The sequence below is a fragment of the Gemmatimonadales bacterium genome, assembly GCA_036279355.1.
Taxonomy (GTDB): Bacteria; Gemmatimonadota; Gemmatimonadetes; order Gemmatimonadales; family GWC2-71-9; genus DASQPE01.
In genome coordinates this window covers 1-114,029 of sequence record DASUJH010000002.1, presented here as the reverse complement: position 1 = coordinate 114,029, position 114,029 = coordinate 1, and the positions used below count along the sequence as shown (strand labels likewise).

104 protein-coding genes and 7 tRNA genes (1 of these 111 running past the window's edge) are annotated in these 114,029 nt (G+C 69.8%); 48 read left to right on the top strand and 63 right to left on the bottom strand.

Annotated elements, in window-relative coordinates:
• From VFW66_00585 to VFW66_00570, 4 genes are all read left to right on the top strand, one after another.
• On the top strand, positions 1–633 hold the 3' portion of the coding sequence (locus tag VFW66_00585) for a HAMP domain-containing sensor histidine kinase (GenBank protein HEX5385173.1). The gene continues 477 nt to the left of window position 1, outside the view; 633 of the gene's 1,110 nt are visible here — the last part of the coding sequence; its start codon lies beyond the left edge, outside the window; the stop codon is at positions 631–633.
• Positions 634–649: 16 nt separating this feature from the next.
• Complete coding sequence (wecB, locus tag VFW66_00580) at positions 650–1,750, top strand: UDP-N-acetylglucosamine 2-epimerase (non-hydrolyzing) (protein ID HEX5385172.1); 1,101 nt, start codon at positions 650–652, stop codon at positions 1,748–1,750.
• Between the two features lie 307 nt (positions 1,751–2,057).
• Complete coding sequence (locus VFW66_00575) at positions 2,058–3,719, top strand: NYN domain-containing protein (protein ID HEX5385171.1); 1,662 nt, start codon at positions 2,058–2,060, stop codon at positions 3,717–3,719.
• Positions 3,716–4,339 carry a DNA-3-methyladenine glycosylase gene (locus tag VFW66_00570; GenBank protein ID HEX5385170.1) on the top strand — a complete coding sequence of 208 codons (624 nt, stop codon included), beginning with the start codon at positions 3,716–3,718 and terminating at the stop codon, positions 4,337–4,339. The genes VFW66_00575 and VFW66_00570 overlap by 4 nt, the downstream gene beginning before the upstream one ends.
• Here VFW66_00570 and VFW66_00565 read toward each other — a convergent pair.
• From VFW66_00565 to aroH, 8 genes are all read right to left on the bottom strand, one after another.
• Positions 4,333–5,019, bottom strand: a complete 687-nt coding sequence (locus tag VFW66_00565; protein ID HEX5385169.1) for a hypothetical protein — start codon at positions 5,017–5,019, stop codon at positions 4,333–4,335. The two genes, VFW66_00570 and VFW66_00565, sit on opposite strands and share 7 nt — an antisense overlap.
• Before the next feature lie 315 nt (positions 5,020–5,334).
• The gene (locus VFW66_00560; GenBank protein ID HEX5385168.1) at positions 5,335–6,564 is read right to left on the bottom strand and encodes a glycine C-acetyltransferase; all 1,230 of its coding nucleotides are present in this window, start codon (positions 6,562–6,564) and stop codon (positions 5,335–5,337) included.
• A complete protein-coding gene (gene tdh, locus VFW66_00555) occupies positions 6,561–7,601 on the bottom strand; it encodes an L-threonine 3-dehydrogenase (protein ID HEX5385167.1) in 1,041 nt (346 codons plus the stop codon). The genes VFW66_00560 and tdh overlap by 4 nt, the downstream gene beginning before the upstream one ends.
• 31 nt (positions 7,602–7,632) lie before the next feature.
• Positions 7,633–9,186: a glycosyltransferase family 39 protein gene (locus VFW66_00550; GenBank protein HEX5385166.1), complete on the bottom strand. Its 1,554-nt coding sequence runs from the start codon at positions 9,184–9,186 to the stop codon at positions 7,633–7,635.
• Between the two features lie 189 nt (positions 9,187–9,375).
• A complete protein-coding gene (gene fdhF, locus VFW66_00545) occupies positions 9,376–12,345 on the bottom strand; it encodes a formate dehydrogenase subunit alpha (protein HEX5385165.1) in 2,970 nt (989 codons plus the stop codon).
• A gap of 69 nt (positions 12,346–12,414) precedes the next feature.
• Positions 12,415–13,302 carry a hypothetical protein gene (locus VFW66_00540; GenBank protein HEX5385164.1) on the bottom strand — a complete coding sequence of 296 codons (888 nt, stop codon included), beginning with the start codon at positions 13,300–13,302 and terminating at the stop codon, positions 12,415–12,417.
• A 172-nt stretch (positions 13,303–13,474) separates the two neighbouring features.
• Positions 13,475–14,629 carry a class I SAM-dependent rRNA methyltransferase gene (locus VFW66_00535; GenBank protein ID HEX5385163.1) on the bottom strand — a complete coding sequence of 385 codons (1,155 nt, stop codon included), beginning with the start codon at positions 14,627–14,629 and terminating at the stop codon, positions 13,475–13,477.
• Positions 14,626–15,003 carry a chorismate mutase gene (gene aroH / locus VFW66_00530; protein ID HEX5385162.1) on the bottom strand — a complete coding sequence of 126 codons (378 nt, stop codon included), beginning with the start codon at positions 15,001–15,003 and terminating at the stop codon, positions 14,626–14,628. The genes VFW66_00535 and aroH overlap by 4 nt, the downstream gene beginning before the upstream one ends.
• Here aroH and thiE point away from each other — a divergent pair.
• Positions 15,002–15,640, top strand: a complete 639-nt coding sequence (gene thiE / locus VFW66_00525; GenBank protein ID HEX5385161.1) for a thiamine phosphate synthase — start codon at positions 15,002–15,004, stop codon at positions 15,638–15,640. The genes aroH and thiE overlap by 2 nt on opposite strands.
• 52 nt (positions 15,641–15,692) lie before the next feature.
• On the opposite strand, the gene mltG is transcribed toward thiE, so the two are convergent.
• From mltG to rho, 3 genes are read right to left on the bottom strand one after another with little or no spacing between them, the layout of a single operon-like run.
• Entirely contained in the window at positions 15,693–16,733 is a 1,041-nt protein-coding gene (mltG, locus tag VFW66_00520) for an endolytic transglycosylase MltG (protein HEX5385160.1), read from the bottom strand.
• Positions 16,723–17,178, bottom strand: coding sequence for a Holliday junction resolvase RuvX (ruvX, locus tag VFW66_00515; protein ID HEX5385159.1), 456 nt, complete (start codon positions 17,176–17,178; stop codon positions 16,723–16,725). Before ruvX ends, mltG begins: the two co-directional genes overlap by 11 nt.
• 48 nt (positions 17,179–17,226) lie before the next feature.
• The gene (rho, locus tag VFW66_00510) at positions 17,227–18,474 is read right to left on the bottom strand and encodes a transcription termination factor Rho (GenBank protein HEX5385158.1); all 1,248 of its coding nucleotides are present in this window, start codon (positions 18,472–18,474) and stop codon (positions 17,227–17,229) included.
• Positions 18,475–18,893: 419 nt separating this feature from the next.
• Between rho and VFW66_00505 the strand changes: the two genes are divergently transcribed.
• Entirely contained in the window at positions 18,894–19,175 is a 282-nt protein-coding gene (locus VFW66_00505) for a hypothetical protein (protein HEX5385157.1), read from the top strand.
• A 96-nt stretch (positions 19,176–19,271) separates the two neighbouring features.
• Here the strand turns inward: VFW66_00505 and VFW66_00500 are convergent, their stop codons facing one another.
• Complete coding sequence (locus VFW66_00500) at positions 19,272–21,104, bottom strand: stage II sporulation protein M (GenBank protein HEX5385156.1); 1,833 nt, start codon at positions 21,102–21,104, stop codon at positions 19,272–19,274.
• A 100-nt stretch (positions 21,105–21,204) separates the two neighbouring features.
• Between VFW66_00500 and VFW66_00495 the strand changes: the two genes are divergently transcribed.
• From VFW66_00495 to VFW66_00475, 5 genes are read left to right on the top strand one after another with little or no spacing between them, the layout of a single operon-like run.
• On the top strand, positions 21,205–21,981 hold the full coding sequence (locus VFW66_00495; GenBank protein ID HEX5385155.1) for a hypothetical protein: 777 nt from the start codon (positions 21,205–21,207) through the stop codon (positions 21,979–21,981).
• The gene (locus tag VFW66_00490) at positions 21,978–22,589 is read left to right on the top strand and encodes a DUF4129 domain-containing protein (GenBank protein HEX5385154.1); all 612 of its coding nucleotides are present in this window, start codon (positions 21,978–21,980) and stop codon (positions 22,587–22,589) included. The genes VFW66_00495 and VFW66_00490 overlap by 4 nt, the downstream gene beginning before the upstream one ends.
• Positions 22,573–23,811, top strand: coding sequence for a DUF4350 domain-containing protein (locus tag VFW66_00485; protein HEX5385153.1), 1,239 nt, complete (start codon positions 22,573–22,575; stop codon positions 23,809–23,811). The genes VFW66_00490 and VFW66_00485 overlap by 17 nt, the downstream gene beginning before the upstream one ends.
• The gene (locus tag VFW66_00480) at positions 23,787–24,755 is read left to right on the top strand and encodes a MoxR family ATPase (protein HEX5385152.1); all 969 of its coding nucleotides are present in this window, start codon (positions 23,787–23,789) and stop codon (positions 24,753–24,755) included. Before VFW66_00485 ends, VFW66_00480 begins: the two co-directional genes overlap by 25 nt.
• Positions 24,752–26,068 carry a DUF58 domain-containing protein gene (locus VFW66_00475; protein ID HEX5385151.1) on the top strand — a complete coding sequence of 439 codons (1,317 nt, stop codon included), beginning with the start codon at positions 24,752–24,754 and terminating at the stop codon, positions 26,066–26,068. The genes VFW66_00480 and VFW66_00475 overlap by 4 nt, the downstream gene beginning before the upstream one ends.
• A 57-nt stretch (positions 26,069–26,125) precedes the next feature.
• Here the strand turns inward: VFW66_00475 and VFW66_00470 are convergent, their stop codons facing one another.
• From VFW66_00470 to VFW66_00445, 6 genes are all read right to left on the bottom strand, one after another.
• Positions 26,126–27,211, bottom strand: coding sequence for an HD domain-containing phosphohydrolase (locus tag VFW66_00470; protein HEX5385150.1), 1,086 nt, complete (start codon positions 27,209–27,211; stop codon positions 26,126–26,128).
• A 61-nt stretch (positions 27,212–27,272) separates the two neighbouring features.
• Complete coding sequence (locus VFW66_00465; GenBank protein HEX5385149.1) at positions 27,273–30,179, bottom strand: PAS domain S-box protein; 2,907 nt, start codon at positions 30,177–30,179, stop codon at positions 27,273–27,275.
• A gap of 44 nt (positions 30,180–30,223) precedes the next feature.
• Positions 30,224–30,820 carry a hypothetical protein gene (locus tag VFW66_00460; GenBank protein HEX5385148.1) on the bottom strand — a complete coding sequence of 199 codons (597 nt, stop codon included), beginning with the start codon at positions 30,818–30,820 and terminating at the stop codon, positions 30,224–30,226.
• 39 nt (positions 30,821–30,859) lie between these two features.
• A complete protein-coding gene (msrB, locus tag VFW66_00455; GenBank protein ID HEX5385147.1) occupies positions 30,860–31,456 on the bottom strand; it encodes a peptide-methionine (R)-S-oxide reductase MsrB in 597 nt (198 codons plus the stop codon).
• Positions 31,453–32,097: a peptide-methionine (S)-S-oxide reductase MsrA gene (msrA, locus tag VFW66_00450; GenBank protein ID HEX5385146.1), complete on the bottom strand. Its 645-nt coding sequence runs from the start codon at positions 32,095–32,097 to the stop codon at positions 31,453–31,455. Before msrA ends, msrB begins: the two co-directional genes overlap by 4 nt.
• Before the next feature lie 129 nt (positions 32,098–32,226).
• Entirely contained in the window at positions 32,227–32,718 is a 492-nt protein-coding gene (locus tag VFW66_00445) for an acyl-CoA thioesterase (GenBank protein ID HEX5385145.1), read from the bottom strand.
• A 264-nt stretch (positions 32,719–32,982) separates the two neighbouring features.
• Between VFW66_00445 and VFW66_00440 the strand changes: the two genes are divergently transcribed.
• The 3 genes from VFW66_00440 to VFW66_00430 are packed head-to-tail and all read left to right on the top strand — an operon-like array spanning position 32,983 to position 36,328.
• Complete coding sequence (locus VFW66_00440) at positions 32,983–33,288, top strand: hypothetical protein (GenBank protein HEX5385144.1); 306 nt, start codon at positions 32,983–32,985, stop codon at positions 33,286–33,288.
• 4 nt (positions 33,289–33,292) lie between these two features.
• Entirely contained in the window at positions 33,293–34,444 is a 1,152-nt protein-coding gene (locus VFW66_00435; protein ID HEX5385143.1) for an AMP-binding protein, read from the top strand.
• 24 nt (positions 34,445–34,468) lie between these two features.
• Entirely contained in the window at positions 34,469–36,328 is a 1,860-nt protein-coding gene (locus VFW66_00430; GenBank protein ID HEX5385142.1) for a radical SAM protein, read from the top strand.
• Here VFW66_00430 and VFW66_00425 read toward each other — a convergent pair.
• Positions 36,322–37,842, bottom strand: a complete 1,521-nt coding sequence (locus VFW66_00425) for a radical SAM protein (protein HEX5385141.1) — start codon at positions 37,840–37,842, stop codon at positions 36,322–36,324. The two genes, VFW66_00430 and VFW66_00425, sit on opposite strands and share 7 nt — an antisense overlap.
• Positions 37,843–38,130: 288 nt before the next feature.
• On the opposite strand from VFW66_00425, the gene VFW66_00420 reads away from it, so the two are divergent.
• Complete coding sequence (locus tag VFW66_00420; protein HEX5385140.1) at positions 38,131–39,117, top strand: aldo/keto reductase; 987 nt, start codon at positions 38,131–38,133, stop codon at positions 39,115–39,117.
• A 73-nt stretch (positions 39,118–39,190) separates the two neighbouring features.
• Here VFW66_00420 and VFW66_00415 read toward each other — a convergent pair whose 3' ends face one another.
• Positions 39,191–39,715, bottom strand: coding sequence for a DinB family protein (locus VFW66_00415; GenBank protein ID HEX5385139.1), 525 nt, complete (start codon positions 39,713–39,715; stop codon positions 39,191–39,193).
• A gap of 315 nt (positions 39,716–40,030) precedes the next feature.
• On the opposite strand from VFW66_00415, the gene VFW66_00410 reads away from it, so the two are divergent.
• Positions 40,031–40,204, top strand: a complete 174-nt coding sequence (locus VFW66_00410) for a hypothetical protein (GenBank protein ID HEX5385138.1) — start codon at positions 40,031–40,033, stop codon at positions 40,202–40,204.
• Positions 40,205–40,407: 203 nt separating this feature from the next.
• On the opposite strand, the gene VFW66_00405 is transcribed toward VFW66_00410, so the two are convergent.
• From VFW66_00405 to VFW66_00385, 5 genes are all read right to left on the bottom strand, one after another.
• Positions 40,408–40,481 (bottom strand) — tRNA-Arg (locus tag VFW66_00405).
• Positions 40,482–40,543: 62 nt separating this feature from the next.
• On the bottom strand, positions 40,544–41,572 hold the full coding sequence (locus VFW66_00400; protein ID HEX5385137.1) for an NAD-dependent epimerase/dehydratase family protein: 1,029 nt from the start codon (positions 41,570–41,572) through the stop codon (positions 40,544–40,546).
• A gap of 35 nt (positions 41,573–41,607) precedes the next feature.
• Positions 41,608–42,588 (bottom strand): GNAT family N-acetyltransferase, encoded by a 981-nt coding sequence (locus tag VFW66_00395; protein HEX5385136.1) that lies wholly within the window; start codon positions 42,586–42,588, stop codon positions 41,608–41,610.
• Positions 42,589–42,662: 74 nt separating this feature from the next.
• Entirely contained in the window at positions 42,663–44,177 is a 1,515-nt protein-coding gene (locus tag VFW66_00390; GenBank protein ID HEX5385135.1) for an alkaline phosphatase family protein, read from the bottom strand.
• Positions 44,174–45,934, bottom strand: coding sequence for a dynamin family protein (locus VFW66_00385; GenBank protein HEX5385134.1), 1,761 nt, complete (start codon positions 45,932–45,934; stop codon positions 44,174–44,176). Before VFW66_00385 ends, VFW66_00390 begins: the two co-directional genes overlap by 4 nt.
• A gap of 178 nt (positions 45,935–46,112) precedes the next feature.
• On the opposite strand from VFW66_00385, the gene VFW66_00380 reads away from it, so the two are divergent.
• Positions 46,113–47,450 carry an APC family permease gene (locus tag VFW66_00380; protein HEX5385133.1) on the top strand — a complete coding sequence of 446 codons (1,338 nt, stop codon included), beginning with the start codon at positions 46,113–46,115 and terminating at the stop codon, positions 47,448–47,450.
• Here the strand turns inward: VFW66_00380 and VFW66_00375 are convergent.
• The gene (locus tag VFW66_00375) at positions 47,444–48,391 is read right to left on the bottom strand and encodes an MBL fold metallo-hydrolase (protein ID HEX5385132.1); all 948 of its coding nucleotides are present in this window, start codon (positions 48,389–48,391) and stop codon (positions 47,444–47,446) included. The genes VFW66_00380 and VFW66_00375 overlap by 7 nt on opposite strands.
• Positions 48,392–48,518: 127 nt before the next feature.
• Here VFW66_00375 and VFW66_00370 point away from each other — a divergent pair, with 127 nt between their 5' ends.
• From VFW66_00370 to VFW66_00360, 3 genes are all read left to right on the top strand, one after another.
• Positions 48,519–49,361 carry a hypothetical protein gene (locus VFW66_00370; GenBank protein ID HEX5385131.1) on the top strand — a complete coding sequence of 281 codons (843 nt, stop codon included), beginning with the start codon at positions 48,519–48,521 and terminating at the stop codon, positions 49,359–49,361.
• Positions 49,358–50,848 carry a M20/M25/M40 family metallo-hydrolase gene (locus tag VFW66_00365; GenBank protein ID HEX5385130.1) on the top strand — a complete coding sequence of 497 codons (1,491 nt, stop codon included), beginning with the start codon at positions 49,358–49,360 and terminating at the stop codon, positions 50,846–50,848. Before VFW66_00370 ends, VFW66_00365 begins: the two co-directional genes overlap by 4 nt.
• A 109-nt stretch (positions 50,849–50,957) precedes the next feature.
• Positions 50,958–53,648: a protein kinase gene (locus tag VFW66_00360; protein ID HEX5385129.1), complete on the top strand. Its 2,691-nt coding sequence runs from the start codon at positions 50,958–50,960 to the stop codon at positions 53,646–53,648.
• 15 nt (positions 53,649–53,663) lie between these two features.
• On the opposite strand, the gene VFW66_00355 is transcribed toward VFW66_00360, so the two are convergent.
• The 7 genes from VFW66_00355 to VFW66_00325 form a co-directional block, all read right to left on the bottom strand.
• A complete protein-coding gene (locus tag VFW66_00355) occupies positions 53,664–54,413 on the bottom strand; it encodes a hypothetical protein (GenBank protein ID HEX5385128.1) in 750 nt (249 codons plus the stop codon).
• A gap of 161 nt (positions 54,414–54,574) precedes the next feature.
• Positions 54,575–54,649 (bottom strand) — tRNA-Pro (locus tag VFW66_00350).
• Positions 54,650–54,734: 85 nt separating this feature from the next.
• Positions 54,735–54,808 (bottom strand) — tRNA-Arg (locus VFW66_00345).
• A gap of 44 nt (positions 54,809–54,852) precedes the next feature.
• Positions 54,853–54,926: transfer RNA gene (locus VFW66_00340), tRNA-Val, on the bottom strand.
• Between the two features lie 114 nt (positions 54,927–55,040).
• Positions 55,041–55,114 (bottom strand) — tRNA-Met (locus VFW66_00335).
• 67 nt (positions 55,115–55,181) lie between these two features.
• Positions 55,182–55,254: transfer RNA gene (locus tag VFW66_00330), tRNA-Gly, on the bottom strand.
• Positions 55,255–55,372: 118 nt separating this feature from the next.
• Positions 55,373–55,445: transfer RNA gene (locus VFW66_00325), tRNA-Ala, on the bottom strand.
• 187 nt (positions 55,446–55,632) lie between these two features.
• Here VFW66_00325 and VFW66_00320 point away from each other — a divergent pair.
• The 15 genes from VFW66_00320 (at position 55,633) to VFW66_00250 (ending at position 70,458) form a co-directional block, all read left to right on the top strand.
• Positions 55,633–56,640, top strand: a complete 1,008-nt coding sequence (locus VFW66_00320; GenBank protein HEX5385127.1) for an RNA polymerase sigma factor RpoD/SigA — start codon at positions 55,633–55,635, stop codon at positions 56,638–56,640.
• A 73-nt stretch (positions 56,641–56,713) separates the two neighbouring features.
• The gene (locus VFW66_00315) at positions 56,714–57,469 is read left to right on the top strand and encodes an ABC transporter permease (protein ID HEX5385126.1); all 756 of its coding nucleotides are present in this window, start codon (positions 56,714–56,716) and stop codon (positions 57,467–57,469) included.
• A gap of 22 nt (positions 57,470–57,491) precedes the next feature.
• Positions 57,492–58,229 (top strand): ATP-binding cassette domain-containing protein, encoded by a 738-nt coding sequence (locus tag VFW66_00310; protein HEX5385125.1) that lies wholly within the window; start codon positions 57,492–57,494, stop codon positions 58,227–58,229.
• Between the two features lie 13 nt (positions 58,230–58,242).
• Complete coding sequence (locus VFW66_00305) at positions 58,243–59,250, top strand: MlaD family protein (GenBank protein HEX5385124.1); 1,008 nt, start codon at positions 58,243–58,245, stop codon at positions 59,248–59,250.
• Positions 59,250–59,762: an NUDIX hydrolase gene (locus VFW66_00300; protein HEX5385123.1), complete on the top strand. Its 513-nt coding sequence runs from the start codon at positions 59,250–59,252 to the stop codon at positions 59,760–59,762. The genes VFW66_00305 and VFW66_00300 overlap by 1 nt, the downstream gene beginning before the upstream one ends.
• A 12-nt stretch (positions 59,763–59,774) precedes the next feature.
• Positions 59,775–60,554: an AraC family transcriptional regulator gene (locus tag VFW66_00295; protein ID HEX5385122.1), complete on the top strand. Its 780-nt coding sequence runs from the start codon at positions 59,775–59,777 to the stop codon at positions 60,552–60,554.
• 106 nt (positions 60,555–60,660) lie between these two features.
• The gene (gene atpA, locus VFW66_00290; GenBank protein HEX5385121.1) at positions 60,661–62,241 is read left to right on the top strand and encodes a F0F1 ATP synthase subunit alpha; all 1,581 of its coding nucleotides are present in this window, start codon (positions 60,661–60,663) and stop codon (positions 62,239–62,241) included.
• Positions 62,241–63,155, top strand: a complete 915-nt coding sequence (gene atpG / locus VFW66_00285) for an ATP synthase F1 subunit gamma (GenBank protein HEX5385120.1) — start codon at positions 62,241–62,243, stop codon at positions 63,153–63,155. The genes atpA and atpG overlap by 1 nt, the downstream gene beginning before the upstream one ends.
• Positions 63,156–63,192: 37 nt before the next feature.
• On the top strand, positions 63,193–64,650 hold the full coding sequence (atpD, locus tag VFW66_00280) for a F0F1 ATP synthase subunit beta (GenBank protein ID HEX5385119.1): 1,458 nt from the start codon (positions 63,193–63,195) through the stop codon (positions 64,648–64,650).
• Entirely contained in the window at positions 64,650–64,910 is a 261-nt protein-coding gene (atpC, locus tag VFW66_00275; protein HEX5385118.1) for an ATP synthase F1 subunit epsilon, read from the top strand. The genes atpD and atpC overlap by 1 nt, the downstream gene beginning before the upstream one ends.
• Entirely contained in the window at positions 64,900–65,526 is a 627-nt protein-coding gene (locus tag VFW66_00270; GenBank protein HEX5385117.1) for a hypothetical protein, read from the top strand. Before atpC ends, VFW66_00270 begins: the two co-directional genes overlap by 11 nt.
• Positions 65,527–65,683: 157 nt before the next feature.
• On the top strand, positions 65,684–66,379 hold the full coding sequence (locus tag VFW66_00265) for an outer membrane beta-barrel protein (protein ID HEX5385116.1): 696 nt from the start codon (positions 65,684–65,686) through the stop codon (positions 66,377–66,379).
• 23 nt (positions 66,380–66,402) lie between these two features.
• Positions 66,403–66,783, top strand: coding sequence for a hypothetical protein (locus VFW66_00260; GenBank protein ID HEX5385115.1), 381 nt, complete (start codon positions 66,403–66,405; stop codon positions 66,781–66,783).
• A gap of 115 nt (positions 66,784–66,898) precedes the next feature.
• Positions 66,899–69,457 (top strand): CHASE domain-containing protein, encoded by a 2,559-nt coding sequence (locus tag VFW66_00255; GenBank protein HEX5385114.1) that lies wholly within the window; start codon positions 66,899–66,901, stop codon positions 69,455–69,457.
• Positions 69,458–69,735: 278 nt separating this feature from the next.
• Positions 69,736–70,458, top strand: coding sequence for a CPBP family intramembrane glutamic endopeptidase (locus tag VFW66_00250; protein ID HEX5385113.1), 723 nt, complete (start codon positions 69,736–69,738; stop codon positions 70,456–70,458).
• Between the two features lie 15 nt (positions 70,459–70,473).
• Here the strand turns inward: VFW66_00250 and VFW66_00245 are convergent, their stop codons facing one another.
• On the bottom strand, positions 70,474–71,145 hold the full coding sequence (locus VFW66_00245) for a thioredoxin domain-containing protein (GenBank protein HEX5385112.1): 672 nt from the start codon (positions 71,143–71,145) through the stop codon (positions 70,474–70,476).
• 44 nt (positions 71,146–71,189) lie between these two features.
• Positions 71,190–71,939, bottom strand: coding sequence for a hypothetical protein (locus tag VFW66_00240; protein HEX5385111.1), 750 nt, complete (start codon positions 71,937–71,939; stop codon positions 71,190–71,192).
• On the opposite strand from VFW66_00240, the gene VFW66_00235 reads away from it, so the two are divergent.
• From VFW66_00235 to VFW66_00225, 3 genes are read left to right on the top strand one after another with little or no spacing between them, the layout of a single operon-like run.
• Positions 71,933–72,766, top strand: coding sequence for a TPM domain-containing protein (locus tag VFW66_00235; GenBank protein ID HEX5385110.1), 834 nt, complete (start codon positions 71,933–71,935; stop codon positions 72,764–72,766). The two genes, VFW66_00240 and VFW66_00235, sit on opposite strands and share 7 nt — an antisense overlap.
• Positions 72,766–73,488: a hypothetical protein gene (locus tag VFW66_00230; GenBank protein ID HEX5385109.1), complete on the top strand. Its 723-nt coding sequence runs from the start codon at positions 72,766–72,768 to the stop codon at positions 73,486–73,488. The genes VFW66_00235 and VFW66_00230 overlap by 1 nt, the downstream gene beginning before the upstream one ends.
• The gene (locus VFW66_00225; protein ID HEX5385108.1) at positions 73,485–74,060 is read left to right on the top strand and encodes a LemA family protein; all 576 of its coding nucleotides are present in this window, start codon (positions 73,485–73,487) and stop codon (positions 74,058–74,060) included. Before VFW66_00230 ends, VFW66_00225 begins: the two co-directional genes overlap by 4 nt.
• Before the next feature lie 107 nt (positions 74,061–74,167).
• On the opposite strand, the gene VFW66_00220 is transcribed toward VFW66_00225, so the two are convergent.
• From VFW66_00220 to hisIE, 6 genes are all read right to left on the bottom strand, one after another.
• On the bottom strand, positions 74,168–75,085 hold the full coding sequence (locus tag VFW66_00220; protein ID HEX5385107.1) for a M23 family metallopeptidase: 918 nt from the start codon (positions 75,083–75,085) through the stop codon (positions 74,168–74,170).
• A gap of 180 nt (positions 75,086–75,265) precedes the next feature.
• Entirely contained in the window at positions 75,266–76,777 is a 1,512-nt protein-coding gene (metG, locus tag VFW66_00215) for a methionine--tRNA ligase (protein HEX5385106.1), read from the bottom strand.
• The gene (gene ricT, locus VFW66_00210) at positions 76,774–77,826 is read right to left on the bottom strand and encodes a regulatory iron-sulfur-containing complex subunit RicT (GenBank protein HEX5385105.1); all 1,053 of its coding nucleotides are present in this window, start codon (positions 77,824–77,826) and stop codon (positions 76,774–76,776) included. The genes metG and ricT overlap by 4 nt, the downstream gene beginning before the upstream one ends.
• Positions 77,826–78,788, bottom strand: a complete 963-nt coding sequence (locus VFW66_00205; protein ID HEX5385104.1) for an acetyl-CoA carboxylase carboxyltransferase subunit alpha — start codon at positions 78,786–78,788, stop codon at positions 77,826–77,828. The genes ricT and VFW66_00205 overlap by 1 nt, the downstream gene beginning before the upstream one ends.
• A 3-nt stretch (positions 78,789–78,791) precedes the next feature.
• Positions 78,792–82,304, bottom strand: coding sequence for a DNA polymerase III subunit alpha (gene dnaE, locus VFW66_00200; GenBank protein HEX5385103.1), 3,513 nt, complete (start codon positions 82,302–82,304; stop codon positions 78,792–78,794).
• 17 nt (positions 82,305–82,321) lie between these two features.
• The gene (hisIE, locus tag VFW66_00195; protein ID HEX5385102.1) at positions 82,322–83,041 is read right to left on the bottom strand and encodes a bifunctional phosphoribosyl-AMP cyclohydrolase/phosphoribosyl-ATP diphosphatase HisIE; all 720 of its coding nucleotides are present in this window, start codon (positions 83,039–83,041) and stop codon (positions 82,322–82,324) included.
• 60 nt (positions 83,042–83,101) lie between these two features.
• Here hisIE and VFW66_00190 point away from each other — a divergent pair, with 60 nt between their 5' ends.
• Both VFW66_00190 and VFW66_00185 read left to right on the top strand, forming a co-directional pair.
• Complete coding sequence (locus tag VFW66_00190) at positions 83,102–84,841, top strand: hypothetical protein (GenBank protein HEX5385101.1); 1,740 nt, start codon at positions 83,102–83,104, stop codon at positions 84,839–84,841.
• A gap of 8 nt (positions 84,842–84,849) precedes the next feature.
• A complete protein-coding gene (locus tag VFW66_00185; protein ID HEX5385100.1) occupies positions 84,850–85,914 on the top strand; it encodes an aminopeptidase in 1,065 nt (354 codons plus the stop codon).
• Positions 85,915–86,004: 90 nt separating this feature from the next.
• Here the strand turns inward: VFW66_00185 and VFW66_00180 are convergent, their stop codons facing one another.
• On the bottom strand, positions 86,005–86,814 hold the full coding sequence (locus VFW66_00180; protein ID HEX5385099.1) for a hypothetical protein: 810 nt from the start codon (positions 86,812–86,814) through the stop codon (positions 86,005–86,007).
• 177 nt (positions 86,815–86,991) lie between these two features.
• Between VFW66_00180 and VFW66_00175 the strand changes: the two genes are divergently transcribed.
• Positions 86,992–88,377: a dipeptidase gene (locus tag VFW66_00175; GenBank protein ID HEX5385098.1), complete on the top strand. Its 1,386-nt coding sequence runs from the start codon at positions 86,992–86,994 to the stop codon at positions 88,375–88,377.
• Here the strand turns inward: VFW66_00175 and VFW66_00170 are convergent.
• The 12 genes from VFW66_00170 to VFW66_00115 form a co-directional block, all read right to left on the bottom strand.
• A complete protein-coding gene (locus VFW66_00170; protein HEX5385097.1) occupies positions 88,374–88,919 on the bottom strand; it encodes a hypothetical protein in 546 nt (181 codons plus the stop codon). The two genes, VFW66_00175 and VFW66_00170, sit on opposite strands and share 4 nt — an antisense overlap.
• Positions 88,912–89,628 carry a lipoyl(octanoyl) transferase LipB gene (gene lipB, locus VFW66_00165; protein ID HEX5385096.1) on the bottom strand — a complete coding sequence of 239 codons (717 nt, stop codon included), beginning with the start codon at positions 89,626–89,628 and terminating at the stop codon, positions 88,912–88,914. The genes VFW66_00170 and lipB overlap by 8 nt, the downstream gene beginning before the upstream one ends.
• Complete coding sequence (locus VFW66_00160) at positions 89,625–89,960, bottom strand: hypothetical protein (protein HEX5385095.1); 336 nt, start codon at positions 89,958–89,960, stop codon at positions 89,625–89,627. The genes lipB and VFW66_00160 overlap by 4 nt, the downstream gene beginning before the upstream one ends.
• Before the next feature lie 59 nt (positions 89,961–90,019).
• The gene (lpdA, locus tag VFW66_00155) at positions 90,020–91,420 is read right to left on the bottom strand and encodes a dihydrolipoyl dehydrogenase (GenBank protein ID HEX5385094.1); all 1,401 of its coding nucleotides are present in this window, start codon (positions 91,418–91,420) and stop codon (positions 90,020–90,022) included.
• A gap of 20 nt (positions 91,421–91,440) precedes the next feature.
• Positions 91,441–92,811 carry a dihydrolipoamide acetyltransferase family protein gene (locus tag VFW66_00150; protein ID HEX5385093.1) on the bottom strand — a complete coding sequence of 457 codons (1,371 nt, stop codon included), beginning with the start codon at positions 92,809–92,811 and terminating at the stop codon, positions 91,441–91,443.
• A 15-nt stretch (positions 92,812–92,826) separates the two neighbouring features.
• On the bottom strand, positions 92,827–93,807 hold the full coding sequence (locus VFW66_00145) for a pyruvate dehydrogenase complex E1 component subunit beta (GenBank protein ID HEX5385092.1): 981 nt from the start codon (positions 93,805–93,807) through the stop codon (positions 92,827–92,829).
• A complete protein-coding gene (gene pdhA / locus VFW66_00140; GenBank protein HEX5385091.1) occupies positions 93,804–94,928 on the bottom strand; it encodes a pyruvate dehydrogenase (acetyl-transferring) E1 component subunit alpha in 1,125 nt (374 codons plus the stop codon). Before pdhA ends, VFW66_00145 begins: the two co-directional genes overlap by 4 nt.
• Positions 94,928–95,797, bottom strand: a complete 870-nt coding sequence (gene lipA / locus VFW66_00135) for a lipoyl synthase (GenBank protein HEX5385090.1) — start codon at positions 95,795–95,797, stop codon at positions 94,928–94,930. Before lipA ends, pdhA begins: the two co-directional genes overlap by 1 nt.
• A 186-nt stretch (positions 95,798–95,983) precedes the next feature.
• Positions 95,984–96,409: a hypothetical protein gene (locus VFW66_00130; protein ID HEX5385089.1), complete on the bottom strand. Its 426-nt coding sequence runs from the start codon at positions 96,407–96,409 to the stop codon at positions 95,984–95,986.
• Between the two features lie 116 nt (positions 96,410–96,525).
• Positions 96,526–97,746 carry a hypothetical protein gene (locus VFW66_00125; protein ID HEX5385088.1) on the bottom strand — a complete coding sequence of 407 codons (1,221 nt, stop codon included), beginning with the start codon at positions 97,744–97,746 and terminating at the stop codon, positions 96,526–96,528.
• Positions 97,747–98,270: 524 nt separating this feature from the next.
• The gene (locus VFW66_00120; GenBank protein HEX5385087.1) at positions 98,271–98,411 is read right to left on the bottom strand and encodes a hypothetical protein; all 141 of its coding nucleotides are present in this window, start codon (positions 98,409–98,411) and stop codon (positions 98,271–98,273) included.
• A gap of 10 nt (positions 98,412–98,421) precedes the next feature.
• Complete coding sequence (locus VFW66_00115; GenBank protein ID HEX5385086.1) at positions 98,422–99,795, bottom strand: OFA family MFS transporter; 1,374 nt, start codon at positions 99,793–99,795, stop codon at positions 98,422–98,424.
• A 370-nt stretch (positions 99,796–100,165) separates the two neighbouring features.
• Here VFW66_00115 and VFW66_00110 point away from each other — a divergent pair, with 370 nt between their 5' ends.
• The 4 genes from VFW66_00110 to VFW66_00095 all read left to right on the top strand — a co-directional run bounded on the left by VFW66_00110 (position 100,166) and on the right by VFW66_00095 (position 103,352).
• Positions 100,166–100,837 carry a ferritin-like domain-containing protein gene (locus VFW66_00110; GenBank protein HEX5385085.1) on the top strand — a complete coding sequence of 224 codons (672 nt, stop codon included), beginning with the start codon at positions 100,166–100,168 and terminating at the stop codon, positions 100,835–100,837.
• A gap of 71 nt (positions 100,838–100,908) precedes the next feature.
• The gene (locus VFW66_00105; GenBank protein HEX5385084.1) at positions 100,909–101,712 is read left to right on the top strand and encodes a ferritin-like domain-containing protein; all 804 of its coding nucleotides are present in this window, start codon (positions 100,909–100,911) and stop codon (positions 101,710–101,712) included.
• 109 nt (positions 101,713–101,821) lie between these two features.
• On the top strand, positions 101,822–102,193 hold the full coding sequence (locus VFW66_00100) for a cupredoxin family copper-binding protein (GenBank protein HEX5385083.1): 372 nt from the start codon (positions 101,822–101,824) through the stop codon (positions 102,191–102,193).
• 40 nt (positions 102,194–102,233) lie between these two features.
• On the top strand, positions 102,234–103,352 hold the full coding sequence (locus tag VFW66_00095) for a cupredoxin family copper-binding protein (protein ID HEX5385082.1): 1,119 nt from the start codon (positions 102,234–102,236) through the stop codon (positions 103,350–103,352).
• A 6-nt stretch (positions 103,353–103,358) separates the two neighbouring features.
• Here the strand turns inward: VFW66_00095 and VFW66_00090 are convergent, their stop codons facing one another.
• From VFW66_00090 to thiO, 5 genes are all read right to left on the bottom strand, one after another.
• Entirely contained in the window at positions 103,359–104,543 is a 1,185-nt protein-coding gene (locus VFW66_00090) for a TlpA disulfide reductase family protein (protein HEX5385081.1), read from the bottom strand.
• Positions 104,540–105,382, bottom strand: a complete 843-nt coding sequence (locus VFW66_00085; GenBank protein HEX5385080.1) for a DUF1684 domain-containing protein — start codon at positions 105,380–105,382, stop codon at positions 104,540–104,542. The genes VFW66_00090 and VFW66_00085 overlap by 4 nt, the downstream gene beginning before the upstream one ends.
• Before the next feature lies 1 nt (position 105,383).
• A complete protein-coding gene (locus tag VFW66_00080; protein ID HEX5385079.1) occupies positions 105,384–106,190 on the bottom strand; it encodes an anti-sigma factor in 807 nt (268 codons plus the stop codon).
• A complete protein-coding gene (locus VFW66_00075) occupies positions 106,187–106,786 on the bottom strand; it encodes a sigma-70 family RNA polymerase sigma factor (GenBank protein HEX5385078.1) in 600 nt (199 codons plus the stop codon). The genes VFW66_00080 and VFW66_00075 overlap by 4 nt, the downstream gene beginning before the upstream one ends.
• Before the next feature lie 203 nt (positions 106,787–106,989).
• Positions 106,990–108,075: a glycine oxidase ThiO gene (thiO, locus tag VFW66_00070; GenBank protein HEX5385077.1), complete on the bottom strand. Its 1,086-nt coding sequence runs from the start codon at positions 108,073–108,075 to the stop codon at positions 106,990–106,992.
• A 94-nt stretch (positions 108,076–108,169) separates the two neighbouring features.
• Here thiO and VFW66_00065 point away from each other — a divergent pair, with 94 nt between their 5' ends.
• Positions 108,170–108,379: a hypothetical protein gene (locus VFW66_00065; protein ID HEX5385076.1), complete on the top strand. Its 210-nt coding sequence runs from the start codon at positions 108,170–108,172 to the stop codon at positions 108,377–108,379.
• 27 nt (positions 108,380–108,406) lie between these two features.
• On the opposite strand, the gene VFW66_00060 is transcribed toward VFW66_00065, so the two are convergent.
• Entirely contained in the window at positions 108,407–109,183 is a 777-nt protein-coding gene (locus tag VFW66_00060; protein HEX5385075.1) for a glycosyltransferase family 2 protein, read from the bottom strand.
• A gap of 60 nt (positions 109,184–109,243) precedes the next feature.
• Complete coding sequence (locus VFW66_00055; protein HEX5385074.1) at positions 109,244–111,220, bottom strand: ATP-binding protein; 1,977 nt, start codon at positions 111,218–111,220, stop codon at positions 109,244–109,246.
• Between VFW66_00055 and VFW66_00050 the strand changes: the two genes are divergently transcribed.
• The gene (locus VFW66_00050) at positions 111,219–111,929 is read left to right on the top strand and encodes a hypothetical protein (protein HEX5385073.1); all 711 of its coding nucleotides are present in this window, start codon (positions 111,219–111,221) and stop codon (positions 111,927–111,929) included. The two genes, VFW66_00055 and VFW66_00050, sit on opposite strands and share 2 nt — an antisense overlap.
• Here the strand turns inward: VFW66_00050 and VFW66_00045 are convergent.
• Together VFW66_00045 and VFW66_00040 are read right to left on the bottom strand one after the other, a co-directional pair.
• A complete protein-coding gene (locus VFW66_00045) occupies positions 111,904–112,713 on the bottom strand; it encodes a gamma-glutamyl-gamma-aminobutyrate hydrolase family protein (GenBank protein ID HEX5385072.1) in 810 nt (269 codons plus the stop codon). The two genes, VFW66_00050 and VFW66_00045, sit on opposite strands and share 26 nt — an antisense overlap.
• Entirely contained in the window at positions 112,710–113,180 is a 471-nt protein-coding gene (locus VFW66_00040) for a hypothetical protein (GenBank protein HEX5385071.1), read from the bottom strand. Before VFW66_00040 ends, VFW66_00045 begins: the two co-directional genes overlap by 4 nt.
• Positions 113,181–113,440: 260 nt before the next feature.
• Between VFW66_00040 and VFW66_00035 the strand changes: the two genes are divergently transcribed.
• On the top strand, positions 113,441–113,863 hold the full coding sequence (locus VFW66_00035) for a hypothetical protein (protein ID HEX5385070.1): 423 nt from the start codon (positions 113,441–113,443) through the stop codon (positions 113,861–113,863).
• Positions 113,864–114,029: the final 166 nt, after the last annotated feature.

Genomic DNA, 114,029 nt, shown 5'->3' with positions numbered 1-114,029 from the left:
GCCGAGACGCTGCAGCGCGGCCGCAGCGGGGCGGTGAACCCGGTGCAGGAGCGCCAGCTCGGTCTCATCTACAGTGCGGCGTTCGGCCTGAGCTCGGTCGCGAGCGACGTGATCGAGCTGGCCCGCGGCGGCGACCGGCTGGTGGATCTCGATCCGATCCCGTTCTCCATCACCGACATCCTCGAGTCGGTGCGCGACATCGTGCTGCCGATCGCCGAAGAAAAGTCATTGTCGGTGCGGCTGGCGCCGCCCGAAGCCGATTTCCGCATCGGCCACCCGGTGGCGCTGAGCCGCGTCCTGCTCAACCTCACCACCAACGCGCTCAAGTTCACGGCCGAGGGATTCGTCGAGGTGGCCGCGCGCCAGGTGTCGGACAGCGCGGTCGAGTTCTCGGTGCGCGATACCGGACGCGGCATTCCACCGCAATCCATGGCCACGCTCTTCGAGCCCTTCCGGCGCCGGCAGAAGCAGGGCGAATACGCGTTCTCGGGCTCGGGCCTCGGACTCTCCATCTGCCGCAAGCTGGTCGAGGCGATGGGCTCGACGCTCGACGTCGAGACGATGCCCGATTGGGGTACCCGCTTCTACTTCACCCTCGAACTGCCGCTCGCTGGAGATCACGGCGCCTCCTGAGCGCCTCGCCGTCTCCGTGCATCGTCTTCTCCACGTCGTCGGCGCGCGGCCCAATTTCATGAAGGCCGCGGCGGTGCTCCACGCCGGCCGCGGCCGGCCCCAGCTCGCGCAAGCTCTCGTCCACACCGGCCAGCATTACGATGACGCGATGAGCGCCCGGTTCTTCGCCGATCTCGCTCTGCCTGCGCCGGACGCCGCGCTCGAGGTGGGCTCAGGCACGCATGCCGAGCAGACCGCACGCGCACTCGTCGCGTTCGAGCCGGTACTCGATCGCGTGCAGCCCGACTGGGTGGTCGTCTACGGCGATGTGAACTCCACGCTTGCCTCCGCGCTCTGCGCGGCCAAGAAAGGAGTGCCGGTGGCGCATGTGGAGGCCGGCGTGCGGAGCGGCGATCGCGCGATGCCCGAAGAGCTGAACCGGGTGCTCACCGATCAACTCGCCACGCTCTGCCTCACGCCGAATCGCGAGGCCGATGCGATCCTTGCGCGCGAAGGCGTACCGCCGTCGCGGATCCGCTGCGTCGGCAACGTGATGATGGATACGCTCACCCGCCTTGGCGGCGCGGCCGCCGCGCTCGGCGTGCCGGAGCGGCTGGGGCTCGCCGAGCGCGGCTACGCGGTGGCGACGTTCCACCGGCCGGCGAATGTGGACGATCCCGAGGCGCTCGGCCAGCTGCTGGCGGGGCTTGGCGCCGTCGCCCGGGAGCTGCCGGTGGTGTTCCCGATGCATCCTCGCACGCGCGCTCGCGTCGAGGCGCTCGGACCGGTCTGCCCGACGCCGGGCGTGCGGGTGATGGAGCCACTGGGTTACCTGGAGATGATCGGACTGGTGCGCTCGGCCGCCGTTGTCCTCACCGATTCCGGCGGCTTGCAGGTCGAGGCAGCAAGCCTCGGTACGCCATGCGTCACCGTCCGGCCGACGACGGAGTGGACCGAAACGATTCGCCTCGGGCTCAACCGGCTGGCACGCCGGGATGGTATGGCGCAGGCGGTGCGGGCCGCGCTTGGGGCGAAACCGGCCAGGGGGGTGCGTGCCGAGGGCTGGGACGGGGCGGCGGGCGGCCGGGTTCTCGACGCCCTGCTCGCACCCCTACCAGCCGCGGCCCCACGCGCCTAGTTTCATTGGGCTATCCACTTTCCGAAATGCATGCCGGTGGAGAACGCACCGGGAGATCGGGGTGGATGCTCATCGCGCCAACCTTGGGCGCATCGCGCGCGCCGGCGACCCGGCCGGTTTGGCGCGCAATGCTCACGGTGCGAGCGCGCCGACGCCGCGACGGACAGCCGGAGTCCCGTCGCCCACAACTCGCCGACCATGCGGTTCCCGGTCCGGCGCGCCGCTTCGACGACTTCCCGCCGACCGGGTCCGGCTGGGTGAGCGCCGGAAGCGCCGCGCGAGGCGGGAACCCGAAACCGAGTGCTTCGTGACCCAACCGCTGATTCGCCCCGCCCGGCATCTGAGCCAGCCGACCGTCCACTCGCTGAACGCCGCCCTGCTGATCGACTTCGACAACGTTACGCTCGGCATCCGCTCCGACCTCGCGAAGGAGCTCCGCACGCTGCTCAACAGCGACATCATCAAGGGTAAGGTCGCGGTGCAGCGTGCCTACGCCGACTGGCGCCGCTACCCGCAGTACATCGTGCCGCTCTCCGAAGCGTCGGTGGACCTCATCTTCGCGCCCGCGTTCGGCACCACCAAGAAAAACGCGACCGACATCCGCCTCGCCATCGACGCCGTCGAGCTCATCTTCACCCGTCCCGAGATCGGTACGTTCATCCTGCTCTCGGGCGACAGCGACTTCTCGACGATGGTGATCAAGCTGAAGGAGTACGGCAAGTACGTCATCGGCGTCGGGATTCGCGAGTCGGCGAGCGATCTGCTGATCCAGAACTGCGACGAGTACTACTCGTACAGCGATCTCGCCGGCCTCACGAAAGAGACGGATACGCCGTCGATCCAGCGCGATCCGTGGGAGCTCGCGCGGGAGGCCGTCGCGCAGATGGCCCGACATGGCGACGTCATGCGCTCGGACCGGCTCAAGCAGGTCATGCAGCAGATCGATCCCAACTTCGACGAGAAGACCGCGGGATTCAGCCGCTTCAGCAAGTTCGTGGTCGAGGCGGGCCAGCGGGGCATCCTGCACGTGAGCAAGCTGGACAACGGCCAGTACGAGGTGGCGCCGACCGGCGCGCCGGCTGCGGCGGCGGCCGAGCCGAGCGAGCCGCGCGGAGCGCGCGAAGGCCGGGCCGCAAGAGACGGCCACGCGCGTGATGGGCGGGCGCCGCGGGAGGGCCGGGAGGCGCGCGAGGAGGGGCGGCGCGGTCGAGGCCGGGGCAGGGGTCGTGGGCGTGGGGAGCGGGAACGGCGCGACGAGGGGCGCGCCGCACCGGCGCGCTCGGTCGAGGTCCGGAGCGACGGAGCGCTCACGCTCGCGAGCGCATTTCGATTGCTGGGACAGGCGCTCACCGAGCTCAAGCCGCCGGTGCCGCATGAGGCGCTTCGGCTCCGCATGGTTGCATTGCACGGCCGCGACGATGCGCTGCTCGAGCCCACGCGTTTCGTGCAGTTGCTCCGGCAGGCGAACGACGCGGAAGTTGCCGACGTGAGAAAGCTGAGCGACACCGAGTTCGAAGTATCGCCGCATCCTTTCGACGAGCGGCGGGCGCTGACGCGGCCGGCCGATGCGCCGGCTGAAGAGCCCGCCGCGCCGGTCGACCACGAGCCGATTACGCTCGTAGCGGAACCCGTGGGGCCACCGGGCCCCCCCAATGGTCAGCGGCCCGCGCTCCGGTTCCGCCGTGGATCGCGCGGACCCTCGCGTCCCGGCGAGATCCCGCTGATCGGCGTGGTGCAGGTGGAGCGCGCGGAGTTCGCTCCGCAGCCCGAAGCGGAAGCCGAAGCATCACAGCCCGAGGCGCCCGCGCCGCCCGCCCGACCCAAGCGGCGCCCGCGGAAGCGGGCGGCCACGCCCAAAGCCGCGGCGGCAACGGCACCCGAGCCGAATGCCTCCAGCCCCGCCGGCGGCGAAACCGCGCCTCCTCCCAAGAAGCGGGCGCGGACGCGAGCCAGAAAGCCGGCACAGTGAACGCCACGCAACGGGCAGCCACGCTGCCCGTTCGCTTTTTCCGGCGGACGGCCGACGTGGTCGCGCGCGAGCTGCTGGGCGCAGTGATCGTGTCCACCGCCGGCGGGCTGCGGACTGCCGGGCGCATCGTCGAGACCGAGGCTTACCTGGGCTACGACGATCCCGCATCGCACGGCTATCGCGGGCGCCGCACTCGGCGCAACGCGGCGCTTTTCGGGCAGCCGGGCACGTGGTACGTGTATCTCTCGTACGGGATGCACTGGTGCGCCAATCTGGTGTGCGCGCGGCAGGAGAGCGGCAGTGCGGTGCTGCTGCGTGCGCTCGAGCCGCTGGAAGGACTCGACGTCATGCGCGCGCGCCGAAGCGGCGCCGCCGACCGCGCGCTGGCCGCCGGGCCGGGGCGCCTTTGTCAGGCGCTCGGCATCGACGTGGCCCTGGACGGGCAGCGGATGGAATCGTCGCCGGTGGTGGTACTGAAAACGGAGTCGCCGCCCCCGGCCGCGGTGGCGGCGACTCCTCGGATCGGCATCACAGTGGCGGCGGATTGGCCGCTCCGCTTTGTGATCGCCGGCTCGCCCTGGGTATCTCGGGGCCGCCGCGATGCACGTGTCGATCAGTAGCCGGTTCGCGGCGCCTCGCGCGCGCTCCCGAGGCTTACCCGGAGACCGCCGCTGAAGGTGTGCGTGGCGCCGGTGAAGAGCCGGCCAGACGCGCCGCTGTCGAGCGTCTTGCTGCTGGGCGATGACGTAAGCTGATACTGCCCGAACGCGACCATGCGGCCCACCTTGAATTGCAGGCCGCCGACCAGCGTGCCGAATCCGACGCTCCCGAGCTGGCTCGCGTCCTGTTCGGCCTGGGCGATGTCGGCGGTGGTTGCGAGGGTGCCGGCTGTGGGCGTCGGGTTCACGGCGTGCAGGATTCCGACGCCGACGCCGATGTACGGTTGCGCGGCCGAGCGGATAGGGAACGCCATCAGGACGGCCGAATATTTCCGGATGTCGTTGAACGTGACGGTCTGCGGCGTGCCGGTGTTGTCGGTGTAAGCACTCTGCTCGGAGGAGCCGATACCTTCCTCGATCGACAGCAGGAGACCGGTGCGCTTGGCGGTAATGAGTGTGTGGCCCCCGGCCGAGAACATGCCGCCGCGGGTCTGCGCGGGGGTTCGGAAAACCAGGACGCCCGCATTGGCGCCGATGTACCACTGGAAGTCGCCCTGCACCGGGGCCTGTGCCGCGAGCGTTCCGGCGCCAAGGCAAAGGATCAGCGCCGCGGCCGGGGTGGTGCGGAAGAGCTTGCTCATCAGACTCCCTCCGTGGGTGTGACGCCGGTGGTCCGGATCGGATCGGTCAAATTGCGCGACTTCTGCGTGGTGTGCGGCGGCCCGCTCGCTCGGCGGCGCGGTCGCGCGACCGCCGCCTCGCACGGGAGCCGCCCCAGGCGATTCCGTGCAACCTTCTATTCCGACAACAGTTAGGCAGCTGATACGAGGAGTCGGTCGCGGCGGCCGCCGGCGGGGGGCCGGCGCGCCGGGCCGGGACGCCGGCCGAGCGCGACCAAAGTTGCACCCCGGAAGTGCAAGGAGTGGGCCCTTTGCGCCGCGATTCGGCGCAATGGGTCAGATCAGCTTGAGGCGGCGGCCGACGGTGCGGAAGGCGTCGAGGGCCCGGTCGAGGTGCTCGCGGGTGTGCGCCGCGGATATCTGGCAGCGCACCCGGGCCTGGCCCTGCGGTACCACGGGAAAGCCGAAGCCGGTCACGAAGACGCCCTCGCGCAGCAACTCCTCGCTCAGCCGGATGGCGAACGCGGTCTCGCCCACGATCACGGGGATGATCGGCGTTTCGCCGGCGAGCGGCCGGAACCCGAGCGCGGCGAGCGCATCACGGAAGTAGCGCGCGTTCTCGCGCAACAGGGCCACTCGCGCGGGGTTGGCCTCGAGATACTCGATGCTGGCGAGCGCGCTCCCCGCCACGGTGGGTGGGAGCGCATTGGAGAAGAGCTGTGGCCGGGCGCGCTGGGTGAGGTAGTCGCAGACCGGGGCCGACGCGGCGACGAATCCGCCGGCGGCGCCCCCGAGTGCCTTGCCGAGCGTAGACGTGATGATGTCGACCTGGCCCACGACGCCGAAATGTTCCGCGGTACCGCGCCCATGCGTACCGAGGACGCCCGTCGCGTGCGAATCGTCCACGACGAGCACGGCGTCGCGCCGCCGGCAAAGCTCGAGCAGGTCGGGGAGCGGGGCGATCGCACCCTCCATCGAGAAGACGCCGTCGGTGATCACCATGCGGACGCGGCGGTCGCGGGCGGCGCGGAGCTTCTCCTCGAGGTCGCTCAGGTCGGCGTGGCGATATACGGCGGTCTGGCACTTCGCGATGGCCTTGGCGAGGCGCCCGGCGTCGATGATCGATGCGTGGTTCAGCTGGTCGCTCAGGACGATGTCGTCTTCGCCGAGCAGGGTGGCGGGCACGGCCTCGTTGGCGTTCCATGCGCTCACGAAGCTGAGCGACGCCTCGGTCCCGACGAGCCGAGCGCAGGCCGTCTCGAGCGCGCGATGCACCGTGAAGGTGCCGCAGATGAAGCGGACCGATGCGGTGCCCGCGCCAAACCGGTCGAGCGCAGCTTTGCCCCCAGCGACAACCTCGGGCTGATCGCAGAGACCCAGATAGTTGTTGGACGAGAGGATAAGCACGTCCCCGCGGCCTTCCATGCGCACGACCGGACCCTGCGGGCCGTCGAGGTAGTTGAGCCGCTTGTACACGCCGTCGCGGGCGAACTGCTCGAGCTCTGCCGCGATGCGGCGCTCGAACGCTCCCGGGCCGGTTGCCGCGCCGGCGGCCGGCCCCGTCATCGCGCCACCTCCAGGATCACCTTGCCCGCCTTGCCCTCGTCGATTACGCGGATTGCGTCGGCGATGCAGTCGAGCGGGAAGCGGTGCGTGATCACGGGACGCGGATCGAGCTGGCCGGCACCGAGGAACCGGCGCATCTGGTGCCAGGTCTGGTACATCTTGCGTCCGGTGACGCCGTAAAGGGTGAGACCGCGAAAGATCACGTCGCGCGCAAAGTCGACTTCGGTGGGCCGGCTCGGGGTCCCGAGAAGATTCACCCGGCCGCCCAGGCGCGCCGCCGCGAACGCCTGCGCGTGGCCCGAGGGGTGGCCGCTCATTTCGCAGACCAGGTCGACACCATTTCCGGCTGTCAGCTCGCGCACCCGTGCGACGACGTCGGTCTCTGCCGGGTTCAATGTCACGTGGGCGCCCATCTGGTGCGCGATCTCGAGCCGGCGCGGATTGAAGTCGCTCGCCACCACGAGCGAAGCGCCGGCGGCGCGCGCCACGCCGACGGCGAAGCAGCCGATCGGCCCGCAGCCGAGCACGAGCACGGTCGCCCCCGCCACGGCCGTCTCGAGCACCGTATGGAAGGCGTTGCCCAGCGGGTCCATGATCGCGCCGATCTCGGTGGGGATCCCGTCGAGCGGAATCACGTTCGAGGCGGGCATCGCGATGTATTCGGCGAACGCGCCGTCGCGATCGACGCCGATGATCTGGGTGCGTTGGCAGAGATGGGCGTGCCCCGTGCGGCATTGCAGGCAGTGCCCACAGACGATGTGGCCTTCGGCGGTGACGAGATCGCCGGTGGCGAGGAGGCCGGCGGCGCGCGCTTCGGCGCCCAGCTCCACCAGCTCACCGGCAAATTCGTGCCCGATGACGAGCGGCGGCCGGAGGCGTCCGCTCGCCCACGAGTCCCACTTCCAGATGTGCAGGTCCGTGCCGCAGACGCCGGCGTGCCGGACCCGGATGAGCACGTCGTTCGGCCCGCAGGCCGGGACCGCCACATCCCGGAGCACGAGCCCCGGGCCGGCTGATTCCTTGATGAGCGCGCGCATGACGACTGCCGAAGAAGGCAGCGGAATATAGCTACTCCCGCAGGCGGTACACCTCGTAGCGGCCGATCACGGTCTCGAGCCGGTAGCGCCCGTTCAGGAAGCCGCGGAACCGCGGCAGGCTGTCGACGTACTCGCTCGAGGTGGCGCCGACGAGACGGTTGGCATCGCCGCGGACGACGAGGATATACGTGGGTGGTGCGGCGGAGAGCTCGGCGAGAAACGTCGCGCGGTAGCGGCGCCTGAGCGGGGTGTCCGGCTCGGCGACGAGCGGGAGATTGTGCCCGAACCTGGTGGGGGCCGGCAACCCGGCGAGGAAGTTGAGGACGGGCTGCGTGCCCCAGACGAGAAGGGTTTCGCCGGGCCGCGTATGCGCCCGGAGATACCCCAGCATCCGCTCGGAAGCCGCCTCGAAGCCATGATCGTCGTATTGGGGGAATCGCGCCAGATACTCGGCGCGTGTCGTGCGCCCCATCGCCATGCGGCGCCACGCGAGCACGTCGTGGAGCACGGCATACGCCGGCAGCCAGAGGATGACGAGCCCGGTGGAGACCGCGAGAAGCATCCCGCGGGACGATGGGGCGCGAGCCACCTCCCAGAGATCGGCGATGCCGATACCCGCGAGCAACGCGAGCGGCGGATAGATCGGAATCCAGTGATAGTCGTAGTACTTGCCCTGCGAGATGACGACACCGAGCGCGGCGAGCAGCCAGGTGCCGAGCGCGAGCGCTGCGGGCGGACGGGCTCGACCGAGGTGCCAGAAGCCGAGAACGACCGCCGGCAGCAGGATGGCAATGGTGCCTTTGGAGAAGAAAGTGAGAATGTGCGCGAGGTGACCGAAGGGACCGTTCTGGTCGAGCGCCGTATAGGTCGAGAGGTTGAATGCGACGACGGCGTCGTACAGCTCGTCCAGCGCACCGGCGCCGGCAAAGGCCACGATCGTCGCGGCGACAATCGCCGCGGCGGCCGCGGCGCAGGCGATGGCGGCGCGGGTACGGTGGGATGCCGCGCGATCGGCCGCGACGTAGATGAGCGGCACGAGGAGCAGCAGCCCGTAGGTCGGCTTGTCGAGGATAGCGAGGCCGACGACAAGGCCCGCCAGCGCGGCCGCGAGCGCCAGCCGGCGCGAGCGGCGCTCGGCCACCACATCGATGTCTGCGACTGCCGGGCGGCCGAGCAGCGGCGCAAAACCGAGCACGAGGAGCAAACTGGTCCAGCCATCGGCCTGGGCGGTATGCCAGTAGCCGAGAGCGGCGTAACGCAGCGCGAGCGCCAGGGCGCCGTAGGCGCCCGCGATCCTGCCGGCAAGGCGGCTCCCGATGTGATAGAGGGCGACCGCGCCGGCGAGCGCGAACGCCAGATCGAAAACGCGCGGGCCCCAGGTGTTGGCGCCGAACAGCCGCACCACCGCGGCATAGGCGTAATAGACGAAGGGACCCTTGCTGTCCCACGCGTCGCGATAGGGAAGTCCGCCGCGGGCGATCACGCTGCCCACCCACGCGAATACCCCTTGGTCGCGTCCGAGCGGCCAGGTGAGGGATGCCGCCGCCCAGATCGCCAGGAGCGCCGCCGCGCCGCCCCAGATCACGACGTGCAGCCGATCGGTGCGGATGCGATCGCCCAGTAGTCCACCTCAACTCGACAGGATTGCCGCCCGGCGCCGGATCGCTTTCGCAGCCGGAAATGCGCCGGCCGGCCATCGCCCACTCGGGCAACGGCCGGCCGTCATCGTAGCCGGGAGGAATCGAGGGGCGCGGTGACGTACGCCCCGAGCGCGCTACACCGCGGCGGCCACCCGATCGGCGGCGGCCGAGCGCGTCGCCCGGGCCGGCTCGACCCGGACGGCGCTCACCTTGAAGGATGCAATGCGCGCGTACGGATCGAGCTGCGGGTTGGTCAACAGGTTGGCGGCGGCCTCGCGGAAGTGCATCGGAATGAAGATCTGGCCGGGCGCCTGGCGATCGGAGATGCGCACGCCGATGAGGATCGAGCCGCGGCGAGAGGTGACGCGCACCGTGTCGCCCTCCTCGAGCTTGAGCTCGTCCGCGTCGTGGGGACTGATCTCGACCACCGGCACCGGCTCGCGCGAATCGAGGCCGGTGGAGCGGCGGGTCATGGTACCGGTATGCCAGTGATACATCTGCCGCCCGGTGTTGAGCACGAACGGATACTCGTCATCCGGCAATTCGTCGGGCGGGAGGTATTCGACGGGGACGAAGATCGCGCGCCCATCGTCGGTGGGGAACCGGTCGGAGAAGAGAAAGGCAGTGCCGAGCGACTCCTCATCCGGCACCGGATACTGCAATGCGCCGTGCTTGTGGAGCTTGTCGTAGCTCACGCCGCGCCACGATGGCGTGACCGAGGCGATTTCTCGCATGACCTGCTCGGGGGTGTCGAACGCGGTCGCGAGGCCCAGCCGCCGGCTCAGATCGATCAGAATGTCAAGGTCGCAGCGCGCGTCGCCCGGCGGCGGGAGCGCGGGCTCGAGCAACTGGATATGCCGGTCGGTGTTGACCGTGGTGCCGGCTTTCTCGGCGAACGAGGAGCCGGGCAGGATTACGTCGGCCCAGCGGGCGGTCTCGGTGAGGAACAGGTCCTGCACCGCGAGGAACTCGAGCCGCCGCACCCATTCCTCGGCATGCGCGATGTTGGGATCGGAGATGACCGGGTTCTCGCCCATGATGTACATGCCGCGGATCGGGCTGTCATCCTGCACGATTTCGGTCACCATCATGCCGTTCTTGAGCGACAGCGACTCCTCGGGCACGCCCCACGCGCGGGCGTATTCGGCGCGCACCTTGGGGTCGGCGACGGGGCGGTAGTCGGTATAGGCGTACGGGATGGCGCCCACGTCGCTCGCGCCCTGCACGTTATTCTGTCCCCGGATCGGGATCATCGCCGCGCCCCACCGGCCGATCATGCCACAGGCGAGCATCAGGTTGAGCAGGCTGGCGACGATGTCGGTACCAGTATTGTGCTGGGTGAGCCCCATGGCCCAGAGGGTGGACGTGTTGGGCCCGCGGGCGTAGAGCTCGGCCGCGCGGCGGATGGTGTCTGCCGGAATGCCGGTAATCCTGGCGGCGAGCTCCGGCGGATAGGGCCGCACCTTTTCCTTCACCGCAGAGAACTCCCGGGTCCGCTCGGCGATGAACGACTCGTTGGCGAGTCCGCTCGCGATGATGTGATTCAGCATCGCGTTGAACAACACCACGTCGGTGCCGGGCAGCATCTGCAGATGCACGTCGGCCAGCTCGGCCAGCTCGGTGCGGCGGACGTCGGCCACGATGAGCCGTGCCCCCTTGGCAACCGCGCGCTTGATGAGGGCGCCGAAGACCGGGTGGGTCTCGGTGGTGTTGGCGCCGGCGATCAGGATGACGTCGCACGCCTCCTCGATCTCGCGCATCGAACCGGACGCGGCGCCGGTATTGAGCGCGCGCCCCATGGCGGCAACCGACGACGAATGGCAGAGGCGGGTGCAGTGGTCGACGTTGTTGCTGCCGAAACCGGCGCGCACCATCCGCATGAAGGTGTAGTTGTCCTCGTTGGTGCACTTGGCCGACGAGAGCGCGGCGAGCGCGCCGGGGCCGTGCTCCCGCCTGATCCGGAGAAGCTCTTGAGCCGTGAGGCTCATCGCCTCCTCCCAACTGGCTTCGCGGAAGGCGCTGTACCAGCCGGCCGGGGTCGCCACGCGGTCGCGGACGTCGTACTCGTTCATCACCGGGAGCCCGGTGAGCGGCGGCTTCCCGATGCTGCGGAGCGGCGGCCGGGGCTTGGGCCGCTCGCCCGCCTGCTCGACGGTGCTCCAGGGGCCCTCGCGGTAGCGCGGCAATTCCCCCTGCCAGACCCATGCGCCGTCCTGCTGCACCCATCCCTTCCGGATGAGGGGCACGGTGAGCCGATCGCGATGCTGGGGGAAGTCATAGCCGAAGCGGCCCTTGACGCAGGTCGAGCCCTGGTTGGGCGTGCGCTCCTCGATCCACGGCGAGGTGACTCGGACGATCTCGTCGTCCTTCACGTGCAGGTTGATCTGACAGCCGACGCCGCAGTATGGACAGACCGAGCGCGCGACCTTGTCCGGATGGCGCACCGTTTCGGAGCCGAAGCGCTGCTTGGGGATGAACTCGAAGATGGCGCCGGTGGGACAGACCCTCACGCACTCGCCGCACCAGGTGCAGCCGGCGTGGTCGGGATCGCCGTCGCCGCCGACGATGATCTGGGCGTGCTCGCCCCGCTGGCCTACGTCGAGCACGCCGACCTCCTGGATATCCTCGCAGGCCCGCACGCACCGGGTGCAGAGAATACAGAGGCTCATGTCGTGCTGAATCATCACGTCGCCCGGGCGCTCGTCGCCGGCGCGGAGCGGCAGGTCGTGGTGCGTACGCACGGGCACGTCGTAGCGGACCACGTACTCCTCGAACTCGTTCCGGGGGTCGGCCCGGCCGCCGTTGCTCAGGTGTTCACCCGGGTAGCGCTCGAGCAGCAGGCCCAGCACGCCCCGCCGGCTCTCGACAACCGCGGGTGACTCGGTTTCCACGACCATGCCGTCCGCGGCCGCCGTGTAGCAGGCCGGGGTCAGCTTGTTCTGCCCTTGGACCGCGACGAGGCAGATCCGGCAGTTGGCGACGGTGGGGAGCTTGGGGTACCAGCAAAGTGTCGGGATATCGATGCCGGCGCCGCGGGCGGCGTCGAGAATGGTGGCGCCGGGCTCGAAGGAAACCGGCGTGCCGTTAATGGTCAGAGTCGGCATGACAACCGTCGAGAAGTGAAAGAACCCACTTCCGAGTTTAGGCGGGGTTCAAAGGTGTCGCAAGGACGCTCAGCCGGTAGCGAGGCCCGACGCTGGGGCGCGGGAGCCGGCGGCGGGAGCGGCGGCCGATCCGGCAGGGATCGGCGGTGGGCCGAGCACCACGCCGCGGGAGCCGCCGCGGCGGCGGGGCCGGCCGGCGGTTTCGCGGCCCCAACCGTCATAGAGGGAGACAAGGGCTTCGGGTGCCAGACCGCGGGTGCCTGGAATCAGGACATGGACGCCCTTGGGTCCGGTGCGACTCTGCAGTTCCGCCACGAGCCCGGCACGGGTGACCGGGTCCAACGCGCCCAGCGGAGCTGCATCGAGCACGACGAGCGCGGCATCGTCGGGGAGCGGCGGGAGCCAGGTCCCGAAGTCCACCACGAATGCGTCGAACTCGGCGGCGAGCGCCTCCTGCTCGAAGCGCGACTCGATGCGCTCGACGCTCGCGATCTCGCCGGCCATGAAGGTGATCGCCATCTCGTGGGCGGCCAGGAGGCAGGCGGCGGCCTCGCCGCCGGGGCCCACGACGATGGCGTGGTCTTCCGGCTCCACGCGCCGGAGCAGTGCGACGATGGGCGAATCGGGCTCGAGACCCCAGTGGGTGGGCTCGCGCTGCGCGTCACGAAGGCTCCGGACGTGTTCCTTCCACCGCCGATAGGGCTTGAGCTTGAGCCGCCGCTTGATGACCGCGTCCACCGACTCGAGCAGGAGCACCTCGGTCAGCACGAACTGGCCCTCGGATCCGCTCTGCAGCTCGCCCGCCACTTCCTCGCCGAGGCGCAACAGCTCGTGACGGGGAATGGAATTCTTGTAGCTCTCGATCCGCTGGAGGATGTATTCGTCGTACTGCTGCCGGAGGGATGGGCGTGGGCGGCGGCGCCGCTCGACGTGCAACGCTTCGGCGGCAGTCAGCATAGGGCAGGGCCAATGCTGCGTTCAGCGGCAATAGCAAGGGCGCTCGCGCCTGACCACACCATCGGGGCGTCCTTCGAGCGGGTACTCGGGCAACAATGAGCGAGGGGTGCGACGGGTGATCCAAGCTCATCACGGCGCCCCGTGCTGTCAACGTGCCGGGACTTCTTCGCGGTCAGAGCGCGCGCAGCACCGCAGCCTTGAGGTAGCCGGTCTCGGGGATGGTCAGCACTTCGGGATGATCGGTGCCCGGCCCGAGCAACGCCTGCAGCACGATGCGGCGGCCGCTGTCGCCCGCCGCTTCGGCCAGCATGCCGAGGAATTGGGCGCGGTGCACGTGGAAGGAGCACGAGGCGGTGAGCAGTACGCCGCCCGGCGCCAGTATGCGCACCGCGCGAAGGTTGATTTGGCGATAGCCGCGGAGCGCCGCAGGCACGGTGGCGCGCGACTTGGCGAAGGCCGGCGGGTCGAGCACGATCGTATCGAATCGCTCGCGGGCGCGCTCGAAAGCGCGGAGGAGCTCGAACGCGTCTCCCTCGCGCCACTCGATGTTGTCGAAGCCGTTGAGCGCCGCGTTCCGCCGCCCGCGCTCGAGCGCCTCGGCGCTCGCGTCGAGCGCCAGCACGGACGCCGAGCGCCGGGCGAGGTGGAGGGCGAACGAGCCGTGGTAGGCAAAGCAGTCGAGCGCGCGCCCGCCGGCCACGGCGAGCCGGCCGGCTTCGAGCCGGCTCGGCCGCTGGTCGAGAAAGGCGCCGGTCTTCTGGCCGGACCATGGGGCGACAAGGTAGCGGATGTCGCCCTCGCGCACCTCGATCGAATCGGGCACGGTCCCGAAGGCGAGCGCGGTCTCAGCGGGCAGCCGTTCGCGGCGGCGGACGGCGGCGTCGTGGCGGAGCAGGATCCCCTCGGGCGCGAGCACCTCGCGAAGTGCGGCGAGCACGTCGTCCCGCATGGTCTCGAGTCCGGCGGAGAGGAATTGGGCGACGAGCCAGCGGTCGTAGCGATCCACCACGAGCGACGGCAGCCCGTCGCCCTCGCCGTGCACCACGCGGTACGCGGTCGCGTCGATGTCCCCGCGTCGCGCGAGGCACTCGGCGATGCGGGCGCGCCACCACGCGGCGTCGACGGGCTGGTCGCCCCGCTCGAGCAGGCGGAGCCGGATCTCCGACGCGGGCGAGTAGAGAGCTTGCCCGATGGAGCGCCCGCGAGGATCGAGGACGCGTACGAGGCCGGGCTCAGCGGGCCCGTCCTCCACTTCGCTTCGATAGATCCAGGGATGGCCTCGGACCCAGCGTTCCGCGCCCCGGCTCGTGACGCGGGCCGTCGTCACGCGCGGTCGGGTCTCAGCACCGTGGCCCCGCGGAGATAGCAATGCTTGATTTCGGCCCGCGTGCGCATCGTGTACGCGTGCACCAGGAGCCGGACGCAGCGGGGGAGAGAGCCGGGGACGGGGATCTCGGTCGAGTGCAGCAGCGCCACGATGTTCCACCCGAAATCCTCTGCGGCGCGCGCGGGAAAGGCGGCGTCGAGGTCGCGGGTGACGGTGAAGAACGCGCTCACGATATCGTCGGGCCGGAGATCGTTGGCCGCGATGACGGCGCGGAGCAGCTCGTCGGTGGCATCGAGAATTTCCGCGGCGTCGTTGCGTTCGACGGTCGTGGCGCCACGGATGCCGTGAATGCGGGGGAGGGGGATCTCGGGCATGCGGCATAATCTAGCGTCGCTCGTGCGGCTCATGGCCGTGACCGACGATGCGCTGGTGGCCGGGCGGGATCTGGTGGCGCTCGCGCGCGCGGCGGAGCTCGGCGGGGCCACGACGCTGCAACTCCGGCTCAAATCGGCGTCGCCACGCGCGCTGGCCGACGCGGCCCGGGCGCTGGTGGCCGCGGTGGCCGTGCCCGTACTGGTGAACGATCGGCCGGACGTGGCGCTTGCAGCGGGGGCGGCGGGCGTGCATCTCGGGCCCGACGATCTGCCGGTGCCGCTCGCACGAAAGATTGCGCCGGCGGGGTTCATCATCGGCGCATCGGTGGGGACCGAATCAGAGGCGGCCGGAGCGGCCGGGGCCGATTACTGGGGCGTGGGTCCCTGGCGCACCACGAGCACGAAGGCGGATGCCGGTGCGGCACTCGGGCCTGACGGATTTCGGCGGATCGTGGCGCTCGCGGGCGGGCGGCCGTGCATCGCGATCGGTGGGGTGCGGCCGGCCGACATGCCGGCAATCCTGGCGAGCGGTGCCGCGGGGATCGCGGCCGCATCGGGCATTTTCGGGGCGGAGGATGTCGAGCGCGCCGCGCGCGCGTACGCAGCCCACGGCCGGGGCACGCACGTCGCGCGCTGATGCACGAAGTCGCGAGCGCCCCGCCAGTGATGCGCCAGCTGACCGGCTACGATCAGCGCGCGGAATCGACGCGCGGCGCTGCGCGCGCGAGCCGGCGCATGCGCGTCACGTTGCGGAGATGCTCGTCGTAGGTGCGGCTGAAGAGGTGGTGTCCGTCCGGCGTGGCGACGAAGTACAGATAAGGCACGTCGGCGGGATAGAGCGCGGCCTCGATGCTCGCCCGGCCCGGCGAGTTGACGGGGCCGGGCGGCAGGCCGCGGTAGAGATAGGTGTTGTACGGCGATTTGATCTGGTAGTCCTTCTCGTACAGCCGCGGCTTCCGATGCCCGGTCTCGAGCAGGATCGCGTACTGCACCGTGGGATCGGCCTGGAGGCCCATCCCGATGCGGAGGCGGTTCCTGTAGACGCCCGCGATGGTGGCACGCTCTTCATCGACCCGCGCCTCGCCCTCGACAATCGATGCCAGCGTCACGGCCTCGAGCTCGGTCATGCCGATGGTGTCGAGCCGCGCGGTCCAGGCAGGCCCCCAGTGCCGCTTGAAGTTTTCGGCGAGCAGCCGCACGAGCTCGCGGGCCGTGGCGCCGACCGGGAGCGAGTAGGTGTCGGGGCTCAGGAACCCTTCGAGCGACGGACCCGGTAGCCCGAGTGCGCGCACCTCGGCCGTGTCACGGGCGGCGGCCACCACGGAATCGGCCGGCAGGCCGAGCCGTCCGGCCGCGAGCGCCGCGAGGTCGGCGATGGTGAACCCTTCAGGCATGGTGAGCCGGGTCGTCGCGGTCCTGCCGGCTGCGAGCGCCGCGAGCACATCGGTGGCGGGAGCGCCGGGCCGGAACTCGTACACGCCCGCCTGCACGCTCCGATCAACCCCTTCGATCCGCGCGACCAGCTTGAACCAGAGCCGGCTCCGCACGATTCCGTGCGCGTGAAGCGAGTCCGCGACGGCGGCAAAGGAGGCGTTGGGGGGGATGGTGATCAGTTGCGGAGAACCGGAGGGGTGGGTGGTGCAGGACGTCAGGACGGTGAGGGCCGCAAAGGAGGCGGTAAGGGCGGTAGAGGCGGTACGGACCCGGCCACCGCCTTTTTTACCGCCCACCAGTCACCCCGGCGCGTCGATAATCCAGATACCCCTGCAACAACACAGCGGCCGCCAGCGCGTCCACTTTTCCCCTCTGCCCCCTGGCCGAGCTTCCCTGCTCCTTCATCACCGACAGCACGCGGGCCGTCGTGTGCCGTTCATCCCAATACGCCACCGTCAGCGCCGCGCGCCGGCCGATCAGCTCGCCGAGCGCGCGGGCCTCGGCGGCGGCGGGGCCCTCGTCGCCTTCAGGCGTAAGGGGGAGGCCGACCACGACGCCTACCGGTTGGCCAGCGCCGATCAACTCGAGGAGACGCGGCATCGGCACGCGCCGTCCGGGGCGGCGCACCAGCGTCTCCAGCGGAGAGGCGAGGATCTGGGACTCGTCGCTCTGGGCGAGCCCGATCCGCACCTCGCCCCAGTCGACGCCGAGAATGCGTCCGGTCGAGGGGATTGCGGCCATGGATGAACAGTACACCGGCCCGGACCCGGTGCCGGGCTGGCGCGTTCGCTACTGCGCCATGGTCGCGAAGAACTCCTTGTTGTTCTTGGTGCGCTTCATCCGCTCGAGGAGGAATTCGAGCGCCTCGACGGGCGGCATGTCGGCGAGGAAGTTGCGCAGCAGGTACACCCGGTTGAGCTCGTCCTTGTCCATCAGCAGCTCTTCCTTGCGCGTGCTGGTGCGCTGGATATCGATGGCCGGGTAGATGCGGCGGTCGGCCAGACGGCGGTCGAGCACCAGCTCCGAGTTGCCGGTGCCCTTGAACTCCTCGAAAATGACCTCGTCCATGCGGCTGCCGGTGTCGATGAGGGCGGTTGCGATGATACTGAGGCTGCCGCCCTTGTCGATGTTGCGCGCCGCGCCGAAGAACCGTTTGGGCTTCTGCAGCGCGTTGGCGTCGACGCCGCCCGAGAGAATCTTGCCCGAATGCGGCACCACCACGTTGTGCGCCCGGGCCAGACGGGTGATGGAGTCGAGCAGGATGACGACGTCGCGCCCGTGCTCCACCAGGCGCTTGGCCTTTTCGATGACCATATCGGCCACCTGCACGTGCCGATCGGCCGGCTCGTCGAAGGTGGAGGAGATCACCTCCGCCTTGACGTTTTCCTCCATGTCGGTGACTTCCTCGGGGCGCTCGTCGATGAGCAGTACGATGAGGACGATCTCCGGATGGTTCTCGCTGATGGCGTTGGCGAGCTTCTGCATCAGGATCGTCTTACCCGCCTTGGGCGGCGCCACGATGAGCGCGCGCTGACCCATGCCGAGGGGCGAGAGGAGATCCACCACCCGCATGGAGAGGTCGCTCGTCTTGCGCTCCAGCCGGATGCGCCGATCGGGGTAGCGTGGCTTCAGGTTGTCGAACGCGATCCGGTGCTTGGTCTTTTCCGGCTCCTCGAAATTGACGCTCTCGACCTTGAGCAACGCGAGATAACGCTCGCCTTCCTTGGGCGGGCGCACCTGGCCCATCACCGTGTCGCCGGTGCGCAGATCGAAGCGCTTGATCTGGCTCGGGCTCACGTAGATGTCGTCGGGGCCGTAGAGATAGTTCCAGTCCTGGCTGCGGAGAAAGCCGTAGCCCTCGGGCAGGATCTCGAGCACCCCTTCGCCGCGAATGACGGTGTCCTGGTCGAGCAGCGACTGCTCGATCCGGAAGATGAGGTCCTGTTTGCGGAGCCCCGAATAGTTCGTGATGTTGAGTTGCTCAGCCAGCGTGTGCAGTTCCGCGACGGATTTCTGCTTCAGCTCAGCGATGTCCACGGACACAACTCCAGGCATGGATTCCCGAGCGGCAGGCCGTCGGGTTCGGGAGGGTGATGCGTTGCGGGACCGGGCGCGCGTGGGTGGCGTTGGTGGCGTACGTCTGTCGTGTGTCAGGGCTGTCGATCAGGACTGCCTATGGTGTGCCCGCGGCGGCCGGATGTGGGCGCCGGAGTGGCTCGGGGAGATGTCTGCAATCGAGGCGCGAAAGGCGCGAAGCGCAAGAAGAAGCGTACGAATGCGCGGCATCGACGCAGATCCAGCAGGGCATCAACTTAGGCGGGCCCGGGTATAGCGTCAAGGGGCGGCCCGGCCGGTGTTGCCCATCTCTCGTGTTCTCCTATATTTGCCGAAACCTCCACCAGTCCGGAAGGCCACGGCGCGCACGCGCGGCGTCCGGCTCCGGCAAGGACCTGCTGATGGCCATTCAGACGGTCCGACCGACGGTCCGGGACCCCCGGGAGCCGGTCGATCACGCGCTCGATCCCCTCCGTATCGCTGGCCAACTCGTCCACTTGTGTCTCACGATTCGCCGCGCCGACGATGGGGCCTGGCGGGGCCGGCTCCGCTTCATCGACGACTCGCGCATCGAGCGGGAGACGGCGGAGATCTTCTGTGCCGCCACGGAAGAGGATCTCTGGCGATCCGTCCGCGAGCTGCGCGAGCACCACGTCCGCGACCTCTACCGCTCCCTCGATTGACGGCTCCGCGGGACGAAGGCGATCGGCTCAAGCGCCTCCGGCACGACCTGTCGAACCCGCTGTCGGCGCTGCTGGCCGAAACCCAGCTCCTGCTGCTCAACGAGGCGCAGCTCGACCAGGAGACCCGGTCCAGCCTGCGGGAGATCGAGGCGCTGGCGATCCGAATGCGGACGATGCTGCGCGAGCTGTGAGCGCGCGGAGCCCGTTCGCCAGATACACGGCGAGCAGGAGCACGCTGGCCCCGCTCACCAGGGCGCGGGGAGCGAGACCCGCGCCGCTGACAGACAGAAAGCCCTCGATGGTTCCAGCCACCGCAAGCAGGACGGCCGACATCCCCACCATCCGGAGCGCGGTCCGCCCGCTCGTGACCAGCGCGTCGGCCCGGCTCAAGTCGCCCGGCGCCACGACGGCGTAGCCGAGCAGGAACCCGGCGGCTCCCGCAATCCAGATCGCCGACAGCTCCAGCACGCCGTGCCCCACCACGAACTCGAGCAGATAACCGAGCAGCCCCTGATTCGCGAAATGTCCGGCGAAGACCCCGAGCGCGAGCCCGTTGTACGCGAGGAGCACGAGCGACCCCACGCCCAGGAAGATGCCGCCGGCGAAGCAGATGAAGGCGATGCGCACGTTGTTGGTGATGATGAACGCCGCCTGCGCGGGCCGCGCGTCCCAGTCCACCTCGACGTACGTCTTGCCCTGGGCGGCGCGGGTCCGCCCCGCGGCGGCGCGCCGGAGCATCGTCTCGGGCACCAGCTCCTCGGCGAGCGCCGGCCGATCGCGGATGAGCCGGTACCCGGCGGCGGCGGGCGCGGCAAAGAGAAGGAAGGCGATGAGCACCGCGCGCCGCTCCGCCAGCACTGCCGCCGGAAACTCCCGCGTTACCAGCGTCCACGTGTCGCGCCACGTCTTCCGCTCATCGCGATAAAGAGCGTTGTGCCCGGCGGCGACGAGCCGCTCGAGCCGGGCGATCGTCGCGGCGTCGGCGTCGTAGGTGCGGGCGCGGGCAAGATCGGCCGCGATTTCACGGTAGCGCGCCGCGAAGTCGGGAAGCTCGTCGGGCCGGAAGCCGTCCAGCCCCTCGCGCGCGGCCCGCTCGGCCAGCGCGTGAAATTCACGCCAGCGCCCCGACTGTCGATCCGCCAACGAGCCCGCGGCGCCGCCCCGCGAGGCGAGCGGGCTGTGCCGCCGCTCGGCCTCCGCCGCGTGCAGCGCGATGAGGCGCTCGGCGAGCGATCCTCCGCGCTCGGGCAGCCGATCCGTGAGGCGGCCGGCGAGTCGCGCCGCGAGCCGCTCGCGCACCTCGGCGGCGAGCGTGCCGGCGCGCTCAGCGAACCCCGAAAGCAGCCGGAACTCGGCCTCGGTGAGCTGCGGGGCCGCGAGCCGATCGGGTGTTATCGATGCCCGGGTGACGCGCGGCGTGCCGGCCTCGAGCGGCCGGTCGCGAACCACGACGGTGCCCGCCACCAGATCACCGAGGCGCTTGGCGCGAGGGTGAAAGGCGGTGAGCAGCATGCCAATGAGATAGGGCGGGGGCAGAAAGTCGGCGGCGCGGAGCAGGTCGCGCACCGCGGCGTCGCCCAGTGTTACGGGGTGGCCGGTGTCGCGCACGACGCGGAGCCCCACCCAGCGCTTGCCCGGCGTCTGCCCGCCCCGGAGTCCCTCGAAGAGGATGAAGTACCCGTTCCAGACGGCGAAGACGATGAGCAGGGGGATCGCGGCAAACCAACCGCCGCGCGGCACGATGCCGGCCGCCGCGGCGAGGAGCGCGAGGCCAACGGCGGCCGCCGTGAGGCCCACGAGCAGCAGGCGGTCGAGCAGGGCCGCGAGCACGCGCGAGCCGAACCCCGCGATCTCCAGATCGAGCACGACGTGCTCGGGGGTCTCGACCTCGAGATGCTGCCGAAAGTCTGACGGCGGCGCGGCGGCCATGACGTGGGATGTTATCGCGGCCGGGCCTCCCGCGGCAGCCATTGACGCCGCATCTTTGACGCGACCGGCCCGCCAGTCATCCGTCATCCGGGAGCGCTTCATGCCGGCCATGGCCCTCCGTCCGCTGTCGCTCGGAGAGATCATCGACACGTCGTTCCAGGTGTACCGCCGGCACTTCGGCACGCTGGCCGTCGTCGTGCTCGTGTGCTACGGCATACCGACGCTGCTGCAAGTGTTCGTGAACACCTCGGGCGGGGCGCGTGAGCATCCGGTGCTCGAGCTGGGCTACCTCGTGCTGGTGACCATGCTCGGCGCGGTCGCCACCGGTGCGACCGTGTTCGTCGTGTCGGAGGCGTACCTGGGCCGTACGATCACGGCCCAGGAGGCGCTCGCACGGGCGGCGCCGTATCTCTGGCGGCTGGTCCTGTCTGCCATTCTGTTCGGGCTGCTGCTGATCATCGGTTTCATCTTCTTCATCGTGCCGAGCATCGTGTTCGCCTGCGGGTTTGCGCTCGTGTGGCCCGCGCTCGTGCTCGAGTCGCTGCCGAGCGCCACGGCGGGGCTGCGGCGGTCCTGGCAGCTCACCCGTGGGGCGAAGTGGAAGGTGCTCGGGCTCTGGGCCCTGCTTTTCCTGATTCTGCTCCTTCCGCTCCTGGCCGTGGGCATCGTGATCGGCGTTGCCGGGGCCATCTTTGCCGCGACCGGCGCGCAGCCCGCGGGCGCGGTCGTCGTGGCCAGCGTGGTCCTCACTTCGCTCGTGCAACTGGCGATCTACCCGCTCTATTACTGCGCGCTCACGATCATCTACTACGATCTCCGGGTGCGGCGGGAAGGGTTCGACCTCGAGCTGCTCGCTTCGACGCTGCAGGTCGCGTGACGCAGGGCGACTCGCTCCAGGCGGTGCTCGACTCGGTCTTTGCCGCACCCGAATATCAGTGGGTAGTGCGGTCCGACCCGTGGCGCTGGCTGCGCGAGGCGCGGGCGCGAGTATACGACTGGCTGCTCGCCCTGCGCGACGGGAATCCGCTCGCCTTCCGGCTGCTGGAACTCGCGCTCGGGCTGGTGTTCGCCGCAGTGCTCGTCTATGCCGGCTACGTGCTCTGGCTCACGCTCCGGCGCGGTGCCCGGGCCGCCGGCGCGGTGCACGCGGACGCGCCGCGCGAGCCGCGGGACGCGGAATGGCACCTGCGCCAGGCCGACGCTGCCGCGGCCGCGGGCCGCCACCGGGATGCGTTCCGGCTCGCGTTCGCCGCGCTTGCGCTCCGGCTCGACTCGCTCGGCCGCGTGCGGTGGGCCGCGAGCAAGACGCCGGCCGAATTTGCGCGCGAAGCGCGGCTCGCCCCGGACGAGCGCGCGCGGCTCCGCACGCTCGTTGCGACGCTCTACCGCGAGCTTTATGGCGGCGCGCCTGCGGGGGCCGACGACTACGCCCGCTGGCGGGCCGCCGCGCTCGGAATCTGGGAGGCCGATGCAATCGCGCCGTGAGGTGCTCGTGGCTGCCGGTGCGATGCTCCTGGCCGCGACGCTCGTCGCCGTGCTTGGCGTCCGATCGAATCGCCGGCCGAGCGATGACCCGCGCCGCTCGACCTATCTCTCGGGTCCGAACGGCGCGCGTGGAATGGCGCAGGCGCTCGGGCGTCTCGGTGTGCGCGTCGTGCAACTCAGGCAGAATCCCGCGTGGCACCTCCAGGAAGCAGCGGTCAGGCCGGGTGCTGTGCTCGCGGTGCTCGGGCCGCAGTACCCGCTCACGCCATCGGAGGGCATCGCGCTCGCGACTCTGCCCCACGGCGTCTCAGCGCCCGATCTGCTGCTCGCCGGAATCGAGACGAACGCCGCGATGCGGTGCTTCGGATGGCGCGCGGAGCGTCGGAGCAGTCGAGGCGCCGCCTGGGTGCAGGGGCAGACCAGGTCGCTCGACGTCGAGGCCGTGCTCATGCAGACGCGGCGCCGCGTGATCCGTGACTCTTCCGGCGCGGCGGACGGCGTCACGACGGAGTGCCGGGTCCCGGACGTATCGCGGGAGGAGATGCTGCTCGTGGCGGGCAACGGTACGGCGGCAGGGGCCGCCGCAGCGGTGCGCCTCACCGTCACGGGCGGCCGCACGATCACGCTCGTGGCCGATGACGAGCTGTTCAGCAATCGCGCGCTGCGCGACGACGGCACGGGCCCGTTCGTGCTGCGCCTCGTCGCCGGCCGCTATGACCGGATGCTGGTCGACGAGTACCACCAGGGATTCGGACCATCGGGCTCGCTCTGGCGGGCGGCGCTCGGATGGAGCAGCGAGTCGCCGTGGGGCTGGGCGCTCTGGCAGCTCGCCGCGGTCGGGCTCATCGCGCTGGCGGCGGCGAGCCGGCGGTTCGGTCCGGTGCGCGGAGGCATCGATCGGCGGCGCCGCTCGCCGCTGGAGCACGTGCGCGCGCTGGCTACGGCCCTCGCCGCGGCGCGCGGGCACGATCTCGCCGTACGGCTTCTGGTGCAGGGATTGAGGCGGCGCATCGCGGCCGGCGCGCCGCCCGGCGCGGCGCGGTCGCTCCGGGCCGATCCGCGCCCGTGGCTCAGCACCGCCGAGGCGCGCGCGCGCACCGCCCGCGGCCGGAGCGCAGCGCAGGAGCTCACCGCATTGCTCGATCACCCGCAGTCCGCCGCCGGCGTGCTGCGGGCCGCCGATCTCGCGGAGGACCTATGGACGGACCTGACGCCGAGGTAGTCGCGCAGGCGGCCGGCGCTCACGCGCTCGCCCAACAGCTCGGCGGCGTGGTGCTCGGCCAGGAGGCGGCGATCCGCGACGCGGTGGCCGCGCTCATCGCGCGCGGCCACGTGCTGCTCGAGGGCGTGCCCGGCACGGCAAAGACGCTCCTTGTGAGGAGCCTGAGCCTCGCCCTTGGCCTCGAGTTCCGCCGGATCCAGTTCACCCCCGATCTCATGCCGAGCGATATCACCGGCGTGAGCCTGCTGGCGGGGCCCGCGAGCTTCGCGTTCCGTCCGGGGCCGATTTTCGGCGATCTCGTGCTCGGCGACGAGATCAACCGCGCGCCGGCCAAGACCCAGGCTGCGCTGCTCGAGGCGATGCAGGAGCGGAGCGTCACGGTGGATGGAACTACGCATCCGCTCTCCAGCGCCTTCACGGTATTCGCGACGCAGAATCCGGTCGAGTTCGAGGGAACCTACCCGCTGCCCGAGGCCGAGCTCGATCGCTTCCTGGTGAAGGTGGTACTCGACTACCCCGCGGTGGAAACCGAGCAGGCGATCCTGGCACGGGTGCTCGACGGCTTCGAGGCGGACGACCCGGCGAGTTACGGCATCGGCGCCCCGCTCGAGCGAGGCACGCTCGACGCGTTGCGGCGCGCGGCCCGCGCGGTGCGAGCGGCGCCGCCGATCCTCGCCTACATCACCGCGATCGTGCGGGCCACGCGCGCGGCGCCGTCGCTCACGCTCGGCGCGTCGCCGCGGGGCGGCGTGGCGCTGCTCAAGGTGACGCAGGCGTCCGCGCTGCTCGAGGGGCGGGACTACGTGGTGCCCGACGACGTGAAGGCGATGGCGCTCGCGGCGCTCCGCCACCGGGTGAGCGTGGCGCCCGAGCTCGAGCTCGAGGGTGTCACGGCCGACAGCGCGCTCCGCGCCATTCTCGACCAGGTCGACGCGCCCGCATGAGGCCGCTTCCGTCCCGGCGGTGGTTTGCCGTAGCGGCGGCGCTCGCGGCGGTGGGCCTCGCGGGGTTCATCTGGCCGGCGGCGCTCGTCGCGATGGTACTGCTGGATGCCGCCTGGGTCGCGGCACTCCTGCTCGACGGCTGGTGGGCGTATCGGAGTCTCCCGCTCGAGGTGGAGCGCGAGCCGCCGGCCGCATTCGCGGTGGGCCGCAGCATGCCGGTGCGCTACCGCTGGCGCCATGGCGCGCAGCGCGCGCTCACCGTGCTCGTGCGCGAGACCCCGCCACCCCCGCTCGGCGCCGCGTGGCCCACTCGACGGCTGCACCTCGTGCCGGGCACGGTGACGCGCGAGGTGCTCGACGTCGTTCCCGCGCACCGTGGCCGCGGCACCGGCGGCGAGCTTGCGGTGCGCGTGCTCGGGCCGCTCGGGCTTGCGTGGTGGCAGACCTCGATCGTGCGCCCGTGGCGGGCGACGGTGTTTCCGAGTCTCGCCGCCGCGTCGACGCGCGCGCTCCCGCCCTCGGCGCGCCGGCGCCGCGAGGCCGGCCTCAGGAATCGGCGGCTGCCGGGCGAAGGACGTCTTTTCGAGGGGCTCCGCGATTGGGTGCCCGGCGATGACACCCGGCTCATCGATTGGAAGGCGACGGCGCGGCGCGGGAAGCCAATGGCGCGCCAATTCGAGGACGAGCGGCGCGAGCAGGTGCTCCTGGTGATCGACGCGGGGCGGCTGCTCACTGCGGAGGTCGACGGTGTGCCGCGGCTCGAGACGGTGGTGCAGGCCGCGCTTCGGCTGGCGCACGCGGCGGTCGAGCACGATGACAACATCGGGCTCATGGTGTTCGCCGACGCGGTCGAGCGCTTCGTGCCACCGGCGCGTGGGCGGCGGGCGTTGCGCGCGGTGGTCGAGGGGCTCGCCGCCGTGGAAGGGCGCCTCGTCGAGTCGGATTATCCAGGCGCGTTCCGCTTCCTAGCCGCGCACAACCGGCGGCGGGCACTCACCGTGCTCTTCACCGACGTGATCGATCGCTCGGCGAGTGCCGCGCTGGTGACGCAGGCGGCGACGCTCCGGCCGCGCCACGTGCCGGTGGCGGTGACGCTGCGCGACGCCGCGCTCGAGCGCACCGCGGCCGCGCGGCCCGCCGCGACGGCGGCCGCCTTCGAGCGGGCGGCCGCCGAAGAGCTGCTGCTGGCGCGCGAGGAGGCGCTGGCCGAGATGCGCGGGCGCGGATTGATCGTGCTCGATGTGCCGGCTGCCGGGGCGGCGGACGCCGTGGTGGAGCGTTATCACCAACTCAAGCGGCGGGCCGTGATCTGACCTGAGCGCGCCGGCGGGTCGGGCCAGGCGGCGGACCGGGCCAGGCGGCGGGGCGAGTTACGCGGAGAGCGGCAGTCCTGCGAGATCGGGAAACGCGGCGGCGAACGCCTCCACCGCGTCGGCATCGAGCTGCACGCCGGCCACTCGCCGAAGCTCGGCCAGCGCCTCGCCGGGCGAGCGCGACTCGCGATAGGGCCGGCGCGTCGTCATTGCGTCGAACGCATCGGCCACCGCGACGATGCGAGCCTCGATCGGGATGTGGGTGCCGATGAGCCCGTCGGGAAAGCCGCGGCCATCGATGCGCTCGTGGTGCGAGCGGACGATCCGGAGCACGGCGGGTGATTCGCGGGCGAGTGGCGACAGCATGCGCTCGCCCAGGACGGGGTGCTCGCTCATCTGGCGGAACTCATCGGCCGTGAGGGTGCCCGGCTTGTGCAGCACCGCTTCGCGGGTGCCGATCTTGCCGATGTCGTGCAGCTCGCCGCCCAGCCGGATGCATTCCAGTTCCGGGCCCTCGAATCCGAGCCCGCGCGCGGTACGGACCGCGTAGCGGCTCACCCGGATCGAGTGCCCGCTGGTGTACGCGTCCTTGGCTTCGAGCGCGCGAGCCAGCATCTGCACGCCCTCCAGAAACAACTCCTGGATCCGCTGGGCCTGGGCCTGCACCTGGTGCTCGAGGTGCGCCTGGTAGAACCGGTTCTGCATCACGAGCGTGCGCTTCTCGAGCGCGCGCGTCACCCGCGCCCGCATCTCGCCCACCGTGACCGGCTTGAGGAGAAAATCCGCGGCGCCGAGGTGGAGGCATTCGACCGCGACGCTGGTCTCCGCCATGCCGCTCAGCATGAGCACCGCGGTGTCCGGATGCTGGCGCCTGAGCTCCACCAGGAGGCCCATGCCGTCGAGCCCGGGCATGCGCAGGTCGGAGATCACGAGCGGCAACTCGCCGGTCTGGCTCAGGAGCTCGAGCGCATCAGTCCCCGAGGCCGCTTCGAGGCAGGTGAATCCCTGGCTTTCGAGGATGCGGATGATCGACCGCCGCACCACCGGCTCGTCATCGACAACGAGGCAGCGCGGGCCCTTCCCGCGGGCATCCGCGCCGGCGCCGTTCGCGTCAGGCCAATCGGGTTGGCTGGGTTCGATCATGTCGCCTTTCCGTTCCGCGTTGCATGGTAGACACGCTGTACCGCAATGTCCACCACCGCGCTCACGCGCTGGACTCGCGGTGGGCGGTGCGGTCGCCAGGCGCACGCCCCGGGGCCGATGCGCGGCGCGGCGCCCGGCGCGCGGTCGGCGCATCGAGCACTTCGCGAACGCGCCGGGCGAGAGTCTCCGGCGAGAACGGCTTCTGGAGGAACGGCGCGCCGGCCGCCAGCAGCCCGCGCCGTGCGATTTCGTCGTCGGTATATCCGGAGGTGAAGAGCACGGGAAGGCCGGGCTCGAGGATCGCAAGGCGTCCCGCGAGCTCCGGCCCTCCCATGCGCGGCATTACGACGTCGCAGAGGACCAGATCGATGGTGTCCGGCGCCGAGCCCACGAGCGCCAGCGCGGCAACGCCGTCGGCGGCCTCGCGCGTGGCGTAGCCCTGGCCCTGAAGAAAGCGGCAGGCGAAGTCGCGCACGACGTCCTCGTCCTCGACCACCAGCACGACCTCGCCCTGGCCGCGGGGCGGCGCGGGGGCGGCGACCCAGGTGACCGGCGCACCGCTCTCCGCCACCTGCGGCAGATACACCTTGAGCGTGGTGCCCTGCCCCGGTTCGCTGTAGAGCCAGATGTAGCCGCCGCTCTGCTTCACGATGCCGTACGCCGTCGAGAGACCGAGCCCGCTGCCCTGACCCACGGGCTTGGTGGTGAAGAACGGCTCGAACGCCTGCGCCTGAGTCGCGGCGTCCATACCGTGGCCGGTGTCGCTCATCGCGAGCCGCACGTAGGGACCGGGGCGGACTTCGGTGCCGGGGTGGCGGTGCGCGTAGTCTGCGCCGAGCACGACCGTGGACGTCTCGAGGGAGAAGCGGCCGCCGCGCGGCATCGCGTCGCGCGCATTGAGCGCCAGGTTGAGGAGCACCTGCTCGAGCTGCGCCCGGTCGGTCTGCACGAGGCCGATCTGCGGCGAGAGCTGGAAGAGGCACTGCCGGTCCTCGCCCATGAGGCGGCGGAGCACCGATTCCATGTCCAGCAGCACGGCGCTGAGATCGAGCACCTGCGGCTGGAGCAACTGGCGGCGGCTGTAGGCCAGGAGCGAACGGCTCACCTCCGCCGCGCGCTCGGCCGCGCGGGCGATCTGCGCCACGTCGTCCGCCCGCTGGTCCGGCGCTTCGAGCCCGTGCTCCAGGAAGGTGCAGAAGCCGAGGATCACCGTCATCATGTTGTTGACTTCGTGGGCGACACCGCCCGCCACCCGACCGATGGCCTCCATCCGCTGCGCCTGGCGCAGATGCTCGCCGATGCGGCGCTGCTCGGTGCGGTCCCGAACCACGAACGCGGCCGCGAGTACGCGGCCGGTCCGCGCGTCCCGAATGCCGAACGCACTGCAGTCCACCTCGCTCAACTCGCCGGACGCGGCGTGACGCAAGCGTCCCTCGAACTCGCGCCGTTCACCCGCCGCGACCGCCGGCAACACCTCGGTCTCGAGCGCGAGCCGCGTCGGCTCGTCCCACAGCTCGCCGAGGTGCGCGTCGCCGGCCGGCCGCTCGGCGCCGAGCCCGGCCAGCGCGCGGCCGGCGCGGTTCAGGTAGAAGAGGCGCCAGTCGAGCGTCGCCATCGCGATGCAGTCGCCGCTGCTCTCGACCAGCGACACGAACTTCTGTACGTCCTCCTCGGCGCGGACGCGGGCGGAGACGTCGGTGGCGAGCACGAGGCGGGAACGGCGGTCGCCGAAAATCAGCTCCTGCGAGGTGATGTCCACCTCGATCGGGGTGCCGTCCTTCTTCCAGTGGCGGAACCTGCCGCCGACGGTAATGCCGGGCCCGCGGCTTCGGAGCGCGTCGGTCAGGTAGGCGTGCTCATCGGGCGGGCGCACGTCGCGGATCGTCATCGCTAGAAATTCCGCGCGGCTCCAGCCGTAGTGCGCGACCGCCGCCGGGTTTACGTCGACGAACCGCAGCGTCTCGAAGTCGTAGACCCACATCGGGGTCGGATTGCGATCGAAGAGGCTGCGGTAGCGGCGCTCGCTCTCGCGCAGCTCCGCCTCGGTGCGCTTGCGCTCGCCGATGTCCATGACGAAGCAGGCCCACTCCAGCGGCTCGCGCTCGGTGACCGCGCCGCCGATCAGAATCGGCACGCGCACGCCGTCCTTGCGGATGTACTCCTTCTCGAACGGCCGGCAGACGCCGGTGGCGAGCAGCTCGCGGAGCGCTGCCTCGTCGCGCTCGGCGTACTCGGGCGCCAGAATGTCGGTCCAGCGGATGCGGCCGGTATGCATCTCGTCGCGGGTGTAGCCGATGAGCTGGAGGAAGGCGTCGTTCGCCTCGAGCACCCGCTCGGGGTTGGCCACGAGCACGCCGATCACGCCGGACTCCGCCAGCGCGCGGAAGCGGGCTTCGCTCTCCCGGAGCGCCGCCACCAGCCGGTCCCGCTCGGCCCGGCGCCGGCGCTCGGCGGTGACATCGCTGATGAGGGCGCCGACCCACTCCGGCCGGCCGCGCGGGCCCCGCACCGGGTAGACGTTGGCGAGATAGTGGCGACCGCCTTCCCGCTCGGTACTCTCACCCCGAAGCTCCACGCCGAGCACGGTCTCGCCGGTGGCGAGGACACGCCGGAGCGTGGGCTCGATCGCGGCGGCGATGCCGGGCGGCAGCAGCTCGCGCACCGGCCGGCCTATGTGCGCCTCGGGCGGGCGGCCGGTGAACTGGGCCAGCGCATCGTTCACCCGGACGAAGCGGAGATCGCGATCGGCGAACGCGATGCCGATGGGCGTCGCGGCGAGAGCGGATTCGAGCATGGTGGGGAGGGGGACCGCGGCGGGGTCGCCGGCGGTGCGATCGCCCGCGGCGGCACCGGCCGCGCGGCGAGTCAGGAAGCCGCGCAGCCACCAGGCGGCCGCTGCCGCGGCCACGGCCGCGAGAGCGACCGCAGCAACCCACTGCCAGGGCCACGCGGCAACCGGGTCGAGCATAGAAACCACGTCACCGGGAAGAGGCCGGCCCGAGATCGAGACGGTCAGCGGCTGGTTGCGCCGCGAACCTTGCCGCTCCGCACGTCCGCCAGCTCAGCCCGGCAGCGGGGTGCGTTGCGCGTATTCTCGCTCGGTGTCCAGTCGCCGCCGGCGACCCTTATGTAGGAGCAGAACTGCACCACCATGGGGCGGCCTTCGCGGTCGATGCACTCGGGCCATGGGGTGGCCGTCGCCGCATCTTTCCAGGGGCCGCGCGTCTTGAGCACCTGCTGGCAGCCCGGGGTCATCGCACCGACGGATACGTGAGCGGGTGTGGTGAGGAGCGTCACGTCGGGCCGCGCGCGACGCGCCTCCGCGGCGGGCGCCCGCTCAGCGCTGCGCCGCGCCCGGCTCGAATCGGCGGCGACCGCCGCGCTCGAATCCACCGTGCTCGTGTCCGTCGCGGCAGGAGCAGTGGGCTCAGGGGCCGCCGGCGGCGCCGTCTCGGGCACGCCGTACGGGTTACTGATCCACTCGACCGCCTGGTCTTCCGCCCGATGGCTCAACCAGAGCACCGCCACGATGGCGATGGCGCCCCCACCAGCAAGCACCCACCAGAGACGATCCCAGTGCTTCTTTCGCGGTGACCGCGGCGGCCGCATGCGAACATGATAGTCACGCGCCGCGGCCGCCGCCACGGCTTACTGCGTTCCCTTGCTCACCTCGGTCGCCTGGTGCTCGAAGAGCGGCAGGTACTCCCCGTAACCCTCTTCCTTGAGCTTCGATGCGGGGATGAAACGGAGCGCCGCGGAGTTCATGCAGTAGCGGAGTCCGGTGGGCTTGGGCCCATCGTCGAAGACGTGACCCAGGTGGGAATCGGCGTGGGCCGACCGGACCTCGGTGCGCACCGAGAAGAGATGGCGATCCTCGCGGGTCGCGATGTTCTTGGGCTCGAGCGGCCGGGTGAAGCTCGGCCAGCCGGTGCCCGACTCGAACTTGTCGAGCGAGCTGAAGAGCGGCTCGCCCGAGACCACGTCCACGTAGATGCCCGGCTCGTGGTTGTCCCAATACGCATTGTGGAAGGCCGGTTCGGTGCCTTCGCGCTGCGTCACCTTGTATTGCTCCGGCGTGAGCCGCTGTTTGAGCTCGGTGTCGGAGGGCTTGTGAAAGTTCATCGCATTCCATCCTTCGGCCACGGCGTGGCCGGTTGCCAGTGTCCGTGTCTCAGCCGGAGTTTGCGCGGCCGCGGTGGCGGTCAATCCCGCCAGCAGGCTCAACGCGAGCGCGACCCGCTTCATCGACTTGCCTCCATGCTGGGCGCGTCGTTGCCCCACAATTGCTTGAGGCGCTGGTCACGTCCGCAATTCCAGCGATAAAACTTATAGCGGACCGGATTCTTCCTGTAATAGTGCTGGTGATACTCCTCGGCCGGGTAGAAGGTCGAGGCGGGCACGACCTCGGTCACGATCGGCTTGTTGAACCGATGCGACTGGTCCAGCGCTTCCTTTGACGCCTCGGCGAGCCGGTGCTGCTCCTCACCGTGGTAGAAGATGGCAGAGCGATACTGGGTGCCGTGGTCGCAGAACTGCGCATTCGAGGTGAGCGGATCAATGTTGTGCCAGAACACGTTGAGCAGCGTCGAGTAGTTGATCTTGCTCGGGTCGTAAACCACCTGAACCGATTCGGCGTGCCCGGTCCCCCCGTCCGACACTTCCTCGTACGTCGGATCCTTCGTATGGCCTCCGGTGTAGCCCGAGGTGACCGAGATCACGCCTTCCAGTTGGTCGAACGGATGCTCCATGCACCAGAAGCAGCCTCCGGCGAAGGTGGCGGTCTCCAGGGTGTCGGGCAAACCCGAGGGTCGGGCGGACGCCGGTCCGCCCGCGGGGGGAGTTCGGGCGGATCCGAGGGCGGCGAGGGCGAGGACGGCGGTGATCATGGGCTTCATGGGCGCTCTGGCTGGAAGAGAAGTACATCCGACCCTCAGTAACGACACGCGCCTCAGTAACGACACGCGGCGGCGATCGGTTCCGTCGGGGCCGCCGGCCGCAGCATCCTCGGCCCAGGCTCAGATGGGCAGGTCTTGCAGGGCCAGGCTGCTCTCCATTTCGGCATCCATCAACTTGCGGAGCTCCATCAGCCGCAGCGCGTAGGCCGCGAGCGCCCGATCGACCTCGGTCTCAGGCTCCCAGCGGGGCACGGGTTTGGACTTGCCGTTCTCGTCGAGCGCCACGAACACGATCACGCAGTGGCCGGTCCGGTGCCGCGCGGTCGTCTTGGGGTCCCGGCTGTAGACGTCCACGGCGACATGTACGCTGGTCTTCCCGGTATAGATGACGAGCGCGCGCAGCTCGACCAGGTCGCCCACCTTGATGGGCCTGATGAAGTGGATTCCGCCGACATATACGGTAACGCAGTAGCCGCCGGTCCAGCTCGCCGCGCAGGTGTATCCGGCCTGGTCGATCCACTTCATCACGGCGCCGCCATGGACCTTCCCGCCGAAATTGACGTTGGTGGGGTCGGCCAGGAAGCGCAGGGTCACGTGGCGGGGTCGAGTCACGGGTGGCTCCGTTCCGGGAGGCGGTGGTCGAATGTCGTCGAAAGCTTGGGGACGCATCCGGTGGCGTCAATCCGGGTCTCCGGTCTTGACGGATGCCCCCTCGCCACATTATGTGGCCAAGGGCCCCTCGCGCGCTCCGCGAGCGGAAGCGCAGCGGGCCCGGGCGATCCGAACTCCCTCGGTCGTGCGGCGTGCAGCAATTTGGGACGGCAGGAGTTGGGCTGTGGCGGTGGATGTAGCGGTGCTACTGGTGAGGGACTGAAGATGCCTCGCCGGCCTCCAGCCATTCTGGACGTGATTCAGGCGGTCACCGATGTGGCGCCTTCCCACCCGGAGGTAGCTGTCTGGTGGTACGCGCGCGCCGCTAAGCCGGGCGCGCCCATTCAGCTAGCGCTCGAGCCCCGGCAGGACAGCCGGCCCGATACGGACGGCATCGGTGCCGCTCTTGCCACCCGGCTTGGGGGCACCGCTGTCGTACTCCGCCTGCTCCACGGCGGTTCCGGGTCGGAGGGGCTCTACCGCGTGCTCACCGCCCGCGACGGGCCCGCCGCCCCGGCGGGAGGGACGTGAGCCAGTGCACGTCCCGATCGAAGGCCTCGCCTTTCTGGCCTACCTCGATTCACTCTTCGTTGAAGGGAGCGCGCGCCAGGTTGCGCCGCTCCGCGAGCCACCGGACACGCTGAACCGGCTCCACGCCCAGGCGATGCGCGAGCATGCACGAGAGCGCGCGTTGCTCGCGTGGGCGGACGGCGCGTGGAGCGCCATGCCGGATTGGCGCCTCGACCGCCAGATCATTCGATTGGCCCTCTACCTCAGCGAACGCCTCGACGTCGAGGCCGGCCAACGCATCGCGATCGTGTCGGAGCTCCGGCCCGAGTGGCTGGTGGCCGACCTCGCCGCGCTCGGCCTGGGCGCGGTGTCGGTCGCGATCGACCCGCGGGCCGAAGCGGACGAGCTGGCGGCCGCGCTCTCCGACGCGGCACCGAGCGTGACGTTCATGTCGACGGCCGCGCGGGAACGGCTCGAGAGCCTCGACGGACGCGCGCCGGCCTACGGCCAACCAGTGGCGATCGATGCCGTGGCCGCGCGCGAGGGCACCGTCCCGCTCCAGGCGATGCTGGAGCTGGGCGGAACGCTCGACACTCCCGAGCGGGCGCAAGCCTACCGCGCCGCCGCCCGCGCTCTGCCCGCGGAGCGGCCCGCGATCCGGCACTACCGAAGGTCGCCGAAAGGTGGATGCGACCGGATCGATCTGACCCAAGGCCAGGTGATCGAGCGGATCACGGCGATCTGGCGCGCCGACCCGGCCCACCCCGGCGACGTCGCCTACGTGAGCGATCCGGCCGCCTCGCTCACCGCCCGACTCGCGCTCTACGCCTGCCTGGGCGACGGCTACACCACGACCGCACTCGGGCCCGCCGAGGGCGACGCGGGCCATCTGGCCGAGCTGCGTCCCGCCCGCGTCGTCGCGCCCGCTCGTTTGCTCGCGACCGCGGCGCGTGATGCCGGCCGGTCCGCCGATGTGGAGCGCGCTCACGCCGAGCGCAAGCCGAGGCGCGGCTGGCTCGGTCGCGCCGCACGGCGCGCTCCGCCGCTCGAGAGCGGCAGCGGGCTGCGTGAAACCCTGGGCAATCGGGTGCGGTGGATCGCGTCCACTGACCCGCTCGATACCGCGCTCGCCGCCCGGCTCGCCGCCGTCGCGGCATTGGCGCCGCAGTTGTCATGAACTTGGGAGGGGAGGAGGTGCAGTATGAATGAATTACTGGCCGGGGCCGTGAGGGAACTTGCGAACGCGGGCTGGGGGACGTTTCAGGCCGTCAACACCCGTATCCCTGAGCATGCGTCGATCCAGCCGGGCTGGGCGCCGGCACCGCTGCCCAAGACTCGGCAGCGCTCCAAGCCGCCGCTCGGGTGGCCGCGGCAGACCGATTCGCTCTGCCCGCGCTGCGTGGTGGAAACCCGGACCGCGATCCTCGCCGGCGAGCGCGACCTGTCCGAGCTGGTGCAGGGACATATGGGCGAGATCAAGGCCACGATTCTCGAGGAGAACGGCCGCATTCTCATGCGCAAGCGATGTCCGCTCCACGGGGAGTTCGAGGACACGCTCTCGATCGACCCCGACATGCAGCGGATCATCGAGGCTCGCTACTACGGCCGCGATTTCGCCACCGCGGGCGACGCGCTGATCCACCGCCACGGCAGCTCGACCATCCGCTACGGCCGCGGCGCGGTGCTCACGATCGACCTCACCAACCGCTGCAACATGATGTGCAACCCGTGCTTCATGGATGCGAACCAGGTGGGGTACGTGCACGAGCTCACGCTGGACGAAGTGAAGCAGATCCTCGACGACTCGATCTCCTTCAAGCCCCGCCGCCAGATGTCGGTGCAGTTCTCGGGCGGCGAGCCCACGATGTCACCGCATTTCCTCGAGGCCTGCCGCTACGCCAAGGAGCTGGGCTATTACGGGACGCAGGCCGCGTCCAACGGGATCCGGTTTGCGCTGGAGCCCGAGTTCGCGTTCCAGGCCAAGGAGGCGGGGCTCGACCTGGTGTACTTCCAGTTCGACGGCGTCACCAACGCGGCCAACAGCCACCGTCACATCAGCAACCTGTTCGACGCCAAGCTCATGGCGATCGAAAACCTGGCGGCGGCGGGCATCGACATCACGCCGGTCACCACCGTGGTGAACACGGTGAACGACACCCAGGTGGGCCCGATCCTCCAGTTCATGATCGACAACTGCGAGCGGATGAGCGCGGTGTCGTTCCAGCCGGTCTCGTTCACCGGTCGCGACGAGGGGATCAGCGACGAGGATCGCCGGCGGCAGCGCTACACGATCTCGCACCTGGCCCACGAGCTCAAGCGGCACTTCGACGGGCGCATCGATCCGTATCGCGACTGGTACCCGCTGGGCTCGCTCGGCGCCTTCACCTGGCTCGCGGACCATCTGCGCGGGCCCGAGGTCCAGTTCGGCGGGCTGTCCTGCTCCTGCCATCCGAACTGCGGCTCGAGCGTGTTCCTCATCGCCAACAAGCGGACCAAGGCGTGGGCGCCCGTCACCCAGTTCTTCGACGTGGATCGCTTCGTTCAGGACGTCGCCGTCATCTGCGACACCTCGCGCGGCCCCTCGGCCACGCTCACGCAGGTGGCGCTGGCACTGCTGCGCAACTTCGACCAGCGGAAGGCGCCCGCGGGGCTCTCGGTGATCGACCTGCTCAAGGTGTTCAACCGGAAGACCAACGGTGCGCTCATGGCGGGCAAGCGGCCGACCACCGACTGGAAGCTGCTCTGGGTGGGCGGCATGTGGTTCCAGGACCTCTGGACCTACGACTTCCGCCGCACCGAGATGTGCGTGATCCCCTACGCCACGCAGGAGGGCGAGATCTCCTTCTGCGCCTACAACACCGGGGTGGGCTGGCGGCAGATCGTGGAGAACATGCACATGGTGGCGAACACGAAGGATTGGTTCCACGAGCGCGGCCGGCACAAAATCTATGCGGGCAATCGGGCGATGGACCTTCCGTCGCGCGCGCTGCCGCTGCTCGACGCGCACGCGGCGCCCGGTGCGAGCGGAGAGGGATGCGGGTCAGGCTGCGGCTGTCACTGAGCCGCGGGTGAGGCGAGCCGCTCCGCGAGGAACGAGCGGGAGCGGTCCACCCAGGGCGCCTTGCCGAATCCCGACGGCACGAACCCGGGCCGGGCATGCGTCCCCGAGTACTTCAGGAACGACTTGGGGTCGCGCAGCTCGCGCGCGGCCTTGAGCACGCGCCGCACGGCAAAGCTCTTCCCCTCGAGCACGAGCTTCGTGAGGTTGCGCACGGCCGGCCAGGTGAGGCGTGCGTTGGCGTCCATGCGGCAGTAGAGTCCGGCAAACCGCTCGTAGAACCGGTCCGGAGAGAGCTTCGACGGGAGCACCAGGTGCATCACGTCGAAGAGGCTGTAGTCGTCGGTGATGAGCCGGTCCTTGTGGCTTTCCCAGAGCTCGGTGCCCGGGAGCGGTGTGAGGATGGTGAAGGTCGGGCAGGGGAGCTCGAGCAGGCTCAGGAACTCCTCCAGCCGGTCGAAGTCCTCCTCGCCCCAGGCGGGATCGGTGATGAGCGAGGTCATCGGGGTGATGCCGTGGCTCCGGAGGATCTCGATCGCCTCCAGGTTCGTCGCCGCGCCGCCTTTGGTCCGCTTCCGGATCGCATCGAGCCCGTTGTCGTCCACCTTTTCGATGCCGAGAAAGACCGTCTTGAGTCCGACCTCCTTCCAGAGGGCGAAGAGGTCGCGGTATCGCACGATGAGATCGGCGCGGGTCTCACACGAGTAGTGCTGCCGGAGGTGCGCGTCCCGGATCCGATGGCCCAGCTCCTCGTACGCGTCGTGCTGGAGAAAGGCGATGTCGTCGGTGAAGAAGATCCGGTCCTCACCGAGCGCGCGCACCTGCTCCAGGTCCTGGACGATGCGCTCGGGCGACCGGCGCCGCGCGCGCCGCTGGTAGAAGACCCAGATGCTGCAGAAGTTGCAGTCGAATGGGCACCCGCGCGACGTCTCGACGCAGGCCGACGGCGTGTCGAAGGCATGGTGATACCGGCGCCGGTAGCGGAGCGTGAGCCGGCGGTCGGGGAGGGGCAGATCGTCCAGGCTCGTCGCGTGGGTGCGCTGCTTATACCCGCTGGCGCGGTTGTCGAGCGTGAGCACGCCGGGAACGGTCGCGGGATCGTCGCCGCGCTCGAGCGCGTCGGCCAGCTCGAGGCCGGTCCACTCGCCCTCGCCGATCACGACCGCGTCCACTGGCGAGCCCGCGAAGAGGAAGTCGCCGGGAATCAGCGAGGCGTGGTGGCCGCCGACGAACACGGGGGTGCCGGGGATCGTGGCCTTGACCGTCCGCGCGGTCCAGAGCGTCGAGTACACGTCGGTGGTAAAGCCGCAACTGATGCCGACGGCATCGGGCCGCCGTCGGGTGAGGGCCGAGTGGAGTGCCGACGCGCGGTCGAGGCGGAGGTCGATGAGCTGCACCTCGTGATCATGGAGCTTGAGAGCGGCTCCCACGCACTCGAGCCCGAGGGGCTCGACCATGAGGATGCGGGTGAAGCCGAATCGGGTTCCCTGGGGTGGCTGTATGAGCAGCAAGCGCATGCGCTGAGTCCTCCGCGGCGATCCCGGCCGCGGTGAACGATGCGTCGTCAGCGCGCAGCGGGAGTAGGTCCCGCTGCATCTGTCATCCGAGGTTCTTCCGGCTGGCCGTCGCGCGGGCAATTCCAAAGTCCAACATGGGAAGAATGCCGGTTTCTGGCCAGTCCCCGGATTCCCAAGCTTCGGCGCAGGCTCGGCGATGGGCTGGCGCGCCATCCCCATGGGGCGCTACGATGGGCTGCACGCGCAGGTGCGGGCAGCAGTGTCACTGAGATAGGGAGGCAACAGCCGATGGAGCAGCGTAAGCTCGGGTCCCAGGGCCTTGGCGTTTCCGCCATGGGGCTTGGTTGCATGGGCATGTCCGATTTCTACGGCGTGCGTGATGACCGGGAGTCCATCGCCACGATCCACCGCGCCATCGAGCTTGGCATCGATTTTCTCGATACCGCAGACATTTACGGGCCCAACACCAACGAAGAGCTGGTGGGTCGGGCCATCCGAGACCGCCGCGACCGCGTGGTGCTCGCCACCAAGTTCGGCAACGTGCGCAAGCCCGACGGCACGTGGGCCGGTGTGAACGGCCGCCCCGAGTACGTGCGCCAGGCGTGCGATGCATCACTGAAAAGACTGGCCGTGGATCACATCGACCTCTACTATCAGCATCGGGTCGACCCTACGGTGCCGATCGAAGAGACGGTGGGCGCCATGGGGGAGTTGATCCGCGCCGGCAAGGTGCAGTATCTCGGACTCTCGGAGGCGGCGCCGGCCACCATCCGGCGCGCGCAGGCCGCCCACCCGATCAGCGCGTTGCAGACCGAGTATTCGCTCTGGAGCCGCGACCCGGAGGATGAGATCCTGCCCACCTGTCGCGAGCTCGGCATCGGCTTCGTCGCGTACAGTCCGCTCGGCCGTGGATTTCTCTCGGGGCAGATTCGCACGCCGGAGGACCTGGCCGAGGGCGACTGGCGCCGCAACCATCCGAGGTTTCAGGGCGAGAACTTCCAGAAGAATCTCGAGCTGGTGACGCGCATCGAGGAGATGGCGGGGAAGAAGCGCTGCACCCCGTCGCAACTGGCGCTCGCGTGGGTGATGGCGCAGGGCGAGGACATCGTGCCGATTCCGGGCACCAAGCGGGTGCGCTATCTGGAGGAAGACGCCGGGGCCGCGGAGGTGGAACTCACCGAGGCCGACCTGGACGCGCTCAATGAGGCGTTCCCCAAGGGGGTCACGGCGGGGGCGCGATATCCGGCGGGGGGAATGGCGGCGGTGAATCGGTAAGGCGCGGAACGCCGGCCGCGGCGGTGAGGCGGCCCATGCGGTTGAACGTCATGGGTGAGCGCCTGGGATCGCGTCACGAGATGTACCGCGCCCGCAAGGTCTCCACGTGGTGTCGCGTGTGGCCGGCGATGACATAGGCGAGGGCGCGGACGCTGATCGGCTGGTCGCTGGCGATTCCCCGCCGGCACCACGCGGCCGCCGACAGGTGGCGGAAGAGCGCCAGGGCCGCGCGCCTCACGTCGCTCCACTCCCCGATCATCTCGGACAGCATGCGGCCGGCCGCACCGAGCTCGGCCACATAGGCCTGGTCGTCGAAGCTGGCCAGCGGCGTGGCATCGCCGCGGGCGAAGCGGAGCGCGCGACAGGAAAGAATCCGCTCCGTGTCGGAGAGATGGCCCACGACCTCCTTCACGGTCCACTTGCCGGGCGTGTAGCGATAATCGCCCAGGCCCTCGCCCGAGCGGCCGAGCAAGGCGGGGAGCTCGTCGAGCTGGTCGGCGAGGACGGCCAGGACTTCTTCCTCCTCGCCGATCCTCCCGACGTAACCGGCGAGGGCGGCGGGGTACTCGTCAAGCGCGGGTCGGGATCTGGCGATCATGAGCTGATCCTCGTCTGGCCCATTCCGGACAAGCTAAGTCGCGCCTCTGCTCCCGCAATGCGACCGGGGCAATGGCGAACTAGCCTCCCACGCCGGCCCACACAGCTCCGATGCCGGCAGCGGCGGCGATGAGGAACGTCGCCCATCCGAGCAGGTTCGCAAGCCAGCCGTACAGACGACGAGCACGGCGTAGAACGCAGCGCCCAGATCCTCATCGGACTGACCCTGGCGCTGTACGCCAACTTCATCCCGAAGAGCCCGTCCGCTTCCCTGGGGCCCAACGGTGTGGCTGACTGGCCGAGATCGACGCTCCGAGTGGCAGGATGGGTATTCGCGATCGCCGGACTAGCCTACGCGGCGGTCTGGGCGGTGGCGCCGTCGGATGTCGCCTTCCCGCTGGCCATGAGCATCGTGGGCACCGCGATCGGTGTCACGCTGGTCTACTGCGTCCGGGCGTGTCGCCGGCGACCTTCGGCCTTCCCCACCTAGCGAGCGATTGGAGCCCTTGGCGATTGACCGAACGGGGGCCGGCGAGACCGCCCCGGCGAGGCAGCGCAGCCCTGGCTGGGGGCTCAGAGCAGGTTGCGGATCCGCTGCCCGGCCGCCGCGAAAATCGCATCGGGCAGGGCCTCCGTGAAAACGACCATCCCCGCCAGCGGCTAACCGTTAGCGGGGATGATGATTCCGATGCATGGGCCCGGCGCGATTCGAACGCGCGACCTCTTGCTCCGGAGGCAAGCGCTCTATCCAACTGAGCTACGGACCCGTAGGCACATGTGACCAGAGCCGGAATTCTAATGGCCCGGGCGCCCCACGGCACCCCTGCGGCTATAGCTGCTTCGTGGCGACGTAGTTCCGGTAGGTGCGGCCCAGCATCTCCGCGAGGTCCTGGTGCTGGGGACGGAAACCGAGCTCCGCGTCCGCCTTGCGGATCTCGATGTGGCGGTCCATCAGGAAGAGGTCCAGCCGCTCGCGGGTGAGCGGGAGCTGCCGTCCGAGTCGCCGCGAGAGCCAGGTGCCGGCCCGGGCGGCGGCATCGGCAGCGGGCATCGGAATCGAAAGGTACGGCCGCTGCCTCCCCACGAGCCTGCCGGCCTCGCGCAGGATGGCTCCGAGGGTGTGGCCTCCGCCCGAATGCACCAGATAGATCCCACCCGTCGGTGCACGTTCCGATGCGAGCAGCAACGCCTGAACCACATCGTCCACCGCGACGAGCGGCTTCTCGATCTCGAGTCGTCCGCCGATCACGGGGAACGTCCCGCGCCGGCACAATCGGAAGAGCTTCAGCAGCTCGCCGCCACGTTTGCCCTCGCCCGCGACAAGACAGGGCCGCACGATCGCCACGGCGAGGCCCCGCTCGCGCTGCATGTCGAGCAGCGCCTGCTCCGACTCGTACTTCGAGCGCTGGTAGGGAGATGTTGGCCGGCACGGCGTGGTCTCATTCACCGCCGGCTCGCGGGGTGTGCCCATCGCGGCGGTGCTGGAGACGTGCACGAACTTGCGAACGCGGGCACCGAGCGCGGCCCGGGCCAGATTCTCCGTGCCCTGCAGGTTGACCCGGGTGAACTCGCCCGGCGGCGCGCCGCGCGCGAACGCGTAGGGCACCGCGCTTCCGCTATGGATGACGAGGTCCACACTGTCGCAGACCCGATCGAGCGATGCCGGATCAGTGACGTCGCCGAGCCGCACGTCGATCGAACCGGCCGCGGAGCCGAACACCTCGTGCGCCTTGTCGGGGGATCGCGCCAGAATCCGGACCGTGATACCAGGCCCCGCACGCAGCGCGCGCGCGACGTGCTGGCCGACGAATCCGGTTGCCCCGGTGACGAGCACTCGCCTGCCGGCGAGGTGGTCCATGCAACCCGGAGGGATGCCGGGTGGAGACTGGTCTATCACGATCGGTGGCTCAGCCTTCGAGCCAGAGGCGCGCGCCAGCGGTCCCACAGTGCGTAACTCCGCCGGGCCGCGGGTTCGAGCAGGCTCCAGCTCCGCTGGATCATTGGCCGATAGGTGCGGACCATCACCACGTGCTGACTCATCTCGGGCCCGAACGACTGCTTGAATCGCACGAGTCCCGACCGCCCATGCGACTCCCCAAAGCTGAAACGCGGGATGCCTTCGGCGTGCGACCAGGCGATGGCCGCGTCCAGCATGGCGTTCATCGGCCGGGTGCGCGACGCGTCGGGCTCCATGGCCGAAATCCAGTAGATCGCGATTCCCGGTGTCGCGAGGAGAATGAGAAATCCGATCGCTCGGCCGCCGAGATGTGCCACAAAGGGTAGTCCGATCCGCTGCGTGACGACGCCCTCGATGAATCGCCAAGGCTTCACCGTCGCGCCGATCTGCTGCATGCGTGCGCGATAGAGCGGATAGAGTGACTCGAGCACATCGAGCGGCGCACCGACTTCGACCGTCACCCCTTGCCGCGCGCTCACTCTCAGCGCTCGGCGCAATTGGGCCGAGTAGCCCTGACGGATCTGCTCGAGCGGCCGGCCCAGGGTCAGCACGGGACAATCGGTCACCTTGCTCTCGACGTGGCCGAGCGACTTGAGACAGCGTTCGACGGCGGGGGGCGCCGACACCGGGATCGAGAAGCGGACCTCGAAGGCGCCGCGGCGACCCGCCAGCTCGTCGACGTCCCGCGCGATTGCCCGGTGGAGGTCGGCGTCATCGGTGTGATCCGGATGCAGCACTGGGCCGCCATAGATGTCGAAGGGAAGAGATTGCAGCGAGCGGCAGAGCCGGCCCACGGAGAATTGCATCAGCGGAATCGCGGCCATGATCGTCCCACGCGACTCGATCACGCGATAGTCCTGCCGCAGGTAGCCGAAGGAGGCGGCGAGCAGCCGGCCGTACCGGTAGGCGTGGTGCACGGTGGTCCAGCGGATGCCGCGGACGAATGCGTCCCACTCGGCCTCGTCCGCGCAGTCGCGAGCGAAAAGCTGGTTCAGCTCCAGGGTCCTGTCGGCTTGGATACGACCAAAGCGTCCGATCGCGCGGATTCCGTGGCGCGGTCGGCGTCGTCCGCAGCGCGCGGCGGATGCCAGCGTGCGTCGCCGTCGATGGCCGCCGCCATCGGCACGCCGAGCCACTCGAGCATCGCCGGAAAGAGATCGACCGTGCGGAACGGGCCGTCCGGCAGCGGCACGTTCGCCCAGAGCGGCGTCTGCATGTGATCTCGGGTGAGGCTGCCATGGCCGGCGCGGTGGGTCGGGATCTCCCAGCGATGGCGAAAGTCGTATCCCGGGCGCGCGGTCACCACGAGGTCGCCGGTGCGCGGGGAGCGGAATTGATCGACGAGTTGATAGGCGGCGTCGGGACGCGGTGAATCCCAGGTGGCGTCGAGCCATTCACGCGCGCTGGCCGTCCACGCGCCGCCGATCCCGAGCGGATCGCCGGTGAGCGGGCGATAGTCGATCTCCACGCCGCCGTCCGCCTCGCGCCGCCAAAGCTCCGCCTCGCCGCCCTGCGACGCCACCCGTACGGCACCGTTCTCCTCCTCCGCCGCGACGAGATCCACCGCGGGTTCGGCCAGGAGCGCGGCCACGAATGCCACGCTTCGCAGCGCGGCAAGAGGCCAGCGCCGCGCGCGCGGCACACCCGGCCGCGCGTACACCATCGCGGAGCCGTTGCCCGCCACCATCACCGCAACCTGCGGGTCGCGCACCCAGACCGTCGGGTGCGCGAGCGTGCGGACGCCGCGCGCACGGAACCAGTCGGCCAGATCCAGGTGGGTGCGCACCGGCGACGCGCCGTGATCGCTCACGAGCAGGATCAGGGTCCGCTCGAGCTCACCGCGCACGCGGAGCCGCTCGGTGAGCCGTCCCACCGTCGCATCCACCCGCCCCAAGGCGCGCCGCACCTCCGCCGAATCGTGTCCGCGCTGATGCGTGTAGCCGTCCACCGCGGGAAACTGGGCGAAGATGAATCGCGCGGGTCCGTCCGCCGCGACGAGCAGGTGGCGCGCCACCGCGTCGTCCCCCGGCTGGTGCCACTGCGCGTAGTGGGACACGGTGCCCCAGAACTTCCGCGCGACGCGCGTCGGGTCGCCCGCGGGCCCGAGGCCGCGCGCAACCGGCGTGAAGAGCCCGACGCTCCCCGGCACGAGCTCGAAGATGGTCGACACGTCCGGCGCGATGTCCCCATCGAGCATCGGCGCCTGGTAGCCGCAATAACTCCGGAGCGCCGCGCGGCCGCGCCACCACCGCCCGTCGTAGCGGGTGCGATCGAGCCAGCGGATCGAGGGCACGTCGCACCGGCCGGGGGTGCAGCCGGTGAGAAACGGGAGATACGCGACGCTCGTCGTGGAAGGAAACGCCGTGATGGCGCACGCTCGCCCGCCCTCGTTCACCATCCGAGCCAGGTGGGGCAGCGCGCCGGCGGCGAGCTCCGCCTCGGCGACGTCGCGCCGAAGGCCGTCGACCAGCAGCAGCATGCAGCGGGTGGACTGCGCGCGACTCATCGTTTCTCGATCGCCGCGCGCAGGCGCAGCAGCGCGTCCTCGGTCGCCACCAGCTCGGCACGCGCGTCATCGAGCTGCTGCTGCTGGGTCTGCACGAAACGCCGGTAGGGCGCGACCGCCTGGTTGATCCGATCGCTCGACTGCGCGATCTCGCCGTGCACCTGCCTGGTGAGCCCGTCGCGCAGCCGCTCGCGCAGGTGATCCACGCGCCGCTCGAAGTCGCGCTGCGCCTGGCGCCGGCGATGGGGGATGACCCAGAAGCCGGTGACCGCGAGCGCCGCGGCGAGCAGCAGCCCGGTGACGTCGGCGGCGGCGCCGGTGAGCACCGTGGCGACGAGCGCGCCGATGCCGAGGGCGCCGGCTTCCGCGAGCGCGGTAGTGGCGAAGGTGCCCTGGACGTCGTTCGCGATGACGCGCGCTTCGGACTCACGGTCGTAGCTTCCGACCACCTCGCGCGCCACCCGTCCCACCGAGGCGAGCAGCGCCTGCCGATTGTAGCCGAAGCTCGGTCCCACCTCCCCGATCATGCCCTCACGGTGGCGCGTGATGTCCCGCCGCTCGATGTACGCCGCCACGTCCTGCCACATCTTGAGATTGCGCTCCACGATCCAGTCGATGACCCGGCCCACTTCGTCTTCCACCTCGCGCGGCGTCTCGCCGATCACCTCGCGCTCGAAGGCGCGCTTCACCCGGTCGCTGTCCATGAGGCTTCGGATGCGGCCGATGCGGATGGTCTCGTCGAAGAAGAGCGTGCCGCGCCGCTCCATCTGGCTCAGGAGCTGGTCGAGGCGGGAAAGGCGGGGCTCGAAGTCGCGGATCATCTCGTCGTGGAAGGCGGCGAGCTGCTGGTCGATGTTCTGCAGCGTCTCCACGTCCTGCGCCAGCAGCTTGAGCCGGTCGAACGCCACGTCCTTGTACTTGGCCGCGAGGTGGAGGGCGACGTTGAGCGGGTTGAGCAGCTTGAGCCGGACGCGCTCCGTCTGGTCGAGCGTGTGGAGGAGGTAGTCGTCGACGGCGGCGAAGCCGCTCTGGGTGCGGCGCGCATCCACGTCCTGTGCGCCGTCGGCCAGCGCCTGGCGGGCGGACACCGCAAAGATCTCCGGCGTCTCGCCCAGAAGCGCCGCGGCGTTCTCCCGCACGTAGGCGATCACCTGCTCGCGATCGGCCGGCGAAGCGAGAATGTCGACCTTGTTCACCACGAATACGATCTTCTTGCCCCAGCGCCGGATCTGCTCCAGGAACGCGCGCTCGCTCTCGGTGAACGGGCGGTCGGCGGAAGTGACGAAGAGGACGAGATCGGAGCGGGGAATGAAATCGCGGGTCAGCTCCTCGTGGCGGCGGACGATGGCGTTGGTGCCCGGCGTGTCGACGATGTTGATCTCGCGCAGCACCTCGCCCGGGTAGGTGCGCTCGAGGAGGTAGGCTTCGCGCAGCACCTCGGTGGGCTCGGGGCCCCAGCGCACCACGTTGATGCGGTCGGTGGTGGGTGTGACGCCCTCCGGCAGCACCCGCTCGCCCAGGAGCGCGTTGATGAAGCTCGACTTGCCGGAGTTGAACTCACCCGCGATCACCAGAAGAAAGAAGCCGGCGAGCGCGTCGCGCGCCTCGCGGAAGCGCCGCAGATCGTCGCCCGTCACGTCCTGGCCGAAGCGCTCGAGCGCCGCGGCGAGCCGGTCGAGCAGCTCCTGCTCGCGCGCGCGGAACTCCTGCTCCTGCTCCGACAGGATGACGCGGCGGCCTCTGAGCCTGCCCAGCATGCGCGCTCCGGGTCGAGTGGCCGGCGGACTCGCTGACGCGAACCCCGGAACGTACGCAGCCGCGGGGGCTGGCGCCATGCGGGCGGGCCGGTCGATATTCGAGCGTCCCGACACGGACGATCCCGTCATTCAAGCTCCCTTGCGCGAGAGCGTCGCCTCGCCCCTGGCGACGCCGGCAGTGTCCGCCGCGCGCCCACGCGGCCTGCTCCGTGTCCTCGGCGCCGCGTTCGGCCTGGCAATGGTCGTCGGCGCCACGGTGGGCGGTGGCATTCTGCGCACGCCCGGCGAGATCGCGTCGGCCCTCCCCACGCCGGCGCTCTATCTCTCCGCCTGGGTGCTCGGCGCGGCCATTCCCCTGCTCGGCGCGAACATCTTCGCCGAGCTCGGCGCGATGACGCCGCGCTCGGGCGGCCTCTACGTCTTCGCGCGGCGCGCCTTCGGCGACGGCGTCGCGTTCTTCACCGGCTACGCGAGCTGGATCAACTGGTGCCTCGGCCCGGTGGCACTTACCATCGTGGTCGGGGAGTACGCGGGCGGCCTCATCCCGCCGCTCGCGGGGCATGAGATGGCGGTGGCCTTCGCCGTGCTCGGCATGCTCGTCGGATTGCAGTGGATCGGCGTGCGCGCGGGCGCGCGCGCGCAGGAGCTCATGACGGCGCTCAAGGCGATGGCGCTGCTGGCACTCGTCGTCGCCGCGTTCGTGGTGCCGCATTCGGCCGTCGCGGCGGCGCCCGTTGTCGTGCCGCACGGCACCGGCCTGCTGCTCGCATTCGGCGTGGCGACGCAAGGCGTGCTGTTCACGTACGACGGCTACTACGCCGTGGTGTTCTGCGGCGAGGAGATCCGCGACCCGGGGCGGGAAATCCCTCGCGCGATGTTCCGCGGCGTCTGGCTCATCATCGCGCTCTATCTGTTGATCAACTTCGCCTACCTCGCGGTGCTGCCGGTGAGCCGCATGGCGGGCGACCCGTTCGTCGGCGCCACGATGGCCCGTGCCCTCTTCGGCGCCCACGGCGATACGATCATTCGGTTGATCATGATCATCGCGATTCTCGGCACCGTGAACGCGGAGCTGATCGCGATTCCGCGCATCCTGCTCGCGATGAGCGAGGACGGCCTCTTTCCCCGGCAAGCCGCGCGAGTGAACGCCGGCGGTACGCCGAGCGTGGCACTGGGCTTGAGCCTGGCGGTGATCGTCGCGTTCATGCTCTCCGGCTCGTTCCGCGCGGTGTTGGCGGTCGATGCGAGCATCGTCGTCGTGCTGTATCTGGTGTCATTCGCGGCGTTTTTCGTGCTGCGCCGCCGGGAGTCCGATGCGCCGAGGCCCTTCCGGGCCTGGGGCTATCCGGTGGTGCCGGGCGTGGCGCTCGCGCTGATGGTCGGTCTCGGCGCGGTGTTCTCGGTGGCCGATCCGCGAAGCGCGCTGATTCTGCTTGCCGTCCTGCTCGCGAGCTGGCCGGTTTCGCGGCTGGTGCGGCGCGCGGTGCAGGCCGACGCGCGGGCGACGGCTCAGTGAGGGCGGCGCACCTCGACGCTGTCGCCCACGGCGATCGTCATCAGGTCCTCGCCCACTTCGAGCGGGCCCGCATAGGTCGTGCGCGTATGCGCGACGAGGTCGGCAACGGTCGGCGGTGCCACGCTCGAGTCGGGCGAGATCAATACGATGTGGGTATAGACCGCGAGCCGCGGCCGCACCTGCGCGAACACTTTGCCCGCTTCCTCGGGGCTCGTGTGGTGGCCGAGGATCGGCCGGGTCGTCGGCGAGGTGAGGAGCCCCGGCCCTCGGCCCATCGCCACCTCGTGGATCAGCACGTCGGTCCCTTTCGCGAAGTGGATCAGGTTCGTGTTGTACCGCGTGTCGCCCGAGATCACGACGGCATGCCCGCGATAGTCGACCCGGTACCCGAGCGCGTAGCGCACCGCCTTTCCGTGGTCCACGGTGAACGCCGTCACGGTTACGCCGCTGCGCCGGTACACGACGCCCTGGCCGATATCCCTCGCATCGATCGCCACACCCTCACGCGAGAGCTTCGCGTCCTCGGTGCGGATACGGACGTCTTCCTGGTACGCCTGCTCGAGCCCGGCCATCATCGCACGGGTGCCCGGAGGTCCCCACACCGCGAACGATCCGGCGCGATGGCCGAAGCCGCCGCGCAGCCAGCCGGTGAGCCAGAGGTCGGGGATGCCGACGACGTGATCGGAATGAAGATGCGTGAGGAAGAGTGCGGTCACCTCGCCGAGCGGCACGCCTGCCTGCCTGAGCCGCTGCGTGGCGCCCCGGCCGCAGTCGAACAGCAGATTCTGCCCACCCGCGCGGACCAGCGTGGCGGGGCCGAAGCGCTCGACGCTGGGGACCGGCGCGCCGGTGCCGAGGAGGGTGACGGTGAGCGCCTGCGCCGCGGCGCGCGCGGGCGCCAGGGAGAGGAGCAGGGCCACGGTGAGCGCGGAGCGTCGCATCAGGGCCTCGCCGGCGAGAGATCGGATTCGGGGCAGGGGTGCATCGGACGCGAAGAGTACGACCCGCGCGGGCGCCGCACCAGCGGGCGCGTACGCGGCATTCATCCTTCAGGCGGAGGATACGACTGTGCGAATCGTTGAGCTGCACTCAGCGCGCGGTGTGTGGATGGCGCTTACCGTGCTCGCTGTTCTCGGCGCCGCGCCCGCTCGAGCGCAGTCGCCGCCCGTCGTTACCGTCGTCGCCCGCGACTTCGTCTTCGAGCGGCCGGCGCCCGTCACGGTGCCCGCGGGCCCGATCACCGTCCGCATGATCAATGGCGGCAAGGATCTGCACATGATCGGCATCGTGTGGCTCGGCGAGCACAGCGTGGCGGAATTTCTCGCGGCGGTGCAGGGCGACAGCCTCTTCCCCGGCCCCTACGAGGTCGGCGGCCCAAACGCCGTGGTCCCCGGCGATACCGCCGTCGCAACCGTCGTGCTTCCACCGGGCCATGCGGTGCTCGCGTGCTGGGTGATGGACGAGGATGGGAAGATGCACGTGCAGAAGGGACTGTTCGCGCCGCTCGAGGTGGCGCCCGCGGGTCCACGCACCGCGACCGAGCCGCACGCCGATGCGCGCATCACCCTGCGCGACTATGCGATCGACATGGCGGGAGTGCCGGCGGCCGGCCGGCGCGTCTTCCGAGTCGAAAACCGGGGCCCTGCGACGCACGACGTGGAGGTGTTCCGCATGGCGCCGGGCGCCACTATGGCGGATGTGGACGCCTGGATGCACCACCCGATGGCGGGGAGCCGCCGTGCGCGCCCGCTCGGCGGGATGGTGGGCGTCGACCGCGGACATCACGCCTGGTTCACGGTTGATCTCACTGCGGGCGACTACGTGCTGGTCTGCTGGATGCCGGACGCGAAGGGTGTGCCGCATTATAGCGGGCACCGCATGCTGCGGCGGTTCCGCGTGGCTGCCGGATGAGGGCGGCGCGTTGGCTCCGCCGCACCGCGCTGGTGGCGGGCGCGCTCGCGCCGGCGCTCACGCCGGTCGCGGCCGGCGCGCAGACGGCCGCGAACGCCGGCACCGCGTACGGGCTGGTGGCGCCCGCACCGCCGGGCTTCGATCGCGCCGCGGCGCAACGGGGCACCGAGACGCTGCTCACCCACCTCATCGGCCTCGACACCCAGAATCCGCCCGGGCACGAGCTGCTGGTGGCGCGGTACCTCGACTCGCTGCTCGCGCCGTTGCCCGGCGTCGAGACCACGATCGTCGAGATCGGCGGCGGGCGCGCGCACTTCGTGGCGCGGCTGCGCGCGCCGCGCCCGTCCGCCAAGCCGGTGCTCATCATGGCGCATATGGACGTCGTCGGCGCCGACACGAGCAAGTGGAAGTCGCCGCCCTTCAAGGCCACGGTGCGGGGCGGCTATCTGTACGGCCGCGGCGCCATCGACGACAAGGGGATGCTCTCCGCCGCGGTGACGGCGTTCGAGATGCTCGCACGCCGGCGCGACCGGCTCGACCGCGACGTCATTCTGCTCGGCACCGCGTCGGAGGAGGGCGGCGACGTCGGCATCGCCTGGCTGCTCCAGCGTCGCGCCGATCTGGTGAACCAGGCGGAGTTCGCGCTCAACGAGGGCGGCCGGGTTCGCGTCGAGGGTGGGCGGGTGAGCACGGTCGACATTCAGACGACCGAAAAGGTTTACTACGCCGTGACCTGCACGGCCCACGGCCCGAGCGGACACGGCTCGGTGCCGCTGCCCGACAATGCGCTAGCGGCGCTCGCACGTGCGGTGGCGCGGATCCATGCCTGGCGCCCGCCGGTCCGACTCACCGAGACGACGCGGCTCTACTTCGGCCAACTGGCAACGATCGAACCGGACACCGCCGTCCGCGCGGCGATGCGCACGGTGGCCACCGCCAGCGATTCCGCCGCGATTGACCGCGCGGCGGGCGTGCTCTCGCAGAACCCGCTCTACAACGCCGTGCTGCGCACCGGCGCGGCACTCACGCTCATCCACGGCGGGATCCGGGAAAACGTGATCCCCTCCGAAGGCAAAGCGACGTTCAACGTGCGCATCATTCCGGGCGAGGACATCGTGGCGATCACGCGCGCGATCCAGCACGCCGCCTCCGAGCCCGAGGTCACCTGCGCACTCGACTACCCGCCGGCCAAGGCGCCGCCGCCCTCGCCCGTGGGCACCGCGCTCTACCGGGCCATGGAGCGGCAGGCAAAGGTGATGGCGCCGAATGCGCTGGTGATTCCGTTCCTCTCGACCGGCGCCACCGACGGCAAGGATCTGCGCGCGATCGGGATCCCCACCTACGGCATTCTGCCGATGCCGCTCCCGCTGGAGGATGAGCTCAGGATGCACGGCGACAACGAGCGGGTGCCGGTGCCGGCGCTCGGGTGGGGCACGGAGTATCTCTACCGCGTGTTGCGCGACGTGGCGGAACGCGGAGCCTCCTGAGCGACGCACATACTGCGTGACTTCCGGTGGCCGCGGATGCATATTCGCGCCAACCCGATTCCCATAGGCCGACTGCCGCATGGCGAACTCCGATCCCCCGGCCCCGGACTTGGCCGGCCCTGGCGGCGCGCTCGCCGCCCCGCTGACCGAGCGCTACCGCATCGAGCGCGAGCTCGGCGCGGGGGGGATGGCCACGGTCTATCTGGCCGAGGATCTCCGGCACCATCGTCGCGTGGCGATCAAGGTGTTGCACCCCGAGCTCTCGGCGGTGCTCGGGCCGGAGCGTTTCCTCAAGGAGATCGAGCTTACCGCCAACCTGCAGCATCCCCACATCCTGCCGCTCTTCGACTCGGGCTCGGCCGAGGGCCGGCTCTACTATGTCATGCCCTACGTCGAGGGTGAGACGCTGCGCGGCCGGCTCGCGCGGGAAAAGCAGCTTCCCATCCCCGATGCGCTGCGGATCGCCACCGAAATCGCCGACGCGCTCGAGTACGCCCACAAGCGCGGGGTAATCCACCGCGACATCAAGCCGGAAAACATTCTGCTGCACGACGGCCATTCACTCGTGGCCGATTTCGGAATTGCGCTCGCCGTGGAGCAGGCGGGCGGCAGCCGGATGACCCAGACGGGGCTCTCGCTCGGCACGCCCCACTACATGAGCCCCGAGCAGGCGATGGGCGAGCGCACGCTCGACGCGCGCACCGACGTGTATGCGCTCGGCGCCGTGACCTACGAGATGCTGGCCGGCGAGCCGCCGTTCACGGCGCCCACCGCCCAGGCCGTCCTCGCCAAGGTCGTCACCGAGGAACCGCCGCCCCTCTCGACTGCGCGGCGGAGCGTTCCCGAGCACGTGGAAGACGCGGTGTTGACGGCGCTCGAGAAGCTCACGGCCGACCGGTTCGCCAGCGCGGCCGAGTTCGCCGCGGCGCTCGACGAGCGGGCCGAGTACCGCCGGAGCGCAGGCCGCCGCGCGCGCTCGGGCCGAACGTCGGCACAGGCGGCGCGGCGGCCCGCGCGCCACCTCTCCCCGGCCGCGATCGCCGGCTGGGCCGTGGCGCTCATCGCGCTGCCGCTCGCCGCGTGGGGTTGGGCGCGCGGACGGTCCTCGCCCGCAACCAGCGCCTGGCAACTCGTCACGCTGAGCGGCCATCCGAATCTGGCCGCGGACGCGAACTCGGCGGCGCTCGCGCTCTCGCCCGACGGTTCCATGCTCGTGTTCAAGGCGGACGGGCAGAACGCGCGCCTCTTCGTCAAGAGCCGCAGCGCGCTCGACCCGGTGCCGATCCCGGGCACGGAGCGCGCGCACATGCCGGCGTTTTCACCTGACGGGCGGTGGATCGCCTTCGTGGCGGACGGACAGGTGAAAAAGGTGCGCGCCACGGGAGGTGCCGTGGTCAGCATCGCCGACAGCGCGTCCAGCGAGCCGGGCGGCGTTGCTTGGCTGGACGACGGCACGGTGATCTACGTGACGCGCACGCTCCAGGAGCTGCGGCGGGTCAGCGAAGACGGCGGCACCACGAGCGTCGTGCTGGCGAAGGCAGGCTACGGCGGTGGTGTCACGTCGCTGGCGGCGCTCCCCCAGGCGCGCGGCGTGCTGTTCCAGGTCTGCTCCCCCGGATGTGCCGCGACGGCCGTCTATGTGCTCGAGCTCAGCACCGGTCATGCAAAGCTGCTGCTCGAGGACGTGTTGCAGGCGTGGGATCTCCCAACCAGACAACTGCTCTATGTGCGAAGCGACGGCGTGGCCATGACCGCGCCGTTTGATCCGGCCCGTCTCGAAGTGACCGGCGCCGCCGTGCCGGTGCTGAACGGCGTGCGGGTCAGACACGGAATCATCCAACTCGCGTGGTCGCCCTCGGGTACGCTCGCGTACATCCGCGGTGGCGTCGCCAGTGCCGATGAGGCCGAGGCGGTACAGGTGGCGCGGGATGGAACGGTATCGCCGGTGGATTCGGGGTGGCACGGCGCAATCAATGACCTCGTGCCCTCTCCCGATGGGCGCCGGCTGGCGGTCTGGTGGGGCGCCGGCCGCACCGGGGTCGACATCTGGCTCAAGCAGCTGAACGGCGGACCGCTCACTCGATTCACGTTCGGTGGCACCGACAAGCGGCCCGTCTGGTCCGGCGACGGGCGCATGGTCGCCTGGATCCGCGATTCGGCCGGCAAGAGCCTCGTCATGGTGCGCCCGGCCGACGGGAGCGCCCCCGAGCGCGTGCTGGCCCGCCCGGGTCAGCTCATTCAGGAAATTGCGTGGTCGCGGGACGGAGCGTGGCTCGTGCTCCGTACCGATAATGGGTACGCCGGCGCCGGCGACATCCTCGCCATGCGGACCACCGGTGACACGGTGCCGGTCGTGGTCGCCGCCACACCGTATTCCGAGCTGCACCCGGCGCTCTCGCCCGACGGCCGATGGGTGGCGTATACCTCCGACGAGTCCGGCCGCAACGAGGTGTACGTGCGTCCCTTCCCGAACTCATCGGCCGGGCGATGGCAGGTGTCGAATGGCGGCGGGGCCGAGGCGCGCTGGTCGCCCGGCGGGCGCGAGCTGTTCTATCTGGACGGAGCTGCCCGGGTCATCGCCGCTGAGATCGCGACGGCGCCGACCTTCTCGGTCTCGTCGCTGCATCCGCTGTTCGACGCATCGGGCTTCCTGATCGACAACTTCCATCAATCCTTCGCCGTGACGCCGAGCGGCACGTTCCTCTTCCGCAAGGCGCGCCGCACGGCGGAGGAAGCGAACGACGGCATCGTGTGGGTCGACAACTGGTTCGATGATCTGCGCCGGAAGGAGGCGCGGTGACGCGAGGCCTGCGCGCTACGGGCCACCGACCCACCCGGGCTTGCGATAGACCTGTGTGTCGTAGAGATCGGCTTGCAGCGGCACGTCGGCGCGGATGCCGGTGTACTGCTCGCGCTGGATTTCCTTCCCGTTGAGTTTGATCACCACGCGAGGCGCCACCCAGCCGCGGTCGAGCCGCCGATAATTCTCGAAGGTGACGTCGAGCAGATTCGGCGGCGCGCCGGCCCGCTGCGGATTCGTGTGCGGCTGGATCAGGCGCACGAAGAGCAGGCGGTCCTGCTCGATCCAGAACTGGCCTGAGGTAGTATCCCCCCGCTCGGCACCCACGACCCAGACCTTTACGCCGCTCCAGCGGTCCTCGCGAATCTTGCCCAGGTCGATGCCCTCGGCGCGGAGCTGCGCGATGGTCGTCTCCGGCGCCTGCGCGTACACGTCGAAGCCCAGCGTCATGAGCAGGTTGCGGTCGCGCCGCGCGCCGGTGCGTGCACCGTGGCGGAACACGACGGCCGAGTCGCCCACGAACATGAACGCGGTCATGCTGTCGAGCGGCGCGACGTCGATGCGCAGCTTGCCCGGAATGGTGGCCGCCTCGTACCAGGTCTGGGCGGCGCGATCAGGGAAGCTCGTCGTCTGCGTAAAGGTGACGGTATGATACCAGCGGCCGGCGTACCGGGCGTGCATGCGCCGCACGAGATCTTCGCCGCTTTTCGGCGCTGTGTGCAGGGCCAGAAGGAGGAACGGGAGCACGGCGGCGAGTGCGCGCACGGAGCCTCCGGACAGATCGTCGATCGCCGATGCCTGGTGGCATCCGGCGATCCGTACGACGAGGCAGCAACCCAGGTTTCCCGTGCGCGCGAACCGGCAAGTTGGGCGCCCCACGCCCGAACGGCCGGCTTCCGTTGGAAGCCGGCCGTTCGGGCGTTCGATCGGGGCGCCCGGATTTGAACCGGGGACCTCCTGCTCCCGAAGCAGGCGCGCTAACCGGACTGCGCCACGCCCCGCACTCGCCGCATCGCTGCGCCTTGTCGCTCGAGTGCTATTGCCCTGCCGCTCTGCGGCACCGCGCCATGCACCGGGACCGCGACATGCGCCCTGAGGGATTCGAACCCCCAGCCTTCTGATCCGTAGTCAGATGCTCTATCCAGTTGAGCTAAGGGCGCAGAGCCGGTCGCCATGCGGAAAAGGGTGCCGGCACCGGCGTCGATGGGCGGTACAAGGCTCGAACTTGTGACCTCCACGATGTCAACGTGGCGCTCTAACCAACTGAGCTAACCGCCCGCGTAAGGCGGTCAGACGGACAGACGGACAGGCGGTCGGTGGCTCTTGGCGTCGGAGAGGCTCCCCTCGCCGGAACCACTGACCGTCTGTCCGCCTGTCCGCCTGTCCGCGCGATAGCGGGGGTGGGATTTGAACCCACGACCTCCGGGTTATGAGCCCGGCGAGCTACCAGACTGCTCCACCCCGCGACGTTGATCTGAGCCCTGCTGCCCATCACACTCAACAACCTTGCGGTGCATCCGACCGACCGTCGAGAGCGGGAAACGGGACTCGAACCCGCGACCCCAACCTTGGCAAGGTTGTGCTCTACCAACTGAGCTATTCCCGCGAATCGGACCGGATTGTAGCGTGCGGTGCGAGCCGGCGCAACCAGCGGCCGGGCCGCTCGGCGCGCTCGGAAACCGGCGCCGCGAGGCGGGGCTAAGAGCGGGCTCCCCGGCCTCTCATGGAGGCGAGGGGGATCGAACCCCTGACCTCGTGAATGCCATTCACGCGCTCTCCCAACTGAGCTACGCCCCCATTACATTGCCGCGCCATTCAGTGCACCTTCCGTGGGTTCTTCCGTCCACGTACTGATCCTGGCGGCAGCAGCACGGGAACCTAGCCCGTGCCCGAAGATGCGTCAAGCAGGAACGTTCGAGACGACACGCAGGACCGAGTCGAGCAGCAGCGAATCGAGCAGCAACGAGTCGAGCAGCGATCACGGATGCCGAAGAAGAAGCCCGAGCCCGAGAGACGGAACCCCGAGCGCGCCCGCGCCGCGCCGGTCCCGCCGTCCGAGCGCCTGAGCGACGATCTCACCACGGCCGAAATCCTGGCGCAGACGCCGCCCAAGCCGCGCCGCCCTCGAAAGCGGGAGACCGCCAAGAGCCTCGGCGTGTACGACGCCGACCGCGACATCCTCGATCAGTATCTCTTCGAGGTGAGCAAGACGCCGCTACTCACACCGCCGCAGGAGATCGCCATCGCGCGACGGGTGCGCGCCGGCGACCAGGAGGCGATGCAGGAGCTGGTGAAGCGCAACCTGCGGTTCGTCATCTCGGTCGCCAAGAAATATCAGAACCGCGGGCTCCCGCTCACCGATCTCATCGGCGAGGGCAATGTCGGGTTGCTCACCGCCGCCCGCAAGTTCGACCCCGACCAGGGCGTCAAGTTCATCTCCTACGCGGTCTGGTGGATCCGGCAGGCCATCCTCGCAGCACTCGCGCGGCACGGGCGCACCGTGCGCGTACCGCTCAACCGCACGGCCGACCTCTCGAAGATCGTGCGCACGGCCGAGGCGCTCCGGCAGGAGCTTCGGCGGGAGCCTACGCCGGAAGAGATCTCCCACGCGGTGGGGCTCTCGCTCGACGTGGTGCAGTCACTCGCGGCGCTCAACACGAGCGACGTGCGGCTCGACGCGCCGCTCGATCCGGAAGGCGACCGCTCGATGATCGAGCGGTTCATCGTGGACGACCAGTCCGACGCCGAAGAGCAGGCCATGGACCGATTCCTCTCCGATGAGATCGAGCAGGCGCTCCGAACCCTGCCGCCGCGCGATGCCAAGGTGCTCCGGCTCTACTTCGGGCTGGACGGCGGGCGGGAGCACACGCTGGAGGAGATCGGCGGGATGCTCGGTGTCACGCGTGAGCGGGTGCGACAGCTCCGCGACCGGGCGCTCAAGCGGCTCCGGCAGGGCGACGTGGGGCGGGCGCTCGCGAGCTTTGCCGCATGAGGATGTCGCGACTCCCGACGCCATAGTCCGCGCACGCCTTCCGAGCGAACAGTTTCCGCCGTACCTTCCTGCCGTGCCCCTCGTCGCTTCCCGTCGTGCCAGGGGCGGGATCGTGGCGGACGTGGGCCGCTGGAGCACCGAGGCGGCTCGCGCCGTGGCCGACGTCCCCACCTGGCGGCCGCTTCTGCTTGGCCAGATGCGTCGACTCGGCGTCGATTCGGTGCCGATCGCCGTGTTCATCGCCGTCTTCACCGGCATCGTCCTGGCACTCCTCTCCTCCTACATCTTCACCGGCGCCGTGCCCCTCTACTTCGTGGGCTCGCTCGTCGGCAAGACGATCATGATGGAGCTGGGCCCGGTGCTCACCGGGATGGCGCTCGCGGGCCGGGTGGGCGCCAACATCGCGGCCGAGCTGGGCACCATGCGGGTCACCGAACAGGTCGACGCGCTGGAGTCGCTCTCCTACGACCGGAGTGCCTACCTCGTGGTCCCCCGCGTGCTCGCGGCCACGCTGATGTTTCCGGTGGTGACGAGCTTTGCGATTGCCGTCGGCGTCGGCGCGGGATGGCTCACGTCGATCAACCTGCTCCAGCTCAGCACGCCCGATTTCCTCAAGGGCCTGCGCCTCTTCTACCACTTCAAGGACGTCTGGTTCGGCCTGGTGAAGAGCGCGAGCTTCGGCGCCGCCGTCGCCCTCATGGGCTGCGTCCAGGGTCTCTCGACCGAGGGCGGCGCCGAGGGCGTCGGCCGAGCGACGACTCGGGCGGTGGTGCATGGGTGTCAGGCGATTCTGGTGCTGGACGCGTTCTGGGCGTTGGTGCTGTTGTGAGGCGGCCGGGCGACCGCCCCCAATGATCCGCCTGCAAGACGTCCACAAGTCTTTCGGCCCAAAGACGGTGCTTCAAGGGCTCACGCTGGACGTACCGGAGGGTCTGAACACCGTCATCATCGGCGCGTCCGGGAGCGGCAAGAGCGTCACCCTGAAGCTCATCGCCGGGCTGCTCGAGGCCGATGCCGGGCGGATCGAGGTGGATGGATGCAACGTGCCGGATCTGGATCGCGCGGAGCTGGGGAAGTTGAGAGGGCAGATCGGCTACGTCTTTCAGTTCGCCGCATTGTTCGATTCGATGAACGTGGCGGAGAACATCCGGCTCGGGCTCGTGAAGCGGGGGTATGACGAAGAGGCCATCAAAGAGCGGATCGCGGAGAGCCTGGCGCTGGTCGATCTCACCGGCGCGGAGGAGCGCATGCCGTCGGAGCTCTCGGGCGGCATGCGCAAGCGGGTCGGCATCGCGCGAGCGGTGGCCCTCCGGCCGCGCTACATTCTATACGACGAGCCCACCACCGGGCTCGATCCCATAACGGCGGCGGTCATGGACCGCCTGATGGAACGCACGCGAGACCGCGGCGTCACCGGCGTGGTCGTCACCCACGACATGCGGAGCGCGTTCAGCGTCGGCGACCGCATCGCCATGCTGCACGACGGCATGATCCGCCAGGTGGGAACGCCCGCCGAGATGCAGGCGACCGACGATCCCGTCGTGCGTCAGTTCATCGAAGGACGCCCCGACAGCGTGAGGTCCGCATGACGAGGCCAACGGCGTGAAGCGCGGCAACGAGTTTGTGGTCGGCCTGGTGGTGCTCGGCTCGCTCGCCCTGGTGATCGGCGGCGCGCTCTGGCTGAGCGGGCGGGGGATGAACAGCCAGCAGGACATTTACGTCGCGCGCTTCCGCACCGTGGGCGGCCTCGGTGTCGGCGCGCCGGTCACACTCCGCGGCGTCAAAGTGGGCCGGGTCGAGGCGATCCGCCTCGCGCGCGACGAATGGGTGGAAGCCGAGCTCACCGTCGACAAGACCGTCACGTTGCCGCGAAAGCCGGCGGTGATCTCCGCCTCCAACAGCCTGTTCGGCGAGTGGGCGGCGAACATCATCCCGTTCGAGCCGCTGCCGGACGATCCCAACGTGCGCGCGGCGCTGGTCGAATCCGATACCACCGGCGGCGATGCATGGCCCGGCGCCACGCTGCCCGACATCGGCCAGCTCACCGCCCAGGCGAGCCGCATCGCGGGCGACGTGGCCGACGTGACCCAGCGCATCCGCGGCGTGTTCGACACCACCGCGCTGCATCAGTTGCAGCAGAGCGTGCTCGACCTCGCGTCGATCTCCCACCGCGTCGCCAAATTCACCGATGCGCAGGCCGACCGCCTTGACCACGTGAGCAAGAGCGTCGCCACCTCGGCCGACGCGTTCGCCGGCATCGCGCGGAGCTTCGAGCACACGGTATCGCGCATGGACACGGCCACCAACGCGAACCAGTTGCAGGAGATCCTCAACAACACCCGCAGTGCGAGCGCCGACCTGAAGGACGCGGCGCACGACTTCCGCTCAGTGATGGCGGCCGCGCATGAGAGCCAGGGGAGCCTCGTGCGCACGCTGCAAACCGCCGACTCGCTGCTCTCCCGGATCGAGCGCGGCCAGGGCACCCTCGGCCGGCTGGCCGCCGACTCCGCGCTCTACGTGGAGACCACGCGTACCGTCACCGAGCTCCGCCAGCTCCTCGCCGACATCAAGGCGAACCCCAAGCGGTACTTCAAGGTGTCGGTGTTCTGATGGCGAAGCGCCGCGCCGACCTCGAGGTGAGCGCGGGCGGAATCATCTTCCGCCGCCTGCCCGAGCGCGTGACGCACTTTCTCCTCATCCGCGACTCCTATGACAACTGGGGCTTCCCGAAGGGGCACATCGAGGACGGGGAGGCGCCGGCCGAGACGGCGCGCCGTGAAACGCAGGAGGAGACGGGCCTCGGCGACCTGCTGCTGCACGGCCCCATCCGCATCATCGACTGGCACTTCCGATTTCGCGGCCGGCACATCCACAAGTACTGCCATTTCTTTCTGTTCGAGTCCCCGGGAGAGGAGCCGCGTCCGCAGGCGGCCGAAGGGATCACCGCCTGCGTATGGCAACCGCTCGACCAGGCACTCGAGACCCTCTCCTACGACAACGCTCGCGGTGTGCTGAAGCGCGCCGGCGAGATGGTGCGGACCCTCGTGGCCACCGGGGCCGGACGGCCACCGCGCGGCACGAGCACCCGGACCGAACCCGCCTCGCCGAACCCGGCGTCCTGAGGAGGAGCGACGGTGGCGGCGGTCGCGACACTGCTCGAGAGCCGAAGCGCCGTGCAGGCGCTCCGGCGCACGCTTCCGAAAGACGGCCCGCGGGTGGTGGCCTGCCGCACGCCCACCGGACTCCGCCGAGTGCTCCATGCGCGGTTGGTCGACGCCGTGGTACTGGCGCCTGCCGCGGCGGCCGGCGGAGCTGCGGCCGAGCTGGATGCACTCCGCGGGCAGCTTCCGGGGATTCCGGTGCTCGTATACGCCGGCTTCCGCGCCGATGACGGCGAGCTGCTTCTCGCCTGTCAGCGGCATGCCGTCGCGGCCGTCGTGGTGGAAGGTGTGGACGACGCGGTGGCCGGCGATCTCGTCACCCGCCACTCGCTCACCACGGCGCGGCGCCGCGCCCTCGCCGACGCGCCGCGGGTGCTCCGTCTCACCGAGCCGCTCCAGCGCGCCGCGTGGGATCTCCTCGTGCGCGACGTGGAGCGGCCGGTGCGCACCGGCTCGCTCGCGCGCCAGCTCGCCGTGAGCCGCGAGCACCTCTCCCGCCAGTTCGGGGCGGGCGGCGCGCCCAATCTCAAACGCGTCATCGATCTCACCCGCGTGGCCTGCGCCGCGCAGCTGCTGCAGAACCCGGGTTACTCCATCTCCTCCGTCGTCCGCCTCCTGGGCTACGCCTCGTCGAGCCACCTCGCCGGCACGACGCGCCGCATCGCGAGCGTGCCGCCCTCCCGACTGGCGGAGCTTGGTCCTCGGGGCGTGCTGGCCGCGTTTGCCCGGGGAAACACGCGGAGCCGGATGTAGCGCTCCAAGCCTTTGAGCGGGCGGATTCGCCTTGCCGATCGGCCCGCTTGTGCATATTTTCACAAGCCTATCCATACCCGATCTCTTACCTCTGTATAGGCGATCCATGGCGACTGATACGATCCTCCGCCCCGGCGAGCTCAAGGACATCCTCCTTCGGGAGATTGAGGCCGCCGATCTCGGCACGACCGACACGGCCGAGGTCGGCACGGTGCTCGAGGTGCGCGATGGCGTAGCCCGCATCTACGGACTCAAGTCCGCGGAAGCGGGCGAAATGCTCGAGTTCACGGCCCAGGAAACCGGCGAGACCGTTACGGGCCTGGTGCTCAACCTCGAGGAAGACAACGTGGGCGCCGCCATCATGGGCGACTACCTCAAGCTCAAGGAGGGCGACGAAGTTCGCCGCACCGGCCGCCTGCTCGAGGTGCCCGCGGGTCCCGCCATGCTGGGCCGCGTAGTGGACGCGCTTGGCCGTCCGGTGGATGGGCGCGGTCAGATCCACACCAGCGCGAGCCGCCCGGTCGAGATGATCGCGCCGGGCATCATCGTCCGGCAGCCGGTGAAGGAGCCGCTCCAGACCGGCATCAAGGCAATTGACTCGATGATCCCGATCGGCCGCGGGCAGCGGGAGCTCATCATCGGCGACCGCGGCACCGGCAAGACGGCCATTGCCGTCGACACCATTCTCAATCAAAAGGGACAGGGCGTCGTCTGCGTGTACGTCGCCATCGGGCAGAAGCGCTCGACGGTGGCGACCGTGGTGGAGAAGCTCAAGGACGCCGGCGCGATGGAGTACACGATCGTCGTCGTGGCCAGTGCGTCGGAGCCCGCGCCGCTTCAGTACATCGCGCCGTACGCCGGCTGCGCGCTCGCCGAGTACTTCATGTACGAGGAGGGGAAGGCGACCCTCTGCGTGTACGACGACCTCTCCAAGCAGGCGGCGGCGTACCGCCAGCTCTCCCTCATCCTGCGCCGTCCGCCCGGCCGGGAAGCGTACCCCGGCGACGTGTTCTACCTTCACAGCCGCCTGCTCGAGCGCGCGGCCAAGATCTCGGAGAACCCCGAGCTCACCAAGCTCGATCCGCGCATCAAGAAGCCGGGCGGCTCGCTCACCGCGCTCCCCATCATCGAGACCCAGGCGGGCGACGTCTCCGCGTACATCCCGACCAACGTCATCTCGATTACCGACGGCCAGATCTTCCTGACGACCGACCTCTTCTTCGCGAACGTGCGGCCGGCCGTAGACCCCGGCATCTCGGTGAGCCGGGTGGGCGGCAACGCGCAGATCAAGGCGATGAAACAGGTGGCGGGGCCGCTCCGGCTTTCGCTGGCGCAGTATCGCGAGCTGGAGGCATTCGCCCAGTTCGGCTCCGATCTCGACGCCGCCACGCAGCGGGAGCTCGCGCGTGGCGCGCGGCTGGTCGAGATCCTGAAGCAGCCGCAGTACCACCCGATGCCGGTGGAGCAGCAGGTCGCCATCATCTTCGCCGCGACCAACGGCTTCCTCGACGACGTGCCGGTGCCCCAGATCCGCAAGTGGGAGCGGGATTTCCTCACCTACCTCGAGGCGCAGCAGCCGAAGGTGCTGGAGGGGATCCGGACCAAGAAGGCGCTCGACGAGGAGCTGACCGGCGCGCTCAAGTCGGCGATCGCCGCGTTCAAGCCCCTCTTCGTTCCGGCCGACTGATGGCGAAGGGACGCGCGCTCAAGGGCCGGAGTCGCTCGGTCCGCAACACGCGCAAGATCACGCGGACGATGGAGCTGGTCGCAACGTCCAAGCTCAAGCGCGCCCAGGATCGAGTGACCGCCGCCCGGCCGTACGCCGAGGCGCTGCGCGAAGTGATCGACGACCTGGTGACGCCGGATCTGGCCGGCCAGTTCCCGCTCCTCCGCGCGCCCAAGCCGCCCGCGCAGGGCGGCCCGCGGCGGGCGGCGGTGCTGCTCATCACGTCGAACCGCGGACTTGCCGGCGCCTTCAACTCGAACCTGATCAAGGAAGCGCGCCGGCGGATCGCGGAGCTGGAGGCTGCCGGGTACGAGGTTGCGCTCTATGGGATCGGCAAGAAGGGGATCGGCTTCTTCAAGTATCTGGGCCGTCCCCTGGCCGGGCAGCGCACCGACATCGGCGACCGGCCGACGGCCGAGCACGCCGCTGAGATCGTGCAGCCGCTCATCGACGCGTACGTGGCGGGCGAGCTTGCGAGCGTGGATCTGATCCAGGCCCGCTTCATCAGCGCCTTGCAGACGCCGCCGGCGACGGTGCGGATTCTGCCGGTGGGGGCGGATGGACGGACGGACGGACAGGCGGACGGACGGACCGGCGGACAGAGTGAGGTCAAGCCGGATTACATTCTGGCGCCGAGCGCGGATGCAATCCTGAAAGAATTGCTGCCGCTCTACGTGCGGAACGCGGTGTATCGCGGATTGGTGGAAACGGCGGCGGCCGAGCACGGCGCCCGCCGGACCGCCATGAAGAATGCAACCGACAACGCGGGCGAGCTGATCGAGAAGCTGACCCGCACCTACAATCGCCAGCGGCAGGCGCAGATCACGCAGGAGATTGCGGAGATCGTCGGCGGCGCCGCAGCGCTGCAAGGCTGACAACCTGTTAACCGAATAGACGGGACTACCCATACCCATGGCAACCGTAGCTGCGACCCAGGCGCGTTCTACGACGGACGAGCAGGTCCCCAAAGATACCGGGCACGTTGTCCAGATCATCGGCCCCGTGCTCGACGTCGAGTTCGAGCCCGAGCACCTGCCTGAGATCTACAACGCGCTCGTGATCGACAGCCCCGAGCGCAACATCCATGTCGTCGCCGAGGTGCAGCAGCACGTGGGACAGAACCAGGTGCGCGCCGTCGCGATGAGCAGCACCGACGGCATGGTGCGCGGCATGACCGTGGTCGACACCGGCGGGCCGATCACCGTTCCCGTCGGCGAAGCCCCCCTCGGCCGCATCCTCAATGTGCTGGGCGAGCCGGTGGACGGCGGGCCGCCGATTCCGCCCGACACCGAGCGCTGGCCGATCCACCGGGATACACCCAAGTTCACCGAGCTCGAGCCCAAGACCGAGATCTTCGAGACCGGGATCAAGGTCGTCGACCTCATCGCGCCGTTCGTAAAGGGCGGCAAGATCGGCCTGTTCGGCGGCGCCGGGGTGGGCAAGACGGTCGTCATTCAGGAGCTCATCCACAACGTGCAGAGGGGCCACGGCGGCCGCTCGGTGTTCTGCGGCGTGGGCGAGCGCACCCGCGAGGGCAACGACCTCTATCTCGAGTTCGCAGAAGCGCACATCCTGGACTCCGTGGCGCTCATCTACGGTCAGATGAACGAGCCGCCGGGTGCGCGGCTCCGGGTGGGCCTCTCGGGCCTCACGATCGCGGAATACTTCCGTGACGTCGAGGGGCAGGACGTGCTGCTCTTCATCGATAACATCTTCCGCTTCACCCAGGCGGGCTCGGAGGTCTCTGCGTTGCTCGGCCGGATGCCGAGCGCGGTGGGCTACCAGCCGACGCTGGCGACGGAAATGGGTGACCTGCAGGAGCGGATCACGTCGACCACCAAGGGCTCGATCACGTCGGTGCAGGCGATCTACGTCCCGGCCGACGACCTCACCGATCCGGCGCCGGCCACGGCATTCGCCCACCTCGACGCGACCGTGGTGCTCTCGCGCGCCATCTCGGAGCTGGGCATCTACCCGGCGGTGGACCCGCTGGACAGCTCGAGCCGCATCCTGGCCCCGCAGTTCGTGGGCGAGCGGCACTACAACGTCGCGATCGGCGTGCAGCGCACGCTCCAGCGCTACAAGGCGCTGCAGGACATCATCGCGATCCTCGGCATGGACGAGCTGTCGGAGGAGGACAAGCTGGTCGTCGCGCGGGCGCGGCGGATTCAGCGGTTCCTCTCGCAGCCGTTCCACGTGGCCGAGCAGTTCACCGGTATCCCCGGCAAGTACGTAAAGCTGGAGGACACGGTGGCGAGCTTCGAGCGGGTGTTGAGCGGCGAGTTTGACAGCCTCCCGGAGCAGGCCTTCTATATGGTGGGAGGCATCGACGAGGCGGTGGAGAAGGCCAAGAAGCTCGCGGCGTCGTGATGAAGGTCACAGTCATCTCGCCCGAGGCATCTATCTTCGATGGCGACGCCGATGCTATTGTGGCGCCGGCGTTCGACGGCGAAGTGGGGATCCTGCCCAACCATGCCCCATTCATGACGTTGCTTGGTGCTGGCACGCTCGTCGTCCGCCGCGCGGATGGCGTGACGCGGTTCGCCGTCCGAGGCGGGTTCCTGCAGGTCGTGAATGATCGCGTACGCATTGTCGCCGAACACGTCGGAGGAGCGTCGCATGCGCCGTAGCCTGATGGGGGTGGTCGCGGGGGTGGTGGTGGCGGGCTTGACGGCGGTTTCGGCCGCTCCTGCCGCCGCCCAGGAAACAGGGACGCCGGTTTTCAAGGCGCCGTATCGCACATTTGACCAGTACGAGTTCGGGGCGTCGTTCACCGACCCAGGCGGCGCCACCAATTTTTCGCTCGAAGGGTTCTACACTTACGGTTACCGGCAGTTCGATCTCAGCGTGCGCGGCGGCTTCGAGGACCTGAAGGGTGACACGGGCACCCGCTATCTCCTGGGCGGCGACCTCCGCACCCGGTTCCTCAGCTACTCCGACCGGATCCCGGTGGACGCATCGCTCACGCTCGGGTTCGGCGCCAACGTCGGCACGGGTCGCGACGTCTACTACGTGCCGATCGGCGTATCGGTCGGACGGCGGTTCAATCTCGAGAACTCCCAGACCACCTTCGTTCCCTACCTGCAGCCGGTGCTGGTGCCGACATTCGGTGGGGGCGAGAGCGACGTGGACCTGGCGCTCGGCGTCGGGGTGGACCTGCGCTTTTCGCGAAGCCTCGGGCTTCGGGTGAGCGGCGGCCTCGGTGACATCGAGGGTGTCGGCGTGAGCATCGCGTTCGTGCATTGAGCGCGGGGCTCGAGCCCGGCCGCTGGACATGTCGCGCCCGGCCGCCGATCGGCGGCCGGGCGCGAACGCATTGCAGCCGCGCCGCGCCCGCTCGGTTGACGAACGGCTCGCGCCGCGGCTAGCTTCCCGCCCGCGATCCAACCTGATGGAGACGGCGATGCGGCGCAGCAGGCTGGGGCGCACCACGCTCGGATCGGTGCTCGCGCTCATCCTCGGCGCCGTGCCGGCCGCGGCCCAGGTGCGCGGGATTCCCGTCAACAACAGCGGTGTTCCCACGGGGCTCGCCGTGTATGGCGATGTGGGATTCTCGAATTCCGACGCCGGCAAGGGCACGGCCTTCGGCGCGAGCGGACGGCTCGGAGTCGGGCCGTTCGGCATCACTGGCACCCTCGACAGGTTCAACCCCTCGGGTCCCGCCGACAACATTACCAGCGTCGGTGGCACGCTCAATTACCAGGTGTTCGGGGGCCCGCTCGTGCCGCTCACCGCGACGCTCCAGGGCGGCCTCGGCTACGACAAGGTATCGGACGTGAAGTTCTATCACGTCCCGATCGGGCTCGGCATCGCGCTTACGATTCCCAATCCGGTGCTGGCCATCAAGCCCTGGCTCGCGCCGCGGGTCGACATCGTACACGTGACGCCGCCGGCCACCGTGAACGTCGTGGGAAGCGGCGGCTCCGCCGCGCTCTCGTCCGACACCGAGACCCATTTCGGCATCAGCGGCGGGGTCGAGTTCAACCTGCTGAACGGCATCGGCCTCCAGGCCTCCTATGACCGCGTCTTCGTGGACGGCGGTGATCCCGGCGTCTTCGCCGCCGGCCTGCACTACGCATTCCGGATCCCCGGGCTTTGACGGGCCGGCGTTGGAGCGCGCGGTTGCGACGCCTGGCGCCGATGCTCGTGGCCGCCGGTCTCACGGGATGCGCCATGACGTTCGACGCGCACACGCTCGGCGTGCCGGTCACCATGGCCGAACCGGCGGGCCAGCCGCCGGCGGGCAGCAGGTTCCACGTCACCTCGCACGCGCTCTACGGGTTCTGGGGGCTGGCGCACATCAAGCAGCCGTCGCTCAGGAAATCGCTCGCCGCCCAGCTTGTGGGCGGCTCCGGGATCGCCGACCTGCGCATCCACGTGCACTCGAGCTTCGGTGACCTCCTCATTACCATGCTCACCGGTGGGCTGATCGTGCCGCGCGCCGTCACCTTCGAGGGCGTCGTCACCGGGGCGGCGGCGGCTGCGCCCGCCACCACCAGGTAGGCGGCTGCGCGGCGCGCAGGAAGCTGGTCCGGTGGTCTCAGAGCACAAACCTCCTTCGTCCGCCGCCACGGCAAAGCCGCGGGCTCCGTCGCGAGGCGGCCTGATCGGCGGCAGGGTGCCGACGCCGGCCGTGGTGCTGGGTGCCACGCTGCTGCTCACCATCGCGGCGACAGCGTATATCGCCGACACCAACCGGCTCCGCGAGCGAGTGCGTTTCGTCGGCGCGGCCAACGGTGCGGCCGTCGCGCTCCGCGACCGGATCGAAACGGCCATCACGTTGCTCCGCGCCACGAGCGGACTTTTTGCCGCCTCGCACGAGGTCGATCGCGGTGAGTTCCGCGCATTCGTCGCGCGCCTGCAGCTCCCCGTGCACTATCCGGGCATCCAGGGCATCGGGTACTCGGTCCGGGTGCGGGCGGATGCGCTCGACTCCCTGCGCCGCGCCCTCGCGGCCGAAGGCGTGGACAGCTTCCACGTCTGGCCGAGCGACACCGCCGCCGAGCGCCATGCGATCGTGTACCTCCAGCCGCAGGACCGCCGCAACCGCGCGGCGATGGGTTTCGACATGTTCTCCGAGTCCACCCGCCGTGCCGCGATGCTCCGCGCCTGGACCAGCGGCCGCCCCGCAGCGTCGGGGCGCCTTACGCTGGTGCAGGAAATCGATTCGGCCAAGCAAGCCGGCTTTCTGATCTATCTCCCGATCTATCAGGATGGGGTCGCGCCCGCGACCCTCGAGGAGCGGCGTGAGCGGCTGCTCGGCTTCGTCTACAGCCCGTTCCGCGCGGGTGATCTGCTCGACGCCGTCTTCCACGGCGCGCTCGCCGCCGAGGTGGATGTGCGGGTGTACGATGGGCCGTCCGTGTCGCCCGATCGGCTGCTGTACAGCTCGACCGGCAGCAGCGGGCGGCCCGCAAGTGCCGCGCACCGCCTCACTCTTCCGCTCGACGTGGCCGGCGAGCCATGGACGCTCGAGTTCACCCCGCGCCCGCACGGTCCGATTACGAGCGGGCGCGACGTGCCGGTGCTCCTCTTCGTGTTCGGCCTACTGGTGAGTTTGGCGCTGACCGCCTTCACCCGGGCGGAGGCGCGCGCCCGCAGCGGAGCGGAGGCCGCGGCGCGCGAGCTCCGACAGAGCGAGGAAGCGGTGCGCGCGAGCGAGGCGCGGTTCCGGTTTCTGGCCGATTTCATCCCGCCGCTCGTGTGGACCGCGCGGCCCGACGGCGGCGTGGACTACGTAAACCGCCGGTGCGCCGAATACCTGGGCGTGCGCGAGGCGGAGCTCATGGCGAAGGGATGGGCACGCTTCATCCACCCGGCCGATGTCGAATCCGCGGCCGCCCGCTGGCAAGCGTCGCTGCGCACCGGCGCGCCGTACGAGGCGGAGTACCGGCTGCGCCGGGGGAGCGACGGGGAGTACCGCTGGCATCTCGACCGCGGCTCGGCGCTGCGTGAGGAGGCGGGGGGCATCGCGCGGTGGTTCGGCACCTGCACCGACGTCGAGGACCAGCGCCGCGCGGCCGAAGCGCTCCGGCAGACCCAGAAGCTCGAAAGCATCGGCGTGCTCGCCGGCGGCATCGCGCACGACTTCAACAACCTGCTCACCGGCATCATCGGAAACGGCAGCCTCGCGCTCGACACGCTCCCGCCCGGCCACCCGGCGCGTCCCATGCTGACCGACGCGCTCCGCGCCGGCGAGCGTGCCGCGTCGCTCACGAGCCAGCTGCTCGCGTACGCGGGCAAGGGGCGCTTCGTGCTGCAGGCGGTGGATCTCTGCGCGCTCGTGCGCGAATTGACCCAGCTCATACGCGCGTCGATGCCGCGCACCGTGGCCCTCCGGCTCGACCTCGCGGACTCCTGCCCGCCGGTGCGGGGCGACGCGAGCCAGTTGCAGCAACTGGTGATGAACCTCGCGATCAACGGCGCTGAGGCCATCGGCGAGGGCGTGGGGACGGTGACGGTGCGCGTCGCCCCGTGTACGCTGGATGCCGAGCGTCTCGCCGCCGACTTTCGATCGTACGAGCTTGCGCCGGGCGAGTACGTGCGGCTGGAGGTCGAAGACGCGGGGAGCGGAATGGACCAGGCGACGCTCGCCCGGATTTTCGATCCGTTCTTCACCACCAAATTCACCGGACGGGGCCTCGGCCTCGCGGCGGCGCTCGGCATCGTGCGCGGACACGGCGGCGGGATCGCGATCCGCTCAGCCCCGGGGCGGGGAAGCACGTTCACCGTGGTGCTGCCGCAGACAACGGCGGCCGCGCCGGACGCGACGGCACCCAACACCGCGGCGGTCCCGGAGCAGAACCCGCTCTCCGGCGGCGTCGTCCTCCTCGCCGACGATGAGCCGGCGCTTCGCCGGATCGGCCGGGCGGCGCTGGAGCGCGCCGGGTTCGAGGTGGCGCTGGCGGTGGACGGCCGCGAAGCACTCGCGCTCGCGCATGCGTCGGCGGACCGGCTGCGCCTCATCGTGCTCGACCTCACGATGCCCGAGATGGGCGGCGCCGACGTCGCCCGGCAACTCAAGGCGGCGCATCCCCGGCTGCCGATCGTGGTGACGAGCGGGTACGGTGAGGAGGAAGCGCTGGCGCGGCTCGAGGGCGTCGCCGTCGAGGGGTTTCTGGCGAAGCCGTTCACCGATCACCAGCTGAGACAGGCGGTGATGAACGCCGTCGGCTAGATGGCCCGCGTTTGCTTGCCTCCCGCCGCCGGGCCGGATACCATTCGGGTGTCCGCCCTATGTTCCACCGCAACGAAGGAGGTGATCCATTGTCTAGTGAGAGTTGCATCCGTGGCTCGAGCAGGGCAAGCGATCGCCGGATGGTGATCTGAACGAAGCCGGCGTCGTTTCGAGTCACGATGCCAACCTGATCGCGCCGCCGGGCCCCCGTGCCCGGCGGCGCGATCCGCGTCCGGGGCACGTCCCCCACTCTCTCCGCTGAACAGGGCCGGAGCGCGATGAACGCGTACTGGCGCGCCACCCGCGCCCCGCGGTACAGCCTGCTGTTCGCGCTGCCGCTGCTGCTCGCCTACGAGGCGCTCGCAGCGTTCCTGTCGCACGGCGCCATGGCCGGTGTGCGGAACGGCGCCGACGTGTTGCTCAAGAGCCTCTTCGTTGCGCTCGGGGGCCGCGACGGTCTCGTTGCGTTCGGCGTGCTGCTCCTCGGGGGTGGTGCTGCGCTCGTGTGGCGAGACTGGCGCCGGAAGGGCGGCGGGCTCGACGCGCGCTATTTCGCCGGTATGGCGCTGGAATCGCTGGGCTACGCGCTCGTATTCGGCGCGGTCGCGGGGACGCTGGCCGGCCTGCTGCTCCACGGTATGACCCGGCTCGCCGCGGGGCCGTTCGACCGGCTCGGGCTCGCCACGCAGCTCATGGTGTCGCTCGGTGCTGGGATCTACGAGGAGTTGCTCTTCAGGGTGATCGTGGTGGGGGCGGTCGCCTGGCTCGGGCGGCGCGCATTCGGCTGGTCCGCGGCGGGCGCTGGCGTCGCGGCGACGATCGTCGGGGCGCTCGTCTTCTCTGCCTTTCACTACATCGGGCCGTACGGCGACCCGCTCGCATTGCCGTCGTTTCTCTTTCGCGCCGTGGCGGGCGTGCTCTTCAGCGCGCTGTACCTGCTCCGCGGCTTCGGGATCGCCGCGTGGACGCACGCGCTCTACGATATCCTCCTTGCGGTCTGAGCGCCGCCGCCGCGTCTACTTCGCCGTCCTGGCCGCGGCTCCCGCCTTGGCCGCGTAGATCGAATCGAGCACCTGGGTCCACACCTGCAGCGGCTGCGCACCCACCAGCAGCCCGCCCTCGATGTAGAACGTCGGCGTGCTGTTGGCGCCGGCGCGCTCGGCACCCGCGGCATCTGCCTCGATCTCGGAGCGCGTGGCTTCCGTCGTGAGGCACTGGAGCATCGGTTGTTTCGGCACGCCGGCCGAATCGGCGAGAGAAATCAGGAACGGCGCCGGATCCTTGAGCGGCGCCCAGACGCTCTGGTACTTGAAGAGGAGATCGTGGATCGGCCAGAAGCGGTTCTGGCGCGCGCCGCACATGGCGAACTCCGCGGCCGCGACGGCGTTCGGGTGGATCGTGCCGAGGGGAAAGTTGATGAAGATCCAGCGGACGCGGCCCGTGTCGATGTAGGCTTTGCGGATCGCCGGGAAGACGTCGAGCGTGTGCCGCCGGCAGTAGGGACACTGGAAGTCGGACATCTCGTAGACGGTGACGGGCGCGGTGGCAGCGCCCAGCGTCCGCGCGGCGAGCGGGTCGGCTTTCGGGGCAGCGGGCGTGGGGTGCGCCGGCGCTTGCGCCGTGAGCAGCACCAGGAGACTCGCGCCAAGGAGCCGCGCGCGCGCGCGGAGGGGCCGTTCAGGTTGCACTCGTCACCTCGCGATCGTGAGGTCGGCGGACCGGCCGCCGCCAATCAGTACTTGGGCCGTTGCTTGCCCGTGCGGCTGTTGAGCAGGACGGTGTCGCCCTCGACCGGCACGTTCCAGTACCATTCGGCGTTCGGGTCGGTCGCGTCCCACGAGCGCGCGTAAATCCACCAGTGGCCATCGCCCAATCGAAAACGGGCCCATCCGCGAGGGCCCGTCGTGTCGGCCACGGGCTCGGCGCCGCGCTGCTGCGCGATCGTGCGCACGATGCGGTCGTACCCCTGGTAGGTGCTATCTTCCCACAGCCTCACACGGGCGCGCAGGCTGTCGCTCCGCGCCACGAATTCCCGCCGCGCCCGATCGAGCGCGGCTCGCGTGTCCGCCACCCGCTGCTCCGCCGAGTCGAGCGCCGCGGACTCGCTGGTGAAGCGCTCGTAGAGTTCGCGGTAGCGCGGCGCGTTCCGGGGCAGTGAATCGAGCTCCGTCTTGAGCTGCCGGCGCGACGCACGCAGACGACTGGCGTCGTAGTCTGCGCGGGCGTACGCGGCAAAAGGCGCGCGAAAGCGGTCGAAGAGCGTGTCGAGCGCCGCTTCGGCGGCGGCTGGCCGCGGCGTCTGCGCTTGCTGCTCGAGCGCGCGAAGGACGCTGTCGCGATCGTATGGCAGCGCGACGAGCCCGATGCCCGCGGCGGGCGTCTCGATCGAATCGGGTCCCGGAATCGAGACCCGCACGGACACCACCCGCGGTCTGTCGCATGCGGCGAGGACCAGCGCGAGGAGCAACCAGAGACGTGGCACTGATCAAAGGTATCGCGGGCGGGATGGCGCTTCAACTCGTGGCCGCGGCACTCCTCACCGCCCAGAACCCCGCCGTCACGCGGCTCTTCCCGGCGCAGCCGACGGGCTACGTCACCGACATGGCCGGCATCGTCGACGCCGCGAGCGCGTCCGCGATGGACGATCTGATCAGGAAACTCCGGGGTGCCACCGGTGCCGAGATCGCGGTCGTCACGCTCCCGACCATCGACGACCGCGACGAGGCCGAGGTGGCGCTCGCGATCGGGCGCGCGTGGGGTGTCGGGCGCAAGGCCGAAATCGGCGACTCGACCCGGAACGCGGGGCTCGTGGTGCTCCTGGTGCCGCGACAGAACGGGAAAGCGGGCACCGGCCACATCCGCATCGAAGTGGGGCAGGGACTCGAGGGCATTGTCACCGACGCCGACGCGGGCACCATCCGGCGCGACGTGATGGGCCCGCTGCTCAACCAGGAGAAGTACGGAGCGGCGCTGCGGGCGGGGGTCGAGACACTGGTCGGGCTCATTGCGCGCGGGTACGGCGTCAGCGATTCCGCGCTCACGGCGTTCCAGCCACCGCCGGAATCCGGTGGCGGTGGCGGGCTCCCCTGGTGGGTCCCGCTGCTCATCTTCTTCGTGTTCATCATGGCCACGAACGCGATGGGTCGCGCGGTCCGGGGCGGGCGGCGGGGCGGCATATATTGGGGTGGCCCGTGGATCGGCGGCGGCTGGGGCGGCGGCGGAGGCTGGGGCGGCGGCGGCGGCGGCGGGTTCGGCGGATTCGGGGGCGGCGGCGGCTTCAGTGGCGGCGGATCGGGAGGACGATTCTGATGGCGGATGCGGTGCCGGCGGGAGTCGAGGCGTTTCTCACCCAGGTCGACGCGGCGCTCGGTGCGGGTTATACCGCGCTGCTGTTCGGTTCCGCCGCGCGGGGCGACCGGGTCGAGCGCCGCTCCGACGTGAACCTGATGCTGGTGCTCGAGCGGGTCGATCCCGCGGTGCTCCGCGCGCTGCACGCGCCGTTCGCGGCCTGGCGCAAGGTGAGCCGCACGCCGCCCATTCTCATTTCGCGAGACGAGTGGGCCCGCGCGGCGGACGCGTTCCCGATCGAGCTCAGCGACATGCGCGCGGCGTACCGGGTGCTGCGCGGCCCCGACCTCGTGGCCGGCCTCGCGCTCGACGTGCGGGACCTGCGCCGCGCCCTGGAGCACGAGCTTCGCGGCAAGCTGCTCCGCCTGCGCCAGGGGTACGTCGCCCACGCGAGCGACCCCGCGGCGCTCGGCGCGCTCGCGTCCGGAAGCGCCGCCACCATTCTGTTGCTGCTCCGCTCGGCCCTGGTGGTTGCGGGCCGCCCGGTGCCGCCGGCTGCGGACGCGCTCATTGCCGCCGCGGCCGAGCTCGTCGGTTTCGACGCCGAGAGCGTGCGCGCCCCGGTGCGGCGGCGGGGCGACCGCTCGCCCCGCGCGAGCGCTCAGGAGTTCGAGGCGTATCTCGACGCCGTGGCTCGCACGGCGCAGTTCGTGGATCACCTTCAGCCCGGAGTTGAGCCGTGACGCAGCGTACCACTCCCTTTCAGCGCGCGGGATGGCTCGCGCTGGCCGCGCTTCTCGTGACCGGGTGCGGCTACAATACGATCCAGAGCCTGGACGAGCGGGTGAATCAGGCGCAGGCGCAGATTCAGACCCAGCTCCAGCGCCGCGCCGACCTGATCCCGAACCTGGTGAACACGGTGAAGGGCGTCACCAAGCAGGAGGATACGGTCTTCATCTCGATCGCCAATGCGCGCGCCCGGCTCTCCGGCGCGATCCAGTCGGACAACGTGGCGGAGATGTCGGCGGCCAACCAGCAGTTGACCGCGGGCCTGGGGCGCCTCCTCGCGATCTCGGAGAATTATCCGCAGCTCCGCTCGAGCGAGAACTTCCGCGCGCTGCAGGATCAGCTGGAGGGAACGGAAAACCGGATCGCGGTGGCGCGCACCGACTACAACGCCGCGGTCAACGATTTCAACGCGTACATCCGGCGGTTTCCCTACAACCTGACTGCCAAGGTCTTTGGGTTAGGGCATCCGCGCGAGTATTTCGAAGCGGCTCCGGGCGCGGAGCAGGTACCGCAGGTGAAGTTTTAGAAGGGCGGTCGAGGCGGTAAGGACGGCAAAGGCGGTAAGGACTCGGCCCGCGAGCACCTTACCGCCTTCGGCTTACCGCCTACCTCGCTCCTTCGCTGCCTTCACCCTCAGTCGGTGACTACGCTCTCCGGCATCACGTACCGCAGCGGATTCACCGGTCTCCCATTCACATGCACCTCGTAATGCAGATGCGGACCGGTGGCCAATCCCGTATTCCCCACGAGTGCAATCCGCTCGCCGCGGTGGACGTGCTGGCCTACCTTGACGAGGATGCGGGATGCGTGGGCGTAGCGGGTCTCGATGCCGTAGCCGTGATTGATGACCAGCGTATTGCCGTAGCCGTTCTCGTACCCTTCCGAGACCACGGTGCCCGCGGCGGGAGCTTCGATGGGAGAACCCATCGGTGCGGAGACGTCGATGCCTTCGTGCGGTCGCGCCACGTGGAGGATCGGGTGCTCCCGCATCGAGGAGAACGCGCTCGACAGCCAGCCCTGCGTCGGCATGATCGATGGCGTCGCGGCCAGGCGCTCGCGGTGCGAGGCCAGGCTGTCGGCCGCGGCATCGAAGGACGAGGCGAGCAGGTTGGCGCGGCGGATGAGCGCGTTCACGTCCACCCTGAGCTCCGACGTACGGCGGAGCAACGGGCTCGCGGCGGGGATGCCGGCCGGGACGGGGCCGCCGATGCCGGCGGCGAGGACCTGGGGATCGATCGGGTCGAGGCTCGCGAGCATCCGGATGTGCACGTCGCGCTGGGAAATGCGGGCGAGCGTATCGGTGAGCGCGCCCAGCCGGCCGTGAATGTCGCCCAGCTCGCGGGTGAGCCGGAGGTTTTCTTCTTCGATCTGTGATGTGCGGGAGAGATCTATCTTGCGGGAAACGGTGGCGTATCCGACGAGCAGCGCGCACGCGGCGATCGTGACGCCGCCGGCGGCTATCGCGCGGAGCACGCCGTGCGACACCTCGATGATCTTCGACGGCTCCGCGCCGTGCGGCACGAGCACGATGGTCCAACGGCGCTTCGCCATACCCACCACCTGGCCGAGAGTTGTTACGCGATACCGAAGACCGGCGAATTGTGACGGGGTGACAGCCCCCAGCAGTTCAAGATTGGTGCCCTGCAGCCGTTCGTGACGTGAGTTGCATCACGCCGGGCGCGCAAAAGTTTGCCCGCCCGGCCGTCTTGTCAAGATACCCGAAGCTAAGTGTCACGCGGGCGCCGGCTTGGGAAAGAGCGCCTCGGGCCTGCTGGTGCTCCTGCCCGCCACCGGCGGATCTTCGAGAGAGCGCCAGGGGGCCGCGGCCGCATCGCCGGCCTGCCCGAGCCCGGTCCAGAGCGCCTGTGCCTTGCCTGGAATGAACGGACTCGCCAGGACCGCGAGACGATACAGGCAACGCGCAAGAGTCGCTAGAGCCTGGTCCAGCTCGTCGGCCCGGTTTTCCCGGGCCAGGGTCCATGGGGCCGTCTGCTGAATGTAAAGATTGGCAGCGTCGACCAGCGCCCACGCGGCCTCCGCACCCTCTCTCAGCGCCAGCCGGTCCATCGCCTCGGTGTACCGCGCCACGGCTGCGCGGGCCACCGCTTCGAGCGTGGTGCCGACGCCCCCGGCAGGCACCACGCCGCCACGATACCGCCCGACCATCGCGAGCGCGCGGCTTACGAGATTCCCGAACCCATCAGCGAGGTCGGCGGTGTACCGCTCGTCGAAGCGCTCCCAGGTGAAGTTGCCGTCGGCTTCGAACCCCACCTCCCGCAGCAGGAAGTAGCGGAGCGCATCCGCGCCGTGCCGATCGATGGCCTCGTCCAGGCTCACCGCTCCGCCGGCGGACTTCGAGACCTTCACGCCGCTCCACTGCACGTACCCGTGGGCCCACACTTCTCGCGGAAGCGCCACGCCGGCCGCAAGCAGCATCGCCGGCCAGATGATGCAATGGAAGCGCGTGATGCCCTTGCCGACCACGTGCAGATCCGCGGGCCAGAGCCGGGTGTAGCCCGGGTCGGGAAATCCGGTGGCGGAGAGATAGTTGATGAGGGCGTCGAACCAGACGTAGACCGTCTGCTCCGGATCGCCGGGGAACGGAATCCCCCACGAAAGGCGCTGGCGGGAGATCGAGATGTCCTGCAAGCCGTCTTCCAGCACCCGTACGACTTCGTTGCGTCGGATGGCGGGCTCGACCGCAAACTCGCCGGACCGGATCCGGTCGAGCACCGCATCGCGGTAGCGGCTCAGGCGGAAAAAGTGGTTGCGCTCACGCGTGGCGATCAGCTCGAGCTGCGGGTGCTCCTCGCAATGCCCGTTCACGATCTGCGCCTCGGTCTTGAACTCCTCGCAGCCGACGCAGTAGAGCCCCTCGTACTCGCCGACGAAGAGGTCGTCCGGATTGCGCGCGCGGATCTGCTCGATGAGCGCGACGGTGGCCCGGTGGTGGCGCGGCTCGGTGGTGCGGATCCAGTCGTCGTGCGAGCAGTGCAGGCGGCGCCAGACGGCCTCGAAGCGCTCGGCCAGCCGCGCCACCCACGCATCGGGCGGCACGCCGCTCCGTTCGGCGGCCTGCGTCACCTTCTGCGCGTTCTCGTCCATGCCCATGACGAAGTGCACCGCGTCGCCGCGGAGCCGCCGGTACCGCGCAATGGCGTCGGCGCCGATTTTCTCCAGCGCGTGCCCGAGGTGCGGCTCGCCGTTGGCGTAGTCGATCGCCGTGGTGAGGTAGAACTTCATGCGGAGTCACCGGCCTCGGCGCCGTCGCCAGCGCCGCCCGCATCGTCGCCGCCGCCCGCATCGTCGCCGCCGCCCGGGGTGTCGCCGCCGCGGCGGCCGCGCGAGCGCCGGCGGCCCGGCCGGCGGCCGGGCCCGGCGTCGGGTCGAGGCGCCGTGGCCTGCGCGGCGCGCGCTTCCGCGGTCGGCAGAACCTCGCCCAGCGCGCGCATCTCCTCCTGAAGCTGCACCAGAGGGATGATGCGGCCGCCCCGCTCCTCGCCTTTCAGGAAGACCCGTTCGCGAAAGATGTCCACCGCGATCACGCGCTCCGGCCCGGCCGCCGTGCGGAGCGTCTTCCCTTCCTTGGGGAAACGCTTCCGGGCGGCGACATAGAACTCATGCTCGTACTTGAGGCAGCAGAGCAGCCGCCCGCAGCCGCCGGAGATCTGCGAGGGATTGAGCGAGAGGTGCTGGTCCTTAGCGAGCGCCAGGTTGATGGGCGAGAGTTCGGTGAGCCAGGTCGAGCAGCAGTACTCCCGGCCGCAGCGGCCCACGCCGGAGAGCCGCGCCGCCTCGTCGCGCACGCCGATCTGCCGGAGCTCGATGCGGGTGCGGAAGAGCGATGCGAGATCGCGCACCAGCGCCCGGAAGTCCACCCGCTGGTCCGCGGTGAAGTAGATCGTGAGCTTGTTGCGGTCCCACTGCCACTCGGTGTCGCTCACCTTCATGACGAGCCGGTGGTGGCGCACCCGCTCGATCACCTTGCGCCGCACCTCTTCCTCGTTCCGGCGCCCCTCGGCGTGCTGCCGCGCGTCGTCCGGCGTGGCGCGGCGGAGCACGGCTTTGGGCGGCTCGTCTTTGGTCTCGAGCTCGCCGACGCCGCAGCCGCTCGCGCACGCGGTGCACTTGCGCGCCGCCACGTCGCCCGCCGCGGTGACGCGCCCGTAGTCCTTCCCGCGCTCCACCTCGACCACCACCGCCTCTTGCAGGCGGAGCGGGTCGGCCTCGTCGGCCCAGGTGAAATAGCCTTTGCGGGTGCCCTTGAAGCGGACTTCGACCGTCTGCGGCATCACGTCTCGCTGACCACGCCCATGGCGGCGTACTTCTCGGCCCGCCGCTTGACCAGCTTGTCCGGGCGGATCTTGCGCAGCTCGGTCATGTGGCGGATGAGCGCCTCACGGAGCGCCTCGCCGGTGGCGTCGGGGTCCACGTGCGCGCCGCCGGCCGGCTCGGGGATGACTTCGTCGATGAGCTTGAGCCGGAGCAGGTCGTCGGCGGTGAGCTTGAGCGCTTCGGCCGCCCGCTCGCGCTGGCTCGCGTCCTTCCACAGGATGGCCGCGCACCCTTCCGGCGTGATGACCGAATACACCGAGTTCTCCAGCATGAGCACCCGGTCGGCGACACCGAGCGCCAGCGCGCCGCCAGAGCCGCCCTCGCCGATCACGCAGCTCACGATGGGCGCCTCCAGCGACGCCATCGCGATGAGGTTGCGCGCGAGCGCCTCGCTCTGTCCCCGCTCCTCGGCGCCGAGCCCGGGGTACGCGCCCGGTGTGTCGATGAGCGTGATGACCGGCGCCGAGAACTTCTCGGCCATCTGCATGAGTCGGAGCGCCTTCCGGTAGCCCTCCGGATGCGGCATGCCGAAGTTGCGCTTGAGATTCTCCTTGGTATCGCGGCCCTTCTGGTGCCCGATCACCATGACCGAGACCCCGGCGAGCCGCGCCCACCCGCCCACGATGGCCGGATCGTCTCGATACAGCCGGTCGCCGCGGAGCTCGATGAAGTCGGTAAAGATGGTGCTGAGGTAGTCGAGCGGGTAGGGCCGGCGGGGGTGGCGCGCCACCATCACGCGCTGGATCGGGGTGAGATGCTCGTAAATCTCGGCGCGGAGTCGTTCGAGCTTGGCTTGCAGTCCCTCCAGCTCTCCCTCGATGTCGATCTGCCGTTCCTCGCCGAGGCGCTTGAGATCGTCGATCTGGCGCTCCAACTCGAGCAGCGGTTTCTCGAACTCCAGGATATAGGTGGACGGCATCGGTCATCCCGCTTTCACGTAATGGACGGCGTCGTGGCCGAGCAGGTCGCGTAGCGCGCGCAACAGGTCGTCGCCGGCCGCGACGCGCAGGCGCCGCGAGCGGAGCCGGACAGCCTCTCCATTCCCGTCGGACCATTCAATATAGACCGGGATCGGCCCCCGATGCGCCTCGCAGAGGGCGGCGGCCGCCTTGAGCGCGGCGGAGGCCGGCGCAGACGGCGCGCGCCAGCGGAGGCTCAGGCCCACCGCGCCCGACTCCTTCAACTCCTCGAGCGGGCGGGCGTCCTCGACGACGAACGGCGCGCGGTCCTCGCCCCGGTCGCGCGCGCTGTAGCCGCCGGTGAGGAGCAGCGCGGCGTCCGGCTGGATGGTCTGGTTGAGCTTGGCCCACGCTTCCGGAAAGACGATCGCCTCGGCCGTGCCGTGGAAGTCCTCCAGCACGAGCCGCGCGTATTCCTTTCCGGTTTTCTTCGAGATCTGCCGCTTCACGGCCGTCACCACGACGGCCGTGCTCACCTGGTGCTCGCTCCACTCGTGCAGGGTGGCCGTGGTCCGGGTGCCGAACAGCTCGACCTCGCTCCGGAACCGCTCCAGAGGGTGGCCGGAGATGAAGAAGCCGAGAACATCTTTCTCGCGCGCCAAGCGCTCGCTTTCCGGCCATTCGGGGACCTCTGGAAGCGCGCTCGAGGCGGGAAGGGCGGTAGAGGCGGCAATGGTAGTAGGCGTACCGGGATCGCCAAACAACGAACCCTGGCCGGCCTCGCGCTCCTGCTGCTTCAACTGCGCCTCGGCGAGGGCGCGGTCGAGAGCTTCGATCAGTTGCTTGCGGTGCCCGCCCAGGCCGTCGCATGCCCCGGCGGCGATGAGCGACTCGAGCACCCGCTTGTTGCAGAGGCGGAGGTCGATGCGCTCGACCAGGTCGGTGAGCGTCGTGAAGGGGCCCGTGCGGCGGGCCGTGATGATCGAGTCGATGGCCCCCCAGCCGACGTTCCGGACCGCGCCCAGGCCGAAGCGGATCCGGCGCTCACCGGTGACGGTGAACTTGAAGCCGGACTCGTTGACGTCGGGCGGCAGCACCTCGAGCCCGAGCTCGCGTCCCTCGTTGATGTACTGCACCACCTTGTCGGTGTTGCCGATTTCCGACGAGAGCAGCGCTGCCATGAACTCGGCCGGGTGGTGCGCCTTGAGCCACGCGGTCTGGTACGCCAGCACCGAGTACGCCACCGAGTGCGACTTGTTGAAGCCGTAGCGCCCGAAGGTGACGATCTGCCGTCCCACCTCCTCCGCCATCGGGCGCGCGTGCCCCCGCGCCACGGCGCGCTCGACGAACTTGGCCACCTCCTGATTCGCCAGCTCCTGATTCTTCTTGCCCACCGCCTTTCGCAGCACGTCCGCTTCGGCCAGCGAGAAGCCGGCCAGCACGTTGGCGATGCGCATCACCTGCTCCTGGTAAGTGATGACGCCATGGGTCGGCTCCAGCACCTCCTTGAGCAGCGGATGCGGATAGGTCACCCGCTCCTGGCCGAGCTTCCGCTTGATGAAGACGGTGTGCATGCCCGCGTCGAGCGGGCCGGGGCGGAGCAGCGCGTTCGAGGCGACGAGGTCGTCGAATCGGTCGCAGCGCATGGCGCGCAGCGTGTCGGTCGCGAGCGGCGACTCGAACTGGAAGATGCCGCCGGTGCGGCCGGCGCGGAGCAGCGCGTAAACCTCGGGGTCGTCGAACGGCAGCGCGTCCATGTCCGGCGCCGCCTGGCCGGGTCCTGCCCGCTCGGCGATCATCCGGACCGCGTCGTGGATCACGGTGAGCGTCTTGAGGCCGAGCATGTCCATCTTGAGCATGCCGACCTTCTCGAGCGCGTCCATGTCGTACTGCGTGATGATCGCGTCCTCACCGCCGGTGCTCTGGCCCGCGCCCCGGGTTGGGGCGGTGCACACCGGGACGTACTCGACGAGCGGGCCCGGCGCGATCACGACGCCCGCCGCGTGCACCGACATGTGGCGCGAGATGCCCTCGATCCGGCTGCTCAGGTCGAGCAGGCGCGCGTAGGTGGCATCCTCCTCGGCGAGCTGGCGCAGCTCGGCGATCTTCGTTCTCGCCTCGGGGATGGTGAGGCTGAACGCCGGGCCCGAGGGGATGAGCTTGGTGAGTTTGTCGGCGTCGCCGGGCGGCACCCGGAGCACGCGGGCCACGTCCTTCACCGCGGCGCGCGCCTTCATGGTGCCGAACGTGACGATCTGGCCCACGCTCGCGCGGCCGTAGCGCTGGCGCACGTACTCGATCACCTCGCCGCGTCGCTCGAAGCAGAAGTCCACGTCGATGTCCGGCATCGAGACGCGCTCGGGGTTCAGGAATCGCTCGAACAGCAGGTCGAACCGGAGCGGGTCCACGTTGGTGATGCCGAGGGAGTACGCCACCAGCGAGCCGGCGGCGGAGCCGCGGCCCGGGCCCACCGGAATGCCGCGCGCGCGCGCCGCCGCGATGAAGTCCTGCACGATGAGGAAGTAGCCCGCGTACCCCGCCGTATTGATGACGCCGAGCTCGTAGTCGAGCCGCTCCTGGACGGCGGGCGGCAGGGGCTCGCCGTAGCGCGTGCGCGCGCCATCGGACGCGAGTCGGCCCAGCAGCGCCTCGTCGCTCGCATACTCGGCTGGGCGGGGGAACTCCGGCAGGAAGTAGCGCTTCTCGAAGGAGAACTCGCAGAGATCGGCGACGGTCTGCGTGTTGGCCAGCGCATCGGGCTGGTCGGGAAAAACCGCCCGCATCTCTTCCGACGACTTGACGTACGACTCCCGGCCGGTGAATCGGAACCGACGCGGGTCGTCGAGATCGCTGCCGGTGCCGATCGCGAGGAGCACGTCGTGCGCTTCGGCGTCCTCGCGCCGCAGGTAGTGCGCGTCGTTGGTCGCCACGACACCAAGGCCCAGCTCGCGGCCGAGGCGGAGCATGCCTTCGGTGACGATGCGCTCGTCGGTGATGCCGTGCTGCTGGATCTCGAGCCAGAAGCCGCCGGGGCCGAAGGTCTGCGCGAACCACTCCGCGCTCCGGCGCGCCTCCTCGTACTTCTGCTGGCGGAGGTAGTGCGCGACTTCGCCTGAGAGGCACGCGGCGAGGCATACGATGCCCTCCGCGTGCTCGGCGAGCACTTCCTTGTCGATGCGGGGTCGCCGGTAGAACCCTTCCGTGAACCCGATCGACGTGAGCCGCACGAGGTTCCGGTAGCCGGTGCGATTGCGGGCGAGCAGCACGAGATGGCTGTAGTGCGCCGGTGCCCAGGCCGGCTTCTGCGCGTCGCGCCGGGATCCGAAGGCGAGGTATGCCTCGAAGCCCAGGATCGGCCGGATGCCCTGGGCCTTCGCTTCCTCGTAGAAGGTCCAGGCCGCGTGCATGTTGCCGTGATCGGTGACGGCAAGGCTGTCCATGCCGAGCCGCCGCACTTGCGCCACCAGCTCGGGGATCCGGTTGGCCCCGTCGAGGAGGGAGTATTCGCTGTGGGTGTGGAGGTGGACGAAGGACATCGTGACGGCGTGCCGGGCTACCGGTTGCCGCCCGCGCTTCTCCGGGAAAGCTCAGCCCACACCTGCTCCGCCGGCACCGCGCGGGCGCGGAGCAGCACGAGCAGGTGATACAGCAGGTCCGCCGACTCGGCGACGAGGCGCCCGTCGTCCTGGGCGAGCGCTGCGACCACCACCTCGACGGCCTCCTCGCCCATCTTCTGCGCGACGGCGGGCGTGCCCTCGTCGAGCAGGCGCGCGGTGTACGAGCCCTGAGGCCGCTCGGCGGCGCGGGCATCGATGCGCGCGGCCAGGCCGTCGAGCACGCGGGCGTCCTGCGCGCTGCGCCGGACCGCTGCTTCGGCGGGCGTGCGTTCGACCGCGCCCTCGGACGTCACCCGCGCGGTGAAGCAGGTCGGGTCGCCGGTGTGACATGCCGGCCCGGTCTGGTCGACCTCGTAGAGCACGGTGTCGCCGTCGCAGTCGAGTCGGATTTCGCGCACACGCTGGACGTGGCCCGACGTTTCCCCTTTCCGCCACGGCGCCCGGCGCGAGCGGCTGAAGTAGTGGGCGAATCCGGACGCGCGAGTCGAGCGCAGCGCGTTCTGGTCGGCGTACGCGAGCATCAGCACGTCGCCCGTCCGGCGCTCCTGCGCCACCACGGGGACGAGCCCATCGGCATTGAATTTGACGTGGGAGAGCCAGGCATCGTCGGACACGGTGAGAAGGTACCGGCGGGTCCGGTGATTGTCAAAAGCCATTGTGCCATCGTATTTTGCTGCCCACGTCGCGCCCAACCAGCCTGCCGGAGCGTCTGCCCCGTGACCCGACATTTGCCGTTCCTTGCGTTGACGACGTCCCTCGCCATGTTGGCGGCGTGCAGCAGCGACACCACCGGACCGAACCCCGATCTCTCGTGCACAAGCCTGCAGCCAACGGTGCTCTCGCCCGGCCAGTTCGCCATCAGCGACCCCGGTGTCACGCCGTGCGTGGCGCTGCCCGCGGCAGGCGCCGCGGGCGCCGAGTATCTGTATCTCGCCATCGCCACCGCAGGCCAGGTGACGGATCAGGGCATCGCCGGGCCGTACGCGCTCACGGGCAACGCGGCGGCCGCCACCGCATCGTCCGGACCCGCGCCTGACGTGATCTCGACCGCGCTCTTCCCCGCCTTTCGGCGCCCCGCCACGGCCGAGCAGTTCCATGCGATGCTGCGACTCCGCGAGCAGGCCCTGTCGACCGATCCCGGCACGCGGCTCTTCCGCCCGGACGTCACGCGGGCGCCCTCGTTCGCGGCCGCGCCCGTCGTGGGCGACGTCGAAGACTTCAACGTCTGCGCCACCGACCAGTGCACGTCGTTCGTGACGGTCACCGCGACTGCGCGGCAGGTGGGCGGCCAGGTGGCCATCTTCACCGACAATTCCGAACCGGTCGGCGGCGGCTACTCGCAGACGGACATCGATCAGGTGGCGCAGCTCTTCGACGACTTCCTCTACCCGATCGACACCACCAACTTCGGCCCCGTCACCGACATCGACCAGAATTCGGTGGTGAAGGTGCTGCTCACGCCGCAGATCAACAAGCTGAGCGGCAACTGCAACGTCACCAACAGCGTCATCCTGGGATATTTCCTGAGCTCCGATCTGGAGCCGTCGGTCCCCGGCTCCAACAAGGGGGAAATCTTCTACGGGATCGTGCCCGATCCCAACAACAGGAACTGTGGAATCTCGGCCGCGTTCGCGCGGGCCAATCTCGCGCCGACGTTCATCCACGAGTTCCAGCACATGATCAGCTACGGGCAGCACGCGCTCCGGCGCACGGGCGCGGCGGAGGTGACCTGGCTCAACGAAGGACTTTCGCATTACGCCGAGGAGCTGGGCGGCCGGCTCATTCCGGACGCGTCGAACCCGACCCGCGGCAGCACGGAGACCTATATCCAGTTTGCGCTCTCCGACTTCCAGAATGCGTTCGAGTATCTGAACTTTCCCGAGCAGGTCTTCCTGATTGATCCCGCCAGCTCGAGCGGTCTGCTGCCGGAGCGCGGCGCCAACTGGCTGTTCGTGCGCTGGGCGGCGGAGGCATTCGGCGGAGCGACGCCGTCCGGATTCGTCGTCAAGGCGACCGACTTTACCCGGAAGCTCGAGGAGACGAATCTCACGGGCGCGCCCAACGTGGTACAGCAGAGCGGAGTGCCGTTCGACCGGCTGGTATCCATCTGGCAGATGGCGAACTACCTCGACGACCTGCAGGGTTTCGCGCCGGCCGATCCGCTCTTGCAGTACCAGAACCTGGACCTGCGGGACGTGTTCGCGCAGCTGAACGCGCAAGACTCGCAGAACGGCACCGCCACGCCGCAAATCTTCACCAAGCCCTATCCGCTCACGCCCGACAGCACGAGCGGCGACTATGCGCGTACCGGTACGCTCAAACAGGGCTCCTCGCACGACGTGCTGATCAAGCAGGGCGCGAACGCGGGGCCGGTGCAGTTCCGGCTCACGGGCACGGCCAGCACCGCGATCTCGGCCGCGCTGATCCCGCGGATCGGGCTCGTGCGCATCCGGTGAGTCGGGGCATGCTCTTCCTGGTTTTCGTCGGGGTCCTCTTCGCCGGATACGGCACCGCATATCTCTCGAGCCGCGATGTGCGCTACCTCACGCGTGCGGGGTTCGAGGAGACCCGCATCCTGAAGTCGCGCCAGCCCATCGCCGATCTGGTGCGCGATCCCGGCACGGCGCCCGAGCTTCGGCGCTCGCTCCGCCTGGTGCTCGACACCCGCGATTACGCGGCACATCTGGGCCTCAAGGCCGGCGACACCTACACCACCTACGCGGACGTCGGCCGCGATACGCTGCTGCTCAATCTGTCCGCGGCGCCCAAGGACTGCATCTGCCCGTACACCTGGAAGTATCCCATCGTGGGGCGGATTCCGTACAAGGGATTCTTCGACTTCGACGCCGCCCGGCGCGAGGCGGCCGGCCTCGAGCGCCGCGGCTATGACACCTATCTCCGGCCGGCGGCGGCGTTCTCGACGCTGGGCTGGTTCAATGATCCGCTGCTCTCGACCGCGCTCACGCCGGATTCGGTCGAGCTCGCGGCGCTCGTCTTTCACGAGATCGCCCACAATACGCTGTACGTGCCAAGTGCGACGCCGTTCAACGAGAGCTTTGCGCAACTCGTCGGCTACCGGGCGGCGGAGCACTTCTTCGGCGACCGGGGCGATCCCGCCGCCGCCCGCTATGCCGCCGACCGCTGGCACGACGAGATCGTGCTCGGCGCCTACTACGATTCGCTGGTGAGTCGGCTCGACACGTTCTACGCGACCCATCCCGCCCCCGCCGCGCTCGACTCGGGTCGCGCCGCGGCCGCGCGCTGGGCCCGCGAGCAACTCGAGGGGCCGATCGGCAGCCAGCTCCGCACCTACCACATCGGCCCGCTCGGCGAGCGGCCCATCAATAACGCGCGGCTCGTGGGGGCAAGGATCTACCGCACCCGCCTCGATCTCTTCGACCGCTGGTACGAGCAGCACGGATCGAGCGTGCGGGAGAGCGTCGCCGCGCTCGAGCAGCTGATGCAGGGGGTCCAGGGCGACAGCGCGTACGCCCGCCTCGAGCGCGCGGTAGGCGATCGCGCGCAATAGAGCGGGGCGGCATTCGAATGCACGAGAGGGCGCCGAGTTTGTCGGCGCCCTCTCGTATTTCGGGGCTCGCACCGCCCGATGCCGTTCCGGCTACCGTGATGAATCGCTGCTCATCCGGGACGAGTCGGTCCGGATGTGAGTGGAGTCGTTGCTGGTTTTGCCCTGCTCCGAGCTGGTGGTCGAGGTCGTGTCGCCGTGGAGCCGGTGGTGCCGCCGATGCTTCCTCGCGTGCGTCCTGGTTTTGGACGAATCGCTCGTGCTCATGGACGACGTGTCGCTGCTCGCGCCGGAGGGGTTCTGCATCGACGACGAGTCCTGGGCGAGGCCCGACTGGGTGCTGTCGCTCCCGACAGCCTGCGGCCGCTCCATGCCGCGATAGCCTGGAGGGTTCTGCTGACCGGTCGTGTCGACCGGGTAGCCCCACTTGCGCCCCGGCGTCGAGTCGTTCACTGCACCGGTTTCGACCGGCTGCCCGGCCGAGTCAGCCGCGTTCTGCCGCTCGCGCTGCTGCACATGGCTCGTGGGGTTCGGCTGGTAGCTGCTATCGGCGACGCCCGAATCGTTCGCGGCCTCGGCGCTATCGATGCCTGCGGGCCGCTCCATGCCACGATAGCCTGGGGGATTCTGCTGACCGGTCGTGTCGACCGGGTAGCCCCATTTTTTGCCCGGCGTCGAATCCTGCGCGCTCGACGTGCGGCTCGAGTCCTGTGCCATCCGGCTCGTATCCGCCGGCATCTGGCTCGAATCCTGTGACATCTGACTCGAGTCCGGTGTGGTGTACGTCTGGCCCTGCTGCGAGGTGGTGCTGGTGTCCTGGGCCGCGGCGGTCTGGATGCCGACCACGAGGGTCAGTGATCCAGCCAGCGCGGCCATCAACGTGTAGCGCTGCGTCATCTTCATATATGCGTCTCCTGTAGCCTGCGGCTCGTGCTCGCCTGCGTGTCGTGGCGCGGGTGCAATGTCCAGACGTTGAGGGTATCCCCCTGCACCGCGCGCTTCTGTGAGACGTGTCACGGGTACGGTGAGCCGGGTCCCGGCGTCATGGCGCGCCGAGTCAATCCGTGTACCTTTGCAGCCATGGTTCGAAAATTCGTGCAGCGCGAACGTGCGCGCCTTCTCGGCGAGCTCCGCGACTTTCTTGCGATCCCGAGTGTAAGCGCGCTCCCCGCGCACGCGGCGGACTGCCGCCGCGCCGCGGACTGGCTGGCGGCCGAGCTCCGGAGGCTCGGTTGTCCGACCGTCCAACTGGTCGAGGGGCGGGGACACCCGGTGGTGTGGGCCGAAAGTCCGCCCCGATCAGGATGTCCGACGGTTCTCCTCTACGGCCACTACGACGTGCAGCCGCCCGATCCCCTCGACGAGTGGATTTCACCGCCTTTCGACCCCACCGTGCGCGACGGCCGGATCTACGCCCGCGGCGCCGCCGACGACAAGGGTCAGGTCTTCTGCCTGCTCAAGGCGTACGAGGCAGTGCGCGGCGCCGGCGCGGCCACCGATGGCGGCGCGCCGCTCAACGTGCGTTTCATCGTTGAGGGCGAGGAAGAGTCCGGCGGCCACATGATCTCCGACCTGCTGCACGCCGAGCCGTGGCGCACCGAAGCGGACGCGGTGGTGGTTGCGGATATGTCATACTTCGCGCCCGGCATTCCCGCGGTCTACACGGCGCTCCGCGGCATGTGCTACGCCGAGATTGCCGTGCGCACCCTCCGCCGCGACCTGCATTCGGGCAGCTACGGCGGAGTGGCACCCAATGCGATCGAAACCCTGGTCCGGATCCTTGCGGGGCTCAAGAGTGCCGAGGGCGAGATCCAGGTCCCGAAGCTCTACGCCGCCGTGGAGCCGCCCACGGCCGGGGAGCTCAAGGCATGGAAGCGGCTGCCCTTCGACAAGAAACGGTTCCTCGAGCAGGAGGTGACCGGCAAGGCGCTCACCGGCCTCAAGCAGCACAGCATCTTCGAGCGGGTTTGGGCCCTCCCCACGCTCGAGATCCACGGCATTCGGGGCGGCTTCACCGGGGACGGCGCCAAGACCGTGATCCCCGCACAGGCCACCGCCAAGGTGAGCCTCCGACTCGTGCCAGGGCAGCGGTTCGAGCAGGTGGCCCAACAGCTCACCCGCGCGGTGGCCGCGCTCGCGCCCCGATGGGCGGATGTGGAGGTCCGCATCCTCCACGGCGGCGATCCCGTGCAGGTCGACACCGCGAGTCCCGCGTATGCGGTGCTGGATGAAGCATTCGAGCAGGTCACCGGCAAGCCGGCCGTGCGCGTACGCGCCGGCGGATCGATTCCCATCGTGCCCGAGCTGGGTCTCGCGGGTGCGCCCGTCATCCTCACCGGCATCGGGCTCCCTGACGACGGGCTGCATTCGCCCAATGAAAAGCTCGACCTCGAGCAGCTCTGGAGCGGCATCGAGGTCTTCTCGCGGTTCTTCGAGTTGTTCGGGAAGAAAGGCGGCGCGCGCTAGTCCTGGGGCTCCCGCCGCACCGGTCCTGAGTACCGCGCCTCGGTGCGGGCGTGCAGCTCGTCCACGCCGATGAGCGCCCGCACCGAGGCGATGATACCCGCGACCACGTCGTCGGCCCAATAGGGGTCGGGACGCTCGGGCGCGGGCAGTTCGGCGGCCTTGCGCTCGAGATACCGGATGGCCGTCGTGATCCACTCGGTCTGGGCGTGGTCCACAGTGGCCCAGGAGCCGGTCGAGCGCAGCTCCATTTCCTCGAGCACCTTGAGGTGGGAATCGAGTCCGCGGGTCACCGCGGGCGAGCGGAGTTTGTCGGCGACCAGCGTGAGCACGGCGCGGCGCTCCGACTCCTGCGGCTCGGGTAGCGGCGCCAGGTAGTGGCGCTGGTCGGCCACCATCTCCGCGAGCCGGATGCACACGGCGCGGATGGCGGGGAACAATGCGGTCGGCGCTTCCCGGGACCAGCTCTCGGCCGCGCGGAGGATCTCGCCGACCCGCTGATCGGCCTGCACCTCAGGGGTCGGCCGCCGTGACACTTCAGCCATGGAGGGAGGATGGTCGGGTCGCGCGCAGAAGGCAACCGTCGAGCGCGGCCGCCATGGGCTCGAGTGAAAACGCGCGGCCGATCGCGGCAACCACTTCCGCGCGCGTCTCGCGCCAGAGCGCCGCTGGGTTGTCGCCGCCGCCTCGCTCCGCCGCAACGTTCGTCATCCGCACGCCCGCGATGCCGCACGGCACGATCAGCTCGAACGGGCCGAGATCGCCCACGACGTTGAGCGCGAACCCGTGCAGCGTCACCCACCGCTTCACATGGATGCCGATGCTCGCGATCTTGCGCCCGGCCGTCCACACGCCGGTGAGGCCGGCGGCCCGCTCGCCGTGCACATCAAGGCGCGCGAGCGCGTCGATCAGCGCCGCCTCGAGCTGGCGCAGGTACCAGTGCACGTCCTGCCGGTGCCGCGCGAGATCGAGGATCGGGTAGCCCACCAGTTGGCCGGGGCCGTGCCAGGTCACGTCGCCGCCGCGCTCGGCGTCCTCGACTGCGATGCCGCGCCGCCGAAGCTCGTCAGGCGGCAGCGGGAGGCTCGTGGCACGGGCGCCGCGGCCCAGCGTGACGACCGAGTCGTGCTCCACGAGCAGCAGCACGTCGTCGGTGAGGGTGCCTTCGATTCGCGCGCGGCAAAGCGCGCGCTGCATGTTGAGCACGGGCGCATACGGCCGCCGGCCGAGATCGAGCACCTGAAGGGGGTTCACGGCGCGGCCGCCGCCCTGCGGGCGAGCACGGCCAGCGCGAGTGCCAGGACGAAACATGCGCTCGCGAGCGCCGCGAGGCCGGCGCGGCCGAACAGTTCGTGGATCGGAAGCGTCACGACCATCAGGATTACGGTGGCGAAGCTGCTCACGATCGAAAGGCCGCCGCGCCGGTAATATGAGGCGATCGGCGCCAGCAATACCCAGGTGACGAGCGCCGCGAGCAAAATGCCACCCAGCGTGCCGCCCGCGAAGAAGAGCGCCAGCCGGCCGGCCACCATCTCGTGCGCGCCGCGGGGTCGGAGCAGATCAACGACGTACACCGTGAGCGTCACGATCAAGGTGCCGGTGCCGGCGCCGGCACCCGCACCCGTGAGCGCGAGCCGGACCGGCCTCAGATGTGGATCACGCGCCCCATCGAGTCGAGCGCCGCCTCCGCGATCGCCTCGGAGAGCGTGGGATGGGCGTGGATGGCGAGGTCCACTTCCTCCACCGTGTACTCGTTGGTTCGCGCCACCACCAGCTCGTGGATGATCTCCGACGCGTGCGCGCCCACGATGTGGGCTCCTACGATCTCGCCGTATTTGGTGTCGCGGATGATCTTCACCAGGCCGTCCGTCTCGCCGGCGGTGCGGGCGCGGCCGTTGGCGCTGAATGGGAAGCGTCCCACCTGGACGGCGTAGCCCTTCTGCTTTGCCTGCTCCTCGGTGAGGCCCACGCTCGCCACCTCCGGATGGCAGTAGGTGACGCTCGGCACGTTGGTGTAGTCGATCGCCTTCGGCGGATGGCCCGCGAGCACCTCCGCCACGTGGACGCCCTCGCGGCTGCCCTTGTGGGCGAGCATCGGGGGCCCCGCGAGGTCGCCGATGCAGTACACGCCGGGGGACGTGGTCTCGAGACTCGCCGGATTCACCTTGACGAATCCGCGCTCGGTAAGCTCGACTCCCGCCGCCGCGAGCCCCAGGTTTTCGCCGTTCACCGCGCGGCCGGCCGCCATCAGCACGCGTTCCGCTTCCAGCTTTTCCGCCTTGCCCCCGGCCTCGAACTCGAGGGTGACCTTCTGCTTGCCGACGGTGGCGCGGGTGATCTTGGCCCCCGCGTGCATCGCAATGCCGCGCCGCTTGAAGCTCTTGGCGAGCGCCTCGGAGGACTCCGCATCCTCCAGCGGCAGAATTCGAGGCAGCGCTTCGATGAGCGTCACCTTGGTGCCGAAGGCGTTGAAGATGTCGGCGAACTCGCACCCGACGGCGCCGGCGCCCACGATGGCCAGCGAAGCCGGCGCCTGCTCCAGGAAAAGGGCGTCATCCGAGCTGATGACCGTAGTCTGGTTGAGCTCGAGCCCAAGCTGCGGCAGCCCCTTGACCCGCGACCCGGCCGCGAGCACGACCGCGCGTTTCGCCTCGTGGACGTCGCTCCCGACTTTCACCCGGCGCCCCCGCTCGAGTACGCCGGTTCCCCGGATCACCGTGATCTTGTGCTTCTTCATCAGGAACTCGACGCCCTTCGAGTTCTGGTCGGAGATCTTGCGTGACCGCCGCATGGCGACGCCGTAGTCGGTCTTGGGCTCGCCGCCGATGTCGATGCCGAGGTCGCGTGCGTCGTGGCGTATGAGGTTGGCCGCCGCCGCGCTGTGGAGCAGCGCCTTGGTCGGAATGCAGCCGATATTGACACAGACTCCGCCCAGCTTGTCGCGCTCCACCACCGCGGTGGTGAAGCCGAGCTGGGCGCAGCGGATCGCGCACACGTAGCCCGCGGGGCCGCCACCTACGACAATCACATCGAAGTTCGTCGCCACGAATTGCCTCCGAGGACCAGTTACCAGACCAGCGCGAGTGGGTTTTCCAGCATGCCCGTGAGGGTCTGCAGGAACCGGGCGCCGGTGGCGCCGTCGATGACGCGATGGTCGCAGGAGAGCGTCATCCGCATGCGCCGCCGGAGTGCCACCTGCCCCCCGTGCGCCACCGGGCGCTCCTCGATCCGGCCCACCGCGAGAATGGCCGCCTCCGGCGGATTGATGATCGCGGTGAACTCGTCGATGCCGAGCATGCCGAGGTTGGAGACCGAAAAGGTGGCGCCGGTGTATTCGTCCGGGGCAAGGCGCCGCGCGCGCGCGCGTGCGGCAAGCTCCCCCGCTTCGGCCGCGATTTCGCGCAGCGACTTCTGGTCGGCGTGGCGGATGACCGGTGTAATGAGCCCGTCCTCGATCGCCACCGCCACGCCCAGATGCACGTCGTGCCAGAGGCGGATGCGGTCGTCCTCCCACCACGCGTTGCACATCGGGTGCTGGCGGAGCGCCGTGGCGACCGCCTTGAGGATGACGTCGTTGAACGACACCTTGACGGCGGCCGAGGGGCCGTCGGCCGCGGCCTCGAGCAGCGCCGCGCGCGCCTCGGTCACGCGCTCCATGTCCGCTTCGGCAGTGAGATAGAACGTCGGGATCGGGCCGATGGACTGCACCAGCCGGCGCGCGATGGCGCGGCGCATCTGCGTGAGCGGCTGATCGGTGAAACCTTCGGCGGGGAACGCGATACGCGCAGGGCGCGCAACGGCGGCCCCGCGGGCGGTGCCGGACGCGGCGGGTGCGGCGCCCACGCCGTCGAGATCGCGCGCCACCACCCGCCCCTCGGGTCCGCTCCCTTGCACCCGCGCGAGATCGAGGCCGCGCTCAGCGGCAATGCGGCGCGCCAGCGGGGATGCCCTCAATCGGCCCCCGCTCGGCGGCGCCGGCGCTGCTGGAGTAGCTCGCGCCGCGGCGGTCGGTGCCAGGGGCGGCGCTGATTCGGTCACAGCGCGCGCGGGCGCCGCCGGCGGCATCGACACCGGCCGGTCGCGCCCCGGCGAGGGCTGCGTCGCCTCCGCATCGGGCGCGGCGAGCACGCGTTCCGCCGTCCGCGCGCGCGCGGTGACGTCGTCCGGCGTGACCTGCGGCGGCGGCGGGATCTCCTCCCCCGGCGACCCGATGAGCGCCACCTCGGCCGATACCGGCACCGTCGCGCCTTCCTCGATGGTGTGGCGGAGCAACGTGCCTCCCACCCGCGCCGCCAGCTCCATCACCGCTTTGTCGGTCTCGACTTCGGCCAGTACGTCGCCCACGGCCACCGCGTCGCCCGGCTGCTTCTTCCACTCGACCAGGCGGCCTTCCTCCATCGTGGGCGAGAGCGCCTCCATCACGACCTTCGTTGCCATCGGGCGCGGCCTCGCTCAGCTCTGGTAGAGCACGTCGCGCACCGCCCCGACGACCTTCTCCGGGTCCGCCTTGGCCGCGCGCTCGAGAAACTTGTTGTACGGCATCGGGACATCCGCGCCGGTCACCCGCAACACCGGCGCGTCGAGCTGGTCGAAGGCGTCTCGCTGGACCACGTCCACCACCTGCGCGCCCACGCCCGCAAAGTGCCAGCCCTCCTCCACCACCACGCACCGGTGGGTGTGCGCGACCGACTCGAGCACCGTCGCCTCGTCGAGCGGGCGTATGGTGCGGAGGTCCACCACCTCCGCCTCGATGCCTTCGGCCGCGAGCTGCTCGGCGGCGCGCAGCGACACCGCCACACTCTTCGAGTGGCACACGATCGTGACGTCGCGCCCGGCGCGCTTTATGTCCGCCAGCCCGAGCGGGATCACCTGCTCGCCGTCCGGTACCTCGCCCTTCACGTTGTAGAGCATCTCACCTTCGATGAACACGACGGGGTCGGGATCGCGGATGGCGCTCTTCAGCAGTCCCTTGGCGTCTGCCGGGGTTGCCGGCATCACCACCTTGAGGCCGGGGATGTGCGCGTAGTACGCCTCGAACGCCTGCGAATGCTGCGCGCCGAGTTGTAGCGCGGCGCCGCCCGGGCCGCGGAACACAGCGGGCACGCCCACCTGGCCCGCGGACATGTAGCGCATCTTCGCGGCCGAGTTGACCAGTTGATCGATGGCGAGCAGCGCAAAGTTCCAGGTCATGAACTCGATCACCGGGCGGAGCCCGACCATGGCCGCGCCCACGCCGACGCCGGCAAAGCCGAGCTCGGTGATCGGCGTGTCCACCACGCGCATCGGGCCGAACTCGTCGAGCAATCCGCGGCTCACCTTGTACGCGCCCTGATAGACCCCGACCTCCTCGCCCATGAGGAAGACGTTCGGGTCACGCCGCATCTCCTCGCGGAGCGCGGCGTTGAGGGCGTCGCGGTAGGTGAGGGTGGTCACAGGCGGATAGGCGGACGGGCGGACAGGCGGTCCGTGGCTCCCTCGGACGGCGCCTCTCCCTGCGCGGAGCCGTCCGCCTGTCCGCCCGTCCGCTCGTCCGCCTCGCCGGCATACACGTCCGTGTAGAGTTCCGACCCCTCCGGCTCCGGCGCGTTCTCGGCGAACTCGTACGCGTCGGCCACCTCGGTCACGACCTCGGCGTCGAGCGCGCGGATGGCGGCCTCGTCCATGATGCCCTCGTCGATCAGGCGATGCGACCAGAGTGCGACCGGGTCGCGCTTCCGGTGCTCCTCGACTTCCTCGCGCGTGCGGTAGTGGCCGTGAATCGGGTCGGACATCGAGTGGCCCATGAAGCGGTAGGTGCGGACCTCGAGCAGCGTCGGCGCTTTTTGCGTGCGGGCTCGCTCCACCGCGCGGTCCATGGCGTTCTTCATCGTGAGCACGTCCTGGCCGTCCACCACCTCGTTGATCATGTCGTACGACGAGGCCCGCTCCGAGATGTCGTAGATAGCGCTCGCCCGCTCGAGTGCGGTACCCATGCCGTAGCGGTTGTTCTCGCAGAGATAGACGCAGGGGAGCTTCCAGAGCGCCGCCATGTTGAGCGCCTCGTGAAAGGCGCCGTTGTTCACTGCCGCCTCGCCGAAGTAACAAACCGTCACCTGGTCGGTGTCGCGGTACTTGATGGCGAACGCCATGCCCGTGGCGAGCGGGATGTGCGCGCCCACGATCGCGTGGCCGCCGAGGAAACCGCGGCCCACGTCGAACAGGTGCATCGAGCCACCCTTGCCGCGCGAGGTGCCGGGCGCCTTGCCGAAGAGCTCCGCCATGACGGCGCGCGGCGGAATCCCCCGGGCCAGCGCGTGCCCGTGCTCGCGGTAGGAGCAGACGATGTAATCGTCGGGGCGGAGCGCCGCGATGCTGCCGACGGCCACCGCTTCCTGGCCGATGTAGAGATGGCAGAACCCACCGATCTTGCCCAGACTGTACGCTTCGCCGGCCTTTTCTTCGAAGCGGCGGATGAGCAGCATCTCGCGCAGCCAGCCGCGGTACTCTTCCGCACGGGCCGCGTCGGCCTGGCGCGAGGGCGCACGTTGGTGGCGGCGGGCGGCGGTGCCCGCCATCAGCGCGCCTCCCGGACGGCGCGCGCCTGGTCCCATGCGTGGTACGACGAGCGGGTGAGCGGGCTCGCCTCGACGTGCGCGAAGCCCATGGCGAGGCCGATGCTCCTGAGCTCGGCGAACTCGTCGGGCGTGTAGTAGCGGGCGATGGGAAGGTGGCCGTCCGAGGGGCGGAGATATTGCCCCAGCGTCACGATGTCCACGTCGCTCCGGCGCAGGTCGCGCAGGCAGGTGAGGACCTCGTCCCACTCCTCGCCGAGGCCGAGAATGATGCCCGACTTGGTGAGCCCTTCCGGCACCATCCGCCTCGCCCGCGCCAGGAGCTCGAGCGCACGGTCGTAGCGGCCGCCGGGTCGGGCCAGCCGGTAGAGCCGCTCGGCCGTCTCAAGATTGTGATTCAGAATGTCGGGGCCGGCCTCCACCACGATTCGGAGCGCCTCTTCGGAGCCCTTGAAGTCGGGGATCAGCACCTCGACCGAAGTCTCGGGCAGGCGCCGCCGGATTTCCCGGACGCAGGCGGCAAAGACTTCGGCGCCGCCATTCGGCAGGTCGTCGCGATCGACCGAGGTGATCACGACGTGCTCGAGCCCCATGCGTGCCACGGCCTCGGCCAGGCGCACGGGCTCGCCCGAGTCGTACGGTGCCGGCGTCCCGTGCGCCACGGCGCAGTAGGCGCAGTTGCGGGTGCAGACGTCGCCCAGGATCATGAAGGTGGCGGCGCGATGTGCCCAACACTCGCCGACGTTGGGGCAGCGGGCCTCCTCGCACACCGTGTGGAGGCCCAGCTCGCGCATCATGGCCTTGAGCTCGGCGTACACCGGGCCCCCAGGGGCTCGTACCTTGAGCCACGATGGCTTGCGGGGTGGGGACAGCGCGCCAGCGCGGCCGACCTCCGGGCCGGCGAGCTGCACGAGCTGATTGAAACCTTGCGGCACCACTCCTCCCAGCGGAGTCAACGACACGGACCGATCCCGCTCAAACCTAGCTGGAGTCCGTGCTGCGTTTCTACTCCGGCCGGGCCTTTCCCGACGGCGAGCGATGGGACGGCGGCCCGAGTGCTAGGGCTGTCCACACGCTTGCACGATGGTTTGCACGGCCTCCTTCACCTGATCGGAAGACGGCTCGTCCACGAAGGTCGGCCCCCGGTGCGTGAAATACTCGGCGACCGTGTGCCCGTTCACGGTCAACCCCGTCTTGCCGTCCGCCCGCGGTTTGGCCTCGACTTCGATCTGGTTGAGGAGCCTTCGGAACTGCGGCTCCGGGCGACTCACCGAGTCGTTGATCTGTTGCGCCGTCACGCGATGGTCCCGCTCATCGAACGACTTGGGCTGATAGTCGAGCTTGGTGAGCGTGGAGCGCGTGCATTCGATCGCCGCGGCCGGGCCGGCGGACGGCGTCGCGGTCACCGTGGTGTAGTAGCTGTGGCCGGCGCACGCTCCGAGAAGAGCGGCAAGGGTGCCGACGGGAACGAATCGGGGGCGCATCGCTCGGGTGTCCTCGAATGCGGTGGAGGTGGCGTGGAATCTAATCTTGCGCAAAGCAGAAGGGCGGCCGCTCCATCCGGAACAGCCGCCCTCCCTGCTGCAACGCGGGTATGAATTTAGAAGAACAGCATCATGCCGAGTGAGCCCTGGTTGCCCTTGGTGGTCTTGACGCCGCCGGCATACGTGTCGATGTGCCCATACTCGGCGACCCACCGGAGCGACTTGGTCCACTTGTACGTGATCTGCCCGTCGATCAGACGTTCCTTCAGGATTTCGTTGTCATTGCCGCTGGCCGCCTTGTCCTGATCGTTCTGGCGCAGGCGGTTCTCACCGAAGCTGCCGCCGATGATCCACTTCGTGTTGGGCGGGCTGTAGGTGAGCTGGCCGATGTAGCCGAACGAAGCGCGACCCTGCTGCTTGCCACTGCCATCGGGGATGGGGCTCACGCCCTGGTTGTCAAAGTTCGCGCCGCCGACGATGCCGTCACCCTGGAGCAGGAAACCCATGCCCTTGGACCAGAAGCCCGAGCCGGTGATCGCAAAGCCGGACACGTCAAACACGATACCGGCGCCCCCGCCATACGAGGCCAGCGAGGTACCGCCGCTCGGGGCGTTCTTCATGCTCTGTACGGCGCCGTTCACGAAGATCTTGACGTTGCTGTTCTCGCCCGTCTTGCTGCCCCAGTTCGCTTCGGCCTCCACGCGCGGCAGCTCCGCGGTGGTGTAGGGGCCGACCCGGATGGGATCGAACAGACCGATGCTGATCTGGCCCGGGCGCCCCGCCGGCGACGAGTAGGTGAGCTGCGGGCGGAAGTCGGGGTACAGGTAACCGTAGCCGATGCGGCCGAGTGCGGTGCCGCGGCCCGCGCCGCCGACGCCGACGCCGAACAGGGTCATGTCGGTGAGGATGTTGCCGCGCTGATAGAGCGCGAGTTCCTTACCCATGAGGAGCTGGCCCCAGCTGCCGCCGGCGGTCAGGTACACCTCACGCATATCGATCTGGGCGCCCGCGGCGTCGGTCCCGAAGAAGCTCGCGTTGTGGCCGCCGAACTCGACCTGCGGTGCGAACCCAAAGTGGACGCCGACGTCGACGTTCCCTTCCTTGCCCTTGGCATCGAACACGGCGAATGCCGGAAGCAGGCCCGTGCCGACACCGAGGTCTTTCGCGACCGTCGGTCCGCCGCCTGCCGCTTTTGTCTGTTGGTAGATGAAGAACGCGTTCACGTTGCCGGAGAACGTGAAGTTCCAACCGTTGGTCATCTGCATCGTGAGCTGCGCGTGGGCGGTGCTCGCCAACCCCAGCACGAGCCCCAAGCAAACCAGGCCGATCCGCTTCATGGGTGCCTTTCCCTCAGAGTTGAGTTGACTGAATTCCAACAGCCAAACACGGAACTCCTGTTGGACGAACACCAGCGTACCGATACCGACGTCCTTGTCAACTGTCGTGTGCCGGACGGGACAGCGTGTGCGTCACCTCCTGGTTGACTTGGTCGCATCGGCGCGGAGCGGCACTCCGCGCGGCCCACACCTGCGCGCCGCCCGCGACGTCGTACCGCCGCACGCCGCGCTTGCCGCACGATCCTGTAGACGCCCGTTTCCAACGCGCCAACGTGGCCCAGCACAGTGTCCGCTCCGGACTGCTCTCGAGCCCGAGCGCACCGCGGGGCTTTATACCGAGCGATGAATGGCCTTACAAGATGCGCCGTCCAGGCGGCGCGTCAAGTCCTGCACTCCCGGCCCCCGGCGATTTCCGACCAAGACTGTCCCACTTACCGCCCGTCCTCCTTGGCCGGCCCGCCCGCGCCCCTGAGCCGGTCGCGTCGCACTGCCGCGCACCGGCTCGTCGCACTGCCGCGGACCGGCTACCGGAAAAGCAGCGCCGCCTTCTTGAGCGTGAGCAGCACGCCCCAGAGCAGCGGGACGACGACCACGATCCACGCCACAGTGACGCCGCCCCAGCCGCCCGCCCGCGCCCCGCCGTTGACCACGTCCCGGTCCGCCATGCCCGCCTCCTCAGTGCACCGCTTCGGCCTTGAGCTCTGCGTCGGTCATGAAGTGCCGCTCCGCCACCGGACGTACCGCCAGGTTGCAGAAGAAGCCCACAACGAGGAGCGCGGCCATGAGATACATGGTGAAATCGTAGGCGTGCGTGCCGGGGACGCCGTGGTCCCGCTGGTACTCGCGGATGTAGTTGACCAGTACCGGCCCCGCGATACCCGCGGCCGACCACGCCGTGAGCAGCCGGCCGTGGATGGCGCCGACGAACTGGGTCCCGAAGATGTCGGACAGGTAGGCGGGGACCGTCGCGAATCCGCCGCCGTACATCGAGATGATGATTACCGCCGCGATGACGAAGAGCGGCACGCTCGAGATCTTTCCGGCGTACGGCAGCAGGATATAGAGGATCGGGCCCAGCACGAAGAAGATCGCATACGTCGGCTTGCGGCCGATCCGGTCCGAGAACGAGGACCAGCCGAACCGCCCGCCCATGTTGAACAGGCTCAAAAGCCCCACGAAGCCCGCGGCGGCGTTGGCCTTCACCAGCGCCGGGAACATCTCCTGGATCATCGGCGACGCCTGCTCCAGAATGCCGATGCCGGCGGTGACGTTCAGGAAGAGCACCAACCAGAGCAGGTAGAATTGCGGTGTCTTGATCGCCTCGTCCACGTGGACGTGGTGCCGGGTGACGAGGGTTCTCCGGTCCTCAGTGGGCGGGACCCAGCCGGCGGGACGCCAGTCCATCGGCGGGACGCGGAAGAGGAGCGCGCCGCACAGCATCGCGATGAAGTAGACGATACCCAGCGTGACGAAGGTCGGTGCCACGCCGACCGATGTGGGCGAGCGGAAGTGGTCGAGCAGGATCTGGGAGAGCGGGCTCGCGATGAGCGCGCCCCCGCCGAATCCCATGATCGCCATGCCGGTGGCCATGCCGCGCCGGTCGGGAAACCACTTGATGAGGGTCGACACCGGCGTGATGTAGCCAATGCCGAGCCCGCAGCCGCCGAGCACGCCATAGCCGAGGTAGATCAGCCAGATCTGGTGGATCCGCACGCCCACCGCTGAAATGAGAAAGCCGCCGCCCCAGCAGAAGGCCGCGACCACGCCGCTCCGGCGCGGCCCCACGCGCTCGAGCCAACGGCCGAAGACCGCGGCGGAAAGCCCGAGGAAAACGATAGCGAGGGTGAAGATCCAGGCGAGCTGCGGCTGGGTCCAGTCCTCGGGCGTCGAGCTGGAGATGCCGAGCACGCGGGTGAGCGGGATCTTGAACACGCTCAACGCGTAGGCTTGGCCGATACAGAGGTGGATCATGAGGGCCGCCGGCGGAACGAGCCAGCGGTTGAACGTAGGTCCGGCGACGATCCGCTCGCGTGACAGAAGGCCCGCCATCAGGGATCTCCGGGAAGAGTGTGCCCCTGTCCGCTCGGGGCGTGCCCCAACTTATCGCGGCCCGAAGGCGAGGGCCAGAGCGTCGCGGTGATGGCGCGCACAGCGGCCGAGTGGCACGTACATACCTTGGCCGCCGGACTTCGAAGCGGCACGCGCGAGCCGCGCGCGAGTCCACGATCCCGGTGGCGACCAATCCGAACGTGCCGGCCGGTTCGTAGGTCTACGCGACCACGGGGCGGGCGGGGCACTCCCTTCTCGCAGCGCCGTGGTTTCCGCGTCCGCGGTTTCGAGCCCCGCGAGACCTTCACCGCCCGCTACGCCGCGGTACCGGCGGGAGTGCCTTCCACCTTCGAGACGAGCGATGTCCGATATGCAGCGATCCAATGGCAGTATCGAAATCATTCCCGGCGTGATGGCGATCCCGGAGGGCCGCCGCACCCGGCGCGACTTCCTGGCGATCTCAGGCGCGCTGGCCACGCTGGCCGTGGTCGGGTGCAGCGACAACAACAACGGCCCGTCGGGCACCGCGGTGGTGACCCTCCCACTTCAGAACGACACCGACATCCTCAAGTTCGCTCTCTTTCTGGAGCTGCTCGAGTCGGACTTCTACACCAAGGCCGTGGCGGGCGGCACGCTCACCGGGGGCGTGGCCACGCTCGCGACGAACGTGCGCGACCACGAGAACGCCCATGTGGCCGCCCTGCAGGCTGCCCTGGGCTCCGCGAAGTTCACCGCGGCCGACGTGGGCTTCGACTTCAAGGATTCGCTCAGCACCCAGGACAAGTTCCTCGCCACCGCCGTCACCCTGGAGCAGACCGGCGTAAGCGCCTATCTCGGCGCCCTACCGTCGATCACCGGCTGCGACCTCCGCACCACGGCCGGATCGATTTACACGATCGAAGGCCGCCACGTCGCCGCCTTCCGCGCATACGCCAACGCGCAGGGCGGCCCGGTGCCCGCGGCTTTCGAGACACCGCAGACGCCGGAGGAAGTGGTAGCCGCCGTCACCTCAACCGGTTTCGTCACCAAGGGCCTCGGATGACCCGCCCGGTCCACGACAGCGCGCGACCCCAGGCTTTCGAACCTTTAGCCGTTCTCACAGGGAGACCCACAATGTCCGACGGCGGCACCCGACATATCGTCTTCGATCCGGCGGCGCTCCAAACCGTGCACGCGCGGCGCACCTTTCTGAGCCGGCTCGCCATGGCGGCCGGCGCCACGGCGCTCTCGCCCCTCATCATGAAGGGCTATGGCATCAACGAGATGCTCGCCGCGCAGGCCGCGGCCTGCAACACGAGCGAAGACGTCAATCTCACCGATACCGACATCTTGAACTACGCGCTCACGCTCGAATACCTTGAGTCCACCTATTATCTGCGTGCGGTGGGCACGGCGTCGCTCCCGACCGGGGCTACGGTGGCTGGGATCGATCCCGACGGAAGCGGCGCCCCCGGCACCGTCCCCGGCCTCTCGACCACCACTCCGCCGGCTCCGGCCAGCTTCGACGTGGTGACGTTCGTGACCGCTGTGCGGGATCATGAGATCTCGCACGTCCTTGGTCTCCAGGCGGCGCTCTCGGCCAATGCGCTGGCCCGGAGCGGTTTCTCGTTCGACTTCAAGAATTCGTACGACAGCGCGGCGAACTTCCTCTCCACGGCTGTCGTGCTGGAAGACACCGGCGTGAGCGCCTATTTAGGTCAGGCCGGCAACATCGACGACACCGCCATTCTGGCGACGGCCGGCTCGATCCTCGGGGTCGAGGCCGAGCACGCCTCGACGTTCCGGCTGCTCACGAGCCAGACGGTGACGCCGGACAATGCCGCCTTCGACACGCCGATGTCCTCGGCGGAGGTGCTCGCGGCCGTGCAGGCGACCGGTTTCATCACCGCCGCCCCACAGCTGCCGTTCCCGAAGTAGGGCCGTCGAGCAGGATCGCCGTCCGGTAACCCGCCGCGTGAGTGGCGGGCCTCCGGGCGCAGCACGAACCTCCCGGACGCGGCCGGTACACCGCGACTACGAGGAATCCATGCGGCTCATCACCCGCGGATGCATCGTCTTGGCATTGGCCGCCGGCGCGCTCACCGGATGCTTCAGCGATCGCCCGGAGCCGTCCGGGCCCAGCAATAACCCGCCGCCCGTCTCGGGCTCCGCCAGCCTCACGATCGACAACTTCGCCTTCGTGCCGCCGCGGATTACGGTCACAGTGGGCACGACGCTGACCTGGACCAACCGGGATGCCACCTTGCACACCGTCTCGTCCACCGACGGCAGCACCTTCGACTCGGGGGCGTTCAACCAGGGGCAGACGTTTCAGTTCGTCGCCAGCACGCCCGGCACATACGCATACTTCTGCCGCATCCATCCGTTCATGAAGGGAACGGTGACCGTCACGCCCTGACGTGCCGGCCACGCCAACCCACGCCTCGCTGCGAGGAGCCATGGAGGACGCTGATCGAAATCGAGGGGCGGCCGCGCGTGCGGCGGCCGGGACGTTTCTCCTCGCGGCACTGCTGGCCGGCATGCCCGGAGGGGCCGCCGCGCAGGGCGTGGTCGACCGAACGCCCGACGTCGACGACGGGTGGACCGTGCGCCCCGGCGTGATCCAGTTCAACTTCCTCCACCGCTTCCAGGTGAGCAAACCGCCGGCCCGCAAGGTCACCAGCTTCCCGAATTTTCGTCTCGCCACCGGGCTCCCGCTCGAGGTGAACGCGGCCGTCGACTACTCGACCAATTCGACCGTATTCAGCGGGATTCCGAACGAGTATCAGGTGAGCTTGCGGCGCCATATTGTGCGGCAGGGCAACGGCTCCCCGTTCGACGCCACGCTCACGGCGGCCTACAACTTTGCCCCCCAGAGCGTGGACGGCGAGCTGGTCCTCGCCCGCCGGCTCGGGCGGGTGCGCCTTCTCGGCACCGTGCGCGGGATCTCCTCAGGGTACGACGTGCAGCGCTCGCTCTGGGGACTGGGTGGCGGTGCGGTCGTGCGGCTCACGGATTGGCTGAGCCTCGCAGGCGACGCCTTCGATCTCGTCAACGTGAATGACGCGGCCGTCGCGATGCCGGCCTGGGGCGTCGGCGCACAGATCCGCATCCCATACACTCCGCACACGCTCTCGATCCAGGTGACCAACACCCACAGTGCCACGATCGAGGGCTCATCCCAGGGCATCAGGGACGAGGCCATGCTCGGCTTCGAGTTCACCATCCCGTTCACGCTCTCGCGCTACTTCGGCAAACGGGCCCACCCGGCGGCCGATACCACGCGCACCGCCGCCGACACCGCCGCCGCGCCCGTCACCGGCAGCGCCGCCGTGAAGATCGCGAACTACGCCTTCGGAACGGGGGAGATTCACGTCCGGCCCGGCACCAGAGTGCGCTGGGCCAACAGCGACCCGCTGGAGCATTCGGTCACGGCGGACGACGGATCGTTCGACTCGGGGCTGATCGCGCCGGGACACAGCTACGAGCACGTCTTCAGCACGCCGGGCACGTACGCCTATCACTGCACGCCGCACCCGTTCATGCACGGCAAGGTGGTGGTCGAGGGGGCGCCGTAGCGCGCTTCAGCCTTCGGCCAGCAACCGCTCGATTTCCGCCTCGAATTCCCGCACCTGGCGCTCGTACTGGGCGCCGGTTGCGGGCCCGTAGAACCCCGCATGCACCCGCCGCACCCGTCCCTCGCGTCCGAGAAAAATCGTGGTGGGAAACGCCGTGAAGCCGCGCAATTGCGGCAAGGTCGCGGCTGCGGCGTCGGCATCGCTCACGCCGGCGAGGAGCAGCGGATACTGGATGCCGTACTTCTCGCGGTAGCGGCGCACCTGGCGGGCGTCGGTGGCGCTGTCGCCCGTCACCTCGTAGGCGAATCCGACGACCTCGAGCCCGCGCGCGTGGTACTTCCGCCAGAGCCGCACCAGGGTGGGCGCTTCGGCGTGGCAGGTGGGACACCAGGTCCCGAAGATGTCGACCAGCACGACCTTGCCCCGGAACCGCGGATCGGTGTTCCGGACCACGTGGCCCGCGAGATCGGGAAAGGCAAAGCGGAACGGCCCGCTGGTATCGGCGCGCGTGACCTCGGTGGGCGGCGTGAGCGGGCTCTTGCCGTCGTCGCGCACGGCCTTCCACGGCGTCTGGGTGCGGAGCCCCGCGTGAAACACGCCGCGGAGGGTGTCGCCGTCGAGCCGGCCGGTGAGCAGGTAGACGAACGACCCGTCGAAGTGGGCGAGCGCAAAGCTGTCGCCCTTCACCCGGCCCGAGAAGTGGCCATAGTCGCCGCTGTTCGAGATGATCGTGCCTTCGAGGCCGGCCGGGCCGTTGCGGAACTCGAACACCCGCGGACTCACCTGCCAGTCCTGGAACAGCTCGGCATCCCAGCGGCCGAGCAGCGCCGTGGGCGCGCGCTCGACGGGCCAGGTGCCGCGCGCGGCATGAAACGGAATCACGCGCGGGCCGCGGTTGCCGACGTTGCGGTACTCGCCGGCGAGCGAGTCGCCGCGGAATTCGGCGTGGATGGCAGCCGCGTAGTCGGCCATCTCGAGCACGACGCTGTCGCCCGCGACGCGCACATCCGAGAGCGGCTCGCACGCGTTGCCGTTGCAGAGCGTGCCCCGCCACGTGCTACCGGCGCGCGTGATCGAAAGGCCGAACGGGAGCCGCCCGCCCGCGAGCTCGAGCGCCGCGCGCCAACTGCCGGCCGGCCCGGGCCCCGCGCCCGAGAGCGCGAGCCCGGCCGCCACCAACGCAAGAATCATTGGGATGCGGCGTGCGATGCTGGCGGCGCGGCGCTAACGTATCGCTCGCCCGCACGGACCGTGAGCGGCAACCCATTGCCGCGCCACGGCGCGGGGCAGGCGTACACCGAGTTGTAGGCGCAGAAGGGATTGCGGGCGCGATTGAAATCGAGGAGGTACCGGCCACCGCTGAGCGGCAGCAGGCTTACGAACCGGCCGGCCGGGTAGCTGCCGCGGCTGTTCGTGCGGTCCTGAAAGTAGATCTCGAGGTCGCTCTCGTCCGGGTTGGCGCCGGGCAGACGGCGCACCGTGAGCCATGTCGTGGTGCCGCCCCGCTGGACTGCGACGGTGCCCGCTTCCGTTGCGTCGACCTCGGTGCCATCCACGGCGAGCACCAGCACGGTTCCGGGCATCGGAGGCGGCTCGAGCACGACGGTGAGGGCGAAGGTCGGGTCGTCGGGAAAGTACTGCGGCGGCGTCACGTGGCTTGGCTTGGAGAACACGGTGAGCACGGTGCGGCCGGGCTCTCCGCTTGCCACCAGCGTGTAGCGCCCGAGCGGCGAGGGCCGCAATCTCGGCAGCGCCCACTCGCTCCCGGCGCTCCGCACCACGAGCTGGCCGTCATTCTCGCTCACGCTGTGACGCGACACCCCGGCGAGCGGCACATCGGTGCCGGCAGGCCCGAGCGTGATGCCCGGACCTACCGGAAGCTGCGCGACCGCCCCGAAGGGTGAGGTGGGTGCGGTCGTGAGCCACCGAACATACGCGGCGCGCTCGGCGGAGACGCTCTGGGCTCCGAGCGCCGGCGCTACGGCGCAGGCAAGCGCAAGCACGAAGCAGCCAAATCGCGCGCCGTACATGCTACGACTCCGGCAATGTGCCCACCAGCAGGATCGGCGAGGTCGGCTGCTGCGAGCCGCCCGCCGGCTCCTCGGTGACCGCGGCGGCGCTGATCTTGCCCTCGGCCGGCACGCTGACCTCGGGCACCGTGGCGCTGCCCCCGGCCTCGACGTCGAACGTGGCTGACGGCACCGGCTTGCCGTCGCGGATGAACCAGAGCTGATAGGTGCGTCCTTGCGGCGTCGGCCGCAGGTTGGCCGCGTGGAGCACGGCCAGGTTTCGGTTGCGGTCCCAGAACAACTGGATGCGCGGTTCGGGGTTGCCGCTCTGGGTAAGCTGTACCAGCTCGACGCCCGGCGCGAAGATCGACGACAGCGTGCGCTCGAGCTGGAGCATTCGCTGCTGCTGCCGGCCGACCGTGGCGCGCTCGTCACTCAGCGCGCGGCCCCGGGCAGCGAGCTCGTGCGAGAGAGTCCGCGCCCGGAAGCCGAGCCCGATGGCCGCGATGAGCGACGCGGCGAGCGCGCCCCAGACGAGTGGCGCGACGCGGCGCGTGCGCCGGGCCGGCTCGTCCGGCGTCGGCGCGAAGGGCCGCACCGTGGGAGCCCCAATCGCGTCGAGCACCCGCTGCTTGAGCTCCCTTGCCGGTGCCCTCTCGTCGGGGAGCGCCAACAGCGCCGCCGTCTCCCGGAACTCCGCCACCTCCTGCTGCGCCGCTGCCGACGTGGCGAGGAAGGCCTCGAACGCCCGCGCCTCATCGGGCGGGAGCGCGCCCAATGCGTAGGCGGCGGAGAGCTCGCGCGGGTCGGCGTGCTCGGGGCTCGTCATGCGTCGGACTCGAAGAAGAACGGGCGCAGCGCATCGCGCAGCTTCTGCATGCCGAGGCGCACGCGGGTCTTCACCGTGCCGAGCGGCTCGTTGAGCCGCTCGGCGATCTCGGACTGCGAGAGGCCCTCGAAGTAGGCCAGCTCGATGGCTTGGCGCTGCGGCGGGCTCAACCCCGCAACGGCCTCGCGCACGCGGGTGCTGCGCTCGCCGAGGTCGGTATGGGCGGCGGGGTCGGGGCGCCAATCGCTCATGCCGGGCCCTGCGTCCGGGTTGTCGGCCGCGGCGCTCGCCGTCACCCGGTCGCGCCGCGCGCGGGCGCGAACGAGATCGAGCGCGCGGCTCCGGGCGATCATGGGGAGCCACGCAGCCACCGATCCGCGGCCCGGCTCGAAGCACGCCGCCTCGCGCCACGCCTGCGCGAAGGTCTCGATCACGACCTCCTCGGCATCCGCCCGCTGGCTCACGATCCGGTAGGCCACCGTGTACAGCACGGTGCCATAGCGATCATAGAGTCGGGCGATCCCGCGCTCGTCTCCAGACGCCGCCTGCGCGACCAGATCGTGATCTGGAGGCGCCGAGGGGTCGGCGCTACGCATCGGCCATGATTCGAGGGTGCTCCTCGGCGGCGGAGAGATCCACGCGCATGCGCTCAGGAGACTATATCCCGAACCGAAAGTTCTGCAAGCCGGGAGCACGCAGGACCCGTGGTGTGAGGTGATGCAACCGTCGCTCAGTGCCTCACATACGCTGGCCGCGAGGACGCCGGATGCATGCCAGTCACGCTCGCGCTCCGCGCCGGCTACGCGCTCCAGAAGCGATCCGGCCGGAGCGCGCTCAGGTCTTCGGTGGGGGTCTGCCCGCACATGAGAAGGCGGAGCATCAGCGCAGTGATGCCGGCGAGCAGGATGCCGTTTCTGCCGTGGCCGGTCGCGTACCAGAGGCCTTCGACTCGCGGCTCGGCGCCCAGGAGCGGAAGCCCATCGGGCGTCATGGGGCGGAGTCCGGCCCAGGTGCGCCGCACGTCGAGGCCGGCGAGCGGGGGGCACAGCGTGCCCGCGGCAGCGAGGATCCGGCTCAGGCCCTCGGAGGTGACCGAAGGATCGAAACCGGCGTACTCCAGGGTGGAGCCGCAGATCGCCTCGCCATCTCGCGCGAGCACGTAGCAGTCTTTGCCGTAGAAGATGCCCGGCGTGAGCTCGGGTGGCCACTGGAGCGCGGCCATCTGCCCTCGGCCCGGCGCGACGCAGGCGGGGCGTGCCGCGCCCACAACCCCACCGGTCCACGCGCCGGCCGCGAGCACGACGGCGCCGGCCGGATATCGACTGTGCCGGCCCACGATGCCCACCACGCGGTCGCCCCTGCGCTCGAGTCGCACCGCTTCGTCGCAGGTGAGGCGAGCGCCTGCGGCCGCCGCGTCGGCGCGGAGCGCCTCGACCAGCCGCACGGGATCGATCGCGCCTTCGTGCGGCGCCCAGAGCGCGCCCAAGCAGGTGCCGAGCGCCGGCCAACGCCCGCGAACCTCGCCGGGCTCGAGCCAGTCGCAGACCAGTCCCTGCTGCCGCTGCCAGGCGACCTTCGCCCTGAGGCGCGCCACGTCGGCTTCGTCCATCGCGAGGTTCGCGATGCCCTCCCGCCTGAGCCCCACATCGATGCCGGTGCTGGCCCGAAGCTCGTCGGCGAGGGGGCCGTAGCGCTCGCGCGCGGCGAGGCCCAGCTCGAGCAAAGCGTGGCCCTCCCCGGCCTCGATCTGCGGGGCCAACATGCCGGCCGCGGCGCGCCACGCCTGTCCGCGCTCGCCATCGGGATCGAGCACGATGACGCGCCACCCGGCACGGGCAAGCTCCCGGGCGCAGGCGGCGCCGATGGCGCCTCCGCCAACCACCACAACATCAGGGCTGTCAGCCAATTAGATTCCTACGAAACTTTTTGAAACGTCCAGGCGTATTGCACGCCGACGCGCCTCTCGGGAGGAACATACCATGCTGCGTTCGTTGATCGGGTTCGCCCTCTTCGCCATTCTGGCTCTGGTCGCCCTGCACCTTGCATTCGGGCTCTTCTTCGGCCTGCTCGGACTCCTGCTCGTGGTGGCCAAGTTCGCGCTCATCGGGTTCATCATCTACCTGGTGCTCAAGGTCGTGAGCCCGGGTACCGCGGACCGGGTGCGGGAGATGGTAACGGGCAAACCCTGACCGAATGCGGCTTGGAGCAGCGCGAAACTATGCGGCCCCGGCTTCATGCGGGGCCGCTCGCACGACTGGCGGCAGGTCACGTCGCGCCGCGAGCTGGCGGCGAGCGCGCCAGAGGGCGCGCAGCGTCTGCCAGGGGTCAACCCGGCTCGGGCGCCGGCGCAGGTCGTGGCGCTCCACGGTGGCGACAGTATCGACTCGCCTGGCGTGCCGCGCCGCGCGCGCGATCAGCTCGGCATTGGCGGTCCAGCCATCCGTGGCGAGGAGGGATCCATCCTGACTTCGGAGCGCATTCTTGAGGGTGACGAGCCGGAACGCGAGGTAGCCGGATACGACATCGGCTACACCCGGCACCCGCACCTTGCCGCGGAGCAGCATGGGAGCCCACCGGCGCAACAGCCGGCGTTGGCGCGATTCCTCTCCCTCCAGCACCGACTGCGCTACCACGACGTCGGCCCCGCTTTCGAGCCGCTTCACCAGCTCCGGCAGGAACGCAGGCCCGTGGGCGAAGTCGGCATGCATGAGGATCGCGGCGTCGCGCTTGGGGCGGTCGGTCCGGTCCACGGCAAGGCGGAGCAACTCTTCGACGGTTGCCGCGTAGCCCAGGCGGCGCGGATGGCGCACGATGGTGAGCGGGAGCACGCGAGCGTACGGCTCCAGCGCTTCCAGGGTCGCATCGGATGAGCCGTCGTCGGCAACGAGCAACTGGTATTCCCGCGGGAAGCCCGCGAAGACCTGGCGAATCTTCCAGAGCAGAAGGCCGACGGTCGGCGCTTCGTTGTAGCTCGGTACGCAAACGTAGATCACGGGCGCACGATACCACGGCGCCGCCGCAGGGAACAAGGCACCGGCGCCGGCATGCGACGCTCAGCCATCCCGGACCACGCGCGCGAGCAGGGTTCGAAGCTCCGCCAGACTGAACGGCTTGTGGAGATACGGCCGGCCGAGCGACTCGAGGAACGCGAGGGTGTCACCGCGCACCGTATCGCCGGTGCTGAAGACGAGCCGCTCGGCGCGAGCGGGGTTCATCCGCTGGAGCGCCTGGTAGAACTCCCGCCCCCCGAGCCGCGGCATGCGCAGGTCGGTGATCACGAGATCGAACGGCTCGCGGGCGGCGCGGGTCAGGGCGTCGTCACCGTCGGCGGCGACCTCGACGGCGTGGCCCCACGCCTCGAGCGTGGCCTGCATGTAGTGGAGGATGTGCGGTTCATCGTCCACCACGAGGACGCGGAGCCGCACCGCCGGACGCCCCGGATCAAGCTCGGGCTCGGGAGGCGGCGCCGCGGTGCCCGCGGGGAGCTGCATGGTGAACGTCGAGCCGCGCCCCTCCTCGGTGAGCAGCGTGATCCGTCCCCCGTGCTCTTTCACGATGCCCTGCGAAATCGAGAGGCCGAGGCCGGTGCCATGGCCCTCGGACTTGGTGGTGAAGAATGGATCGAAGGCGCGCGCCGCGAGCTGCTCGGACATGCCGGGGCCGTCATCGATCACATGGATCGCAACGCCATTCATCCAGGGGCGCGCGCGCACGGTGATCGTGCCGGGCCGGCCGCTTGCGGCGATCGCCTGGGCGGCGTTCGTGATGAGATTGACGAGCACCTGCTGGATCTGGTTGGCGTCGATGTCGGGCGTCGGGAGATCGGGCTCGACTTCGACGCTCGCCTCGACCCGCGACGCCATCAGCTCGTTCCGGAGCAGGGCGATGGTGGCGTCGACGAGCGGCTTCACGGGCGTGGGCCGCCGCTGCCGATCCTGCTTCCGGGCGAAGCCGAGCAGGTTTTTCACGATGCCTGAGGCGCGGTCGGCCTCCTGGTGGATCACCGTGAGCGGCTCGCGCAAGTGCGATGGGACGCTCGGCATCTCGGAGAGGAACTCGGCAAACCCGATCACGGACGCGAGCGGATTGTTGAGGTCGTGCGCGATGCCCGCGATGAGCTGTCCGATGGCCGACATCTTTTCCGACTGCACCAGTTGATCCTGCAGCCGGTGGCGCTCGGTCTGATCGTCGAAGAGCAGCACGGTCGCCGGACGCTCACCTGCGAGCGGGACAGCCGTGGCGGCGAAACACCGCTCGCGTGTCCTCAGCTCGAGCTCGCGATCCTGAGGGGCGCGATCGAGGAGTTGCTCCAGCTCGGGCACCCACTCGGGCGGCACGAAGGCGCGCCACGGGCGCCCGATCAGCGAGGCAAGCGGCGAGTTGACAAGGGTCGCAAAGGCACGGTTGGCACGGCGTATGCTGCCCAGACGATCCACAATACACAACGCCGGCGCAATCGCATCCACGACCTCCTGCCACGAGCGGCGGCCTTCGTCGTGAACGTCGACCAGCCGGGCACTTTCCAACGCGATGCTCGCCTGTGCGGCAAGTCCCTCGGCAAAAGCGAGGGCGGCCGGCCCGAATCGCTCGGCCGCGCCCCGGATCACGATTGCGCCCACGGCTCGGCCGCGGGTCGTGAGCGGAACCAGCAGCCACGCGCCGTCGCTTTCGGGCACGGGGCCGAGTCCGGCTTCGCGGAGGAGCTCGGCCAGACCGTCGGCGACCCGGAGCGGACCGCGGCGAACCGCCAGCTCCACGAGAGGGGTCCGGTCGGGCAAGCCTGCGGGCCAGGCGTGCATCGAGAGCGGCGACCCGGGGTGACCGGCCCGGTCGATGGTAAGGTGGCCCACAGCGCACTCGACCGGATGCAAGGCATCCTGGACATGGCGGATCAAGAGGTCGAAGACCGACGCGCGACGCAGCGTGCCGGCGAGCTCGCGGCCGAAGGCGGCGAGCCGCGCGAGCAGCGCCACCGCATCACCGGCGCCGAGGGCCGACTCTGAGAGATCAACTGGAGGAGGGTAGACCATGATCCGTGCCGATACGCGGAGCCGTCTGACCGCGGGTGACATGCGGCTCGTGATTCTGCTCTTGAGCCGCGGCTCGGCCCACCAGCGGGCGGCGCTGGACCGGCGGCTCGCCACGGAGGGACCCGACCCGCTGCTCGACGCGCCTGATCTGCTCGAACGGCTGCTCGCGGTGCGGACGGTGCTCGTGCCCTCGGAGGCGCTCTTCTTCTACGTCCTCGTCCGCCAGACGCTGCTGCGCGCGGCCATCGACGACCGCGACCTCACGGACTATCTGGCGGCGATGCTGCTCGACTTCGGTCGGCGTGATCGCGCGTGGCGAGTGGACTGGAACGATGACCAGCGGCACCGCTACCTGGTGGATATCCTCGCCGACCTCGACGCCAGTGATGGCGAGCGCCGCTTCAAGGTGATGGTCCATCTCGGCAATTACGCGCTCTGGCTGGCCGGCCTGTTTCCCGATTATATCGCCGCGCGCCATCTGCGGAAAGGCGGACCCGACGTGAGCTACTACGACATGCTCGGGCGCCGCGGGTTCGAGCTCGCCTCCGACCACGCCCTCGCCGACCGCTACGGCCTCGACGGCGTGTTGCGCGTAGCAGCCGAGCGGTTTCCGTCGCTTCGCGGCGCGCTGAACGGGATGAGCGACCGGATCCTCTTTCCCAATGTTTTCACCCCCGACAAGGTCATCCGCCGGCTTGGCGCAAATTGAGCGGCGCGACCCCGGCGCGCGTGTGACGTGCCGCCTCGGCCACGAGGCTGCGGAACATTCCATGGTCGGGCGCCGAAGCGTGGGCGTGCATCTCTTCGGGATGCCACTGCACGGCAAGAAGCCAAGGCTCATCCGCGCTCTCGACGGCCTCGACGATTCCATCGTCGGACCAGCCGGTCGCAACGAGCCCGGGCGCCAGATAGCGCACCGCCTGGTGGTGCAGGGAATTCACCTCGAGCCGCTCGGTACCGAGCGCGCGCGCCGCTCTGCTTCCTGCGGCCAGCCGTACGGCGTGGATGCGCGCATCGCGCGGCGCGGGCGGCGTGCGGGAGGCACCGTCGTGTGCGACGGGGCCAGGACGCTCGGTCGGCAAGTCCTGCCAGAGCGTGCCGCCGAGCGCAACGTTGACGAGCTGGATGCCGCGGCAGATGCCGAGGATCGGCAAGCGGCGCGCGTGCGCGGCGGCAAAGAGCGCGAGCTCGAAGCGGTCGCGCTCCGCGTCCACGGTCTCAAGGTGGGGCGACGCGGCGGCGCGGTAATACGACGGATCGATGTCCTCGCCCCCGGTGAGGAGCAGGCCGTCGCAACCCTCGAGCGCGGCCCCCGCATGCGCTGCCCCGATGATCTGGGAGAGGATGAGTGGGACGCCGCCCGCGCCGGCCACGGCACGCGCGTACGCCGCATTCACGCCGGTCCGATCGGCGTTGAGCCAGTGGCGGAGCACGCCGCTCACGCCGATGCGCGGCGGCGCTTCGCATGGGTCGAGGGCCAGCGCGCCGGTCACCGCAGGACCGAATCGGGGAAGAACGGGCAGTGCGGGTCTTCGATCTTTGCGGGGTCCAGCTGGATGCCGACGAGTGGCACCATCTTGTCGCCGATCGACACTTGGCCGATCCGGGGGGCTCCCTCGACGGGCGGTCCCTCGTAGAGCATCACGCCGCGTGCGCTGCCGCTCTCGTCCAGCACGAGGGCGCCGAACCCCGGATGAGCATCGGCTGGCAGCGGGCCCTCCACACCGACGATCCAGAGCGAGTCGGAGCGGCCCACGATGCCGCGGTAGGCCGGACCCGCAACGAGGCGCACGACGAGCCGCTCGGGGAGGTGCGATGGCGGCACACCGAGGGTCTGCCGGGGGACCGAGAATTGGCTCAGCAGCGACGTGGGGCCGGCGAGCGCGGCGATGCCGCACGATGCCTCCCCACCGTTGCGCTCGCCGCCGCATCCGGCGACGAGCAGGGTGGCGGCAAGCATAGGGACCACGCGCGAGGGTCGGGGCCGCATGCCCAAGGATAATGCCGGGCGGGAGCTCGGCCCAAGCGGCGCGCCGCGGCCGGGTTGCGGCTCGCTTGACGGTCGGCGGTGCGGCGCCTTAATTCTTCGGCGTCCCTCCGATCTCCTCTTCCGGCCGCCGCGCGCCGGCCGTAACATGGCTTGCGCGGACGGCCGGCCACCACCCGGCAGATGGTGCAGTTCCCAAGGTAGCCGAAGCTCAGGAAAGGAGCGTCCGGCGGGTGTTGGATGGCCTGCGAAGGCGGCTCGCCCGCCTGGGTGACGACGCAGTGGCGACCGAGCGGGAGCTGGCGGCCGAGCGGGCCCGCCTGGAGGAAACCGAGCGGCGGGGCCGGCTCGCGGCTGCCATCGGAGACTCCGAGACCATCGCCATCGCCGAGCGGTTCGCGGCGCGCTATCGCGAGCGCATCGGGCTGCTGGAGCGAAAGGTGGCGGTGCAGCGCGATGAGCTGTCGCTCATGGCGCGGGAGCTGGCGGAGGCGCGCGCCGCGGCCCCCGACGAGGGCCGCCGCACCGATGCCCGCCGCGCCGCCACCGAGCATGACGAGGCCGATCGCGCCCACTTCGAGTTCGACCGCCGCCGGTTGGAGCAGGCGGTAGAGCAGCAGCTCGCCCACCTCAAGCGAAAGCTCGGGAAGGAATAGATGGCCACGATCACCGCCGAACCGGTCGCCCAGCCGTCCGCCGTGCCGGAGGACCGCCGCTTCTTCGGGCACCCGCGCGGCCTCGCCACGCTCTTCTTCACCGAGCTCTGGGAACGCTTCAGCTACTACGGGATGCGGGCGCTCCTCATCCTGTTCATGACCGCGG

What these genes read in the sequence shown, in the direction of transcription:
- VFW66_00050 (HEX5385073.1), top strand. Translation starts at nt 111,219, where the DNA reads ATGATCCGTGCCGATACGCGGAGCCGTCTGACCGCGGGTGACATGCGG.
- VFW66_00400 (HEX5385137.1), bottom strand. Translation starts at nt 41,572, where the DNA reads ATGGACCACCTCGCCGGCAGGCGAGTGCTCGTCACCGGGGCAACCGGA.
- VFW66_00095 (HEX5385082.1), top strand. Translation starts at nt 102,234, where the DNA reads ATGGAGGACGCTGATCGAAATCGAGGGGCGGCCGCGCGTGCGGCGGCC.
- VFW66_00170 (HEX5385097.1), bottom strand. Translation starts at nt 88,919, where the DNA reads ATGGCTGAAGTGTCACGGCGGCCGACCCCTGAGGTGCAGGCCGATCAG.
- VFW66_00425 (HEX5385141.1), bottom strand. Translation starts at nt 37,842, where the DNA reads ATGCGCTTGCTGCTCATACAGCCACCCCAGGGAACCCGATTCGGCTTC.
- VFW66_00080 (HEX5385079.1), bottom strand. Translation starts at nt 106,190, where the DNA reads ATGACGAGCCCCGAGCACGCCGACCCGCGCGAGCTCTCCGCCGCCTAC.
- VFW66_00480 (HEX5385152.1), top strand. Translation starts at nt 23,787, where the DNA reads ATGGACGGACCTGACGCCGAGGTAGTCGCGCAGGCGGCCGGCGCTCAC.
- VFW66_00320 (HEX5385127.1), top strand. Translation starts at nt 55,633, where the DNA reads ATGCCGAAGAAGAAGCCCGAGCCCGAGAGACGGAACCCCGAGCGCGCC.
- msrB (HEX5385147.1), bottom strand. Translation starts at nt 31,456, where the DNA reads ATGAAGCGGGTCGCGCTCGCGTTGAGCCTGCTGGCGGGATTGACCGCC.
- VFW66_00500 (HEX5385156.1), bottom strand. Translation starts at nt 21,104, where the DNA reads ATGGCCGCCGCGCCGCCGTCAGACTTTCGGCAGCATCTCGAGGTCGAG.
- ruvX (HEX5385159.1), bottom strand. Translation starts at nt 17,178, where the DNA reads ATGGCCGCAATCCCCTCGACCGGACGCATTCTCGGCGTCGACTGGGGC.
- VFW66_00115 (HEX5385086.1), bottom strand. Translation starts at nt 99,795, where the DNA reads ATGGCGGGCCTTCTGTCACGCGAGCGGATCGTCGCCGGACCTACGTTC.
- VFW66_00150 (HEX5385093.1), bottom strand. Translation starts at nt 92,811, where the DNA reads ATGGCAACGAAGGTCGTGATGGAGGCGCTCTCGCCCACGATGGAGGAA.
- VFW66_00390 (HEX5385135.1), bottom strand. Translation starts at nt 44,177, where the DNA reads ATGAGTCGCGCGCAGTCCACCCGCTGCATGCTGCTGCTGGTCGACGGC.
- VFW66_00560 (HEX5385168.1), bottom strand. Translation starts at nt 6,564, where the DNA reads ATGACGGGGCCGGCCGCCGGCGCGGCAACCGGCCCGGGAGCGTTCGAG.
- VFW66_00220 (HEX5385107.1), bottom strand. Translation starts at nt 75,085, where the DNA reads ATGGCGAAGCGCCGTTGGACCATCGTGCTCGTGCCGCACGGCGCGGAG.
- VFW66_00485 (HEX5385153.1), top strand. Translation starts at nt 22,573, where the DNA reads ATGCAATCGCGCCGTGAGGTGCTCGTGGCTGCCGGTGCGATGCTCCTG.
- VFW66_00185 (HEX5385100.1), top strand. Translation starts at nt 84,850, where the DNA reads ATGCTCTTCCTGGTTTTCGTCGGGGTCCTCTTCGCCGGATACGGCACC.
- VFW66_00110 (HEX5385085.1), top strand. Translation starts at nt 100,166, where the DNA reads ATGCAGCGATCCAATGGCAGTATCGAAATCATTCCCGGCGTGATGGCG.
- VFW66_00075 (HEX5385078.1), bottom strand. Translation starts at nt 106,786, where the DNA reads ATGCGTAGCGCCGACCCCTCGGCGCCTCCAGATCACGATCTGGTCGCG.
- ricT (HEX5385105.1), bottom strand. Translation starts at nt 77,826, where the DNA reads ATGCCGCAGACGGTCGAAGTCCGCTTCAAGGGCACCCGCAAAGGCTAT.
- VFW66_00120 (HEX5385087.1), bottom strand. Translation starts at nt 98,411, where the DNA reads ATGGCGGACCGGGACGTGGTCAACGGCGGGGCGCGGGCGGGCGGCTGG.
- VFW66_00205 (HEX5385104.1), bottom strand. Translation starts at nt 78,788, where the DNA reads ATGCCGTCCACCTATATCCTGGAGTTCGAGAAACCGCTGCTCGAGTTG.
- atpG (HEX5385120.1), top strand. Translation starts at nt 62,241, where the DNA reads ATGGCGAAGGGACGCGCGCTCAAGGGCCGGAGTCGCTCGGTCCGCAAC.
- hisIE (HEX5385102.1), bottom strand. Translation starts at nt 83,041, where the DNA reads ATGGCTTTTGACAATCACCGGACCCGCCGGTACCTTCTCACCGTGTCC.
- atpA (HEX5385121.1), top strand. Translation starts at nt 60,661, where the DNA reads ATGGCGACTGATACGATCCTCCGCCCCGGCGAGCTCAAGGACATCCTC.
- atpC (HEX5385118.1), top strand. Translation starts at nt 64,650, where the DNA reads ATGAAGGTCACAGTCATCTCGCCCGAGGCATCTATCTTCGATGGCGAC.
- VFW66_00130 (HEX5385089.1), bottom strand. Translation starts at nt 96,409, where the DNA reads ATGCGCCCCCGATTCGTTCCCGTCGGCACCCTTGCCGCTCTTCTCGGA.
- VFW66_00175 (HEX5385098.1), top strand. Translation starts at nt 86,992, where the DNA reads ATGGTTCGAAAATTCGTGCAGCGCGAACGTGCGCGCCTTCTCGGCGAG.
- VFW66_00085 (HEX5385080.1), bottom strand. Translation starts at nt 105,382, where the DNA reads ATGTACGGCGCGCGATTTGGCTGCTTCGTGCTTGCGCTTGCCTGCGCC.
- VFW66_00375 (HEX5385132.1), bottom strand. Translation starts at nt 48,391, where the DNA reads ATGCGACGCTCCGCGCTCACCGTGGCCCTGCTCCTCTCCCTGGCGCCC.
- VFW66_00270 (HEX5385117.1), top strand. Translation starts at nt 64,900, where the DNA reads ATGCGCCGTAGCCTGATGGGGGTGGTCGCGGGGGTGGTGGTGGCGGGC.
- VFW66_00415 (HEX5385139.1), bottom strand. Translation starts at nt 39,715, where the DNA reads ATGATCGCCAGATCCCGACCCGCGCTTGACGAGTACCCCGCCGCCCTC.
- VFW66_00385 (HEX5385134.1), bottom strand. Translation starts at nt 45,934, where the DNA reads ATGCTGGGCAGGCTCAGAGGCCGCCGCGTCATCCTGTCGGAGCAGGAG.
- VFW66_00440 (HEX5385144.1), top strand. Translation starts at nt 32,983, where the DNA reads ATGCCTCGCCGGCCTCCAGCCATTCTGGACGTGATTCAGGCGGTCACC.
- VFW66_00090 (HEX5385081.1), bottom strand. Translation starts at nt 104,543, where the DNA reads ATGATTCTTGCGTTGGTGGCGGCCGGGCTCGCGCTCTCGGGCGCGGGG.
- tdh (HEX5385167.1), bottom strand. Translation starts at nt 7,601, where the DNA reads ATGCGCGCGCTCATCAAGGAATCAGCCGGCCCGGGGCTCGTGCTCCGG.
- VFW66_00460 (HEX5385148.1), bottom strand. Translation starts at nt 30,820, where the DNA reads ATGCGGCCGCCGCGGTCACCGCGAAAGAAGCACTGGGATCGTCTCTGG.
- VFW66_00065 (HEX5385076.1), top strand. Translation starts at nt 108,170, where the DNA reads ATGCTGCGTTCGTTGATCGGGTTCGCCCTCTTCGCCATTCTGGCTCTG.
- VFW66_00365 (HEX5385130.1), top strand. Translation starts at nt 49,358, where the DNA reads ATGAGGGCGGCGCGTTGGCTCCGCCGCACCGCGCTGGTGGCGGGCGCG.
- VFW66_00250 (HEX5385113.1), top strand. Translation starts at nt 69,736, where the DNA reads ATGAACGCGTACTGGCGCGCCACCCGCGCCCCGCGGTACAGCCTGCTG.
- fdhF (HEX5385165.1), bottom strand. Translation starts at nt 12,345, where the DNA reads ATGCCGACTCTGACCATTAACGGCACGCCGGTTTCCTTCGAGCCCGGC.
- VFW66_00265 (HEX5385116.1), top strand. Translation starts at nt 65,684, where the DNA reads ATGCGGCGCAGCAGGCTGGGGCGCACCACGCTCGGATCGGTGCTCGCG.
- VFW66_00040 (HEX5385071.1), bottom strand. Translation starts at nt 113,180, where the DNA reads ATGCTTGCCGCCACCCTGCTCGTCGCCGGATGCGGCGGCGAGCGCAAC.
- VFW66_00125 (HEX5385088.1), bottom strand. Translation starts at nt 97,746, where the DNA reads ATGAAGCGGATCGGCCTGGTTTGCTTGGGGCTCGTGCTGGGGTTGGCG.
- VFW66_00310 (HEX5385125.1), top strand. Translation starts at nt 57,492, where the DNA reads ATGATCCGCCTGCAAGACGTCCACAAGTCTTTCGGCCCAAAGACGGTG.
- VFW66_00495 (HEX5385155.1), top strand. Translation starts at nt 21,205, where the DNA reads ATGCCGGCCATGGCCCTCCGTCCGCTGTCGCTCGGAGAGATCATCGAC.
- VFW66_00430 (HEX5385142.1), top strand. Translation starts at nt 34,469, where the DNA reads ATGAATGAATTACTGGCCGGGGCCGTGAGGGAACTTGCGAACGCGGGC.
- VFW66_00505 (HEX5385157.1), top strand. Translation starts at nt 18,894, where the DNA reads ATGGCCATTCAGACGGTCCGACCGACGGTCCGGGACCCCCGGGAGCCG.
- aroH (HEX5385162.1), bottom strand. Translation starts at nt 15,003, where the DNA reads ATGCCCGAGATCCCCCTCCCCCGCATTCACGGCATCCGTGGCGCCACG.
- VFW66_00105 (HEX5385084.1), top strand. Translation starts at nt 100,909, where the DNA reads ATGTCCGACGGCGGCACCCGACATATCGTCTTCGATCCGGCGGCGCTC.
- VFW66_00180 (HEX5385099.1), bottom strand. Translation starts at nt 86,814, where the DNA reads ATGAAGATGACGCAGCGCTACACGTTGATGGCCGCGCTGGCTGGATCA.
- VFW66_00420 (HEX5385140.1), top strand. Translation starts at nt 38,131, where the DNA reads ATGGAGCAGCGTAAGCTCGGGTCCCAGGGCCTTGGCGTTTCCGCCATG.
- VFW66_00565 (HEX5385169.1), bottom strand. Translation starts at nt 5,019, where the DNA reads ATGAGCAAGCTCTTCCGCACCACCCCGGCCGCGGCGCTGATCCTTTGC.
- VFW66_00540 (HEX5385164.1), bottom strand. Translation starts at nt 13,302, where the DNA reads ATGCTGACTGCCGCCGAAGCGTTGCACGTCGAGCGGCGCCGCCGCCCA.
- VFW66_00100 (HEX5385083.1), top strand. Translation starts at nt 101,822, where the DNA reads ATGCGGCTCATCACCCGCGGATGCATCGTCTTGGCATTGGCCGCCGGC.
- atpD (HEX5385119.1), top strand. Translation starts at nt 63,193, where the DNA reads ATGGCAACCGTAGCTGCGACCCAGGCGCGTTCTACGACGGACGAGCAG.
- VFW66_00465 (HEX5385149.1), bottom strand. Translation starts at nt 30,179, where the DNA reads ATGCTCGACCCGGTTGCCGCGTGGCCCTGGCAGTGGGTTGCTGCGGTC.
- VFW66_00055 (HEX5385074.1), bottom strand. Translation starts at nt 111,220, where the DNA reads ATGGTCTACCCTCCTCCAGTTGATCTCTCAGAGTCGGCCCTCGGCGCC.
- VFW66_00470 (HEX5385150.1), bottom strand. Translation starts at nt 27,211, where the DNA reads ATGATCGAACCCAGCCAACCCGATTGGCCTGACGCGAACGGCGCCGGC.
- metG (HEX5385106.1), bottom strand. Translation starts at nt 76,777, where the DNA reads ATGAAGTTCTACCTCACCACGGCGATCGACTACGCCAACGGCGAGCCG.
- VFW66_00230 (HEX5385109.1), top strand. Translation starts at nt 72,766, where the DNA reads ATGGCGGATGCGGTGCCGGCGGGAGTCGAGGCGTTTCTCACCCAGGTC.
- pdhA (HEX5385091.1), bottom strand. Translation starts at nt 94,928, where the DNA reads ATGGCGGGCACCGCCGCCCGCCGCCACCAACGTGCGCCCTCGCGCCAG.
- VFW66_00475 (HEX5385151.1), top strand. Translation starts at nt 24,752, where the DNA reads ATGAGGCCGCTTCCGTCCCGGCGGTGGTTTGCCGTAGCGGCGGCGCTC.
- thiE (HEX5385161.1), top strand. Translation starts at nt 15,002, where the DNA reads ATGCGGCATAATCTAGCGTCGCTCGTGCGGCTCATGGCCGTGACCGAC.
- VFW66_00300 (HEX5385123.1), top strand. Translation starts at nt 59,250, where the DNA reads ATGGCGAAGCGCCGCGCCGACCTCGAGGTGAGCGCGGGCGGAATCATC.
- dnaE (HEX5385103.1), bottom strand. Translation starts at nt 82,304, where the DNA reads ATGTCCTTCGTCCACCTCCACACCCACAGCGAATACTCCCTCCTCGAC.
- msrA (HEX5385146.1), bottom strand. Translation starts at nt 32,097, where the DNA reads ATGATCACCGCCGTCCTCGCCCTCGCCGCCCTCGGATCCGCCCGAACT.